The 101774-nt window shown below is 69.1% G+C and carries 85 protein-coding genes and 18 pseudogenes; 49 read left to right on the forward strand and 54 right to left on the reverse strand.

Features of this window, described 5'->3' with window-relative positions:
• Window positions 1–359: 359 nt before the first annotated feature.
• The gene (locus ACWC94_RS33375) at window positions 360–749 is read right to left on the reverse strand and encodes a DUF2267 domain-containing protein (protein WP_450801049.1); all 390 of its coding nucleotides are present in this window, start codon (window positions 747–749) and stop codon (window positions 360–362) included.
• A 247-nt stretch (window positions 750–996) separates the two neighbouring features.
• On the opposite strand from ACWC94_RS33375, the gene ACWC94_RS33380 reads away from it, so the two are divergent.
• The gene (locus ACWC94_RS33380) at window positions 997–2700 is read left to right on the forward strand and encodes a SpoIIE family protein phosphatase (protein WP_450801050.1); all 1704 of its coding nucleotides are present in this window, start codon (window positions 997–999) and stop codon (window positions 2698–2700) included.
• A gap of 266 nt (window positions 2701–2966) precedes the next feature.
• Here ACWC94_RS33380 and ACWC94_RS33385 read toward each other — a convergent pair.
• Window positions 2967–3248: pseudogene (locus ACWC94_RS33385) on the reverse strand (transposase); the annotation flags it as partial.
• A gap of 252 nt (window positions 3249–3500) precedes the next feature.
• On the reverse strand, window positions 3501–3884 hold the full coding sequence (locus tag ACWC94_RS33390; RefSeq protein ID WP_450801051.1) for a hypothetical protein: 384 nt from the start codon (window positions 3882–3884) through the stop codon (window positions 3501–3503).
• Window positions 3885–4105: 221 nt separating this feature from the next.
• On the opposite strand from ACWC94_RS33390, the gene ACWC94_RS33395 reads away from it, so the two are divergent.
• Both ACWC94_RS33395 and ACWC94_RS33400 read left to right on the forward strand, forming a co-directional pair.
• On the forward strand, window positions 4106–5092 hold the full coding sequence (locus tag ACWC94_RS33395) for an AraC-like ligand-binding domain-containing protein (RefSeq protein ID WP_450801052.1): 987 nt from the start codon (window positions 4106–4108) through the stop codon (window positions 5090–5092).
• A 391-nt stretch (window positions 5093–5483) separates the two neighbouring features.
• Window positions 5484–5684, forward strand: a pseudogene (locus ACWC94_RS33400) (IS630 family transposase); the annotation flags it as partial.
• Between the two features lie 91 nt (window positions 5685–5775).
• Here the strand turns inward: ACWC94_RS33400 and ACWC94_RS33405 are convergent.
• On the reverse strand, window positions 5776–6351 hold the full coding sequence (locus ACWC94_RS33405) for an SMI1/KNR4 family protein (RefSeq protein ID WP_450801053.1): 576 nt from the start codon (window positions 6349–6351) through the stop codon (window positions 5776–5778).
• A gap of 136 nt (window positions 6352–6487) precedes the next feature.
• Window positions 6488–7257: pseudogene (locus ACWC94_RS33410) on the reverse strand (transposase).
• A 118-nt stretch (window positions 7258–7375) separates the two neighbouring features.
• Between ACWC94_RS33410 and ACWC94_RS33415 the strand changes: the two are divergent.
• The 3 genes from ACWC94_RS33415 (at window position 7376) to ACWC94_RS33425 (ending at window position 9171) form a co-directional block, all read left to right on the forward strand.
• A complete protein-coding gene (locus ACWC94_RS33415; protein WP_450801054.1) occupies window positions 7376–7771 on the forward strand; it encodes a hypothetical protein in 396 nt (131 codons plus the stop codon).
• Between the two features lie 277 nt (window positions 7772–8048).
• Window positions 8049–8873, forward strand: coding sequence for a non-homologous end joining protein Ku (gene ku / locus ACWC94_RS33420; RefSeq protein ID WP_450801055.1), 825 nt, complete (start codon window positions 8049–8051; stop codon window positions 8871–8873).
• 28 nt (window positions 8874–8901) lie between these two features.
• Window positions 8902–9171, forward strand: coding sequence for an AI-2E family transporter (locus tag ACWC94_RS33425; protein WP_450801056.1), 270 nt, complete (start codon window positions 8902–8904; stop codon window positions 9169–9171).
• Between the two features lie 150 nt (window positions 9172–9321).
• Here the strand turns inward: ACWC94_RS33425 and ACWC94_RS33430 are convergent.
• Window positions 9322–9507: pseudogene (locus ACWC94_RS33430) on the reverse strand (hypothetical protein); the annotation flags it as partial.
• 441 nt (window positions 9508–9948) lie between these two features.
• Between ACWC94_RS33430 and ACWC94_RS33435 the strand changes: the two are divergent.
• The 4 genes from ACWC94_RS33435 to ACWC94_RS33450 all read left to right on the forward strand — a co-directional run bounded on the left by ACWC94_RS33435 (window position 9949) and on the right by ACWC94_RS33450 (window position 17224).
• The gene (locus ACWC94_RS33435; RefSeq protein WP_450801057.1) at window positions 9949–11154 is read left to right on the forward strand and encodes a hypothetical protein; all 1206 of its coding nucleotides are present in this window, start codon (window positions 9949–9951) and stop codon (window positions 11152–11154) included.
• 530 nt (window positions 11155–11684) lie between these two features.
• Entirely contained in the window at window positions 11685–14114 is a 2430-nt protein-coding gene (locus tag ACWC94_RS33440) for a LodA/GoxA family CTQ-dependent oxidase (protein ID WP_450801058.1), read from the forward strand.
• Window positions 14115–14173: 59 nt separating this feature from the next.
• Window positions 14174–16072, forward strand: a complete 1899-nt coding sequence (locus tag ACWC94_RS33445; RefSeq protein ID WP_450801059.1) for a hypothetical protein — start codon at window positions 14174–14176, stop codon at window positions 16070–16072.
• Between the two features lie 21 nt (window positions 16073–16093).
• The gene (locus ACWC94_RS33450; RefSeq protein ID WP_450801060.1) at window positions 16094–17224 is read left to right on the forward strand and encodes a tryptophan 7-halogenase; all 1131 of its coding nucleotides are present in this window, start codon (window positions 16094–16096) and stop codon (window positions 17222–17224) included.
• 200 nt (window positions 17225–17424) lie between these two features.
• Here ACWC94_RS33450 and ACWC94_RS33455 read toward each other — a convergent pair whose 3' ends face one another.
• The gene (locus ACWC94_RS33455) at window positions 17425–17793 is read right to left on the reverse strand and encodes a peptidoglycan-binding domain-containing protein (RefSeq protein ID WP_450801061.1); all 369 of its coding nucleotides are present in this window, start codon (window positions 17791–17793) and stop codon (window positions 17425–17427) included.
• 180 nt (window positions 17794–17973) lie between these two features.
• Window positions 17974–18324, reverse strand: coding sequence for a hypothetical protein (locus ACWC94_RS33460; RefSeq protein WP_363221226.1), 351 nt, complete (start codon window positions 18322–18324; stop codon window positions 17974–17976).
• A 352-nt stretch (window positions 18325–18676) separates the two neighbouring features.
• On the opposite strand from ACWC94_RS33460, the gene ACWC94_RS33465 reads away from it, so the two are divergent.
• Window positions 18677–19702 carry an RICIN domain-containing protein gene (locus ACWC94_RS33465; RefSeq protein ID WP_450801062.1) on the forward strand — a complete coding sequence of 342 codons (1026 nt, stop codon included), beginning with the start codon at window positions 18677–18679 and terminating at the stop codon, window positions 19700–19702.
• Between the two features lie 405 nt (window positions 19703–20107).
• On the opposite strand, the pseudogene ACWC94_RS33470 reads toward ACWC94_RS33465, so the two are convergent.
• Window positions 20108–20380 (reverse strand): annotated as a pseudogene (locus ACWC94_RS33470) (JmjC domain-containing protein); the annotation flags it as partial.
• A gap of 1 nt (window position 20381) precedes the next feature.
• Here ACWC94_RS33470 and ACWC94_RS33475 point away from each other — a divergent pair.
• Both ACWC94_RS33475 and ACWC94_RS33480 read left to right on the forward strand, forming a co-directional pair.
• Window positions 20382–20924: pseudogene (locus ACWC94_RS33475) on the forward strand (IS630 family transposase); the annotation flags it as partial.
• 216 nt (window positions 20925–21140) lie between these two features.
• Entirely contained in the window at window positions 21141–23543 is a 2403-nt protein-coding gene (locus ACWC94_RS33480) for an Orn/Lys/Arg family decarboxylase (protein ID WP_450801063.1), read from the forward strand.
• Between the two features lie 66 nt (window positions 23544–23609).
• Here the strand turns inward: ACWC94_RS33480 and ACWC94_RS33485 are convergent.
• Window positions 23610–23936 (reverse strand): annotated as a pseudogene (locus ACWC94_RS33485) (transposase); the annotation flags it as partial.
• Window positions 23937–23956: 20 nt separating this feature from the next.
• Here ACWC94_RS33485 and ACWC94_RS33490 point away from each other — a divergent pair.
• Window positions 23957–24826, forward strand: coding sequence for an IS5 family transposase (locus ACWC94_RS33490; protein WP_450801064.1), 870 nt, complete (start codon window positions 23957–23959; stop codon window positions 24824–24826).
• Window positions 24827–25819: 993 nt separating this feature from the next.
• Window positions 25820–25983 (forward strand): annotated as a pseudogene (locus tag ACWC94_RS33495) (site-specific integrase); the annotation flags it as partial.
• A 73-nt stretch (window positions 25984–26056) separates the two neighbouring features.
• Here the strand turns inward: ACWC94_RS33495 and ACWC94_RS33500 are convergent.
• From ACWC94_RS33500 to ACWC94_RS33510, 3 genes and pseudogenes are all read right to left on the reverse strand, one after another.
• Window positions 26057–26494: a hypothetical protein gene (locus tag ACWC94_RS33500; RefSeq protein ID WP_450801065.1), complete on the reverse strand. Its 438-nt coding sequence runs from the start codon at window positions 26492–26494 to the stop codon at window positions 26057–26059.
• Between the two features lie 106 nt (window positions 26495–26600).
• Window positions 26601–27092, reverse strand: coding sequence for a transposase (locus ACWC94_RS33505; RefSeq protein ID WP_450801066.1), 492 nt, complete (start codon window positions 27090–27092; stop codon window positions 26601–26603).
• A 1312-nt stretch (window positions 27093–28404) separates the two neighbouring features.
• A pseudogene (locus ACWC94_RS33510) lies at window positions 28405–29238 on the reverse strand (transposase); the annotation flags it as partial.
• 248 nt (window positions 29239–29486) lie between these two features.
• Here ACWC94_RS33510 and ACWC94_RS33515 point away from each other — a divergent pair.
• Window positions 29487–29993, forward strand: coding sequence for a hypothetical protein (locus ACWC94_RS33515; RefSeq protein WP_450801067.1), 507 nt, complete (start codon window positions 29487–29489; stop codon window positions 29991–29993).
• A gap of 116 nt (window positions 29994–30109) precedes the next feature.
• Here ACWC94_RS33515 and ACWC94_RS33520 read toward each other — a convergent pair whose 3' ends face one another.
• Window positions 30110–30562: a hypothetical protein gene (locus tag ACWC94_RS33520; protein ID WP_450801068.1), complete on the reverse strand. Its 453-nt coding sequence runs from the start codon at window positions 30560–30562 to the stop codon at window positions 30110–30112.
• A gap of 355 nt (window positions 30563–30917) precedes the next feature.
• Here ACWC94_RS33520 and ACWC94_RS33525 point away from each other — a divergent pair.
• Window positions 30918–32378: pseudogene (locus ACWC94_RS33525) on the forward strand (alpha/beta hydrolase); the annotation flags it as partial.
• A gap of 925 nt (window positions 32379–33303) precedes the next feature.
• Window positions 33304–33984 carry an Lsr2 family DNA-binding protein gene (locus tag ACWC94_RS33530; protein WP_450801069.1) on the forward strand — a complete coding sequence of 227 codons (681 nt, stop codon included), beginning with the start codon at window positions 33304–33306 and terminating at the stop codon, window positions 33982–33984.
• Between the two features lie 12 nt (window positions 33985–33996).
• Here ACWC94_RS33530 and ACWC94_RS33535 read toward each other — a convergent pair whose 3' ends face one another.
• The 4 genes from ACWC94_RS33535 to ACWC94_RS33550 form a co-directional block, all read right to left on the reverse strand.
• Window positions 33997–34965 carry a DUF6177 family protein gene (locus ACWC94_RS33535; RefSeq protein ID WP_450801070.1) on the reverse strand — a complete coding sequence of 323 codons (969 nt, stop codon included), beginning with the start codon at window positions 34963–34965 and terminating at the stop codon, window positions 33997–33999.
• A gap of 439 nt (window positions 34966–35404) precedes the next feature.
• The gene (locus ACWC94_RS33540) at window positions 35405–36169 is read right to left on the reverse strand and encodes a hypothetical protein (protein ID WP_450801071.1); all 765 of its coding nucleotides are present in this window, start codon (window positions 36167–36169) and stop codon (window positions 35405–35407) included.
• A gap of 981 nt (window positions 36170–37150) precedes the next feature.
• Entirely contained in the window at window positions 37151–38230 is a 1080-nt protein-coding gene (locus tag ACWC94_RS33545) for a MerR family transcriptional regulator (protein WP_450801072.1), read from the reverse strand.
• Between the two features lie 114 nt (window positions 38231–38344).
• Window positions 38345–38629 (reverse strand): hypothetical protein, encoded by a 285-nt coding sequence (locus ACWC94_RS33550; RefSeq protein WP_450801073.1) that lies wholly within the window; start codon window positions 38627–38629, stop codon window positions 38345–38347.
• A gap of 230 nt (window positions 38630–38859) precedes the next feature.
• Between ACWC94_RS33550 and ACWC94_RS33555 the strand changes: the two genes are divergently transcribed.
• Window positions 38860–39648 carry a class I SAM-dependent methyltransferase gene (locus tag ACWC94_RS33555; RefSeq protein WP_450801074.1) on the forward strand — a complete coding sequence of 263 codons (789 nt, stop codon included), beginning with the start codon at window positions 38860–38862 and terminating at the stop codon, window positions 39646–39648.
• A gap of 316 nt (window positions 39649–39964) precedes the next feature.
• On the forward strand, window positions 39965–40444 hold the full coding sequence (locus ACWC94_RS33560; RefSeq protein ID WP_450801075.1) for a Type 1 glutamine amidotransferase-like domain-containing protein: 480 nt from the start codon (window positions 39965–39967) through the stop codon (window positions 40442–40444).
• Between the two features lie 80 nt (window positions 40445–40524).
• Here the strand turns inward: ACWC94_RS33560 and murJ are convergent, their stop codons facing one another.
• On the reverse strand, window positions 40525–42111 hold the full coding sequence (gene murJ / locus ACWC94_RS33565; RefSeq protein WP_450801076.1) for a murein biosynthesis integral membrane protein MurJ: 1587 nt from the start codon (window positions 42109–42111) through the stop codon (window positions 40525–40527).
• Window positions 42112–42366: 255 nt separating this feature from the next.
• Here murJ and ACWC94_RS33570 point away from each other — a divergent pair.
• Together ACWC94_RS33570 and ACWC94_RS33575 are read left to right on the forward strand one after the other, a co-directional pair.
• A pseudogene (locus ACWC94_RS33570) lies at window positions 42367–42456 on the forward strand (dienelactone hydrolase family protein); the annotation flags it as partial.
• Between the two features lie 25 nt (window positions 42457–42481).
• Window positions 42482–42676: pseudogene (locus ACWC94_RS33575) on the forward strand (transposase); the annotation flags it as partial.
• Window positions 42677–42828: 152 nt separating this feature from the next.
• On the opposite strand, the gene ACWC94_RS33580 reads toward ACWC94_RS33575, so the two are convergent.
• A complete protein-coding gene (locus ACWC94_RS33580; protein ID WP_071377710.1) occupies window positions 42829–43032 on the reverse strand; it encodes a cold-shock protein in 204 nt (67 codons plus the stop codon).
• 650 nt (window positions 43033–43682) lie between these two features.
• Here ACWC94_RS33580 and ACWC94_RS33585 point away from each other — a divergent pair.
• On the forward strand, window positions 43683–44147 hold the full coding sequence (locus ACWC94_RS33585) for a BP74-related protein (RefSeq protein ID WP_450801077.1): 465 nt from the start codon (window positions 43683–43685) through the stop codon (window positions 44145–44147).
• 283 nt (window positions 44148–44430) lie between these two features.
• On the opposite strand, the gene ACWC94_RS33590 is transcribed toward ACWC94_RS33585, so the two are convergent.
• Window positions 44431–44817: a hypothetical protein gene (locus ACWC94_RS33590; RefSeq protein ID WP_450801078.1), complete on the reverse strand. Its 387-nt coding sequence runs from the start codon at window positions 44815–44817 to the stop codon at window positions 44431–44433.
• Window positions 44818–45246: 429 nt separating this feature from the next.
• On the opposite strand from ACWC94_RS33590, the gene ACWC94_RS33595 reads away from it, so the two are divergent.
• Window positions 45247–46605 carry a pyridoxal phosphate-dependent decarboxylase family protein gene (locus tag ACWC94_RS33595; RefSeq protein WP_450801079.1) on the forward strand — a complete coding sequence of 453 codons (1359 nt, stop codon included), beginning with the start codon at window positions 45247–45249 and terminating at the stop codon, window positions 46603–46605.
• Between the two features lie 542 nt (window positions 46606–47147).
• Window positions 47148–48113 carry an SGNH/GDSL hydrolase family protein gene (locus ACWC94_RS33600; protein ID WP_450801080.1) on the forward strand — a complete coding sequence of 322 codons (966 nt, stop codon included), beginning with the start codon at window positions 47148–47150 and terminating at the stop codon, window positions 48111–48113.
• Window positions 48114–48246: 133 nt separating this feature from the next.
• Here ACWC94_RS33600 and ACWC94_RS33605 read toward each other — a convergent pair.
• From ACWC94_RS33605 to ACWC94_RS33615, 3 genes and pseudogenes are all read right to left on the reverse strand, one after another.
• Window positions 48247–49165: pseudogene (locus ACWC94_RS33605) on the reverse strand (DUF6891 domain-containing protein).
• A 92-nt stretch (window positions 49166–49257) separates the two neighbouring features.
• Window positions 49258–49917: a hypothetical protein gene (locus ACWC94_RS33610; RefSeq protein ID WP_450801081.1), complete on the reverse strand. Its 660-nt coding sequence runs from the start codon at window positions 49915–49917 to the stop codon at window positions 49258–49260.
• A 75-nt stretch (window positions 49918–49992) separates the two neighbouring features.
• Window positions 49993–50435 (reverse strand): annotated as a pseudogene (locus ACWC94_RS33615) (transposase); the annotation flags it as partial.
• On the opposite strand from ACWC94_RS33615, the gene istB (ACWC94_RS33620) reads away from it, so the two are divergent.
• Window positions 50383–51183: an IS21-like element helper ATPase IstB gene (gene istB / locus ACWC94_RS33620; protein ID WP_450801082.1), complete on the forward strand. Its 801-nt coding sequence runs from the start codon at window positions 50383–50385 to the stop codon at window positions 51181–51183. The pseudogene ACWC94_RS33615 and the gene istB (ACWC94_RS33620) sit on opposite strands and share 53 nt — an antisense overlap.
• Before the next feature lie 14 nt (window positions 51184–51197).
• Here the strand turns inward: istB (ACWC94_RS33620) and ACWC94_RS33625 are convergent, their stop codons facing one another.
• On the reverse strand, window positions 51198–51680 hold the full coding sequence (locus ACWC94_RS33625) for a GNAT family N-acetyltransferase (protein WP_450801083.1): 483 nt from the start codon (window positions 51678–51680) through the stop codon (window positions 51198–51200).
• A 245-nt stretch (window positions 51681–51925) separates the two neighbouring features.
• Between ACWC94_RS33625 and ACWC94_RS33630 the strand changes: the two genes are divergently transcribed.
• Complete coding sequence (locus ACWC94_RS33630) at window positions 51926–52420, forward strand: DUF6417 family protein (protein ID WP_450801084.1); 495 nt, start codon at window positions 51926–51928, stop codon at window positions 52418–52420.
• A gap of 84 nt (window positions 52421–52504) precedes the next feature.
• Here the strand turns inward: ACWC94_RS33630 and ACWC94_RS33635 are convergent, their stop codons facing one another.
• The 12 genes from ACWC94_RS33635 to ACWC94_RS33690 form a co-directional block, all read right to left on the reverse strand.
• Window positions 52505–52945, reverse strand: coding sequence for a hypothetical protein (locus tag ACWC94_RS33635; RefSeq protein WP_450801085.1), 441 nt, complete (start codon window positions 52943–52945; stop codon window positions 52505–52507).
• Window positions 52946–53034: 89 nt separating this feature from the next.
• Window positions 53035–53316, reverse strand: a complete 282-nt coding sequence (locus ACWC94_RS33640; RefSeq protein ID WP_450801086.1) for a hypothetical protein — start codon at window positions 53314–53316, stop codon at window positions 53035–53037.
• Window positions 53317–53444: 128 nt separating this feature from the next.
• The gene (locus tag ACWC94_RS33645; protein WP_450801087.1) at window positions 53445–54047 is read right to left on the reverse strand and encodes a GmrSD restriction endonuclease domain-containing protein; all 603 of its coding nucleotides are present in this window, start codon (window positions 54045–54047) and stop codon (window positions 53445–53447) included.
• 442 nt (window positions 54048–54489) lie between these two features.
• Entirely contained in the window at window positions 54490–55968 is a 1479-nt protein-coding gene (locus ACWC94_RS33650; RefSeq protein ID WP_450801088.1) for a zinc-ribbon domain-containing protein, read from the reverse strand.
• A gap of 49 nt (window positions 55969–56017) precedes the next feature.
• On the reverse strand, window positions 56018–56374 hold the full coding sequence (locus ACWC94_RS33655) for a hypothetical protein (RefSeq protein ID WP_450801089.1): 357 nt from the start codon (window positions 56372–56374) through the stop codon (window positions 56018–56020).
• A gap of 232 nt (window positions 56375–56606) precedes the next feature.
• On the reverse strand, window positions 56607–56816 hold the full coding sequence (locus ACWC94_RS33660; protein WP_450801090.1) for a DUF6207 family protein: 210 nt from the start codon (window positions 56814–56816) through the stop codon (window positions 56607–56609).
• Between the two features lie 257 nt (window positions 56817–57073).
• Window positions 57074–57349, reverse strand: a complete 276-nt coding sequence (locus tag ACWC94_RS33665; RefSeq protein WP_450801091.1) for a hypothetical protein — start codon at window positions 57347–57349, stop codon at window positions 57074–57076.
• A 318-nt stretch (window positions 57350–57667) separates the two neighbouring features.
• Complete coding sequence (locus tag ACWC94_RS33670; RefSeq protein WP_450801092.1) at window positions 57668–58078, reverse strand: PPOX class F420-dependent oxidoreductase; 411 nt, start codon at window positions 58076–58078, stop codon at window positions 57668–57670.
• Window positions 58079–58386: 308 nt separating this feature from the next.
• On the reverse strand, window positions 58387–58824 hold the full coding sequence (locus tag ACWC94_RS33675) for a DUF4259 domain-containing protein (RefSeq protein WP_450801093.1): 438 nt from the start codon (window positions 58822–58824) through the stop codon (window positions 58387–58389).
• A 276-nt stretch (window positions 58825–59100) separates the two neighbouring features.
• The gene (locus ACWC94_RS33680) at window positions 59101–59580 is read right to left on the reverse strand and encodes a hypothetical protein (protein ID WP_450801094.1); all 480 of its coding nucleotides are present in this window, start codon (window positions 59578–59580) and stop codon (window positions 59101–59103) included.
• 123 nt (window positions 59581–59703) lie between these two features.
• Window positions 59704–60156 carry a helicase associated domain-containing protein gene (locus ACWC94_RS33685; protein WP_450801095.1) on the reverse strand — a complete coding sequence of 151 codons (453 nt, stop codon included), beginning with the start codon at window positions 60154–60156 and terminating at the stop codon, window positions 59704–59706.
• Window positions 60157–60317: 161 nt separating this feature from the next.
• Window positions 60318–60542 (reverse strand): helicase associated domain-containing protein, encoded by a 225-nt coding sequence (locus ACWC94_RS33690; RefSeq protein WP_450801096.1) that lies wholly within the window; start codon window positions 60540–60542, stop codon window positions 60318–60320.
• Between the two features lie 959 nt (window positions 60543–61501).
• Between ACWC94_RS33690 and ACWC94_RS33695 the strand changes: the two genes are divergently transcribed.
• From ACWC94_RS33695 to ACWC94_RS33715, 5 genes are all read left to right on the forward strand, one after another.
• Complete coding sequence (locus ACWC94_RS33695; protein ID WP_450801097.1) at window positions 61502–62614, forward strand: hypothetical protein; 1113 nt, start codon at window positions 61502–61504, stop codon at window positions 62612–62614.
• Window positions 62615–62808: 194 nt separating this feature from the next.
• On the forward strand, window positions 62809–62973 hold the full coding sequence (locus tag ACWC94_RS33700) for a hypothetical protein (RefSeq protein WP_450801098.1): 165 nt from the start codon (window positions 62809–62811) through the stop codon (window positions 62971–62973).
• A 613-nt stretch (window positions 62974–63586) separates the two neighbouring features.
• A complete protein-coding gene (locus ACWC94_RS33705) occupies window positions 63587–63865 on the forward strand; it encodes a hypothetical protein (RefSeq protein ID WP_450801099.1) in 279 nt (92 codons plus the stop codon).
• The gene (locus ACWC94_RS33710; protein WP_450801100.1) at window positions 63862–64038 is read left to right on the forward strand and encodes a hypothetical protein; all 177 of its coding nucleotides are present in this window, start codon (window positions 63862–63864) and stop codon (window positions 64036–64038) included. The genes ACWC94_RS33705 and ACWC94_RS33710 overlap by 4 nt, the downstream gene beginning before the upstream one ends.
• A gap of 124 nt (window positions 64039–64162) precedes the next feature.
• Window positions 64163–66310: an outer membrane protein assembly factor BamB family protein gene (locus ACWC94_RS33715; RefSeq protein WP_450801101.1), complete on the forward strand. Its 2148-nt coding sequence runs from the start codon at window positions 64163–64165 to the stop codon at window positions 66308–66310.
• A gap of 763 nt (window positions 66311–67073) precedes the next feature.
• Here the strand turns inward: ACWC94_RS33715 and ACWC94_RS33720 are convergent.
• From ACWC94_RS33720 to acs, 6 genes are all read right to left on the reverse strand, one after another.
• Window positions 67074–67340, reverse strand: a complete 267-nt coding sequence (locus ACWC94_RS33720; protein WP_450801102.1) for a hypothetical protein — start codon at window positions 67338–67340, stop codon at window positions 67074–67076.
• A gap of 82 nt (window positions 67341–67422) precedes the next feature.
• A complete protein-coding gene (gene fabG, locus ACWC94_RS33725; protein WP_450801103.1) occupies window positions 67423–68253 on the reverse strand; it encodes a 3-oxoacyl-ACP reductase FabG in 831 nt (276 codons plus the stop codon).
• On the reverse strand, window positions 68250–69314 hold the full coding sequence (locus tag ACWC94_RS33730; protein WP_450801104.1) for an alpha/beta fold hydrolase: 1065 nt from the start codon (window positions 69312–69314) through the stop codon (window positions 68250–68252). Before ACWC94_RS33730 ends, fabG begins: the two co-directional genes overlap by 4 nt.
• On the reverse strand, window positions 69311–69658 hold the full coding sequence (locus tag ACWC94_RS33735) for a hypothetical protein (RefSeq protein WP_191873995.1): 348 nt from the start codon (window positions 69656–69658) through the stop codon (window positions 69311–69313). Before ACWC94_RS33735 ends, ACWC94_RS33730 begins: the two co-directional genes overlap by 4 nt.
• Window positions 69658–70860 (reverse strand): beta-ketothiolase BktB, encoded by a 1203-nt coding sequence (gene bktB / locus ACWC94_RS33740; RefSeq protein WP_450801105.1) that lies wholly within the window; start codon window positions 70858–70860, stop codon window positions 69658–69660. The genes ACWC94_RS33735 and bktB overlap by 1 nt, the downstream gene beginning before the upstream one ends.
• A gap of 27 nt (window positions 70861–70887) precedes the next feature.
• On the reverse strand, window positions 70888–72837 hold the full coding sequence (gene acs, locus ACWC94_RS33745; protein ID WP_450801128.1) for an acetate--CoA ligase: 1950 nt from the start codon (window positions 72835–72837) through the stop codon (window positions 70888–70890).
• Between the two features lie 233 nt (window positions 72838–73070).
• On the opposite strand from acs, the gene ACWC94_RS33750 reads away from it, so the two are divergent.
• The 6 genes from ACWC94_RS33750 (at window position 73071) to ACWC94_RS33775 (ending at window position 78548) form a co-directional block, all read left to right on the forward strand.
• Complete coding sequence (locus tag ACWC94_RS33750) at window positions 73071–74144, forward strand: sensor histidine kinase (protein ID WP_450801106.1); 1074 nt, start codon at window positions 73071–73073, stop codon at window positions 74142–74144.
• 28 nt (window positions 74145–74172) lie between these two features.
• Window positions 74173–74958, forward strand: coding sequence for a LytR/AlgR family response regulator transcription factor (locus ACWC94_RS33755; RefSeq protein WP_450801107.1), 786 nt, complete (start codon window positions 74173–74175; stop codon window positions 74956–74958).
• Entirely contained in the window at window positions 74955–75302 is a 348-nt protein-coding gene (locus ACWC94_RS33760) for a hypothetical protein (RefSeq protein ID WP_191873999.1), read from the forward strand. The genes ACWC94_RS33755 and ACWC94_RS33760 overlap by 4 nt, the downstream gene beginning before the upstream one ends.
• Entirely contained in the window at window positions 75299–76981 is a 1683-nt protein-coding gene (locus ACWC94_RS33765) for a sodium/solute symporter (RefSeq protein ID WP_450801108.1), read from the forward strand. The genes ACWC94_RS33760 and ACWC94_RS33765 overlap by 4 nt, the downstream gene beginning before the upstream one ends.
• Window positions 76982–77171: 190 nt before the next feature.
• Window positions 77172–77876, forward strand: a complete 705-nt coding sequence (locus ACWC94_RS33770; RefSeq protein ID WP_450801109.1) for an adenylate kinase — start codon at window positions 77172–77174, stop codon at window positions 77874–77876.
• A 156-nt stretch (window positions 77877–78032) separates the two neighbouring features.
• Entirely contained in the window at window positions 78033–78548 is a 516-nt protein-coding gene (locus tag ACWC94_RS33775) for a hypothetical protein (protein ID WP_450801110.1), read from the forward strand.
• A gap of 130 nt (window positions 78549–78678) precedes the next feature.
• On the opposite strand, the gene ACWC94_RS33780 is transcribed toward ACWC94_RS33775, so the two are convergent.
• A complete protein-coding gene (locus ACWC94_RS33780; RefSeq protein WP_450801111.1) occupies window positions 78679–79047 on the reverse strand; it encodes a hypothetical protein in 369 nt (122 codons plus the stop codon).
• 204 nt (window positions 79048–79251) lie between these two features.
• Between ACWC94_RS33780 and ACWC94_RS33785 the strand changes: the two are divergent.
• A pseudogene (locus ACWC94_RS33785) lies at window positions 79252–79374 on the forward strand (IS5/IS1182 family transposase); the annotation flags it as partial.
• Between the two features lie 15 nt (window positions 79375–79389).
• Here the strand turns inward: ACWC94_RS33785 and ACWC94_RS33790 are convergent.
• Together ACWC94_RS33790 and ACWC94_RS33795 are read right to left on the reverse strand one after the other, a co-directional pair.
• Window positions 79390–83547: an nSTAND1 domain-containing NTPase gene (locus ACWC94_RS33790; RefSeq protein ID WP_450801112.1), complete on the reverse strand. Its 4158-nt coding sequence runs from the start codon at window positions 83545–83547 to the stop codon at window positions 79390–79392.
• 4 nt (window positions 83548–83551) lie between these two features.
• Window positions 83552–83881 (reverse strand): CU044_2847 family protein, encoded by a 330-nt coding sequence (locus ACWC94_RS33795; protein ID WP_450801113.1) that lies wholly within the window; start codon window positions 83879–83881, stop codon window positions 83552–83554.
• Window positions 83882–84082: 201 nt separating this feature from the next.
• Here ACWC94_RS33795 and ACWC94_RS33800 point away from each other — a divergent pair, with 201 nt between their 5' ends.
• Window positions 84083–84505: a hypothetical protein gene (locus ACWC94_RS33800; protein WP_450801114.1), complete on the forward strand. Its 423-nt coding sequence runs from the start codon at window positions 84083–84085 to the stop codon at window positions 84503–84505.
• 473 nt (window positions 84506–84978) lie between these two features.
• On the opposite strand, the gene ACWC94_RS33805 is transcribed toward ACWC94_RS33800, so the two are convergent.
• Window positions 84979–87867, reverse strand: coding sequence for an NACHT domain-containing protein (locus ACWC94_RS33805; protein ID WP_450801115.1), 2889 nt, complete (start codon window positions 87865–87867; stop codon window positions 84979–84981).
• Between the two features lie 31 nt (window positions 87868–87898).
• On the opposite strand from ACWC94_RS33805, the gene ACWC94_RS33810 reads away from it, so the two are divergent.
• Both ACWC94_RS33810 and ACWC94_RS33815 read left to right on the forward strand, forming a co-directional pair.
• A complete protein-coding gene (locus ACWC94_RS33810; protein WP_450801116.1) occupies window positions 87899–88420 on the forward strand; it encodes a hypothetical protein in 522 nt (173 codons plus the stop codon).
• Between the two features lie 91 nt (window positions 88421–88511).
• Window positions 88512–88787 carry a hypothetical protein gene (locus ACWC94_RS33815; protein ID WP_450801117.1) on the forward strand — a complete coding sequence of 92 codons (276 nt, stop codon included), beginning with the start codon at window positions 88512–88514 and terminating at the stop codon, window positions 88785–88787.
• Between the two features lie 1434 nt (window positions 88788–90221).
• Here the strand turns inward: ACWC94_RS33815 and ACWC94_RS33820 are convergent.
• Window positions 90222–90413, reverse strand: a complete 192-nt coding sequence (locus ACWC94_RS33820) for a hypothetical protein (RefSeq protein ID WP_450801118.1) — start codon at window positions 90411–90413, stop codon at window positions 90222–90224.
• A 515-nt stretch (window positions 90414–90928) separates the two neighbouring features.
• Here ACWC94_RS33820 and ACWC94_RS33825 point away from each other — a divergent pair.
• Both ACWC94_RS33825 and istB (ACWC94_RS33830) read left to right on the forward strand, forming a co-directional pair.
• Window positions 90929–91981: a hypothetical protein gene (locus ACWC94_RS33825; RefSeq protein WP_450801119.1), complete on the forward strand. Its 1053-nt coding sequence runs from the start codon at window positions 90929–90931 to the stop codon at window positions 91979–91981.
• A gap of 852 nt (window positions 91982–92833) precedes the next feature.
• The gene (gene istB / locus ACWC94_RS33830) at window positions 92834–93565 is read left to right on the forward strand and encodes an IS21-like element helper ATPase IstB (protein ID WP_450801120.1); all 732 of its coding nucleotides are present in this window, start codon (window positions 92834–92836) and stop codon (window positions 93563–93565) included.
• 231 nt (window positions 93566–93796) lie between these two features.
• On the opposite strand, the gene ACWC94_RS33835 is transcribed toward istB (ACWC94_RS33830), so the two are convergent.
• The 3 genes from ACWC94_RS33835 to ACWC94_RS33845 form a co-directional block, all read right to left on the reverse strand.
• A complete protein-coding gene (locus ACWC94_RS33835; RefSeq protein ID WP_450801121.1) occupies window positions 93797–94615 on the reverse strand; it encodes an IS5 family transposase in 819 nt (272 codons plus the stop codon).
• A 61-nt stretch (window positions 94616–94676) separates the two neighbouring features.
• Window positions 94677–95024: a DUF6233 domain-containing protein gene (locus ACWC94_RS33840; protein WP_450801129.1), complete on the reverse strand. Its 348-nt coding sequence runs from the start codon at window positions 95022–95024 to the stop codon at window positions 94677–94679.
• 30 nt (window positions 95025–95054) lie between these two features.
• On the reverse strand, window positions 95055–95960 hold the full coding sequence (locus ACWC94_RS33845) for a LysR family transcriptional regulator (protein WP_450801122.1): 906 nt from the start codon (window positions 95958–95960) through the stop codon (window positions 95055–95057).
• A gap of 139 nt (window positions 95961–96099) precedes the next feature.
• Here ACWC94_RS33845 and ACWC94_RS33850 point away from each other — a divergent pair, with 139 nt between their 5' ends.
• On the forward strand, window positions 96100–96918 hold the full coding sequence (locus tag ACWC94_RS33850; RefSeq protein WP_450801123.1) for a 3'(2'),5'-bisphosphate nucleotidase CysQ: 819 nt from the start codon (window positions 96100–96102) through the stop codon (window positions 96916–96918).
• 42 nt (window positions 96919–96960) lie between these two features.
• Entirely contained in the window at window positions 96961–97557 is a 597-nt protein-coding gene (locus tag ACWC94_RS33855; RefSeq protein ID WP_450801124.1) for an NADPH-dependent F420 reductase, read from the forward strand.
• A 327-nt stretch (window positions 97558–97884) separates the two neighbouring features.
• On the opposite strand, the gene ACWC94_RS33860 is transcribed toward ACWC94_RS33855, so the two are convergent.
• Window positions 97885–98376, reverse strand: a complete 492-nt coding sequence (locus ACWC94_RS33860; RefSeq protein WP_450801125.1) for a nuclear transport factor 2 family protein — start codon at window positions 98374–98376, stop codon at window positions 97885–97887.
• A 55-nt stretch (window positions 98377–98431) separates the two neighbouring features.
• On the reverse strand, window positions 98432–99430 hold the full coding sequence (locus tag ACWC94_RS33865) for an NADP-dependent oxidoreductase (RefSeq protein ID WP_450801126.1): 999 nt from the start codon (window positions 99428–99430) through the stop codon (window positions 98432–98434).
• 122 nt (window positions 99431–99552) lie between these two features.
• Here ACWC94_RS33865 and ACWC94_RS33870 point away from each other — a divergent pair, with 122 nt between their 5' ends.
• The 3 genes and pseudogenes from ACWC94_RS33870 to ACWC94_RS33880 all read left to right on the forward strand — a co-directional run.
• Window positions 99553–100428 carry a LysR family transcriptional regulator gene (locus ACWC94_RS33870; protein WP_450801127.1) on the forward strand — a complete coding sequence of 292 codons (876 nt, stop codon included), beginning with the start codon at window positions 99553–99555 and terminating at the stop codon, window positions 100426–100428.
• A 330-nt stretch (window positions 100429–100758) separates the two neighbouring features.
• Window positions 100759–101034 (forward strand): annotated as a pseudogene (locus ACWC94_RS33875) (hypothetical protein); the annotation flags it as partial.
• Window positions 101035–101125: 91 nt separating this feature from the next.
• Window positions 101126–101284: pseudogene (locus ACWC94_RS33880) on the forward strand (RICIN domain-containing protein); the annotation flags it as partial.
• A 114-nt stretch (window positions 101285–101398) separates the two neighbouring features.
• Here ACWC94_RS33880 and ACWC94_RS33885 read toward each other — a convergent pair.
• Window positions 101399–101563: pseudogene (locus ACWC94_RS33885) on the reverse strand (transposase); the annotation flags it as partial.
• Window positions 101564–101774: the final 211 nt, after the last annotated feature.

The following is a 101774-nucleotide window of genomic DNA, read 5'->3' on the forward strand; positions in this document are numbered from 1 at the left end:
AGCAGCGGCTTCCCACCACGCATGCGCTTCCCCGTCCTCGTGCCGTTGAAAGCTAGTGGGACGACGTTAGGCACCGAGGTGCGAGGCATGGGGCCCGACCCGGGAAAGATCACCCGCGCGTGCAGGTGGCCCTTGTCCGCTGCGCTGCTCGAGGGCGCCGGCGCAGGCGCCCCGGGCGCACAAGCCGAGCCGGACGCATTCTTCGGGTGTGTGGGCAGGTGTCGCGCTGCTGGTAGCTGCCCGGCACGCCAGAGCCCACAGTCTCTGGGTCTTTGCGCGGCCCGCATCGCCAGGGCCGTCAAGGCCACAGCCGCTTGGAGGGTTCGGCTGCTGGGCCAGCTCCTCGGAAGGCGGTGTTCTCAGTCGGCGAGGTCGGGCTTGCCGACCAAGAGGGCGTAGCTGGAGGGGAGCTGGCTGATGATCTGGTTCAGCTCGCCGCCGCTGACGGTGTCCGCGACGGTGGTCGGGACGGCGCTGGCGTCCCATTCGGCGGTGCGTGGCCGTGCCCCGATACGTTCCGCGACCCGGCGGTAGAACTCCTCGATCCCGAACCTTTCGGGCTGCTGCTTGGTGTCGGCGAGCATCTGTCCGAGCGGGCCGGGCAACTGGGAGGCGAGGTCGTCGATCTCCCCCCGGGTGATCCGCTGTGCCAGCACGCCCAGGACGGCTTCGGTGATCGTGGCGGCTTCGTCCTGGTCGGTGTATTCGCCGCGCTCGCGTACGCGGGCGAGGAACTCGTCGTACCTCATGGTCACCTCCGACACGCGTGCATCGCGCGGCACCAGACCTTCTGATGTCACTGGCCCAGTACCCAGAAGACCGGCGCATGCGCAGCCGCCGCGCGCCGGGGGGCAAGCGCGCCATGCCTGCACAAGGGGGTAGCCGGGAAAAGAACGCAGGACAGGACAGTACGCAGCGTCCGGGTGCGCAGCGGGCGGCACGACCGACGATCATGAAGGAGGCACACGCGTGGCGGAGCCAGAGCGGACCGAGAGCATGGATCAGCGATCCCGTGGGGCGGCTGACACCACTGTGGCCGGGGCGCTGGCCGCCATCGGCGCGGGGGCGTACGTGGTGGACGAGAAGGGGTGCATCATCGCGGTCAACGCCCGAGCCGAGCAGCTGCTGGCCCGGCCCGCTGAGGACCTCGTCGGCCGTGACGCGCACGACCTGCTGCACCGCGATGCCCGCGGCCAGCCAATGCCGACCAGCCGATGCAGCATGCGGCAGGCCTTCCACGCCGGACGCACCGCCCAGGGCGAAGGAGAATGGTTCGCCCGCGGTGACGGCTCCCTGCTGCCCATCAACTGGGTGATCACCCCCTACGACACCGGTGGCCGGGAGGCCGCCACGCTCGTTGTCTTCCACTGCGACCAGCAACCACAGGAAACGGGCCCGCGGCCGGAGCCGGTGACTGAGGCGCTGACCGAGCTCGAGCGCCTGGCCCTGCTGGCGGAGACCACCACACAGCTGACCTCCACCCTCGACACCAACGAGGCGCTGCGCCGGCTCGTGGCCTTGCTCGTGCCCCGGCTGGCCGACTGGGTGGTCATCGACCTGATCACGGAGCGCGACGAGGTATGGCGCACCGCCGTGGTCCACGCCGAAGGCGAGACTCTGGTGCACCACGAAGAGCTGCAGGGACCGATGCCCCCGGTGCCGGAAGAATCCCCGATGCCACTGTCCAGAGCGCTGCGCGGGGTTGCTTCCACTCTTGCCGGTCCCAAGACATACCAGCGGGCACCCGATTCCGGCATCGCGGTCGAACAGCGCCGCCTGTTCGAGGTGACCGGCATCCGCTCCGCGGCCATCGTCCCCATCCGCAGCACCCGGGAGGTCCTGGGAGCCCTGACCCTGGGCCGCGCCGAGAAGGCGGGGGACTTCACCACCGCCGACCTCCCCTTGATCGAGGACATCGCACGCCGGGCCGCGGTCGCTCTGGACAACGCCCGCCTCTACCAGCGTCAGCGCAAGGTCGCCGAGACCATGCAGAACCATCTGCTGCCCCAGCTGCCCCGCGTACCCGAACTGGAGATGATCGCCCGCTATCTGCCCGCACCCCACGCCTCACAGGTCGGCGGCGACTGGTACGACGCCTTCCGCCTGTCCGACGGCGCCACCGCCCTGGCCGTCGGCGACGTCGTCGGCCACGACCTGGAGGCAGCAGCCGGGATGGCGCAGGTGCGCAACGTGCTCCGCGCCTACGCCTGGTCCCAGCAAGAACCCCCCAGCCGGATCGTCGAGCGGCTCGACGAGGCGATCACGCACATCACCACCGTCCCCATGGCCACCTTGATCTTCGCCCGCCTCGAACAGGCGGACCACGGCCACTGGGAACTGTCCTGGACCAACGCCGGCCACCCCCCACCCCTGCTCGTCAGCCGGGACGGCCTCACTCGCTACCTCACCGACGGCCACGGCATCCTCCTGGGCACCGGAACCGGCACACACCGCCCCGACGCCACCGCCGTACTGCCGCCCGGATCCACCCTCCTGCTGTACACCGACGGCCTCATCGAAGCGGCCAGACACTCCCTGGACGAGGGCCTGGGCCGGCTGCGCCAGCACGCGGCCGCCCTCGCCCACCGCCCCCTCGCCTCCTTCACCGACCAGCTCCTGCGCCGGGTCCGCCCCGCCGACAACGACGACGACGTCGCCCTCCTCGCTCTGCGGACCCCAGGGAAAACACGCGCGAGATAGGCGCAGTGCTCCCCAGGCTGTACGAACGGACACACGCGTGCTGACGTAATCGCTTTTGGTCCCAACAACCCCGAATTCGCCAACTGTCGCGCAACAACCTCGCCAACCGTCATACACCGCTCGGGGTTGAGCAGCGGTGCCGCCAAGACGACTCGGCAAGCGTCATGCAAAGGCACAGAATCGGGCTGCAAGGGCCAAACCTGGCCCCCTTGGCCAGCGTGGTCGGCCCGACCACGAGCCTGACCACGACCCCTTGTCCAGGCCGCCGCCGCCCTCGGTAACGGCACCCCGGCCAGGGCCCGGCGCAGCCGGGCGACGTCGATTCGGCCCTGGTTGAGTCCGCCGTACAGAGCCCCGTGGCCACGACGGTGTTCGGGGGCGAGGGCGAGATCGACCAGCGCCCGCACCGGCCCGTCCGTGCACAGCAGCGCGTCGCATAACTCGCACAACGCGTCGCCCCGCGCGGTCAGACACGCGTACAGCTCTGACCGGAAGTGTGACACTTCCGCGAACGCATCCCGCAGGATGCCCTGATGCACCAAGCTCACGGCCACGGCCTTCGTGCTGATCCACTCTGTGACGGAGCACAGGATCAGTCGGAGGCCGCCTACGTGTCTGCTGAACTGCGAAAACACTGATCAAGTTCGAGCCACGTTCGACGCCGAACCATAAATGACAAGATAAGTGCCTGTTCCTGAACCCTGAACCCTGAATCCGGAGGTCAAAGGCCGTTGGTCCGAAATGGGAGCTTTGCGCGAGCGTTCGGGGATCGGTCACTCTGTGAACGATCCCCGAGGTGCTCAGCACCAGTTCTTGACGTACCAGACGGGGCGCCAGCTTCCGTGAGCGTCCGAGTCGGGGGCGCCGTCGGTCGCGGACAGGAAGTTCCCATGCTTGTCGTAGAACCCCGTCTGCGTGCCTGGTGTCTGGTTGTTGTACCAGGACCCTCCACTACCCATGCCGTCGGGAATTTCCTGCTTGTAGCAGTCCTTGTACCGGAATCCGAGCTCTTGGAAGTTGCTCTTCTTGTAGCCGCAGAAGTAACCCTTGGGACAGTCAGATGGCGCGGACTGTATTGCAGGCTGCGCAGCGTTCGACGGGGCGGTGGACAGCGCTATGGCGGTGAGCGCCCCGGCGGCCACGAGAAGCTGCCGCACAGACGTCCGGTGGGTGGGGTTGAACATGCAAGTCCCCTTTCGCATCAGCGGTTGTAGTGGTGCTCGCGTACGTCATGCAGCATTCCGCCATGGCACCGGTGGCGTCGTGAGCAGGCAGCGCACTCAACTTGGCGTACAACGCACTGTTTGAGGTCAGTGCCTACCGGCGATGCTCGTGTGTCGGCGCGGGTGGATGGGCAGTCCCCGTCCGCACCGCGTCACCAGACGGCATCACTTGGGGGGTCGTCATGCTGACCACTGTGCTGGACACTACTGACCTGCCACCGGCTGAACGAGTGGCGGCCTGGGTGGAGACAACGGGGCAGGCTCTGATCTCCACCCGCGTCAGCTTCCTTGAGTCCGACCAGATCGAAGCTCGGATCCAAGCCATGGCCCTGGGCCCGGTCCAGATGTCGGTGCTCTCCTATACACCGCTGTCATCCCAGCGCACGCCCCGGCTCATCCGTCAGTCTGATCCTGAGATGTACCAGCTCGCGCTGACCATCGCGGGACAGCAGAGCATTGAACAGGCCCGGACGTACACCTCGGTCGGTCCCGGCGACCTGCTCCTGTACGACAGCTCACGGCCGTTCACCGCCACCGTGGGCCCGAACCCACCAGGAGCCCGAGCGATGGTGTTGCAGTTCCCCCGGCACCTTCTGCCGTTGCCGGAGAAGGCCGTAGCACCGCTGTGCGGTGCGGCGCTTGACGGACGAGCAGGGGTCGGTCTGCTCCTGCGCCAGCTGCTCACCGGCCTCGCCGATACACACGCCGATCTCACCTCCGGTGACAGCGCCCGGCTGGGCACCACCGCAGTCGACCTCACAGCCGCCCTACTCGCCCACCATGCTGACCGGCAGACACTGCTTCCGACTGGCTCACGGCAGCGTGCACTGTTCGAGCAGATCAGCGCCCACATCGCCACCCACCTGGGCGATCCCCACCTCACACCCCGCGCGATAGCGGCGGCACACTTCATCTCCACGCGCTATCTGCACCGCATCTTCCAGCAGCACGGCACCGCAGTCAGCGACGTCATCCGGCAGCAACGCCTCGCCCGCTGCCGACGAGACCTGGCCGACCCAGCCCAGTGCACCGTCCCCATCGCCGCCATCGCGATGCGCTGGGGATACCCGAGGCCATCCGATTTCACCCGATCCTTCCGCGCCGCCACCGGCATGACTCCAAGCGAGTACCGTGCCGCCAGCCAGGACACGGACCGAGGACAGCGGTAGCTACGCCCAGGGCGAGGACCATCCGGCGTCGGGGATCTGTCCGTCGGAGGGCTGCCGCGTGAGTGCCTGTCCTACGTTTCAGGGGCGGGCTCGGGCCGGTCATCCGTAGGATCGTGGAGCTCGGGGCTCCGGGCATGGCTCGTGCCTGACGCCGTCGGATGGCTCCAGAAACCTGGCTGCCCGGAGCCCGCGACGACGCGACCGCTGATTGGGATACGCGACTTGATCGCTTCGTAGGTCAGTGCCGGCGAGGTCGTCTGCAGGGTGAACGTGACGACGATCTGGCGGAGGTGACCGTGCCCGAGATCTGAGCCGGGGCGCGGCCGGGCGGCGTAGCGGGGCGGCAGTGCCACCGTCTCCGACTCCGCCGCCAATTCCGCTACCTGCGACAGTCCGCCCGCTGCGGCAGTTCACACTGGCCAACTCGAACCATCGCAGCCATCCCGCGCAGACCCGGGCCCTGCACCGCTACCTTCGCTGGCGGAACGCCAACGGCCGCCACCCCGACGTGCTCGCCGCCCAGCGCAGGGAACGCGCCCGCATCCGCAGCGAGAAGGGCATGCGCTGGGGCGGAAGCCCCCTCGCAGCCTGACTACCCCAGTGATCATTGCTGGTGAGAGCGATTGGCCGCCGCCTGCCGCCTGCCGCCTGCCGCCCGCCGCCCTGTCAGGCCCCTGAAGCTGCTAATCCCAGGGTTCGCCCGTGGTGGGGTCCAGACCCGCCTCCAAGCGACGCTTCTGCTCACGCCAGTTGACGAAAGTGTGCTCCTTCGGAAGGACGACACTGATCGTCTCCTCCTGGAATTCATCATCGGTGAGCAGTCTGCGCAGGAACTCCGCCATCCCGAAAGGATGGACCTGGAAGGTGGGATTCGTGTGCCGACCGCATACGAGCACGGGCCATCGGTCGGGATCGTCGGCAGTGGTCAGCCAGCAGTAGATGTCTGCGCCACTCGTGACACCCCACGCCACGATGGAATCGGGGTCCACGTCCAGGGCCGCTCTACCACCGAGCATTTCCCATGTGCCGCGGGCGTTGGCTGTCTCCTGCCGCAGGCCGGACCCGTCCGAATAAGCATCGGATCGCGGAACCGGCAACAGTATTCCAACTTCCCTGCTGACGCTGCCTGCCCCGTACGCCTCCATGAAGGCGACATAGTCCGCCGGAAACCCGGTCCCCCAGATCTCCTCGACCGCACTCCAGTCGATCCGCTCATCCACGCCGTGCGTCGTTGGTAGAACCTTCGCGAGCGCTGTCACTGGTGAATTTTCGCCCACTGTCACTCCTTCTCCTGCCTCTTCGAGGAGCCACAACTTATGTGATCGGACTCCCTGCCGAGACGGATGGCCTGGGTTGACGCGGACGTCAACCCGGCGAACCATCCCGGTCGCGGCACTAGCTGGCGAGGGCGAGGTTGTGCATCCGGGCGATGCCGAGCATGGCGTGATGGACGCCGTCGCCTTTGGGGCGGCAGTCGCGGAGGATTTTCCAGGTCCTCATGCGGGCGAAGACGTGCTCGACGCGGGCGTGGACCTGCTTGTGGGACTTGTTGTGTTCCTCTTTCCAGTCCGGGAGTTCGGCCTGGCCACGCTCGCGGCGGTGTGGGATGACGAGTCCGGTGCCCGGGTATCCGCCGTCGGCGATCGTGAGGGTCTTGCCGACGGCGGCCGTGGCACCGGACTCCTCCCACGCCTTGCAGCCTTGCGGTTGCCGGCGAGCGGCCGGCCGACCGCGACGACCAGGCGGGTGTCGGCGTCGACGACGGCCTGGTGGTTGGTGGAGTACCGGTAGTTCTTCGACCGCTCGGCGATGGTGTGATCGCGGGTGGGGACCAGGGTGCCGTCCACGATGAGCACGGTGCCCTTGGCGAGCCGCGTGCGGGGCCGCAGGGCAAGCGCGGGACCGAGGTGGTCGATGATCCGGTCGGCCGCGGACTTCGAGATGCCGAAGAGCGGCGCCAGTTGGCGCATCGTCAAATTCGTGCGTCAGTAGGCCGATACGAGCAGTACCCGGTCCTCCAGCGGAAGGGACCACGGCCGGCCCTTGCGGACCGGATCCGCACCTTCGCGGCGCAGCGCGGTCACCAGCTTCCTGAAGGAACGCGGGCTCAGCCCGCTGAAAGGGGCTATCCAAGACGACTCCGACGCCGTGATCACACCAGCCACCTCAAGATCGTTCCATGATGCCCGGCACAACATCGCGATCCTCTGTCTCCCCGCCCGGCAGCCCAGGCCACGCCGCAATCCTGTAGCAACGCCCACGTTCAGTCTCTACAGTCACCGCATGGCCGCCGAAGACGAGCCCCCATGCCAGCCCGACATCGCCGAGATGCTCACCAACCAGACGAGCGCGTGCAAGTCGGCACGCGACGCCATCGCCGCCGGTGGCGAGGTACGGGTCTCGGACAGGGAGGCGCCCCACTGGATGGTCGCCGGCATCGCCGCAACGAGGTTGAGACGGTCGTTGAAGCGCGGCCTGCCCGAGACCATCGGCCTCGACGAGACCATGGAGATCCTCGCGCGGCACCGCGGCGAGCAGCTGCGTACCGGGACCATCGACGCAGCAGACCGGCTCTGGTTCTTCAATCTGTACTTCGACGCCACCGGGACCGAGCTCCTGGCGTGCAGCGGTGTCAAACGCTCTCGGAGGCCTAGTACGAAGGACTCGTTCGAGCCCTGAGCTGATCCGCATCCGCCCTCTACCCGACCGCAGCCGCCACTACCCGCAGAACCTACAGAACCTCGTCGAGGAGCAGGTCGTGGAGGCAGGCATGCCGAAGACATCTCAATTGCGGTCAGGTGTTCAGGGACAAGCCTTAGCCTGGCGGCGCCCCAACGTCCGGCCCGACTTCCCGCCACTCCACCCAGGCCGCGCTCGCCACGTCTTCGGGCTCGACGTCTTCGGATCCGGCCTGGCGTAGGAACTCGACGAGTCACCGTTCCGATCAACGTACAGAGTGCGACCGAAGATCACAGCATCCACTTCACACCAGTACCACCTGGAGGACATAGGGCGCGTCCGCTACCGCAAGGTGTGTGAGCTGGAGGACCGCGAGGTCGACCAGTCCGAGATCGGCAAGGGCTACGAGCTGACCCGTGACCGGGTCATCCCGATCACCGATGAGGAACTGAGCAACCTCCCGCTGCCGACGGCGAAGGCGATCGAGATCGACGCCTTCGTGCCGCTGGAGGACATCGACCCGATCCGCATGGGCCCCGGGTACTACCTCGCGGCCGGCGGGCAGGTCGCCGCGAAGCCGTACAAGCTCCTCGTCGAAGCGCTGCGCCGCTCCAGCAGGCTGGCCATCGCGAAGTACGCGTGGAGCGGTCGCGAGCGGCTGGGCATGCTCCGGGTACGTGGCGACGCCTTGGTCCTGCAGGAACTGCTGTGGCCCGACGAGATCCGCGACCCCAGCGAACTGCTCCCGTCACCGACCGAGCTGTCCGAGGACGAGATCGAAGGCGCACTCGCCCTCATGGACACGATGACGGTCGACGCGCTGGACGGCGAGGAGTTCACCGACCGGTACACCGAGGCGATCGCCCAGATCATCGAGGCCAAGCGCGAGGAGAAGCCGCTCCCCGAAGTGCCCGAGCCGGAGCAGCCGGCCCAGGTCCTGGATCTGATGGCAGCGCTGAACGAGTCGGTCCAGAAGGCCAAGGCCTCCCGCACAGGGAGCGCGGGCCCGGCGCAGGTGCACGACATGCCGGAGCCGAAGAAGGCGGCGGCGAAGAAGACGGCCGCCAAGAAGACCACGGGCCGCCGCCCGCGCAGCGCCTGACCGCGCTGACGCTAGTCCAGGATGCCGAGTGCGGTGTCCGCAGGCCGAAAACCACCTCCTGCAACCGGTCATCCTGTCTCGGACGGTGAAACTCAACCCCCTCACCGTGCTGCTGGCCATCCTGATCGCCGCCGAAGTCGCCGGGATCCTCGGTGCCCTGCTGGCGATTCCCATCACCGGCATCATCCAAGTCATTCTCGGTGACATCTGGGCTCACCGCGGCGGTCGGCCGCTGGCGCTGCCGATGCGGGCGGACAATCGCCCCGAGAACACCGACCGGTCCGACGACTCCGAATGACCGCCCCATGAAATCCGGCCGCAGCAGGCGCAGCGAGGTGTTCGCCCGGGGCGACATGCCCGGACAGGTGAGTACCAGATCGGTGCAGGAGCGCGGATTCGCTCGCTTCTTGCGCCACCCTCCCCCCGGTCGGCGAGAGCGGTGGCCACCGTGCACACGGGGGGCAGTCGTGGGCCGGGTGGACGCCGCCAGGGCGGAGACCGGGAAGAGTACGGACCCCAACTGGTTGATCGCGACGATCCACCAGCCGAGACTGCGAGGGCGGACGCACGGCCGGCCGTGGCAGACCTCGACGACCGCCAGATGTCCCGAGGCCAGGAACAGAAGGCACCCGACCGTGTGCCTCCGCAGACGGCGAAGCGCCACGCCATCCGCGTGCCGCGATCGGAACTCGTTCTCGCCTGCGGCGCGAACGGTCAGCATTCCCCGCTTGCGCGCCGGACCGCAGACGTTAGCTCTTCACGCCGGAAGACCCAGCGACCGAAGGTGATCAGCGGCCGCCGCCATGGCCCCCACCTGGCCGTCACGGTCGTACAGCCGAGCCGGCCGGATCTCTGGTGGCCATCGGGGCCGGCGGGGAGCGAGCCCGTCTGCGGCGCTGCGGCAATTTCGCCTGCTTGTCATCTCCGGGCCGCCCTGGAGACCCTCGTGCGCCGGCTGCGAGCCAGTTCACTGGAGCGCCCCCCTCAACCGGACCTGAAAGAGGGACGCATGTCGAGACACATGCCAAGGCGCGGGCTGGTCATGCTCGTTGCCGTCGGACTTGCCTGCTCCGTGATGTCGACCACCACGGCATCGGCGGCCGACAGCCCACTGACGCTCGCCGTGTTCGGCGACTCGCCGTACGGCAGGTCTGCCTACGCGCCCGCGGGCCAGAGCGCCGACACGTCGCAGTTCCAGAAGACCCCGGCGTTCATCGGCACCATCAACAGTGATCCGACGATCGGCGATGTCATCCACGTGGGGGACATTCACTCGGGCAAGGAGTTCTGCACCGAGGACTACGACGCCTCGATAGCGTCCCTGTGGCAGACCTTCACCAAGCCGCTCGTCTACACGCCGGGCGACAACGAGTGGGCCGACTGCCACAAGGCGTCGAGTCTCACCTCACCCGGTCAAGGCGGAGGCTTCTACGACTCGACCACCGGTGGGATCAAGTACATCGGCACGAACGGCCTGTCGACCGACCCGGCGGACTGCGCCGGCTACCACTGCGGCAACCCGCTCGACAACCTCGCCGAAGTCCGGCGGGACTTCTTCGCGCAGCCCGGCCACACCCTCGGCAGCGGGACACTGAACGTGGTGTCCCAGGCCACCGCCTTCGACCCGAGTCACCCGGCCGACGCGCAGTACGTCGAGAACGTGAAGTGGGAGCAGAACGACATCGTCTTCGTGACCGTCAACGCGCCGGGCGGCTCGAACAACGACGCCGACCCCTGGTACAAGGAGCCGACCGCGACTCAGGCACAGAACGACGAGCGCACCAACCGGACGGCCGCCGACGTCCGCTGGCTCGATGCGGCCTTCGCCGACGCGCAGGCCGCACACGCCAAGGCCGTGGTGATCTCGGTGCAGGCCGACATGTGGGACCTCGACGGCAAGACCAAGGACCACCTGATGAACTACGAGCCGATCATCAAACAGGTCGCAGCGAAGACGACCGCGTTCGGCCGCCCGGTGCTGATGCTCAACGGTGACTCGCATCTGTACCGCTCGGACAACCCGCTGTCGCCGACGGCGCCGTGCACCGGTGAGACGGATCTGGCCACCGGTGCCGACGTGTGCGCCCACGACCCGGACAACAACGCGTGGAACGAGCACCCGTACTACAACGTCCCGAACTTTCACCGGATCGTCGTGCACGGCAGCACCACCCCGCTGGAATGGTTGAAACTGACCGCCGATCCGAACGTCAACCACCCCGTCACGGCCACCACCTACGGTCCCTTCAGCTGGCAGCGGATGCAGCAACCTCAGCTGTGACCCGCTGACCGCACACGACCGGCCAGTCCACAACGCCGTCACCGAGGGGCCCGGGGTCGTCCTGCCGAGTCTGCGGCGCAGGCCGCCCCGTGATCGGTTTGGGAGGCGGGGCCGGGATCGGGGCCGGGGTCGGAGGAGGGGGCCGCGTCCAGGAGGTCACGGGCGTTGTGCCCCGCGGAAGGCGACACCCGCCGAGGCACGCGCCACAGCCCAGGCCTGCCTGCACACTTCGGAGCATGCGGCCGAGGGCCGGCACGGTGCAGGCGGATGGTGGTGCGGATCCTCCGGCCGCGACGGGCGCCGTCCAGACCACCGCGGCGCAGGCCGTCCGGGCGGACGCTGTCGGCGACCGGGCGGCTCGGCCGGTATGCGGATCGGATGGGGGCGATCCACAGGAGTACCTGCACGCACGCACCCTGTGCTACCGGGCCGAGGACCGCTGGGACACCTGCCTTTGGACCCGTCGCCGTAGCCGTTCTCGGGGCTGGGCGGGCACGTCAGCCGCCCGGCTCAGCCACGGAGACCAGTGGGTGAACGCTAAAGCAATTGGTGCCGGGCAGATCGCGCGTGCCGCCGCCGAGGGCGTCATGATCGCTCTCGCCGCCCGCGATGTGGCGGACCACCTGGAATTCGGGGGCCCCATCGTGGCCGGGCGGTTCCCGGACGCACTCTTCGAGGTGAGCCTGCAGAGGGACGAGGTCACGGAAGGGGCCAGGTACGAGGTGGCGGCGCCCCTCCCTGAGTCGCAGAACGAAGGCATGTTTGCCACGATGGGGAGTTGTACGGACAGCACACTCCTGTGCGCGATACCACCGCTTCGCGGAGGCCGCACCATGGCCGTCATCCCCGACTCCCCGCCCCCCGGCATGGCCGTCATCCCCGACTCCCAGCCCCCCGGCCCCGGCGAGGGAGGGAACCGTCCGGCACCGGACTGCGCGACCGGTCCCGCGGCGGCCCCGAAGGACACGTTCGTCGATCTGCCCCGGGGCGACCGCACCACCGACCCGCAGGGACGTGACACCAGGATCGTACGGGCCGCCATCCACCCGGCCATCGGTGTGGCACGCGTCGGCGACAGCGCCGGAGAGTTCTTCCTGGCGCCCGAGACGGAGGACGAACCCGCCCTGCCCACCGGCTCGTACAAGGACGCGGCCGGCGCGCTCAAGCGGCAGGCCGTCCGGTTCCGGGTCTACGGCTGCAACACGGCGGGAGAGCCCGTCGCCGAACTGACCGCCGACAACGCCGAGGTGCGCTGGACCGTGCACGTGGCCAACAAGAAGGCGGCCTGGTACCAGTTCCAGCTCGCCCTGGACATCCCCGAGGCCGCCCAGGCGGAGGAGAGCCACCTGCGCAACCCCAAGGTCACCGGCGAGCAGCGGGCCGGGCTCGTGATCGATCCCGGCCCGCGCTCCGTCCTCGGCCGCGACCGCGCCGACCTGCCAGAACTCCGCTTCGACACCGGAACGTTCCTCGGTACCCCTGTCTACCTCGGCGAGCTGCGCACCGACTCCGCCGGGCGGCTGGTGTTCCTCGGCGGCCGAGGCCACTCCGCCTCCGCCGGCCACCTCGAGGCCACCACGTTCGCCAACAACGACGGCTGGTACGACGACGTCTGCGACGGACCGGTGACGGCCGAGGTCCGACTGGACGGCCGCACCATTCCCGTCGAGCCGGCCTGGGTGCTGGTCGCGCCACCCAACTACGCCCCTCAGCTGAAGTCCGTGCGCACCATGTACGACCTCGTGCGCGACGTGTTCGTCACGGCCGGAATGCTCCCCGAACCCGCACAGGTGTCCTTCGCCCAGGACGTATTGCCCGTGCTGCGCCGACTGTGCGGACTGCAGTGGGTCAACCGGGGGCTGGCCGCGCTGTTCGGCCACGGAGGCCGCGAGGACTTCCTGGCGCCGGACCGGCTGGCGGCCCTCGCCGACCCCGGGCAACGCCACGCCGAACTGCGCCGGCAGGTCTGGTCCACCATGCGGGACCTGGACCGTGACGGTCCCTCACCGGTTCCCTGGCCGCCCGTCTACGGCGACGCGATGAGCCTGCCGCCCGTCTCCGCGCGTCAGCACGTGGCCATCTCCGCGCTGCAGTCGCGGCTGCTGCTGCGCTGGGCCCAGGGCGAGTTCGTCGCCGACCTCGCCTCCGGCACGACGGCACCGGCCGAGCTCGACCGGCTTCCGGTCGCCGCGAGGCCGGCCGCCCTCGACCGCGCGGCGCTGTCCTTCTGCCTCGCCGACGCCTTCCACCCCGGCTGCGAGATCACCTGGCCGATGCGCCACCCGTACCTCTACAGCGCACCGTTCCGCATCCGGCACCGCGCCCCCGGCAGCCAGGAGCGGTACTACGGCCCGGTCCTCACACCCGAGGCGGCGCAGGCCTACGACGGCCCGCTGTACGGCCAGGGACCCGGTGACCTGACCCGCTGGATGGCCGTGCCGTGGCAGACGGACACCGCGAGCTGCCGCTCCGGTTACTACTCGGGCTTCGGCCCCCGGTACGACCCCTACCTCCCGACGTTCTGGCCCGCCCGGGTGCCCAACCAGGTCCTGACGGAGGAGGACTACCGGACAGCGGTCGACAGTACGCGACCTCCCGAGGAACGGCTGGCGGCCTTCGAACGGCGCGCCCCCTGGAACCGCTGGCTGCCCGCGAACTACCAGGCGAACATCAACGCCATGGTCAAGGACTTCGGCCGGCTCGGCCTCGTCGAACGCCGGCCGGGAGCGACCGACGGCCTGCTGCCCGCGGAGATGCTGGTGGAGTCCGAGGTCTCCTTCCCCGCCGAGCCGGCACCACCGCTCGGCCGCAACCTGGTCACCCTGCACGTGCCGCTCGCCGCGGACGAGGAACTCAGGGCAGCCGCCCTGGCCAACGCCGCCGCCTTCGCGGAGGAACCGGACGAGGAGGTAGCGGTCGGCTACATCGACAAGGTGTCCAGGTTCCCGGGCCACCGGTGACCCGCACCTGAGCACATACGCAAACACCCATAGGAAACACCCGCTCCGGGGGTTTGGCCATGGCCACGCAGACACAAGCAGTCCTGGACGCCGCCGAGATCACCCAGGCCGTGCAGGACCTCGACCATTCGGTGACGCTGATCGCGCGCAAGACCACCGTCGTCCGCCTGTATGTGAGCGGCACGTCGGGCCCCGCGGCCAAGGTCCGCGGTGTCATCGCCGTCCACCGGTCCGCGGCGGCCCCGGCCACCATGGTCGAGTCCGTCAATGCGATCACCCTTGATCCGGCGCATTCCCCCGACCTGGCCACCCGCCGCGGGAACGCCGACCTCAGCCTGAACTTCGTGCTCCCCGCCGGGCTGACGACCGAGGGGGAGGCGACCATCAGCACCGTGCGCGTCGTCGACGCCGTCAGCGGAACGCAGCTGCCGCTCACCGAACCGGCCGGGCCGACCGTCCGGTTCCAGGCCGGGCCGCCCCTGCACGTACGGATCCTGGGGATCCGCTACACGTACGGCAGTCCGCCCACGGTCCGCGCCCCGCGCGACCTGGACTACCAGGCTCTGGTCTCGTGGCTCACCCGCGCCTACCCCGTGGCCGAGGTCATCAGCACCCGGGCGGTCGTCGACGCGCCGGCCCCTCCGGAGTTCACCTCCGACGACGTCAACGCCCAGCTCGCCGCCCTGCGGGCGCTGGACATGAGCGCCGGCGGCGACCAGCACACCCACTACTACGGGATGGTCGCCGACAGCGGGTTCTTCATGCGCGGTTCGGCCGCGGGCATACCCGCCACGGTGGCGTCGGGACCGACCGGACCGGCCACCTTCGGCTGGGACTTCGACGGCGTCTACGGCGACTGGTACGGCGGCCACGAACTGGGGCACACCTTCGGCCGCAAGCATCCGGGCTTCTGCAGCGAGAGCCCGGACGACCTGCAGCACTACCCGTTCCCACACGGCCAACTGGGCGATGCGACCCATGGGTTCATGGGCTTCGACGTGGGCGACCCGGCACTGGGCCTGCCGATGCGGGCCATGCCCGGGGAGCAGTGGCACGACGTGATGACGTACTGCGACCGTCAGTGGATCAGCTCCTACACCTACGAGGGCATCCGGCAGCGCCTGGTGGCCGAGGACGCCCTGCTGGCGGGCGCCGGACCGGCCACCGAGCCGGCACCGCTGCCGGGGCCACCGCTCGCGGGTGCCGGCAGCACGGGGCCCGGTGGCAGCGGCGGACGGCCCGACGACCGCTACCCGACGCGCAGTGCCACCGTCGTGACGCCACCCCGTGCGGCCTCGGACGCGGCGGCGGGCCCCGGCCCGGACGGTGGTCCGGGCGAGCAGTACGTCAGCGTGGTGGGAACGGTGAACCTCACCCAGGGCAAAGGCGGTATCCGGTACGTCAATCCCGTGGAGCCGCACGCCGCACCGCCCTCCGACGCGGCCTCGGCCGGACCCGCGCCGGACGACGCGGAGGCTCCGACGGCCGTCCTGCGGATCATGCAGTCCGGCGGAGCCGCGCCCAAGGAGATACAGGTCCCGGTCAAGCCGAGTTCGGAACCGGACCCGGGCGCCGACCGGACCGGCCTGATCGACGCGGTGGCACCCGTGGGAACCGCCCCCGAGGCGATCGAACTCGTCCTGGGCGGCCAAGTGGTGGACACCTTCCGCCCGGCAGGCCCCCCGCCCGCGCTGCGGACCGCGCGGCACACCGGGACCGAGGGCGGCGCGCTGGGCATGGCCCTGGAGTTCGACGCCGGCCCCGAACCCGGACAGACGTACTCCGCGCAGGTCAGCGCGGACGGCGGCCGCACGTGGCACACCGTCGGCGTGGGCCTGAAGGATCCGACCGTCCACCTCGACCCGCACCTGTTCCGGCATTCCACCGACGTCCGGCTGCGGATCACCACGACGAACGGGTTCAGCAGTACGACGGCGGAGACCTCCGTCACCGGCTGACCCCCGGCACCGGCGACTGGCATGTTCGACGTGGTCGTGGCGGGAGGCGGTCCGGCCGGTGCGGCCGCCGCCCTCACCCTGGCCCGCGCCGGTCGCTCGGTCCTGCTCGCCGCGCCGCGTGGCGGACCACTTCCCGTCGGTGAGGCACTTCCGGCCGTCGCCCGGACCCTGCTGGGGGACCTCGGCGCCGACCACGCGGTCCCGGGTGACGGCCATCTGCCCTGCCACACCACTCTGTCCGCCTGGGGCTCGCCCCTGCTGTCCGCCGTCGACGGCATCCGCGACCCGCACGGCCACGGCTGGCATCTGGACCGCGAGTTGTTCGACCAGCGGCTGCGCCGGTGCGCCGAGGAGCACGGCACCGAGACCGTCCCGGCCCCCGCCGTACGGCCGGTGCACCGCGACCGTGACGGGACCTGGACGGTCGCGCTCGGCGGGCGGCGGCAACGGACCGAACGCTGCCGGTGGCTGGTGGACGCCACCGGACGCCGGGCCGCCCTCGCCACCGCCCTCGGCGCCCGCCGCCGCACGCTGGACCGTCTGGTCGCCCTCCATCTCACCCTGGGGCCGTGCTGTCCGCCCACCCCCGACACCGCCACCCTCGTCGAGGCCGCTCCTGAGGGCTGGTGGTACACCGCCCCGCTGCCCGGCGGCCGGCGCCTGCTTGTCCTGTACACCGATGCCGACCTGCCCGGAGCCGCACCGGCCGCCGACCCGGGGCCCTTCCGGACCCGGCTGGCCGGCACCCTGCACATCGCCGCGCGTACCGACCCCCACCCGTTCCCCGCTGCGGTCGTCCCCCGGCGGGCACCCGCGCACACCACCTACCTCGACGCCGTGCACGGCGACGGCTGGGTCGTGGCGGGCGACGCCGCCATCGCCTTCGACCCGCTGTCGTCGCAGGGCATACTCACCGCCTTGTACACCGGCATGCGCGCCGCGGAGGCCGTCCATGCCCACCTGCGAGGAGACCCCGCGGCGATGGCCTCCTACGCCACCGCCGTCGCCGACGTCCGCATCGCCTACCTGCACAACCGCCACTCGTTCTACCTCTGCGAACACCGCTGGCCGTCCTATCCCTTCTGGCACAGGCGCCACACCGAGTCCGCACCTCGCCCACCTGGACACCGGACGCCCTGGCAACCGGGCTGAACGGCGCATGCCCTGATGCAGGAGTGGGACGCCTTACCCGTCACACAGCAGTTGCCGCCCGGCGTGACCGTCCGCAGCACACCGTGCTGAAGCCGCTTGCTCAGTGACACGGGGCTTCCGGCCCGGAAGCCCCGTCACGCGACCAGGGAGAAACCGCGGATCCTGGTCCACAGCCCCTGATGCGTCGCTCCACGCTCAGGTCAGGGGTTGGGGCTCTTGTCCGGATGCAGGCAGTCCCACGTCTTGGGGCCTACGATGCCGTCCTTGGTGATGTGGCACCGTCCCTGTGCCCAGATGACGGCGGCTTTCGTGGCGGAGCCGAATTGGCCGTCCTCCTCGAGGCCCCGGCCGTAGATGTTCAAGAGGCACTGTGCGTGGGCGACGGCCTTCCCGGTGTCACCGGGGTAGAGGTTCGGGTGGGCCCCGTTGTAGGGACAGGCGCTGTCCGAGGCCGACGCGGCCGGTACGGAGGCGGGAGAGGCGATCGCCGGGCCGGCGGAAACGGCTGCCGCGCCGAGGGCGAAGGACGAGACGACGAGCCCGGCTCGCCTCCTGAGCGTCATGGACATGAATCTTCTCCTTTTCCACAGCAGGGTGAAGGGCATCGGCCTTCGGCGCCTGGACGCCGCCGCAGCCGACGCGCGATGGAGTGAACTGAGCACGGCGGGGGCGGGTGAGTCACCCTCACCGCGGTTGCGCGGCGGGGGACACGGCCTCCGGCCGTCTTCGTGCGCACTGCGCGGAGTTGCTCAGCAGCGGCCGATGCCGGGCCGCGGGTCGGCACCGGTGTTGATGTGCTGGCCCGGGGTGTATCCGTCGACCCAGTGCTCGCCTTCCCACGTCGTGGTGTAGTACCAGATGGAGTTGCCCGAGACCGGCTGACCGACGTGGTAGCAACGGATCGACAGAGGCTGGTCCTTGAAGAGGTTCCGCTTCACTCGACAGGTCGTTTTGGCGCAGGTGTACTGCTTGGTCGCCTGGGTGGTGAAGAAGACGTCGTCGCTCGGGGCGGACACCGCCGACGACGGCGGCGCAAGGGCAAGTATTCCCGCGGTCACCAGCCCGCCCAGTATTCCTGCCGACTTCACGACAGCCTTCATCAGTCGCGACTCCTTCCAGCTCTTGGTGACAGGGGTGTCCCGGTCTGACTCGCCACCGGGTGCGGCATCCGTGGGTGCCACGGGGTGCGCCGGTCCACTCCACGAGGCTCCCCCGGGTCGGCCGGCCGGCCTCCCGCCTTCCGCACGGCGGTGGCTGCCGATGGCAACGGCCAAGAGCCTCCCCACGACGGCGAGCGTGCACAAGGCACCCAGGCGTTCGCGTACGTTCGGAACAGTCCTGACCAGCCGCCGAACACTGTCGAACAGCAGATCCCGAACATGGCCGAACAGCTTGCCGAGTTGACGAATTTCCCGGAAGCGCCCAGCTGGGAGTCCCCGTTACGGTGGGATCGTGGGACGAGGGGCAGAGAGCAAGGGCGCCCAGCCGCCGCCACCTGGGACGCCGCAACCGGACCGGCCACGCAGTGCCGAGGAGTACGTCGCGGCGTTGCGTGCCCTGCGGATCTGGTCCGGCATGTCCTACCGGCAGCTGGAAGGGAAGGCCGCTGCGCGCGGGGACACGCTGGCCTCCAGCACGATGGCGACCGCTCTGGGACGCGCGACGCTGCCCCGCGAGCCGTTCGTCGCCGCGTTCACCCGCGCCTGCGGACTCAGCGAGGCCGAGGTCCAGCGGTGGCTCGACGCTCGCCGGCGCCTGGCCATGGCCCAGCAGCCGCCCGGCCCCCGTACCGGTCTCGGCCCGCCCGGCGCCGACGAGCGGGCGGCACCCGACACGGCCGTAGCCGGCCGTGAGCCGCGGTCCAGGCGCCGGTACCGCCTCATGCGCCTGGTGGCGGCCGCGGCGATCGGCGCCGCAGCAGCCCTGGGCGTACAGACACTCCTGTCGGCCCTGTCCCCAGCGCACCCCACGTCACCCGGGCCGCACCCGGTGCAGGGATTGGCCATCCTGGCCGTGGGCAGCTGGGCACAGATCCACCCCGCCCGCACCCCACGGCTGTGTGTCACCGAAGGACGGGACCGGACGCACCGCTACGCCACGGCCGTCGCCGCCCAGTACCCCTGCGCACAAGCCGTCCCGCCCCGCACCTACATCGAACCCGTCGGGGAGAACCTGGTCCAGATCCAGTGGCACCACCCGAAGTACGGCATCGGCTGCCTGACCCTCTTGCGCGACGGCCCCGGCCGCGATCTGATCGAACCCCGGGACGACTGCGCCGAGGACGATCCGGCACAGCAGTTCCGGATCGAACCGATCGGCCCGCCGGCCTCAGCGCACTTTCGTCTCCGCCCCGCCGCGACCGGTCAATGCCTTTCCGTCCGCGACCAGGACACCGTCGAAGGCGCCGAAATCGTCCAGGGCCGCTGCTCGGGCGCCCGCGACCAGGAATTCCTCATCACCCTGACCACGCCCGCCTGACGACGCTTCCCGACGGGACGCCGGCGGCCGGGCAGGCATCGGCCGGCCGCTGTCGCCGTGCGTGTGGTGGGGTGCCGCGGCACAGGCCGGTCAGACTCTCGGGGACCACGACGGGGGACGCCCGCGCGGTCGCGCAGGTGCGGGAGGGCTGCCGCCGAGCGGCCGTAGGCACCCTTCCCGGGCGGGGACGCCGCCGGCGCAGGCAGCGAAGAACACGGCGACACGGCCCTCTCAGGCCGAGGGCTGGCCGAGCGCAGCCCGTCCATGGCCGACCTTGTGGGCGAGGCTCAGGAGGTACTGCATTGACAGGGTCACCAAGCTCGCGGAGCCCCACAAGTCTGGAGAGATGCCGCAAGACATGCCGCTTCGCCATGAACGGGCACCGGCGTGGCACGTGCTGCGCGCCTGCAGGCCGCAGGTGACGTGCAGGGAGCGCACGCCTTGGTCGGCACAGACCGCGTGCCACGCGCCGCGCGGCACATACAGCACGTCCCCGGGGTGCAGGACCAGGTCGGCGACGGGCTCGGTGGGTGCCTCGCCGGGGTCCTCGATGTCGCGGTACAGCGGGTACGGGCGGGTGGTGCCGTAGATCCGCCACCGCTTCGCGCCGTCCAGCTGGACCACGATCGTGTCGTGGTCGTCCCAGTGGACCCCGAAGCCTTCAGTGCTGGTCCAGGCGATACAGGCGCTGGACCGATCGGCCCCAGTGCTGCCGATGATGCCCGGCATGCCCGAGCGCCGCACTCACGACTACCTTCGCGGTGGCGTCACCACCTTGTTCGCGGCGCTGAACACCGCGACGGGCGAGGTCATCGGCTCCCTGCACCGTCGCCACCGCGCCGCGGAGTTCAAGAAATTCCTCGCCAAGCTCGACAAACAGGTACCCGCTGAGCTCGACGTCCACCTGATCTGTGACAACTACGCCACGCACAAGACCCCGTCCATCCAGAAGTGGCTGCTTGCACACCCGCGCTTCCACATGCACTTCACGCCGACCAGCTCGTCCTGGCTGAACCAGGTGGAGCGCTGGTTCGCGCTACTGACGGACAAGCAGATACGGCGCGGCGTGCACAAGAACGTCCAGGCGCTCGAGAAGGACATCCGCGACTGGATCGCCCACTGGAACGAGGACCCCAAGCCGTTCACGTGGACCAAGACCACCGACGAGATTTTCGAACGCCTCGCCGGCTACCTGAACCGCCTGCCAGCACCCAAAACCTAGTTCTGCAGCTTTTCCAAGACTCAAAACACCTCCTAGGTCACCGACACCGGGCGGCACTGCCCTGGCAACGCACGCACAGGAGCGATCCACGACCGGAGGGTGAAGCTCGAGCTCAGTTGTTCCGTCCTGCGGGTGGATTACGGCTGTGCGGCTGCGGAATCAGCCGGTCCGCTCGGAAGCTGAGCGGGGGCGGCGCGGGCCGCGGGGAGGGGTCTCATGGCGGACAGCAGGGTCTTGGTCGCGGTACGGGAACGTCCACAGGGTGAGGGTGCCGGTGCCGAGCAGTTGGCGCGCATCGGTGAGGCGATCGAGAAGCGGGGATTCGACGTCCGATGGGCCGTAGGCGTCGCGGACGCCGAGGCGGTGCTGCGGACGGAGGCGGGGCTGACCGCGGCACTGGTCGCCTGGGAACTACCGGGCCAAAGAGACGCGGGCGGCGAGCCCGGGGGCGCCGCGGTGCTGCGCTCCATCGGCCGGCGGTTCCAGGATCTTCCGGTCTTCTTGGTCCTGACCGACGACGGCGTACGGGACCTGCCGCTGTGGGTGTCGGAGTCGGTCGTGGGCTATGTGTGGCCGCTGGAGGACACTCCCGGGTTCATCGCGGGCCGGATCACCACCGCCGCGCGCACCTACCGAGATGCCGTCCTGCCGCCCTTCTTCCGGGCGCTGCGCCGCTTCGACGACGCGCACGAGTACTCCTGGCACACCCCGGCCCACTCCGGCGGTGTCGCCTTGCTGAAGTCGCCCGCGGGCCGGGCCTTCCACGACTACTTCGGGGAACGGCTGTTGCGCAGTGACTTGTCGATTTCCGTGGGGGAGCTCGGCTCGCTGTTCGAACACACCGGCCCGATCGGCGAGGCGGAGCGCAACGCCGCCCGGGTCTTCGGCGCCGGCCTCACCTACTTTGTGCTGCACGGGGATTCCACCTGCAACCGAATGGTCGGCCACTTCAGCGTCACCCGCGACGAGATCGCGCTGGTGGACCGCAACTGCCACAAGTCGGTTCTGCACGGGCTGGTCGTCTCCGGCGCCCGCCCGGTCTACCTGATCCCCACCCGCAACGGCTACGGCCTGGCGGGGCCGCTGCCCCCGGCGGAGCTCGCGGCGGGCTCCGTCGCGGCCCGCATCGCCGCGAACCCGCTGACCCAGGGTGCCGTGTCGCCGCACCCTCAGTACGCCGTCTTCACCAACTCCACCTACGACGGACTGTGTTACGACGCCCCGGCGGCGACACAGGCGTTCGCCACGAGCACGCCCCGGCTGCACTTCGACGAGGCATGGTTCGCGTACGCCCGCTTCCACCCGCTCTACGCGGGCCGGTACGGCATGTCAGTGGACGAGGACACCTTCCCCGGCCCGGACCGGCCGACGGTTTTCGCAACCCAGTCCACCCACAAGCTGCTGGCCGCGCTGTCGCAGAGCGCCATGATCCACGTCAAATCAGCCCCAAGGGCGCCCATCGAACACGACCGGTTCAACGAGGCGCTGATGATGCACGGCACCACCTCCCCGCTCTATCCGATGATCGCCTCACTGGATGTGGCGACAGCGATGATGGACGGGCCGCAGGGCCGTTGGCTGATCGACGAGGCCGTGACCGAGGCGGTCCGCTTCCGCCAGGAGATGGTCCGCATCCGGCGCCGTATCGAGGAGGCCGGCGACCGACCACCCTGGTTCTTCGGCGTGTGGCAACCCGAGACGGTTACCGACCCAAGCACCGGAACCCGACTGCCGTTCGACGAGACCCCGGCCGACCTGCTACGCACCGAACCGACCTGCTGGCACCTGGAACCCGGCGCTGCCTGGCACGGTTTCCCGGGGCTGACCGACGGCTACTGCATGCTCGACCCGATCAAAGTCACCCTGACCTGCCCGGGCATCGACGCGACCGGCGAGACCGGCGAGTGGGGCATCCCGGCACGAGTGCTCACCGCCTACCTGGCCACCCGCCACATCGTCGTGGAGAAGACCGACAGCTATACGACGCTCGTCCTATTCTCCATGGGCATCACCAAGGGCAAATGGGGCACCCTCCTCGACGCCCTGATGGACTTCAAGGCCCTCTACGACGAGGACGCCCCCCTCGACCGGGTCCTGCCCGCACTGGTCGCCGAGCACCCCAGGCGATATGCCGGCCAAACCCTGCGCGAGCTGTGCCAGGACATGCACGACCATCTCCGCGCTGTCCGCCTGGTCGACCTGCTGGACACCGCTTTCCAGCAGCTGCCGGAACCGGTCACTCCACCGCAGCTGTGCTACCAACGCCTGATCCGCGGTGGTACCCATCGCCTACGGTTGACCGAGGCGCCGGGCCAGGTGGCCGCCGCCATGATCACCGTCACCCCGCCCGGCATCCCCGTCCTCATGCCCGGCGAGAGCGTCGGCGCCCCCGACGGCCCGCTGCTGCGCTACCTCACCGCCCTCGAATCCTTCGACCGCCGCTTTCCCGGATTCCGCAGCGAAACCCACGGCGTAACCCTCGACCCCGACACCGGCGACTACCTCATCGAATGCCTGCGACCGGCAGCCGACGAGGAGACAAGCGCCGACGCACAGGAACGCCGCACCGTGACACCGGCCCAACGCAGCCATCCGAAGGAAACCCGTGACCGGTCCTGACGGGACTGTCCACGTGACGGCTCTGGCCCGTAGTCGGTGGTGACACCGAGTAGCCATCAGCGATCACGAGTCGATCGCGCAGCGGGACCAGTCCAACTCGCCGCGGGAGCCGAGCTCGTCTAGGACCAGGCGGTGGAGCCTGGCCCACACCCTGGCATTCGACCACTCGGCAAAACGGCGGTGAGCCGTCGCCCCCGACGGACCGAATGACGCAGCGGGCAACTGCTGCCACGTGCACCCCGACGTGGCCACGGACACGATCGCGGCCAGCACCTCACGGTCGCCATGCCTACGGCGTCCACCGCCCTGAGGCCGCGAAGGCGCCTCCGGCACCACCCGCCGGAACAACTCCCACCGTTCGTCCGGCACCAGCCGCTCAATGATCCCCTCCACGACCCACAACCTACCGAGGCATGACGGAACGTCGCGCGTACCCGAGTGATCTGTCCGATGCCCGCTGGGAGCTGATTGAGCCGGTACTGTCAGCGTGGCGCTTCGAGCGTCGCGGCCGGGCCCTGGACTTCGGCCGGCCGCCGCGGCACGACCTGCGCGAGATCATGAACGCGATCCTGTACGTGGACCGTACCGGCTGCCAGTGGGCCTACCTTCCGCACGACTTCCCGCCCCACCAGAGGGTCTACGGCTACTTCGCCAAATGGCAGACCGACGGCATCTTCGCCCAGCTCAACGGCCTTTTACGGGAGTTGGTGCGCCAGCAGGAGGGCAAGCATCGCCACCCCTCGGCCTGCGTGATCGACGCCCAGAGCGTCAAGACCTCCACCTCTGTCCCCGCCAAGACGCAGGGCATCGACGCGGGCAAGAAGATCGTAGGCCGCAAACGCAGCATCATCACCGACACCCTCGGCCTTCTGCCAGCGGTGCTGGTCACCGCGGCCGGCGTCCAGGATTCCACCGCTGGTCGCGCCCTGCTCGAGCAGGCCGCGACCGACCACCTCACCCTGCGCAAGGTCTGGGTCGACGGCGGCTATCGCAAGCACTTCGTCGAACACGCCGCCACTCTCGGCATCGACCTCGAAATCGTCCAACGCGCCTCCGGGACCAGGGGATTCACCCCGATCCCGAAACGCTGGGCCGTGGAGCGGACCTACGGCTGGCTCATGCTGCACCGCCGCCTGGCCCGCGACTACGAAACCCACCCGCACCGCTCCGAAGCCATGATCCAGCTGGCCATGACCGACCTCATGGCCCGCCGCCTCACCGGCGAGACCACCATCTCCTGGCGCGACCCGACATCACCGGATGAAATACGCATCCCAGGATGAAACAAAGGGAGAAAACGACCTCTTAGTCCGGCGCCTTGGGGCCGGCCGCGCGTCGATCCAGCCGGAGGGCAGGGGCCGGTGCTAGGCCCTCCGGCCTCCGGCGCACCAAGAAGAAGGGGCGGCACCCTGTGGGGGGTGTCGCCCCTCTACGCATCATCTGCGGAAACTGTCAAGATAGTTCACTGACCAGGCAAATTGGTGTTTGCTGGCTTGGTTGCCGTTGAACCGGGTGAAGCCGTTGTGCCCTCCGTGTGCGGCTGGGCTCCGTCACGCGTCGGCATCACAGAGGCCCCGCCCTGAATCGACGCACTCCAGGGCGGGGCCCTTTCGTCTTGCTTGCACAGGTTGCGGTCGCCGAGAGCGGGTACGGGGCGTGACTCTGGCGGAACCGAGCCCGCGTAACATGCTTTGCTCTGATGAGTCAGCGACCGATTTATCGGACAGGACCTCGTACGGCGTTGCCGACACTGCACAGGCGGACGATTTCCGCCTGTCGCTTTACGAGTAGGGGCACTTGTGAATAGTTCCGCTGATAGGCGTTCCCCATATGTGGCCTACATACGCCCAGCCATTGGTCTCTGTGCCCTCGATTCGCCCCCAGACCCAGGCTTCGTTGTAGGAGTTGTAGACCTCACACCAGGCGTAGAATTTGGTTCCCTCCTTGACATTCCGCACTGTCTTGCAATGTCCGGCAGGGGCGGCCTTGAGGGCGTGATTTCCTGAGAACCTGTATACGGCGTCGGAGTTGTTTTTTACGCTCCAGAGGTCGCTGCAGTCATCTGCCGCGCTGGCAGTGCCCGCCCCGCCAGCGGTGCCTAGCACCGTGGACAGGGCTGTGACCGCCAAGAGCATCGAAATCCGCCTCTTAACCGACATGAATTCCCCCTCTGTCTATCTGCCTCGGAACCTGTGACGCGCAATTGTGCACGCGCCAATAGTCATTGAAGCATAGGTTTCCGTTTAAATGATCACCAGGGTGCGGGAACCCGTGCCAAGTCGCGCACCGGCCGACGTGCGGTTGGTCTCCCGAACAGCTCGTTGACCTACTCCGTGCCCATCTCAAGGTGCAGGAAGCGGAGCGGGAGGCGGCCGGGGAGCGGTGGGTGGACAACAAATTAAGCCGTTCATCGCAGCCCCCGCATACCCGTTCCCCGGCCTCCCCGGCGTCCTCGGACACCCAGCAAGCCTAGGACTCAAAGCTACTCAAGGCCGGGGATCGAAAACAGGCGCTCAGGGGCAGACCCACTTGGTGATATAAAACTTCCCCTTGTACGTCATGACGCCTCGCACGCACTCTGGCGCCTGAATGTGAACCCCCTTAGAGAGTTCCGCGTATCCGTTTCGGGTCTTCTTGTGGCCGAAGTCAACGCCTACGCTTTTACTCGTCCACTCGTTGTAGTGCTCCATACCGAGTCCGACGGTGATCTCTGGATCCTCGGGGTGCGCGGAATTCCAGTAGGAGACCGTGAACTTGTACGTGCCCGCTGTACCCACGTGGCCGCCCCTGATGCACAGTTGCCCCCCGTTGCTGGTGTCTCCACAGCCGTCCGGTGTGAAGTTCGCGGCGGGCGCGGCGGGCGCGGCGGGCGCGGCGGGCGCAGCGGCCACGGTCGATCCCAGCACGGCCCCCACGGCCGCGGTAACAGCCAATGCGTGTTTGATCCTCATGTCTCCCCCTTGGGTCGGGCGGACCGACGACGTCGGCCCGCCCGACCGATCATGCCCTTGCTCCCCTCGTGTGTCGTGAGCACTGCGTACACAGCGCCCTTAGCGCTCAGTGAACTGGGATTCGGTAGAAGATCATGTCCCGCATGGTGATTTGAGGAGTCGCTTGTAGCAGCAAGGGGCTGCGGCAAGTCCGAGAAGAGCCACGGCCCGGCCCCAGCCCGGGGACCCTGACGCGGCCGAGGGCCTCCTCGATCTGCGGAGAGTCCCCGCATTGCCCGGCGGTGACCACGATGGACACGGGCTTCTGCAAGATGCGCTGCCAGGTGCCGTTGCGCTGCCAGTGGCGGAACAGGTCGTACGCGCGGCCCCACGGCCCGTACTCCTCGGGCATGTCCCGCCACGGGATGCCAGCGCGGCCCCGGAAACGTATGCCGTCGATCAGCTGCCGTCGGCTCCATATCAAGGCCGCGCGATCCTCGACGCCGCGCTGGCCGCCGCCGTCGCCATGGGCGTCGCCGTCTGCGTAGCTGCTGGTGACAACGGCAGTAGTGACGGCGACCCGACGGGCAAGCCGCACACCGACTTCGCACTTGGGCATCCTGGAAGATGGAGGGCGCCGCAGATGACTAGGTAAATCCGTACATCTTCGAGTGAAAGGAGTAACGGGGCCATGACAAGCGTGAACAGTGTTGTTAGCCGTACGCGGCCCGTGCGGAAACCCGTCGGCTTTCCAGTTGACTGCCACTACAGTGAAGTCCCCCAGGCCGGAGTCAGCTGACCGCCCGGAGTCGCTCGAGGAGTTCCTCGACGCCGCCGATGTGCCCGTACGGCGCCAACTCCGGTTCGAGGTCGCGGACCATCGTCACGCACCGCGGGGCGTTGATCCGGCTTGCCAGGTCGAAGGCGCGCGTCGCCGTCTCTGCCGCGATATCCGCTTCCCCGGCACGGAGATGCGTCTGGGCCTGGTAGGCGAGGAACACCGATCGCGTCTTCGAACGGGTGGCAGGCAGCAGGCCCATGCCCTCATCCATGAGCTGGTGCGCCCGCCGCAGTTCCCCGAGGTCGGCGAGGCATCGTCCGGTGTCGGCAGCGAGATCGGCCTGCGACATCCAGGAGCACCACGCTGGTGGCGGGTCGTACGACCGGGCGTCCAGCCATTTCTCCGCTTGGCTGAGGGCCTGGCGACACCGGCCGCGTTCGTCGAGGACAGCCAGAGCCCGGGCCTGGCGCAGATAGAGAAGGGACCGTGCGGCGGGGTGCTGGGTGCGGGGGATGGCGTGCTCGAGTACGGCGGCGGCCGTGTCCGCGTCATTGAGCCACAACAGTTGATAGGCGAGATCGGACAGCACGCCGGCGCCGAGGTCGCGCTGACCGGCGGTGTGGGCGTTGTGCAGGGCGGCATGCCAGAAACGGCTGGCGGAGGCGTGGCGCCGCTCATCGAACTGTTGCCAGGCGATGACCTGGGCCAAAGAGGCGGCCAAGGTGTGCAGCCGCTGCTCGACGGAGCGGGTATAGCGACCCTCGCTGATGATCTCGGTGACGGTGTTCAGATGCGCGTCCAGGAGCCGATGGGTGCGCTTGCGGCGTTCGGTGGCCAGCTGGATCAGCTCGGCACCGGTGGTCTCGAGCCAGGTGACCATCTCGGCGTCGACATCACCGGTGCCCCACCGCGGGAAGGACGCGGACTCTGTCATGGCCCACTGGTGGGCGAGAGCAGCCAACGAGCCGCCGGTGTAGGCGATGAACGACCGTCGGTCCAGGGAGGACATCAGGGCCTTTCGGAGCGAGGGGACGGCGGTGTGCAGGCCGAAGGGCAGCGGGTCGTCTCGGCCCGGAAGCCAGTTGGGCCAGCCGAGATGGGCGACGGCTGCGTAGTCGATGCCGAAGACCTCGGCGATGAGTGGCTGGCCGGCGTCGTGGCTGACGGGCCGACCGCCCGCGGAGCTCTTCTTCTTCCGGTTGGCGGCCTGATCCCTCTTCTCCGGGATCACTGCCTTGATGCCGCGTCTGCGCAGGTGGGCCCGGTTGCCGCGGGAGGAGTAGGCCTTGTCGGCGGCGACCGCGTCCAGCCTTGTTCGGGGGCGTCCGACGGGGCTGCGGACCCGTACCTTGTTGAGGACGGGGATGAACTGCGGGGGGATGTCAGCGGCCTGGCCCGCGGTCAGCACGAACGCCAGCGGTCGGCACTTGCGGTCGGCGGCGAGGTGAACCTTGCTGGTCTGCCCGCCCCTGGAACGTCCCAGGAGGGCGGCCTTCAGGCGGCGTCTGCGTCGGCGCCGGGTGCGTCGTCGCTCCTCCCGCTCGGGATCTGCTTCGGCTTCCTGCTCGTTTCGTTCTTCGGCGCCGCCCCTTCTGACCGGGCCTTCTCCTCCTCGGCCGCGGCCTTCTCCAGGGCGGTGAGGACGTCCTGGTCCAGGTGCATCCCGGCGGCGTCGTGGTGAGCACGCGCGGTGGTGGAGTCGATGCTGACCAGAGACAGATCCACCTCACCCCGCTTCGCCGCTTCCGCGATCAGGCCCTCCAGCAGGCCCGCGAAGACACCGGCGTCACGCCACTGTCGGAAGCGGTTGTGGACGGTCGGCCAGGCACCGAACTCCTGCGGCATCTCCCGCCACTGTCCGCCGGTCCTGAACCTCCAGATCACACCCTCGAACTGCTGACGTAGCCGCTCGGGATACGGGCCGTACTCACCGATCGGCAGTGTACGGCCCGATGAACTCCCATTCTTCGTCCGTCAGTTGCACTCACGGCACGCAAGAAGATCTACCGTTTCAGGCCCCGCCGCGAGGGCGGTTCCCGAAGATCGATCACGACCCGATACGCACCCCCTGCTGCCGATGCCTCGGGCCCCGCGCGCGGCACGCACCTTTCCTTTGCCCCGCCGCGGTGTCCTCCATGATCGGGTCCGTCGATGTTCCGGCCCGCGAACGCCGGTGCGATGCCACGATGAAGGCACCGCGCCCGCGGCCGCGACCATCCAGAGGGGGCCGTCATGTTCCACAGCTCCGCCCACCCGCGCCGTCCCGACGATCGCATCTGGCTGGAGACACTCCGGGCGTTCAGCCGCCCGGTGGCCGTCCTCGTGCGGCCCCATCCCGGATGGCGCCGCCTGGTAAGCCAGGGGTCCGTCGACGGCTTCCTCCAGCGGCTCGACCTCGGATATTACGAGGAGCACACCATGCTGGTGCAGGTCACCACCCAGCGGCGCCTGCCTGAGCACGTCCGCGTGTTCTCAACCCTGAAGCCCGATGCGCTCCTGGGTGAGTTCCTCTTCAACTCTTCGCCTGACGGACCGATCTGGCTGCCCAACGTACTCACCGCCGGAACAGGCCAGCTCGTCGTCGACGGAACGGAGGTCAATGCGCAGGCAGTCACGTACGGCGACTACACCGCCACCCTCGCCGCGATCGGAGATGAGACCGTTGCGGTCGTCAGCACCGCCGCCCTCCACGATCGGGCTGTCCACCTGACCTTCGACACCACTGCCGTCCCCGCCTGAAGAGAAGCACCGGCCGCGTGGGCATCCCGCACGGCCGCGTCACGCAAGAAGATCTACCGGTTCAGGCCCTGCCGCGAGGGCGATTCCCGCAGATTGATCACGACTCGATACGCGCCCTAGTGCGGCTGCCAGGTGCCCAGTGCCGGAATCGTCACTGGAGCGCCGCCGATCCCCAGCCGTAGCAGCTCGATGGTGAGTATCGGGCCCCAGGCGGTGGTCATCACGGCCACCGCCGCGAGGACGAGTCGCGCCTTCAGCCAGAGCACCCTCCGCCAACGGTCCCGCCACGTGGTGGCGGACGCCGCCGCGATCGTGGCGGCGGGCCGCCCGCGCTCGTCCGGTACCAGGAGCACTTGGGCCTGTATGCCCTCCCCTGGGCGGACTGCCGGGATCAGGCCCACCGGCACGGCCAGGACCCCGAGCAGATACAGGTACCTCGGGGCGAAGACTCCCCCCAGCGTGATGGCGCCGACGGGCACGCGCGGGTGCAGCCAGCGCGTGTACGTGACCGGCCGCGCCAACGGCCGTAGCAGCCGACGGAATCGGGTGGGACGGGTGGAGGTGGGCACCTGGTCATCCTGCCAGTGGGGCAAGCGCGGCGGTCCCCCCGTATGGGGGAGAGGGAACCCACCACTGGGGGAGGCCGCGGGATCCTCTCGACTGCCAGGGTGGCTTCGTCATCAGCATCGACGGCCATGACCTCGCGAAGGACCGCGGTGGCGTCCGGGTGACGGACCGGCTCACCGTCACCGTGCGGTCGGTGCGGGACACGACCCCGGCATCGAGCTTCCCGGCGCAGGTCAGGGCCCCCGATGGTGACCGGCCGCGCAAGGTCGTGTGCATTCGTGCGCAGGGCCCACCGGGGGTCACGCAACCCTGCGGATGCCGTAGTCGGCCATCACACCTCTATCACCGGAGACAACGATGAAGCACAAACTCGCCGTGGTACTGGGCGTCCTTTCCCTCAGTGCGACATGCCTCGCCGTCGCCGGTCCAGCGTCAGCGACAACGCTCTCCTGGACTCCGTGTGCTCAGCCCGATGGCCCCGCAGACCAGCAGTGCGCTGATCTGTCCGTCCCCGTGGACTACCGGAAGCCGGACGGCGCCCGCCTCACGTTGCGCGTCACCCGCCTGGTCAGCGACCGTCCGGCCGCCCGGCGCGGCACCCTGCTGGTCGTCCCGGGCGGCCCGGGCGGCTCCGGGGTCGGCGCGCTCGCCCACACAGGACCGGCGCTGCGCAGGGCCTTGCACGGCGCCTACGATGTGGTCAGCCTCGATCCGCGCGGGGTGGGTGGCTCCACGGGCGTCGGCTGCGGGCTGAGCGCCGATGACCGGGATGTGATGAATCTGCGCAGCTGGCCTGGTTCCGGTGGCGATATCAGCGACAGCGTCGCCCGAGCCCAGCGCATCGCCGGCGCCTGCGCCCGCAACGGCGGTGCGGTCGTACGCAGTTACTCGACGGTGAACGAGGTGCGCGACATCGAGCGCCTCCGCCAGGCCATCGGTACTGCGAAGCTGGCGATGTACGGGGTGTCGTACGGCACGTATGTAACCGCCGCCTACGCGCAGAAGCACCCCGAGCACACCGACCGGGTGGTGCTCGACAGCACCGGCGACCCCGACCCGGCGCGAGTGGAACGCGGTTGGCTCGCCAACACGGCGGTCGGCGCCGGCGAGCGGTTTCCCGACTTCGCCCGCTGGGCCGCAGCCCCCGCCCGCGACCGCGACGGGCTACGGCTAGCCCAACGCATCAGTGAGGTACGGCCGTTGGTGCTGGCCCTCGCCGTCCGACTGGACCGCATGCCACGGGTGACCACCACGCCGAACAAGCCGCTCACTGGCAACATCCTGCGCCAGGCCGTCCAGCAGGCGCTCTACAACGACGTCAACTTCCCCTGGCTGGCCCAACTGATCAAGGCAGCCGCGGACCCCCACGCCACACTCGCCCTGCCCCCCGGATACGCCACGCCGATGCCGGACCGCGACGCCGCCGTATTCACGGCGACGGAATGCAACGACGTGAACTGGCCCCACGACGTTCGCAGCTACGCCCGCGTCGTGGCAACCGACCGCATCCGCCACCCGCTCACCGCAGGGCAGCCGGTGAACATCACCCCCTGCGCCTTCTGGCACACGGAGCCGACCGACAAGCCTGTCCACATCACCTCGGACGGGCCGTCCAACATTCTGATGCTCCAGAACCTCCGGGACCCGGTCACGCCCTACTTCGGTGCCCTGCGCATGCGGACCGCCCTCGGCGACCGCGCCCGCCTGGTCACCGTCGACCACGGCGGCCATGGCGCCTACCACGCCAACGGCAAAGCCTGCGGCGACCGGGCGGTGACGGAGTTCCTCCTGACCGGGCACCGCCCGACGGCCAGCGTACGTTCAGGGCTGGTTCGACGCCGTGATCCGACCTGCTGCCAACTACCCCCAGAACAACTGGGGATGGTCGTCCTCACTGGGGGTGTGGCTGGATGCCTCCAAAAGCCACGGCCGGGGCAAGGCCTTACGTCACACCATCGCCGAGAACCTCCACTTTTTCGCCAGGTTCCCTTTCTGGGGGACGCTGGAACTGGTCGAATACGCCGAGCACGCCGCCCGAACGGCGACGGGAACTCCCCGGCAACGAGCTGCCGATGCCACGGCTGAGGCCCTGCGGTGGGCGTGGGCCCGTCACGCCGACAGACTCGGCTGGGACGACGCCGAGTGGTACGAGTACGTGGATGTGCACGAGCTGATCGGCTGGACGATGGCGGCGCTGCAATTTCCCGGGGTGAGGCCGTCCCAGGCTGCCGACCGGGTGGAAGAGATCGCCGGACAGAAGTGGGACGACTGGTCACCGTGGGCGTCGGATGAACTACCGGCACCGTTCATTGCCCGGGCGGCGCAAGCTGTGGCGGACTGTGTGACGACAGGCGCGGCTCCGTCTGCCTCGGAACGGCCCCTGCAATCGCCGTGGCCATCTGGCTCCGAACATGATCGACCGGACAATTCCTAGCGGAGTTGCTCATCAAACGCTCGCAGTGTGTGATGGGGCTTGCCGGGTCCGGTGGGTGGACGAGTGCGGCCACACGTGTCTTCGAGGAGAGGGGCCAGCCGGTCGAGGTCCGGGATGCGGGTCCGGCACATAAAAGTCCCACCAAGGATGGCTTGCTTCCTGGTGTCTTGCTGTCGGTGCCATCTATTGGGGTTCATGATCGCGAACCGGGTGGCTGTATGCCCGTGGGCTGGGAGTGAGCACGGGGGAGAAGTACGGGTATTGGGTTGCACGATACCGGGTGCTGATCCGACGCAGGGACGGAATCGAATGACCCTTCTCGAACGCCTGACCGAGCTTTGCCCGCCCCCCGCTCCTGTGCAGCCACCGGTCAACTGGGCAAGCGTTGAGTCCGCGCTCCGGCTACGTCTGCCCGAGGACTACAAACAGCTCACAGCTGCCTACGGCCCCGGACGCTTCGCCAACTTCCTCTGGGTCTTCGACCCGCGACACACCTCGGTCCACGTCAACCTGATCAGCCCAGCCCAGGATCGCACCCGAGAACAGGTACGTGACGACTATGCCCGGGGAATCTATCCCGCTCCGGTCGATCCTGACCTCCTGCTTCCCTGCGGGGGCACGGACAACGGCGAGGACCTCTTCTGGATCACCGATCCCAAGAACGATCCGGATGCCTGGACCATCGCCGTCAACGAAGCACGCGGACCGCGCTGGTACACCTTCGACGGGAACCTGACCCAGTTCTTGGTCGCCGTACTCAGCGGCACCACGACCGTCCCGCAGTTCCCCGAAAGTCTCTTGGAAGGTGGGGTCGACTTCAAGCCTTCCCGCCTGGACCGATGGTCTCCGCCCCTCCCACCAGTGACCCCTCCCGCCAACACCGACGAAATCCGCAACTGGGCGCGCGCGAACGGGTACGAGGTTCCGATGCGGGGCCGCATTCCCGCAGAAGTTCGGCAAGCGTGGGAGCAGGCGCATCAAGGCGACTGACCGAGTTGGCTGTCAGTGTTCCGCACGTCGTCGAGGTGGAGTTGACACACCCCGGCCAGAAACCCGAGAACTGGACGCGATGGATCTTGTAATCGACCCGCCGCGCGGAGTCGCGCCGATTCTGCTGGGCATGACGCTGGACGAGGCGCTCGTCGCAGTGCCCGACTGGGGTGAGCCCCGGGTGCTGCGGCGCCCGAGCCGGAACTCGGCGAAGGCGTCCTGGACTCTCGACCATGTCGGCGTACAGGCCCTGGCCGAAGGCGGGACCCAGGTAACTGCGATCGACTGGGGCAGCAGCTCGATCGGTGCTCGCTCGTCGGCGGCGTAGCCAAGAGCCAGGGCGATGTGCTCCTTGACGCCCCCTTGCGTGTGAGCGATGCGCAAGGCGGCGATCGCAGGGCGGTCGGCTGTACCTACGGCGACAGCCCGGGTGGACTGGGACTGGCGGGCGCGGCTGCGGGCCAGGTCAGTCAGTTGCCCTGGCGACCAGGGGACGTTGACGGGCTCAGCGGTGGCCCGTCCGGCCGGCGGCAGTCCGGTGAGGGTCTGCCAGGCGTCCTCCAGAGCGCCACCGAGTATCAGGTGCTCCTGGGCGGGATGGATGGTGCGGATGGACGGCAGCAACTGCCGTTCACCGCCCTTGCCAAGCGGGGGTTGGAAGGCGTCCGCGATCCGGGGGCCGTTGTCGGTAGCCGGGCTGAAACGTCCGTCGTGCCAGCGCAGTACGGCTCCGGAGAGGCCGTCGTAGTAGCCGTTCTCGGGGTGGCGTACGACCCAGCGTGCGGGAATGCGCTCCAGCACGGTGCGGGTGGGCAGGCTCAGGCGGGTATTGGGGGACGTGACGAGATACAGCTCCCGTCGGCCCCGCGCCACCGTTCGCACCGCCTCGGTCAGCCATGTCGTGGCGGCAACGACCGGGCGGTCGTAGATGACGATGACGCTCTTGTCGGTCAGCACATCCGCATCGGTCAGTACGTCCACGTCAGCGGGCGGGCATTTCTGCATTGACAACCCGGCCGTTCTCGAACGCTTTGACCATCACCCGCCGAACTTCGCGCTCCGTCCACGTCGGCGGGCAGAACAGTCTCGTCAGCACCTTGATGGCCCACCATGGTTACAGCCTGGAGGACACCATGGCCCAGGCCGTCACTCTATGCAATCGCATCATGGCCCTCTTCCTCCGGCTCCGCGACCGACTCACCAGCGAGGCGAGCCCCGCACTGGCTAGGTTCCTCCAAGATGCCGGCAACATGCTCGCCAACGTGACATGGACGCACGCCAACAGCGCCCGCTACGGAGACATCCCGCCCCTGACCCTCACCGCCGAGTGCCCTCCCGGACTCGACACGGGTCCACCCGCGATCCCCTCCACTGCGTGTACCTCGCCGAGCGGACCCTTGCAGCGGCATGGTCAGAATCCTCAGTGGGCTGCTGCGACCCTCGGCGCCGCGTTGGTCGGTTGGCGGAACTGTGGGAACCGCTCGGCCTTCGGGTCCAGCACGTCGATCAGGGTGATGAGTTTCTGCTGGAGTTCGGCAAGCCGGGGCACGGCCTGCGCGGTCTGTCCGGCGAGCCGGTCGATGTCCTCAAGGAGCGGGGTGAACCATTTGCGGAAGACGTCGTCGCCGTCGAGCTTTGCACTGAATTCGGCATACCCCAGGCACCTGCGCCGGCCCGGTTCTCCGTCCGGGTGCACCATCAGCTCTCCGAGGGCCCGCTGCTCGACGCGCCAAACGCGCAATATGTCGGCGGCCGACGTAGTGCGATTCAGAACTGTGCTGATGGACGAGATGACCGTCACGGCGCTTCGGTTGGCCCGTGACCGGCCGAGATCGAGGAACTGGACATCCCGTCGCAGGATCTCCACCCAACCCAAGTACTCGGCAAGCACGAACGCCGTGCTGCGGCGCACGTACTCGCGCTGCTCCTGCGTGCCCTGCAGGTGAAAGGAAGTCATGAATCCGCGGGAGGGCCCAGGCGAGAGGTCGGTCTGATGGCCGTGCAGGATGTTGTACAGCCTGGACTGCAGGTCGTAGGCGGCCCAAGCCAGCGAGCCTCCATAGGAGTCCATGAGGTTCCGCTGTTCCAGCAGTCGCAGGCGTCGCTGCGTCCAGTAGCCGAGCGCCGCGGTCGTGGCTGTGCCAGCCAGTGCTACGAACGCGGACACGAGCGTCAGCGCATCCACCGCACTACCCCCTCGATCTCATGCAGTTCGTCGCTCGTCTGCGTCAGTCCACGCGTGGGGACGACGAGCACGGAGCGTACCCCGAACCGCGCCCGTCGCCTTCCGGAACCAACTTGCGCAACGTGAACCAGGACCTCCCGGTCCCGGCCCCTGGAACGTTCCCCTGGCCAGCTATGAGGCGCAATGGCTGCGTGCAACCCCTGGGAACGCGACCAACGAGATCGCCGCTGAACTGCTCGAGGTCAGACCCCAGCCCGTTCCGACCGAAGACACGCCGCGGACTGGGCACTGCGCGCCGGCTCCTCCCGCGCAGCAGGGGCGATCGGAGCACTGCCTCAACTGGCAAGCGTATACCTCGCAGTGCACACGGTCCGGGAATCCAGCAATGGCCTGGGCGAACTCGACCAGATGGTACGCGCCTGAGGTACCCAGCCCGCGAGACTGCCGGTCACGCTTGACCGACTGGCGGCAACAGGAGTGCTGGAGTCATGGCAGGCCTGCCCGGACTCGGGAGATCTGCAGTGGATCCTCGCACGCGGCACGGGAACCGGCGTCGGTGATCACCGGCGGGAAGCGCGAGCATCGAGATCAATGTCAGTGACTTTTGATGTCACTCTGGTGCTGCGGGGATCGCCCGCTTGCTTCTGATAAGGGCCGGAACGTCCGCGTCAAGAGCGCCTTCGGCGTTGCCTGCTGTCCTGTCCCGGAGAACTGTGGGCAGGGTGAGGCTCTGACTTGGGGTGCCTGGAGTTGAGTGGGACAGCGCGGGTGGCGGTGTCCCACTCAACTCCAGGCAGCGTGATGTTCATCCGCGGAGCCAGGCCAGCAGCCGCCGTGGAGTCGGTCGCGATGCGCTGGCTGCCATGGTCCGGGGACTCGGCTTGGCTCTCCGGGCTTGTCGGGCGAGCCGGTGTTCGTCGGCTTCGCGGATGAGTTCTTGAGAGCGGATCTGGTGCGACTCGAAGTGCATGCCACTCGCTCCTACTGCTGGAGCTCCATGACGTCGGCGACCACGCAGCTGACGTTGTCGGGGCCGCCGGAGCCGTTGGCGAGGGCGATGAGTTCGCGGACGGCCTGCTCGGGTTCGCTGATCTCGGCGAGCACTCGGCGTATGTCTTGGGCCGGCACGACGGTCGACAGACCGTCGGAGCAGAGCAGATATCGATCTCCCCGCTGGGCGTCGTGAAGGCGCATGTCAGGGGTGGTATCGGCTGCTTGGCCCAAGGCCCGGGCCAACAGCGACCGTTGAGGGTGGGAGGCGGCTTCTTCCGGGCTGAGGCGTCCTTCGTCGACCATCGTCTGGACCATGGTGTGGTCGTGGGTGATCTGGAACAGTTCTCCGTCGCGCAGGAGGTAGACGCGGGAGTCGCCGATGTGGACGAGGGCCAGCTGTGACCCGGTCCAGAGCATCGCGGTGAGGGTCGTGCCGGTGCCTTCCGGTGAAGAGCCGCTCCCGGCGATGTTGCGCACGGCCTGCTTGGCCTGTTCGATGACGTCTTCGAGGACGTTGAGGAGATTGCCGGCTGGGATGCTGTCGGTTTCGAGGTGCTTGAGCGCGCCGATGGCGGCTGCGCTGGCAGGGGCTCCTTGGCTGCCACAGCCGTCGGCGACGGCGAGCAGCCGGGGTCCGGCGTAGGCGGTGTCCTGGTTGCTCTCGCGGACGAGGCCCGTGTCGGACAGAGCGGCGTAACGGATGCCCAGGGGCTTGGCGGTCAGAGACATGGCGGGGTCCTTCCAGGACAGGTGGTCGATGAGGAAGGTGGCCAGGTCCCGCCGTGCGGCGGTGTCGGCCTCGGCCTGGGCCCAGAACGCGCGGACCTCCTGGGCCGCCGCGGCTGCCTCCAGTGTGCAGACGTGTTGAATGCGGGCCAGGGGCATTCCCAGGCGGCGGAGCCAGGCGACCAGCCGGGCCTGGTCCAGCTGTTCCGGTGAGTAGAGGCGGTAGCCGCTCACCGGGTCGACGCGGGCGGGGGGCAGCAGGCCGAGCTCGTCGTAAAGACGCAGTGCCTTCGGCGACAGCCGGGACGCCTTCGCGAACGCCCCGATGGTCAGCAACCCCATGCTCGCTCCTCCTCATGTCGGGCACGTCGCCCGGCCCCACGGATGCTGTGGGCTCCCCCAAGGTGAAGGTCAACCAGGGTTTCTGCTTGGCCCCGTCCGATGGTCTCCCATCGGTCAGCCAACGCCCCACCAGGTCACGACAGCCAGAACGAGTGGGACAGGACACGCCACCGCAGTCAGCAACAGCCGACGTCCGGCCGGCGTTATGCGACGCACCCCGGGCACAGAGGCAAGCGCGGCGAGCAGTGCGGCACCGCCGGCCACGCCCGCCGCGTACTCCGCGAGAAGACCCCCGACGGCCGCCCCTTCCGCCGCGCCCCACAGGGCGACCATGCCGACCAGGAAGGTCAGCCATGCCATCGACAGGGCCGTGGCAGCGCCGAGCAGAGCCGTCAGCAACGTGACCCCTGGACGAAGGGGTCGGCTTCCACGGGCCGTAGAGCCTCGCGTAAGTCTGAGGATTCATGAGCCGGTGATCGTCGGCAGTCCGCGCGCACTTCATGAGGCGCTCTACTCGACCAAGCGCGTAGACGTACTCACTTCGGCTGCTCCAGGCGCGATCTTCAGGGATGTGAGGGCGATCGGGAGCGGTCCGGAACCGAACTGGTGCAGCACAAGTCTCCCGCACCATGATCTCCAACGAGCACCACGAGCACGCGAGTTCCGCCGGGGGCACCTCGCCGTCCGCAGTGACTGTGGATCCTCGGAAGGTCAACGACTACAACAGCTTCGCCGAGGCGTACACCGCCGAAAATGAAACCAACCTCAACAATGCCCACTACGAGCGGCCCGGGATGCTGACCCTCGCTGGAGACGTGGCCGGCCGGCGGATCCTCGACGCCGGCTGCGGTTCCGACCCCCTGTTCGCGGCGCTGCGCGACCGTGGCGCCATCGTGAGCGGCTTCGACGCGAGTGCTGGGATGCTGGAGCTGGCACGGCGGCGGCTCGGCGACGGTGCGGACGTGAGGGCGGCCGACCTGGGCGGCCGGCTTCCCTACTCTGATGACACGTTCGACGATGTCGTCGCGTCCTTGGTGCTGCACTACCTGGAGGACTGGGGGCCGGCGCTGGCCGAGCTGCGACGCATCCTCAAGCCCGGCGGTCGGCTACTCGCTTCCGTCGACCATCCTTTTGCCGTCAACCTCAGGCACCGCCAGGCCGGCCGTGAGGCCGAGTTCAACTACTTCGACACCACCAACTGGACCGAAGAGTGGACCATGGGCGGCCAGACCGCCCTGATGAGTATCTGGCACAGGCCGCTGCACGCGATGATCGAGGCCTTCATCGGGGCCGGTTTCCGGATAACGGTCATCAGCGAGCCAGAGCCTGATCCAGCCGCTCGTGAGCTGTTCCCTGAGGTCATCGCGGCCAAGCCGCGCTTCCTGTGCTTCCTGTTCTTCGTCCTGCAGGCTGGCTAGGACATTTGTGATGTTGTGGTCAACCGGTTGTCTTAGTGCCCGTTCCTGCTGCAGCCGTGACGTGGTGTCGGCTGCGACGCGTTGGCGAACGGCTGGTTGTTGACGCGCGCGGCCAGCACCTTGGAAAGGACATGATGAAGCTTCTCCTCACCGACTCCGGTACCAAGAACGCGAGCATCCAGGATGTGCTCGTCGATCTCCTGGGTAAGCCGATCGCCGAGTCCAGCGCTCTCTGCATTCCCACTGCGGGGTACGGGGGCCCGGCGCCGATCCGGGCGGGCCATGGCGATTCATCAGCGGACGGTCGCCCAGCCCCATGACCGAGCTGGGGTGGAAGTCGGTGGGCGTGCTGGAGCTCACGGCGCTGCCCAGCATTGACGAAGCGCTCTGGGTCTCCTGGGTTCGGGAGGCCGACGTCCTGCTGGTCAATGGCGGTGACGCGTTGTATCTGTGTCACTGGATGCGGGAGTCCGGGCTGGCTGAACTCCTGCCGTCGCTGCCCGACATGGTCTACGTGGGACTCAGCGCCGGGAGCACGGTGACGACCCCCCGCGTCGGGGAGGAGTTCGTGGGCTGGAAGCCGCCCGCTGGCGGCGACAGCGCGCTGGGCGTGGTTGATTTTTCGATCTTCCCGCACCTGGATCATCCGGATTGTCCGGACAACACCATGGCCGCGGCAGAACGATGGTCGGCTGGGATCGCGGGGCCGGCGTATGCGATAGACGAGCAGACGGCCATCAAGGTGGCCGACGGCGCCGTCGAAGTGGTCTCCGAGGGCCACTGGAAGTTGTTTTAGCTAAGGACCGGGGCGGCAAGGTCGCGGCGTCGGTGCGAGAAAGCTCTGTCGATACGCCCGGCGCCCCCTGCGGCTACTGGTCAGCCCAGACCGGGCAGACTCCGCAATTCCGAGACGCGGAGCAGGCGGGCCAGCAGCACGAACAGCACCAGCATCGTGACACCGCCGGCAGCCAGTGCCAGCGCAGAGCCGACGACGGGAGCAGGGACGGCACCGGAGCAGATGCGGGCCACCGCCCAGCCGACGGCGCTGGCGGCCCCCGCCGCAGCCGTGAGTTTCCCGTACGTACGCACGAGCCGCTTGCCGTCCAGGCGGCCTTCCAAACGGCGGCGCAGCTTGAGCCCGGTGACGAGCAGGCCGCCGGCGTAGGACGCTGCGTAGGCGGCCGCCATGCCGATGACGGCCCAGCGCGGGGGCAGGAAGAGGTGGCAGCCAGTGGCCAGGATGATGTCGAGGCCGGAGATCCAGACCGCCATCCAGAAGGGGGTGCGGGTGTCCTCGAACGCGTAGAAGCCGCGCAGCAGCAGGTACTGGGCGGAGAAGGGGACCAGGCCGAGTGCGAAGGCCTGCAGCATCTGGCCCAGTGGCTGTGCCGAGGCCGCTCCGCTGCTGCTGTAGGAGAACATCACCGTGGCGATCTGCGGTCCGAAAGCCAGGAAGAAGAAGGCGGCCGGGACGATCGCCACACCGGTCACCCGCAGGCCACGCGACAGGTCCTCGCGGACGTCGCCCAGGCGATGCTCGGCCACCGCTCGGCTCATCCGCGGCAGCATCGCGGTGACCACCGAGACCGTGATGATGCCCTGCGGGAGCATCCAGATGTTCTGCGCGAAGAAGTAGGCACTGTTGCCGGCACCGGCCCCCTGCGCGACGGCGTCCACCGCGTTGGCGTAGCGCGTCACCACTGTCAGGGCGACCTGGTTGACCCCCACGAACAGCAGGGTCCAGCGCGCCGCAGCCACGCTCTTGCCCAGGCCCGTACCGCGCCAGTCAAAGCGCGGGCGCCACCTGAACCCTGTTTCGGCGAGATACGGGATCAAGCAGACCGCCTGCAGAGCAATCCCGATCGTGGTGCCGATCCCTAGCAGCCGCACCTCGGCCGGTGTCACGGACGCGGCATCACCGGGAGCCGACACGAGCCACCGGTACAGGCCGAACATGGTGATCAACACGACGTTGTTCAGGACCGGCGTCCACATCATCGCCCCGAACCTGCCGCGGGCATTGAGGACCTGGCCCAGCATGAAGAACAGCCCGTAGAAGAAGATCTGCGGCAACAGGAACCGGGCGAAGGCCACCGTCAACTCGAACAGTTGGTGATTGCCCGGCGTGTCCGGCATGTAGAGGCTCACGATCTCCGGAGCGAGGACCACGCCGACGACGGTCCCGACTGCAAGCACGCTCAGCACCAAGGTGACCAACCGCTGCTCATGGGCCTGACCGCCATCAGCATGCTCGGTACGCGCCCGGACAAGTTGCGGCACGAGCACCGAGTTCAGCGCACCACCGATCAACAGCGTATAGAGACTGGTTGGCAGGGTGTTCGCAGTGTTGTACGCGCCCCCGACCGCCAGCGTCCCCAGCGCGGCGGCCTGCAGCATCAATCGGAACATCCCCGTTCCGCGCGACACCATGCTGCCCACCGCCATCAATGCGGACGAGCGCATCAGGCCCCCGGACGCGGCCCCCGAACGACGCCTCGCATGCCGGCGCCGCCCAGAGTGATCCGTCTCCGCCGCCGTGCCCCCTTGATCAACCATGGCCTCAACCCTAGAACCGCGAAGATCACTTCGGAGACTGGTGTCGAAGAACGTTTGCCGACAGGCAGCCCGTGCCCTGGTGGTGCAGCCGGGACAGACCACCGTCTGCCAGCGGCAGAACACCGGCCTGACCGGGCTCGACGATCACTACGCTCCAGTCCCATGAGGACGATTACAACGCGCACGGTCGAGTACCCGGCCGACGGTCTGACGATGGTCGGGCACCTCGCGCTCCCGGCCGGTGTCGACCGCCCCGCGACCTGGTCGTGCGTGCTGGGATAATCTCAACACCCGCCGGGCTGCCGGGATGCGCGAGTACGCCGCCGCACAAGACTGGCTCACTATCGTGCAACTGGCCTCTTACGCACCGGATTTGAACCCGGTCGAGGGCATATGGCCGCTGTTACGGCGCGGCCCGCTGGCCAACACTGCCTTCGCCGACGACGAGCACCTCGAACGCACCCCCCGGCGAGTCCCGAAGACCCTCATGGGCGGGACGTCACCAAGGAATCCAGCTGCGCACAGCACGACGCCCCGCCGTCCGGACCGCGCAGGTCTGGAGGCGGGACGAGACGGGCGAGCCCCGGCCGGTGAATGCACTGGCCGGGGCTCGCCGCGGCGTTGCTAAGCGGGAGTGACGTTCTCGGCCTGCGGGCCCTTCGGGCCCTGGGTCACGTCGAAGTTCACCACCTGGTTCTCTTCGAGGGACCGGAAACCGCCAGAGTTGATGGCGGAGTAGTGGACGAAGACGTCGGGACCGCCGCCGTCCTGGGCGATGAAGCCGAAACCCTTCTCCGCGTTGAACCACTTCACAGTGCCGGTAGCCATGTGCCTGTCTCCTTCGAGGGGACTCGTGTCGGGCCCCACACCGTGCGGGATCCGGAGGTGATCGCCCTGGTCCGGAGAGGCGTTGAACAGCAAAAACGCCCGTGACGGCGATCACGGGCGAACGGGACTTCGGAACCACGACTGCTAATCACGACGCTACACCGGTTGGTCGAGCTCGGCCACAAAGACTCGCGACGGCAACCGCCCCCGTGGGTCGACCGGCCGCCACCGGCACCCCGTGCCGGTACGGCTCCTGGCCAAGGCCGTACAACCAATACTGCTCATTTTCCGTTCGGAGGCTTTCCGGGGCCAGGCTTCCCCAGGCCGTTGGCGGCCGGAGGTCGAGGTTGTCGATGATCGAGAACAGGGCGGCCACCGAGCGGCTGCGCAAGTACCGCATCAGCGCGGTCGATCGTAGGGGCGAGTGGTCGACGCACTGATTCAGCCACTGCGGCCGTCGCGTCCTGGCCGTCCACCATGACCCTGTCCTGGCGCCCCGGACGCCGCCAATGACCCCGGGCTCGCGGGGAGGGCCGGCGGTGGTCACCCCTGCGACATCAGTTCTACTGGATGCTCACAACAACTGATTCAATACTTTTCGTGTTCGGTCGTGTACATGCACGACGCCCGGAACCGAGGAGAGAACCCCCATGCGACTCGTGTTCACCAAGGCCGCCGTCCTGGCCGCCGCCGGCATGCTGGCCTTCGTCGCGGCACAGCCCGCTCGAGCCAGCAGCCCCAACAACCAGCCAGTCCGCGCCGCTGCCGAGGCCCCCGCGTACTTCGTGATGACCGACATCACGCGGGAGGAGTTCGTCATCAAGCTGACCAAGCCCGGGGACATCGAGCACGCCCGCGAACTCGTCACCGGCGAAACCACCGACCGCCCCCACCTGGTCTCGCGGATCGTCCACCGGCAGGCTGACTACAACTCGCGCTGGAGCTACCACACCAACCCGGACACCACCCAGTTCTTCGACAACTTTATCGAGGTCTGCGACTCGACCATCCCGTACGTCGAGGACCACCTCGACGAGGCCGGCGGCGCCTTCCTGCCCGGCAACGTCTGGTGCGACTGGACCTCGCGCATCATCAGGGAGATCCCCGCCCCGTAGGTGACCGACCGGGCCGGCCAGCGCCGTGCACGTCGCGCCGCCCGGCCCCACGCAGGACTGTTCGGGCCGGCCGTGAAGGCCGGCCCGAACACAGGTCAGCCGGTGGCGGCGCGGGGCGAGGAGGCCGGTCACCTCGGCGATCGCCTCCGGTGACGGCCTGAAGCACCGCTTCCGGCCGCGCACAGGTCTCGTGGCTCAGCGGAGCGGTTGCGGCTGGGAGACAGACCCCCTGTCCTGCCGGCCCACGGATGGTGATGGCCTCCAGGACCCAGGGGTGATGGCGTCAGCGGGCCTGGTTCAGCGCCCGGGCCAGTTCCCGGTTAGCCGCTCGCGCAGCGTCGAATTCCTCGGTCCGCTCATCGAGCCGGCCCCTTATGTCAGCCAGGTCTTGTTCGAGCAACATGATGCGACATTGAAGCTGGTCGATGTCGGCGGACGCGCCAAGGCCGCATTCCTGCCACGCGGTGTCACCGAGGCTCTGGGAGAGACGCTTCTCCAGCTGCCGGACCCGGACTGCCAGCCGTCTGCTTCGCTCCAGCGCGTTGGTCAGATCTGCCCGCAGCGAGGCCCGGCTGACGGCCGCGATCCGGCCCTCTTCTGGTGGGGCGGCTGCGGCGGCGTGGACGCGTTCGAGGACGTCGCGGTGCCGGTAGAGGTAGGTGCGGTCCACTCGTGCCGCGCGGGCCAGGCCTGGCCTTGTTCATGAGTTTCCAGTTTCAACAGCACTCATGCGCCGGAGTGTTCGATTCCCTGCGGCGCCAGTCTCGGTGTGCTGTCGCAAGGGGATCGGCTGCCTGTCCTGTTGCCGGTGGCTGTGTCGAGTCCTGCAGGTTCGCGTGCCCGAGGGCGGGTCCTACTCGTTACGATCACGGTCCTCGGTGGCTGACCTTGGGCCGTGCGACGACGAAGGGCACTACACGCCGTCATGACCCACCGTTTTCGTGACCTCGCTCCGGCTCCGGGCAACGAAGCCGTCCCCTCTCTGGACCAGATGCCGCCGGGAGTCCACCCGAAGGTACTGCGGGACGAACTGGTGGCTGCCGCGGAGTGGGTGTCGCAGTACCTGAGCAGCCTCCCGGCCGGCTCAGTGAGCCGTCCCATGTCTCCGCAGCGGCGAACCCGGCTGCGCGAGGCACCGCTGCCCCGCACCGGTGCGGAGCTGGGAGGGGTGCTGGACTTCGTGCGCGAGGAGATCGCGCCCTTCCCGACGGGCAACGGGCACCCCGCGTTCTTCGCCTGGGTCAACTCCCCGCCCTCACCAGCCGGGATCATCGCCGAGTTGCTGGCCAGTGCCATCAACGCAACCTGCGGCATGGGCGAGAACGCCCTCATGGACATCGAACGCGGCACCGTGCGAACGCTCGCCGACCTGGCCGGGCTGCCCGACACCACAGGCGGGGTGCTGACCAGCGGCGGCTCCATGGCCAACCTGCTCGCCCTGGCCACCGCCCGCACCTGGTTCCTCACCCGGCGCGGCTCCGGTGACGGCCCCGCCTACGACCGCGACCACGCTCGCCTCGCCCTCTACTACAGCGCCCAAGCACACATGTCCGTCGTCAAGGCCGCCGCCTGCATCGGCCTGCCCGCCCACCGGCTGCGCCCCATCCCCACCGACGGCCAGGACCGACTGGAGCCCGCCGCCCTGCGCGCCGCGGTCACCGGCGACCTGGACGCCGGCCTGCTGCCGTTCTGCACTGTCACCACACTGGGCACCACTGCCACCGGCGCCGTCGACCCGCTCGAGGCGGTCACCGACCTGTGCCGACGCACGGGGATGTGGCACCACTCGGACGGCGCCTGGGGCGGACTCGGCGCCGCCGTCCCGGCCCTGGCGCCCCTCTACCAGGGTGTCGGGGACATCGACTCGCTGACCGTGGACCCGCACAAGACGCTCAGCGTGCCGGTGGGATGCGGAGCACTGCTGCTCCCGGACCCCGAGCACCTGCACACGGCCTTCGCCCACCGCGCCTCCTACCTCACCACCGGCGAACCGGACGCGCTGCCGTGGCTCTCCCACGCCACCATCGAGCTGACCCGCCCCGGCACCCGCGCCCTGGCGCTGTGGGCCACCCTGCACCACCTCGGCCGGCCCGGCGTCACCACCCTGATCGAGCACTACCTCACGCTCGCCGACCAGCTGCGAGACAAGATCACCGATCACCCCCGGCTGGAACTGTTGGCAGGTGGCCCCTGGCCGGTCGCCTGCTTCCGCATCACCCACCCCGGCGGCGAGCCGGACGACCTCCACGCCCGCGTCGCCCACCGCGTCCGGGCGGGCGGACGCGCCTACCTCGCCACAGTGTCCGTACAGGGCCACACCGTCCTGCGCGCCTGCCTGTGCAACTACCGCACCACCACCAACGACCTCGACCTGCTGATCCGCGAAGTCCTCCACGCCGCCGACGCCGACAACCCACCACCGCCCGTCGCGAACGAGCAGCTGACACACAGCCAATGATCACCAGCGCCACCGCCATCGAAGGTAACCACCGACACCAAGCTGTTTCAATGCGTTGGCCTCAGGCTGCTGTCCGAACTCGTGAACATCTGCTGTCGAAACTGCGGCTCTGGCACAACTTCTGTGAAGCCACACCACCCGGGTTTGTGTCTGCCTCGGATCAAGCTGCTGACCTGCCGTTTCCCGGCGTGCTACGGCCTCAGACACCGAGCTTCCACTCGACACCACAGGAGTCGTGCCAGAGCCGAAACTGCTGCACATAGCCAGCTGGAGGAGCTTGTCGGTGATCGAGAACAAGACAGTCACCGCGAACGTGCACCTCAGGCCGGGATTACCCAGTCAGTCAAGGGTCTCTCCGGAGCGGGCAAGTGTCGCGCCAAGGCGGTCGCGAATAGAGCGTGTCCGGTCGACAGGTGGAATCCATGTCCCCCACACAGACGCATCCCGTGGCTTGCCGACTACTGACCGTATTGAATCTAGTGCGTTAAGTAACGGTCTCCTTATGGTCAAAGCGTCGCCAACACCGCATCCCTGGAGGATCCGTGGCACGCTTCCGCACTCGACTGGCCCTGCTCGGCTCGGCCGCAGCTCTCGCCGGCGCTCTTGTCCCCCCGCAGCTCGCCGGCATGCAGCCCGCCGCCGCAGCCGAGGAACACCAGTGGGTCGCCCTGGGCGACTCCTACACCGCCGGGGTCATCCATGCCGCGGGCGGCGTCTTCGAATACCCCCGCAATGGCTGCGAGCGCACCGACCGGTCCTACCCCCAGGTCATCGACCGCGACCTCGGCGGTCTCTTCGAGCTGACCAACGTCAGCTGCGGCGCCGCCACCATCGAGAACGTCACCGACGAACCCCAGCACCCGATCGGCCGTCACCTTCCGCCCATCTCCGAGGACCCGGACTACCCCTTCCCCCCGGTGCCCCCTCAGTCCGACGCGGTGGACTCCGGCACCGACGTCATCACCGTCGGCGTGGGCGGAAACACCCTCGGCTTCGCCGACATCCTCATGAAGTGCCCGGAGCTGGGCGGCGACAGCGACGGCAAGGGCACCCCGTGCAAGGACGCCCTGGGCGCCGGCATCCCGGCCCGGCTGCACAGGGTGCGCCAGGAATACGACCGGATGCTGCGCGTACTCCACGAACGCGCCCCGCACGCGAAAATCCTGGCCATCGGCTACCCCACCATCGTCCCCAAGGACACCTCCAAGTGCACCTTCGGCGACCTGACGAAGTTCGGCACAATCACCCAGGGCGACCTTAACTGGCTGCGTAAGGACGTCCTGGAACCCCTCAACAAGGCCATCGACGACTCGACCGGCACCCAGGAAGCCGCCAGCTTCGTCGACCTCTACACCTCCTCCCACAACCACAGCGTCTGCGACGACCACAAGTGGGTCGAAGGCTTCGTCACCCTCCCTGACCAGCTGTCCTTCGTACACCCCAACGCCCTCGGCCACCGCAACGCCGCCGACCACGTCGAAGAAGCGATGCTGAGCGCCATCAGCTGAGCGTCCCCGCACCCGGCACCCGGCACCCGGCCGACGATCCGACAGCGAACTGGCCTCCGGCACCAGCCAGAGGCCAGTTCCGCAATCCTGGGTACGCCCACTCCTGACTGGTCCGAAGTCAGTTATGAGCCTTCTAGCCGACGAGGCGGCGGCGCCAGGCCAGTGGGGTGACGGTGATGGCCCGGCCTGGGTCACGGTCCCACTCGACGTGGAGGCCGGCTGCTTCGAGGGCAGCCACGACCTCGTGGCCGATGGCAGCGGTGGTCTCGGACGAGCCGTCGAAGCCGCCATAAAGGAGCATGAGTCCGTGGCCGGCTGCGGCGGCATCTGTGCACTGGGTGTGGAAGTAGACGTAGCCGCGGGCGTCGGGCTCGCCTTCACCGCCGATCTCGGACTGGCCGCAGCTACGGCAACAGGTGAAGTTCTCGCGAGGCCGTGATGCCGGCCTCCCGCAGGGTGGTGAACGCGCGGGTGAGCCGCTCAGGGTCGGTCTCGCCTTGCCACTTGGCTTGCTCCGCGACGCGCTCCAGCCACAACCGATCAGCCAGGGCTTGTGCCTGCTCGCGCGAAACGGGTCGGCGGTCCCTGGTGACTAGGTACTCCTCAGCAAGCTCGGCCAGTTCGGCACGGGAGGCGTAGCCGCTGACCAGCACCTCGCGGACGCGCTTTTCCAACCCCTTGCGCTCGTCTTCATCGAGGTCGAGCGGCGGCACCTCCTGGGTGGGCCCCATGTCCAGCAGCGACCAAGCCAGAGCACTGCCCCATCCGGCCTCCTGGCGTGCCCAGCCGGTAATCGCCGCAATGACGACCTCGGGCCTGTCGGCCGCCGCCTGGAAGTGCCGATCAGCGGCACCGTCCCGGTGCTCCAACGTGTAGTCACCACCGGCCTGGTGCCAGACCTGGGCGAAGACGTCAGGCAGGTCAGGTATCCGCTGGACCACCAGGAACCGGTCACCGTCACCGCCGATGCGCCGAACCAGCCCGGCCAGCTCCTCGGCGGACACGCGGACGTGCCGCCCCCAGTTCGCCGTCTCCACCACGATCTCGAGCATGCACAGACTCTGACACACCCCTCTGACGGCGGACCTCCCCGGACCCGCGATGCCACTGCACGGTGACAGCTAGGGCCTGTTGCGAAAGTGGATCAAGAGTCGTGGTCGGCTTGGGTGGCTATCTGGTCTGACCAGCCGCGCGACAGGGGGAGATAGCCGGATCGGAGCGCGTCGCGCTGTTCAGTCACCCATTGCTCAACCTGGTCTGCGGATTCCGCGACGGGCTGATTCGTGGTGTCGAGCAGGTGGGTGCGCCATCGCCGATCGTCAGCAGTCCACTCGGTCCAGCGGTGCCAGGCCATACGGTGCCAGCTGTCGTCGATGATGACGTCGGGCCGGTACCGGGGATCCTCGGCGTGCTGGCGGTGCCAGGCGGCCCAGCCGAGGAAGGCGTCAACCGCCGGAGCGTCCCATCGGCCCGAGTCGCGCATGGTGAGCCTGTCGCGCCGGACCTCACTGGACACGTCGACCAGACACACTGCGATTCCGTCCAGCAGCGGGGCGGAAGGGCTGGCCAGGACCTCTCCCATCGGGGACTGCCCGGTCAACAAGAGGTCGACGCCGCGGTCCTGATACTCCAGTGCGCGACGTACCCACCTCTCGGTCATGCGGTCGCGCCACCGGTGATCGGCGCCTTCCGGTACACCGAGCTCGTCGAAGTCGTGCACGGCGACCCGCTCCAGCCGCTCGCCCACGGCATAGGCGAGCGTGGTCTTGCCCGAACAGCTGGAGCCGGTCAGTTTGAGCAGCATCTGACCAGGATGGCAGGTCAGTAATGGTGTCCTCGAAAGGTTTTCTGCGGGACTTTCCGCGCCCGCTCAGGCTTGTCACAGCCATTCGTTGATGGCGGCGATCAGCACGGTCGCTTCGTAGCGGACGGCGAGCTTGTCATACCTCGTGGCCACGGCTCGGTGGCGTTTCAGGCGATTGATCCCGCACTCCACCGCGTGTCGCTCCTTGTAGTCGTCCTTGTCGAACTTGGGCGGGCGCCCGCCGCGGGAGCCGAGCTTCTTGCGGTTGCGGATCTGGTCGGCCTTCTCCGGGATCGTGCAGCCGATCCCGCGTCTGCGCAGGTAGGCTCGGTTGGCGCGGGAGCCGACGCCTTATCTGCACGGACCTTGTCCGGCTTGGTGCGGGGCCGGCCCGGACCGGTGCGAGGTACCCGGATCCCCTCCAGGACTGGCTGCAACTGCGGGCTGTCATGGCGCGGGCCGGCCGTGACAAGCAGCGACAGTGGCTTCTGCCCCTGCTCCACGGCCAGGTGCAGCTCAACCTTCAAGAGGGCTGGTGGCGCATCTTCCGCAAGACCGCCCTGGCAGGACGCTCCTTCGGCGATCGCGACCACATCACCCACGCCACCCGCGTCGCCACCGACCAGCTCAACGCCCGCGCCAGACCCTGGATCTGGGGCAAGCCCACACCACCCACCCGAACTCTGCCGCATCCGGGCCGCCCACTTCCCGCGCGAGAAGTCGCTGCGCGAGTTCGACTACCCCGCCAACCCCAATGTTGACCCGGCCGTCATCCACAGCCTCGCCACCTGCGACTGGATCACCAAGGGCTACCCGCTATGTCTGATCGGGGACTCCGGCACCGGCAAACCCCACCTGCTGATCGGCTTGGGCACCGCGGCCGCCATGGCCGGCTACCGCGTCCGTTACACCACCGCCGCCTCCCTGGTGAACGAGCTCGTCGAAGCCGCAGACGACAAGCAGCTCGGCAAGGCCATCGCCCGCTACGGGCGCGTCGACCTTCTCGAAATCGACGAGCTCGGCTATCTCGAACTCGACCGCCGCGGCGCCAAGATGCTCTTCCAGGCTCTGACAGAGAGGGAGGAGAAGAACAGCATCGCGATCGCCTCCAACGAGGCGTTCACCGGCTGGTCAAAGACCTTCACCGACCCTCGGCTCTGCGCAGCGATCATGGACCGGCTCACCTTCAACGCCACTCTCATCGAGACCGGCACCGAGTCCTACCGCCTTGCCCGGACCAAGGCGAAGAGCAACGGGATGAAGTAGCACCTCATCGGCCATCACGGATAGGAAGTGGTGCGGGCAACGTGGGCGTGAAGCAGACGAGGCGATGATTCGAATCCGTGCCGACAGTAGGCCGGGACTGCGCGAGGACTGGAGTGCACGGTGACGCGCTCGAGCCCGAGCTCCCGAGCACGGTCCAGGACCGCATCGATGAGCCGGCCGCCCAGGCCACCATCACGTTCGGGAGGAACGACATACACACACTGCAGGTCGCCCGATGCCCGGTGCAGGGCACGCGGGCTGGGCACCCGCGGAAGGACCGCCAGCCAGGCCATGCCGATGATCACCTCATTGCGGACCATGACCATGCAGCGATGCGACGACGTGTTCCCTCTCGCCCACGCGACGAAGTGCTGCATGAACTCCTCACGCCCGGTGACAGGAACGTCCTGATTCTCAAGGATCCACTGCCATCGAAGTTCAGCGATGGCGTCCAGTTCATCAGAGGTGGCCGGACGAATAATGACGTTGTTGTCCACCCGCGCATTGTGCTGCCGTCCGACCACTGCCGTCATCACCACAAGGCGGTCCCACGGCGACCGTGTTTCGCATCCCCGCTGCCCCGGTGGTCCCAACTCGAACCGCTTGCCGGAGCCACTTCACAACACCTGATCTTCACGAAGCAACCGCAAACTGGGGCCAGTTGGAGTCGCCCCGGGTGGAGCCAAAAAACCGGTGGGGCTGGGTGCTCTTGGGAGGCCTACCGCCACACCAGCAGCAGGCAGTGGAGAGCGCAGCAGGGCGGGGGCTGGCGGAACTGGCCGACCGGGAGATGCGCGCGGAGCTGTCCGCCTACGAGGGCCGGCCCATCCTGTGGGCGGCGCGGCTCTCCCCCTCCGGCCACGACGTGCTGACCTACACCGACGCCAGCCCGGCCCCCGCGCCACCACACGACGATCCTGCGGAGGGTGAGACGCTGGTCGAGCTGCGCCCGTCGGAGATGGATGCGCTGCGCGTGTACGTGCGGATCGGAGCACTGCTGCGTATACCGCCGGCCGCGGGCCTGGCAGAACGGGTGCGCACAGCGTATTTCGACCGACCGGGCAACCGCTGGTCGCTGCGCCTGGACGCGGAGCAGATCGAGTCGGTGGCCTACGCCTTCTACCTGCGCTCGATGGGCGGTTCTGTCACGGAGGCGAACAGGTTCGCTCGGGAGTACGGCGTCGCCTTCCGCCCGGACCGGTCGACGGGCGGTCTGCGGCTGACCCGGCTGCGCTGACCCGGATACTCCTGGTCCGTTCGTCGGCTTCGCAGCCGCTCCAGCCACATGCATCTGCAGGCCTTCGGCTGCTGCGCGGATCCGTCAGGCGCTGGGGGGCATCGGTTCTGAGCTGGCCTGGGCTTCCAAATGCGCGGCAGCATGCGCGAGTTGTTCGGCGCTGCCCTTGAGCCGGCTCCAGTCGTGGTTCTGGGCTGCTTGGAGACACTGCGTGAGGTGAAGGCGCAGCGCTGAGTGTGCGTCGACGAGGTGCTCTTCCGAGGCCATCTGCTGATTGGCGTCCGGCAGCGGTGCCGCAGATGTTGAGTCCCGGCGTGCTGCCCGACGTTGTTCGGCAGCACGGATGGACTCTCGGAAGCGTTCTACCTCGCGTAGACCCGCGGCACGCGCGGCCTGGCCGCCGGGGCTGATGGTCTTTGCCCGCCGGCCTTTGGACTTCTTGTCTTTCGGCCCGCTATGGTCCCCGCTGGTCAGCTGGACGCGCTTGGACGAACCGTCTCGACGCTGCCTTCGGCCGCTGGTCATGCCCACACGCTACCCACGCCAGATCCCAGCAGAACAGGGATCGTGAGCAGTTCCGGCCTGCCACCAGGCCGGAGTGCTGATGCGTCGGGTCAGGTGGCCGTGGCGCCCTGGCCGTGTCGGATGCGGTCGAGGAGGTCACGGTGGTAGGCCGCGAGGCCCTCCTCGGGGATGGGGGTGGGGCTGCCGGTGAGGGTGTACCACTCGTCGGCGCCGGTGTACTGGAGGTTGACGTGTGCGGTACGCCCGTCAGGGTCGGGAGTGGTGCGGACGGTGAGGTCGCCGGTGATGACGCCGACGTCGTCGGTCATCACTCCGCCCGGCCCGGCCGTGACCTCGTCCTGGTACCAGGCGGTGTCCGGGGCGTCGCTCATGCCTCGCACGTGTCCAGCATCTCGTTCAGTTTGTTCTTCTCCGCCTCGGTGATGTTGAGGTGGTACACGTACTTCACGTGGGTCCAGGCCTTGCTGTACGTGCACCAGTAGGAGTGCAGGGGCGGGGCTCACTGGTCGGGCGACTGATCGCCCTTGGCCCGGTTGCTGGAGGCGGACACCGCGATCAGCTGGGGTTCGATGAGGTCGTTGGCGAACTTCCGGCGCAGCGTGGTGTCCCACTCGTCCGCGCCGGAGCGCCGGGCGTTGGCCAGGGGCACGATGTGGTCGATGTCGAGCTGGCGGGCGGAGGTGAATTCCTTGCCGTCGTACGCACTGACCCAGGCGCCGGATGTTGCGCGGCACTGTTGGTCCTGGACGACGTCCTGGCCGTCGCGGGCGAGGACGACTTCGCGGGTGTCGCAGGTCCCGTACTGGATGATCCAGTGCGGGAACTTTGCCCGCGAGTATCCGGCCATCGAGTGCGGGGCGGCGACGTTGAGCTCACCGAGTTCCTTGCGGACGATCTCGGCGGGCAGGTCCCGGCGCGCGGTCGCGGCGTTCGCCGTGTGGTGGGCGGATGCAGGTGTGGCGGCGGCGGGAGCAGCGGCGAGGGGGGGGCGAGGAGTGCGGTGGCGGCCGCGGTGGTCAGGGCGAGCTTCGCGTGGATCCGCATGCGGTGATCTCTCTTGTCCGGCAGGGGAGTTGGCCGCAAGAGAGATAGCGGCGAGCACGCTGCCGGTGTCGGTGTGCTGAGGCGGTGTCACCCGAACGGCGGGCGGGAATTCACCGCAGAAACGATCACGCGATGGATGCCATGGAAGTGACCGCGGTCGCCGCAGCGAGACTGAGCCGTGGACGACTGGTAGGGCGGCGTTGGGCTCTGTCTCTGCCCGGCAGAGGGACGGCCGCAGGCGCTGATTCAGCACCGCAACCAGGCTCCAACGCAGGCGGCTGGTCGGCCGCGTTCAGTTCCTCATGGGTGCCCTGTACCGGCCCGGTCCTGGGGCGCGGGCACAGCTCGCCGTCTGCTTGCTTATGAAGCTGGGGCGGGTGACCCTCACCGAGGCCAAGACGGCACCCGGCTTCGGCTGCCTGCCAGTCTCACCACAAGGCAGGCTGCACACCCTCTATCCGGTCGAGCTGGGGAGGGGAGGTGCGGCAGTGGGCCGGGGGTCAGGGATCAGGCGTTGCGCCGGCGCAGCACCCATACGGCCCGCCCCTGACGTAGGTGCGAGCACGCCGACGTGTCTCCTCAGGCCATGACGTGAGTGACATGAGGTGCTCGATGACGATGCTGGCGGCCGTGAACGGGTCGGCCAACAGCGGGACGACGACGTCGCTGCGCCGGGTGGGCTGCAACGGTTCTTCACGTACCCGCACCACTACCCAGTCGGGCCGGTGACGCTCTATGGCTTCCGCCTTGAGTCGGTCACGTTCTTCCGTATCGCGGTGCCAGTACGAGCCGTCGAACTCCACCACCACCGCCCCGCCTTCCTCCGCCGGGAAGAGCATGTCGAGCCGGAACCGGGCCTGTGCAGTGCGAAGCGGGTACTGCTGTTCCCCGCCCGCCAGGACGTACTGCAGTTCGGTGAATAGCTCTGTCTCCTGCCGCGAGACGTTGGTCCGCTTCCGGCAGCGTGGGCAGCCCTGCCTACCCATGAACACATGAGCGACCTGAGCCGACCACGGCTCGTGCCCGGCGGGGCACAGCCACCAGACGGGCACATTGGCGCCGGCGGTCACCTCGGCAGGGGTCAGGGCACCGTTCAGCTGCGGGTGCCACAAAGCCGCGATCTCGGGGCTCTCGTACGCCAGGGCCCGGTAGCGCACCCGGCCGGTACAGGCGTGGCACTTGGCCAGGCCGCGGACCCGGTGGAAGACCTTGGCACGGAACTCACCGGCGCACACAGCACACTTCCACCAGACCAGGCGGTGAGACCCGGCAGTGATTGTGTCGGCGGTCAGGGCGTCGTTGCGGGCGGGATGCCACTCCGCCGCCAGGTCTGGACGCGCCTGCGGCAGGGCCGGGGAGCGCCGCTTTCCGGCGCAGTGCGGGCAGCCTGATCCGGCGATAGCGCGGTGGTACACCTGAGCTTCCCAGCGGTGGCCCTGAGCGCAACGCCATCCCATTCGGACCCGCGAGTTGACGAGCAGCTCAGCGACATCGACCGGGGCGGTGTCCGGGTCTACCTGCACGAAAAGCTCCGGTATGCCGGACAGGAGACCGGCAGGTGCATCACGGCCGGTGCGGGCGCAGGTGGGACAGCCGGTGCCGCGGCTGCGGTTGGATACGCGCGCCTGGTACTCGTGGCCGACCGGGCAGAGCCACCACACCTTTCGCTGGGACCCGGGCCCGACACTGTCCGGCGAGACGTCGTTGCGCGGGTGCCACTCGTTCATCAGATGAGGAGCGCGGTCGCTGAGCTTGACCCGCCCACGCGGTACATACCCGGCGCACTGCGGGCACCCGCTGCCCGCGACACGGGAGTGCACCTTGGCCTTCCAGACGTGTCCGGTATCGCACCGCCAGAACGCCGCCTTGTGAGACCCAGGGCCGATCAGCGCCAGATCCAGGTCGGTGTTCAGGGTCGGATGCCACTGTGCGGCGATGGCCGGATGTTCGAGGATCAGGAAGCGGGTGCGGCGTGTCATGGGCACGCACAGTAGGCCGCGTCACTGACAGGCCCCTGCGACCAGGTCATCAGCGTCGGTGGCGCCAGTGCTGGTGTGCTTTCAAGACCTCGTAGCTCCACGCGGTGCGCTGCTGGGAAGCCGAGCGGCCCGTGGGAAGGCCGAGCTGTTCGGCGATCGCGGGGAAGCGGGGGTGCATCTGCCGATCGCCGACCGTGACCAGCGCCGACAGCAGCGGTTCGCCTTCCTGACGGTCCTCATCCACCAGCCACAGAAGGACGCTTTCATCGTCGCGGTGGAGACGGGGCAGCCCCGGCAGGCGCTTGCGGATCGCGGGCCAGCTGGTGGTGGCGCCGGCGCGGGCGGTCTGCTCAAGCAACGGCCGCAGTTCGGTCGCGATCTCCCACGGCTGCCCGGCCTCCAGCACCGCCGGCTGCGCCGAAGAAGGACCCGGTAGAGACGAAACTCCACACCGCCGTCTGCTCCGGCAAGGTGACCTTGGCCGCGGCGCAGCAGGCCATCGTCACCGACTGGACTACCGCCCTGTCCACGCTGGGCCTGAACTGACCCTCCCGGGCAGGCACCGGCGCCGCCCCCGAGGCTGCTCCATGAGAGACTGCGCGACCTGCGTGGAAAGCAGGCCGGTCGACCGGAGAGTGCTACGCGTCGGGGGCTTGACGCAGGTCCAGGAAGCAGCGCAGGCGGACGCCGGGCTCGCCGGGATCCCGGGTCGTAGGGTCTGACGGAGCGATCGCGCACCGCGCGGCGAGCAGCTCCTGGACGGCGAGGGCAGTCTGGTCGTCGCAGGCCGCGATCTCCACCACGGCCAGACCCGGCTCCGCCACATGCGCTTCGTTGAACGGCCTCATGACCGGTATGACACACCGGTGCCCGCACGCGTTCTCCGTCCGGGCCGGGTTCACCTGACCGGGTAAGGCCCTGTGCGGCGGCCATTGACGGAAGCTGCGCCACGGGCCGGGCGAGGACCACGTACGTTCACGGGCCACTCCACACGATCAGCCTCTGTCCCGCGAGCCCCGGCCGCCCGGCGGCGTGATCCCGCTGTGAGCGGATCACCCTGACGGCGCACCCGCTCCGACCGCAGCACGGCCTGGCGCCTTGGCACTCAAGCGGTGCTGCGGGCTCGTGCTGGGCTGCTCTCCACGATCTCTCGTGCTGCGCGCAGACTGCTCGGGTGGTCCTCCAGCAGTCTGGTGGTGATCAGGATCGCTTGGATGATGCTGATGCCTTCGTCTTTCAGGTGTTGCTGAACTGCGTCCATGCCGACGTTTGTGGCCAGTAGCCTTCTGCACTCATCGATCTGCTTGCCGATCTGTCGCGCGCGTTCAGGGGTCAGCCCTTGAACGTTGGCAAGGAGTTCTTCCGCGGTGTGGCTTGGCATGTCCGCAATTCTCTCAGTGGCTCACCGCCGTTCACAGGAGGTTTTGCTCCCGCTGACTCGGTCACGCTTCGGCGCGAGTGACCTGCTGACGATCGGTCTTATCGCCTGATCGGGTGGAGCCGTGACCGGTCTCCCAGCGGGCCGCCCACCACGGATCGTGGCGCCTGCCGCGGATCTGCTGGGCGCGTCAGGCCTCTCGGACGGGCCCGCATGGGGCGGTCGACGCTGTCGGTGTACTCGCGCTTCTCCGCGTGGACACCGACAGTGCCGGGTGTCTTCATGCCCCGGCTATCGCAATGGCGCTCCGGTGATGATTGGTCAAGCGGTCGCGGTGCCGACCACCTTGGTCGGGCTGATACGGACGACAACACGGAGAACCTCTGCCGGGAGCTCAAGGTACTCCTGGCCGGCACCGGGGCCTTCGTACTGTTCGGCGAGGGCGACCGCTAGAGACCGGCCTGTGTCCTCGGTGATTGTGGCAAGGCCGCGTATCTCGACGTAACGCAACGGGTCGGCCGGATCGTAGACGGTCATGCTGGCGCGGGGGTCGCGGCGTAGGTTGCGTTCCTTGCGACGGCCGAAAGCGGTGGAGACGAGCAGGTCATCTCCGTCGCGGCCGACCCAGACCACCGACGTCTGCGGGCTGCCGTCCGGGTTAACAGTGGCGAGGACGGCGGGAACCGGCGCATCGAGCAGCGCCCGGACGGAATCGTTCAGCATGGCTGTCATTCGGGGGAAGGTATCTGCCGCCCGGCTCTCTCGCACATGGATTTGGCCGACTGAGAGGTCAGGCCAGGAAGCCGGGGTACGCCTTGCGGTTCAGGTGCTCCCAGGCGCCCTGCCGCCGCACCTCCCGCTACGGATCGCTCGGCCCGGCGCGAATGCCGCCCGCGCTCGTTCGTCGACCCGCCGGATCCGCAGCCACTGGATGCGGGACGGAACTGCAGGAGGGTCGTCTGCCGGTGATCCGGGTGCTGTCGGTTCTCGGGTTCTGGCTCAGGTTCTGACTTCTGTGGTCCGTGACTGTGGGTCACCGGTTAGATCTCGAAGAGGGCTTCCTCTTGTGGCGGGATCGGAGGGTCGAGGATATCGCGGAGGCGGGTGATGTCCTGGCGCCATTTCGCTCCGTCCGCGGCCTCGCCCCACAGCTCGGCGAGTTCAGACAGCTCAGCGACCACTTGGTCCAGGGCGTCGACGGCGAGCGTTCGAAGATCTGCCGGCAGCTCCGGCAGCGGCTGTGATGGGCCGTAGTCCGAGCACACGGGCTCGCCGTCAGGGTGTTGTGCGACCACCAGGGCTGCTGCGGCAACTGCTCGTTCGGCGTCGGGGGTATCCAGGTAGTCCGTAGCGTCGGCGGCGCGTATGAGGACTTTGCGGATCATGGGCTCACGTTCTTCCATGGTTGCCTCGTCCAGGCAGTCGGCGAAGTCGGCGGCGGTGTCGTTGTCGAAGGGACCGATGTCCCAGGTGCCCATATCTCTCCTCGCGCGGTCGTCTCGGGATCGTCGCACTGGCCACCGACAGTGACGTCAGGAGACAAGCAGTACCCGCTTGCGCAGGAGTTTGAAGCCAGCGCGCCCGTACATCGCCTGAGGCGGCCCATGGCCCCGCCCAAGGGCTGGGAAGACGAACTGACCAGGCGCTGTAAGGACGCACAGCAAGAAGGCTGACCCGACAGCAGGGCCGGAAAGGATCACCCCTGCCCGGCCCTGCTGCTGTGACTGCTTGCCCGAGTCGGCCCGTTGAGCATTTCACCTAGCCACTGTGGGTTCCCGGTCGGCTCCGAGATCGACGCGCATGGCGTCACGAAGTCGAGTGAGCGCAGCCTCGTACTCGGTGCGGCCACCCGAGTACGCCTCGTCCCCAGCGAGGGTGCCGGCCGCGGCGAGATCCCGCACGTCACGTAGTCGGCGGAAAGCGTCCTCGGAGGCGACGAATACGTTCGACGCGGCAGTGATCGACATCTGGTAGCGCACGCCGTAGCACGGAGCGAAGCTGTCGCGGGCGGAACGCTCTCGTTCGCCCAAGTCCAAGGTCTGGTTGCGGGCCAGGCTACGGAAGTCGTTGCGGGCCTGAGAGAGGCACGCGAGGTACTCGCTGTACAGGACACGTCGTGCGCTGATGAGGCGGTCATCCTGCTCCCGTCGCCAGCGGCTGCGGTCGAGTAACGCGGCGGAAGCGGTCGCGATCAAGGCGCCGACTACGGCACTGGCCAGTGTTGTCCAAGGCATGGCCAGAGGGTAGGGCGCGTGCCAGCATGCCAAAAGCGTGCTGAACGCCGAACGCTCAGCTGACTAACTCGACCCTCACTGGTCCAGCGAAGTGCCCAGTTACAGCTGATCGTCCGCGCGCCGTTACGCCCAGCACCTGCCGATGTTGGAGAGCTGCTCGATGCGTTCGGGGGCTAGTGTTGCGGCCCTGCTGCGCTGGTTCCCGATCCAGGCACCCAGTTTCAGCTCCCGTTCCTCCTGGTCGTCGCCGGTGATCCGTTCGATGTGCTTTCTGGGTACGCGCAAGTGTCCCTCGCGCTCGTAGTACTGCTTGGCGGCCGTGTAGTTCATCGCCCATTTGTCTGCCTGGCTGCGGCGAGGCTTGGGTTTCTCGTTCTCGTCTGCGGGTTCGATCCCGAGGATGTGTTCGCACATCCACTGCTGGACGGTTGTGAGCTTGTCCCAGCCGAGACGGACGGAGCGTACCCACCGGCCGAGGTCCTGGACCTGGTGCACGACGACGTCCGGCTCCATCGGGAGCTCGCCGCCGGCCTCGAGGTGCTGCCGGGTGAGGAGGAAGGCGCGCTGCCATTCCACTGGCCAGGCCGGGCACCATGAGGGGTCGATGTCCTCCAGCTGCTCGCGCCGCTCCTGCGACAGCGCGCCGGCCGCCGACTGAACCGGCAGGCCCTCGGCACGCCGCTGCTCGATCTCGGCGGCCTTGCGGGCGGCGGCGCGGGCGTTCTTAAGTCAGATGCCTACCTTGTAGCCCTGGTAGGTGGCGTCCAGCGGCGCGAGCAGGTGCCCGTTCTGCGCGGCCCACCCGCGCGCGGGGCGAGTCCTTCCTCCCATGCGACGTCGTAGTGCGACCAGATCATGCCCAGCTTCTGCAGCTGCTCGATGCGGTCGGCGTCCATGTCGCCGCAGGCGTGGAAGCGGCGGGCGTCGGCGATCCACTGCCCCTGTGGTGGACGTTGAGACACTGGAGTTCGGTGAGGACTGGGGACTGACTTGCCGTGTGCTGCCGATGTGGGATGCGCAGAGCGAGGTTGGGCATCCACTGCGGTTGAAGAAGTCGGAGCTCGCCTCCCTATTGCGGCTGATGGAGGCTCTGATGGCGCCGGGCAGGGCGCACCGGGACGGGCGGGTGACCCCAGCTGGTCTCCTGGGTGCCCGTAGGGGGCATGGTGCGGCGACGGACCGGTTGGCCCTGCTGTTGATGGTGCTGGAGGCGACGGAGAGGGGGCGGGTGCGGCTGCGTGGCGGCCGGGTCAGCAAGCGATACGGGCGGCCGGCGGCGACTCTGTCGGGGCTGCTGGGGTGTTCGCTGTCGCGGGCGGAGCGGGTGCTGGCGCGGCTGGAGGATGCCGGGCTGGTGGAGCGTCCGCGGAAGCAGACGGTGTCCGGGTTGCGGCAGGAGTCGCGGTTGGTGGTGCCGGCGGTGATGAGCGCGCACAGCTTCGGTGCTGGCGCCGGGACCGGCGGTCGTCAGGGGGGTGCTGATGCTTCTGCTGGCCATGTTGGAGACCTCGCAGGTACGGCATGGCCTAGTGAAGCGTGCTTGCCGCCGACGAAGCAGCAGGCCAGCGAGGCGCGTGAGCGCTGCGGCACTGATATGGGAGACCTCGCGACTACGGCATCCCTTCACGCTGATCACCCTCTTGTGGCTGATGTGTCTTCCCAAGGTGTTGGTGGTCTTGGGTTTTCCGGCTACGCCGATTCCGGTTCCTGTGGTCGGCCGGAGCGTGCGTGCGCGCACGAGGACCAGGCCGCGGATGCTGGCGTTGCGTCGTCCCAGCGGGCGCGGGCTGGGGATGGCCCGCTTCGCGGGGAAAACCAGGGAGATTGCGCAGGTGGGGGATTGCCGACGGAGGGCATGGGGTGCCGTTCGCGGCTGACGGTCGTGGATGGTGCTCGTGGACGGCAGCAGCGACAGCAGCGGGTGGCTGACCTTGACGATCTTCGTTTGCAGGTTGCTTTGGCGCCGGTGGCCTACCTGTGGAGGCAGCTCCGCGTCGGTCAGCAGGCCGTCGCCCGTCGCGCTGCTGAGCAGGCCCTTAGGGCGCTTTCGGGGATCGTGGACCCGACGGCAGCACCGCGCGTGCTCGCGGCCCGGCTCACCGACCGGCTGGAGGAGGTCGGGGGCGAGGCCCTGGTACGCGAGCCGATGGGCTGGCTGCTCGGCCGGGGCCTAGTCCAACGCCCTGCTTGCCCAGACCTGAGGTGCGACGACGGCATCCGCCTGGACACCGGCACCGACTGCCCGACCTGCGGAACCATCGTCCACACGCGCCGTGAGCTGCGGGCCCGGGTCAAGGCCCGGGCCGAGGCCGAGATGCGGTACGGCGATCTGGCTGCGCGCCGGGCCGCGACCGAGCGGCGTCTGCGCGAGGAAACCGCCCTTGAGGAGCAGCGGGCGCAGGTTCGCCGGGCCCAGGCCGAGCGTGAGGTTGGGCAACGTCAGCGGGCGATCGCGCGACGCCGTGCTCTCGAGGAGGAAGTGGAGCTGGCCCGCAGGCAGGCGCCATGTGCGGATTGCGGGCTGCCCGAATCCGCGGGTCTGTGCCCGGCGTGCTCCTACCGGCGGCGTACCGAGGAACTGGTGCGGGAGGCCGTCGACCTGGCAGTCGCCGTTCGGGCTGACCTGTCGGCCGCGGCCGCGGTTGCCGAGCTCATCCAACAGTGCGAGACGGACACCCGCGCCCTGCTGGCGGAGGCGTGCGAGCGGGCCTGCGGTCGGGACGCCGATCCGGCTTGGGCAGCGTTCACTGCGCCGCAGGTCGCGCAGCAGATTCGAGACGAGGTGCGCGCGGCTGCGCTGCGTCGGCTACTCGGGGCGCAGGAGGCGGTGGCGGAGGCCGACGCCGCGTATGACGCGTGCCTTCGGCGTCGCGGCCGCGGTGCCGAAGGGGCTGCTGAGCAGGCCGCGGAGGAGGCTGGCCGCCGTACCGCCGAGTTCCTCCTCCGCCGGCGCCTGGGCGAACTGCACGCTGTCCGCCAGCGCACAGCTGTGACGCATTCGGTCGCATGCCGGGAGGCGGTGGACGCTGCGTGACCGAGGTCGCTACGTCGATGCCCGACCACGAGAGGCATAACCGCGTGCCACGTGTCCTGAAGGCTCAAAGAGCGCTTTGCCCGGCCAATCTGGCCCAATGCCTCCGCTCAGTCGGCCATTCAGACTGCTGCCGTGCAGGGGGGAGGAGACGGGTCGAGACTGATTGTGGGCACTGGAACAAAGGAAGGCGAAACATGCCTGATAAGTTGTTGGACTTCGATTTCAAGCCGTTCAAGGTGGGAGACACAGTCCTTGTTGCCATCGGGGGCAGGATTCACGAAGGTAAGGTCAAACTTGCGGAATATGAAGAAATCGTGGTGAGTGCGGGCGCGGGCTTCCACGTGATCAGCGGCAAGTAACGCGAGAATGAGTATGGCAACATCGACAGCTGCTGGTTCGATGCTGTGGCGCGTCGATCGACGTATCTGACGCCCCTTGCCAGCATCACGCTGCCGTCGTGAGGCTCACCGGCCCTGACTGGTAGGAACATTGAGACGAAAGCTGACGCCTGTACGCGGAGTAACGGTCTGTGTCGCAGATAACGGGCCGAGCTGGCGCGCTGGCCAACCGGCCAGCTAAGGATCCCTAGTCGGCGTCGGGGGCGCGCTGCTGGGGGGGCCGACATGGTGGTGGGGGAGAGGGCTTTGGTGTCGGATGGGTGCTTTGGTCGAGAACCTCGCCTGTATCGGCCTGTAGGCCGAAGAGAGCTGGCAACGACGACCACAACCGGGCGCGGCTGACGTACCGCAGCCCGTTTCGCCGCCGGAAGAATCACTTCATGCAGTACGGCCGCGCTCTCCTGCGCATGCTGGTCGGCCCAGCTCGTGATCTTCATGGCGATTTTGAAAGGGCCGACAGAGCCACCATCACGGGTGGATCTCCCTGATTGGGGATGCCGAAGACGTGCGCGGACTTCTCAACCGGCTCCGAGCCGTCAGCTGAAGCAGGCCGGCTCCAGCTGTCAATCAGTCAGTGGTCATATGTCGTGCGCATTCTTCCCTGCCCGCCGGCGGTGACCTGGTCTGGGTCCGGGTCAGTCCGTGGCGGGCGGTGGTCTGCGATCCCGAACTGACCCGCCGGGCCCTCGTCGACGACCGGACCTTCGACAAGGGTGGGGTGTTCTACGACCGGGTCCGGGAGGTGGTGGACGACGGCGTCCTCACCTGCCCCCACCGCGACCACCGACGCCAGCGCTGCCTGGTCCAGCTGGCCTTCCGCCCCACCCAACTGGCCAATAGGCACAGGCGATGACCACACACATCGACGCGCTCGCCGACTCCTGGCACGACGGCCAGGAGATCGACGTCCTGCCCGCGATGCAGACCCTCACCGCACGGGTCGCCGCCGCGACCAGCTGCAGCGAGCGGTGGACGAAGTCGGTCGCCGCGGTGAGGGCTTCGGCAGTCGTCGTTGCCGCACCCTGACCGCAACGGAGCTGAGTCATCAGACAAGATCCGCTTGTAGACGGACCCTGGAACGGTCCCACCAGTAGGTAGGATTTCGCCAACCCGCCCCACAAACCTTGTACGTGGTGGGCTCGCGGGCCAAGTGCGAGGATGGGCGATTTTGGCCGAACGGATAATCGCGGGCCGTTACCAACTGAAGCAGCTGCTGGGCCGCGGCGGGATGGGCGAGGTGTGGGCGGCACACGACACCGTGATCCGACGTCACGTCGCGGTCAAGGTGCTCCACCCATCCGGAGGTGACGAGGGGACCGACCTGTTTCTCCGCGAGGCACGCACGGCCGGCGGTCTGAACCACCCCGGCGTGGTCACCATCTACGACACCGGCCAGGATTCCGACGGCACCTTGTATCTCGTCATGGAGCTGCTGCAGGGACGGGATCTGTCGGCCGTCCTACGTCACGAAGGCCTGCCAGCGCTCACTGACGCGATCAGCTGGGCCGCACAGACCGCTGACGCCCTGGCCGCCGCCCATGCGGCCAGGATCGTGCACCGCGACCTCAAGCCAGCCAACCTCATGCTCACCCTTACCGGCACCATCAAGATCCTCGACTTCGGCATCGCCCGCTACACCTCCACCGTCACCCAGGCCAGCCGCATCATCGGCACCCCCCACTACATGCCGCCCGAGCGGCTCCTCGGCAAGGCTGGCGACGGCCGCGCCGACCTGTACTCGCTCGGCTGCCTGCTGCACGAACTCCTCACCGGCTCCACCCCCTTCAGCGACCTCGACACGGTTGCGCTGATATACGCGCACCTGCACCGCGCTCCCGAACCCCCTAGCGCCCGAAGCCTCGGTGTCCCGGCAGCCCTCGACCAGCTCGTCCTGGACCTGCTCTCCAAAGACCCCGAAAACCGCCCTGCCACCGCCGGCCAAGTCCGTGACCGTCTCCGTGCACTCACCACCGCGCCCCCCTCAGTGTCGCGTCCGGAACCGGCCACGGCGATGGAACGCGCATCTGAAGCGACGCTGCCGGTCCTCTCCGAGCCAGTCGGAACGGCACACGCCAGCACAGCACGCGAGACGTCACCGGGCGCCACTACCGTGGCTTACCCGGACTCCGCGAAACGACCGGAGCTGACAGCCACTCTCTCCGAGCCGCTGCCCCCGCACAGCTGGCGCGCCTCGCCACCGCCCACGGCTAGGACGGTACGCGCCCTCCCCCCAACAAAGTGCTTCCCAGGCACCACCAGCACCCCGTGGACTTACGAGGTCAGCGAGGAGGACTTTCTCTCCTCGCCGGTGCTCGCCGACGGCACGGTCTACATCGGCAGTAGCCGCGGCCGGGTACACGCCCTGGACGCCGCCACCGGCGCTGAGCAGTGGACCCACACCACCCGCGGCCGCCTCGACTCCTGCTCATCGCCCGCAGTCGTCGGCGGAACCGTCTACATCGGCACTAGTCACGGCCTTGTGTATGCCCTGGATGCCGCCACCGGCAAGGAGCAGTGGACCTACACCACCCGCGATGACCGGTTCTGCTCCCCTACGGTCGTCGGCGGAACCGTCTACATCGGCAGCGATGAACGCAAGGTGTACGCCCTGGACGCGGTCACCGGCAGCGAGCAGTGGATCCAGACCATACGTGGCAGCGTCAGCTCCTCGCCTGCGGTCGTCGACGGAACCGTGTTCCTCAGTAGTAGCGACGGCCGCGTGTACGCCTTGGACGCCATCACCGGCACCGAGCGATGGACTCACCGCGCCGACGCCTATGAATCCTCCTCGCCTGCGGTCGGCAACGGCACCGTCTACTTCAGCAGCGGTGACGGCCTTTTCTATGCGGTGGACGCCTCCACCGGCGCCCAACGCTGGACCCAGGCCGCCGACTGCTCCAGTTCCTCATCGCCCACAGTCGCCAACGGAACCGTTTACGTTGGCGGCTTGGGGGACTGCCTTTTGTACGCCCTGGACGCCGCCACCGGCACCAAGCGATGGACCATCGCAGGCCTCACCGACTCCTGGAAGCCCGAGGACGACAACGACGACCTCGCCTACTTCGACGACGTCCTCTCCTCGCCCGTGGTCGTCGAGGGAATCGTCCACATCACCAGCCATGACGGCGAAATGTTGCATGCCCTCGATGCTGCCACCGGCGCCAAGCAGTGGACCCACACCTCCCGCGACGGTGTCCTCAACACTCCCGCGGTCGCAGACGGTACGGTCTACATCACCAGCGAAGGGGGCAAGGCGTACTCCTTGGACGCCGCCACCGGCACCGGTCCGACCACCTGACGCTGTGATGTCCGCAGCTCCACTGCTGTGAGGTCGCACCGTTGTTGCGGTGACCGCATGCCGGTGACCTGCGGTGCCGCAGATGGATTGCGACGGGTTCTGGACCCTGCTCGGGCCGTTTGACCTGCGGTCCTGCGGGTTGGGTGAGACTGCCGCAGTTGCGGTGAGAACGCCTACTGCGGGGTGCTAGGGGAGTGCGCCGGAAGGTGATCATGGACGCAGCTCGGGGAATGCCTCCTCCCAGACGTCCTTGATGGCCCTGCTGATGAGCTTGTGGAGCACTGGCCAAAGCTCAAGCAGGATGCCTCTGTTGAGGAAACGGCATAGGTCGTCACGTACGCCGAGGACGCCTCCCGCGTACGCACCGGCACCGCTCCACGCACCGCGAAGCCCTCCACGCCTACCTGAAGGGCACGACCCCGAACCGGCTGCGCAGCGGGCGTTGCAACAGGCCGAGAAAGCCAAGGACTGGGGCTTCGCCATGCCGCCGGCCGGAGGCGGGGGCCGGGCCCCTGCCGAAGCCCGGGCGGTCGGGCGCGGGACCGCGGCCTTCGGCCCCGGCGCGGTGGCTACCGGCGCAACCCGGCCAGGCGTCGCCCGGGGACGTGCCCTCGCCGGTCACGGCGACCGCTCTTCCCCGTTCCTCCCCGGAGAAGCGGAACGCCGAGGAGGGGTGGCCGGTCCGGCCGAGCCAGAACCGGCGGACGCAGCAGGCCGAAGCCGGTGGCCTGGACGGCGGCCACCGGCTGGCGAGCGCCTCGGGTCAGCCCAGGAGCTGACGGAGCACACCGGCCGATATGGCGTTGAGCTCCTTGCCGAGGCCGGTCTGCGTGCGCGCGGTCTCCGCGACCCAGTCGGCACTGGCCTGCGCGGCCTGCTCCTGCACGCGTACCGCGGCGACCACCGACTTCTCACAGGCGTCGACGACCGCCAGGCCGGTCTGCCTGACGGCGTGACGGTACTTGTCCTGGACGTCCGCCAGGTCGCGTACCGCCCGGTCGAAGCCGGTGCCGTACTCCTCTGCTCTCATGCCCTGCATGAACACCTCCTGTTGGGTGGGTCTTCCTGGATGGCCCCTCCCGGGCGGGCCGCCCGGGAGGGGAGTCGGCGGTTCACATGTCGAGGCCTCCGTTGACGCCCCAGACCTGTCCGGTGATGTACGCGGAGGCGTCGTCGGCTAGGAAGCGCACCAGCCGGGCCACCTCCTCGGGACGGCCGAGCCGGCCCAGCGGGACCTGGCCGACGATGCGGTCGAGCACCTTGGCCGGGATGTGCTCCAGCATCTCGGTGGCGATGAAGCCGGGGGTGACGGCGTTGACCGTGATGCCGGGCCCGTACGGGTCCTGCCGGCCGGTCTTGGCCAGCTGGAAGGCGGCTTCCCGGGCGAGGGTCTTGGTGAGGCCGAACAGGCCGGACTTGGCGGCCGCGTAGTTGGCCTGGCCGATGTTGCCGGTCTCCCCGATGACGGAGGAGATCATGACGATCCGGCCCGAGCCCTGCTCGACCATGGCGCCGAGCGCCGCCTGTGCGAGGTAGAAGGGGCCGGAGAGGTTGACGTCCAGCACCTGCTGCCAGTCGGCTTCGGCCATCCGGGCCACGGTGCGGTCGATGGTGATGCCGGCGTTGTTGACCAGGATGTCGATCCGGCCGTGGCGTTCAACGACGTCCGCGACCAGGCGGCGGCAGTCCGCGGGGGAGCTGACGTCGGCCTGGTGGGCGCCGACCCGCTCCGCGTCCGCGCCGAATTCGGTGCGGCACCGGTCGACGAAGTCGCGGGCACGCCCGGTGTTGCCGGCGTAGGCGGCGGCGACCGTGGCTCCCGCGCCGGCCAGGCCGCGGCTGATGGCGGCGCCGATGCCGCGGGTGCCGCCGGTGACGAGGGCCACCCGGCCCTTCAGGCTCTGGTCGGCGGTGGCGGTGACGAAGGGGGCGGTGATGGTCACGAGGTGCTCCTTGCGGGGGTGGAATCCGAGCGGGCGGCGAGCCAGCCGGCGATGTCGGGCCAGATCCGGTCCCGGGCCTTGGAGCCGGCCATGAGGCCGATGTGCCCGCCCGGGCGGTCGAAGTGGGTGACGTCGGTGGAGCCGACGCGGTCGAGGAAGGGCAGGGTGCCCGCGCGCGGGGCGATGTGGTCCTGGGCGGCGGTCACCACGAGCACGGCGGCGTCGATCCCGGCCGGGTCCACGCGCCGCCCGCGCAGCCGGAGGGTGCCCGCGGCGAAGCGGTTCTCCTGGTACAGCCAGGTGATCCACTCCCGGTAGGCGCGCGCCGGGAACGGCGGGTTGTCGGCGACCCAGCGCGCCATCGACTGGAAGGCCTCCCGGTCGACGGTGCCCTGCTCCACCTGGTCCCACAGCCTGCGGTAGGTGGTGACGTAGTTGCCCACCGGCTTGAGCATCTTGTTCGCCCAGTCGATGGCATGCCCCGGGATGACCCGCAGGTCCGCCAGGGTGGCCACGTCGTAGGTGCCCGCCGTGACCCACTGCCGGTACACCGAGCCCTCGGTGTCGAAGGGCATGGTCAGCAGGACGGTGTTGGCCACCGGACCAGCGGGGTACAGCGCCGCGTACATCGCGGCGAACGCCGCGCCCATGCACCAGCCGACCAGGGACACCCGGTCGCCGCCGGAGCCGCGCAGCACCCGCCGCACCGCCCAGTGCAACTGGTCGCAGACGTAGTGCTCCAGTCCGCGGTCGGCGTCCTCCTCGTCGGGTACGCCCCAGTCGAGCAGGTAGACGTCGAATCCCTTGGCCAGCAGGAACTCCACGAAGGAGTTCCCCGGCCGGAGGTCGAACACGTCCGGCCGGTTGATCAGCGCGAACACCAGCAGCACCGGAACGGGGTGGCGGCGCCGGTCGCTGCGATAGCGGTACAGGGTGGTCGTGCGGTGGGTCCAGACGACGTCGCGGGGGGTGGCCGCGACGTTCGCCTGGTCCGCGGTGAGGACCAGATTGGCGGCCTCGGCCATCACCCGGGCCGGGCGCAGCGGATGCCGGACGGTCATGTTCCGGCCCCCTCACCGGCCGCCCCGTCCGCCAACTGGTCGCGCAGGTCCTCGACCTCCTGCAGGACACGCTCCAACTTGTCCTCGGTCCGGGCCAGCTGGCGGCCGAGGCGGGTCACGTCGGAACGCCCGGCCAGCCGCATGTTGCGCAGCATCAGGTCGCAGGTCTCCCCGCTGATGCGGGTCAGTGCGGCGAAGTTGCCCGCGGTCAGGCCCAGCAGCTCGGCGAAGGCGCTTCCCGAGACGAGCTGCTCGGTGGCTTCGGCGGCCTGCTGCTCCATGGCCTCGTACCAGTCGCGGAAGGGCTTCTGGGCCCAGTCGCCCAAGGGGTTCCCGGTCGCCATCACACGCCTCCCTCACGCTCGAACAGTGCGGCGATGCCCTGGCCGCCCCCGATGCACATCGACACCACGGCGTAGCGGCCGCCGACGCGGCGCAGTTCGTGCAGCGCCTTGACGGTGAGGACGGCTCCGGTGGCGCCGACCGGGTGGCCGAGGCCGATGCCGCTGCCGTTGGGGTTGGTGCGCTCGGGCGGCAGGCCGAGCTCGCGCGTGACGGCCAGCGCCTGGGCGGCGAACGCCTCGTTGACCTCGTAGACGTCGATGTCGTCGACCTTCAGGCCGGTGTCCTCCAGCAGGCGGCTGATCGCGGGGGAGGGGCCGATGCCCATGTAGGCCGGCTCCACTCCGACGTGGCGGTACGCCACCAGGCGCGCGAGCGGCTTCAGACCGCGCTCCTCGGCGACGGCCGCGTCGGCCAGGACGACGGCCGCGGCCGCGTCGTTGATGCCGGAGGCGTTGCCCGCGGTGACCGTGCCACCGGGCTTGAACGCCGGGCGCAGCTTGGCGAGGTCGGCCTCGGTGATGCCGGGGCGGGTGTGTTCGTCGGCGCTGACGTGGACCGTGCCCTTGCGGGTGGTGATCTCCACCGGGACGATCTGCTCGGTGAAGCGCCCTTCGGCGGTCGCCGCGGCGGCCCGGTGGTGGCTGGTGAGCGCCAGCTGGTCCTGGTCCTCGCGGGAGACCTCCCAGCGCTCGGCGACGTTCTCGGCGGTGATGCCCATGTGGACGCCGTCGAAAGGGTCGGTGAGCGCCGCCACCATGGCGTCGAGGATCTGCCCGTCGCCCATCCGGGCGCCCCAGCGGGCCTGCGGGAGCCAGTAGGGGCCGCGGCTCATCGCCTCCGCGCCGCCGCCGACGGCCACCCGGCAGTCACCCAGTGCGATGCTCTGGGCGGCGGAGACGACGGCCTGCAGGCCGCTGCCGCACAGCCGGTTGACGTTCATGGCCGGGACCGACACCGGCAGGCCGGCCTGCACGGTCGCGACGCGGGCCAGATACAGGTCGCGGGGTTCCGTGGGGATGACGTGGCCGAAGACCACCTGCCCGGCGTCCTCGGGAGCCAGGCCGCTGCGGTGCAGCGCCTCGCGGGTGACCAGGGTGGCCAGGTCGGCCGGGGGGACGTCGGCGAGCGCGCCGCCGAACTTGCCGATGGGGGTGCGGACACCGCTCAGCACGACGATGCCGTGGTTGTTGTGGTTCTGCATGGGAATGCCGGTCCTCGCCTCGTGAGGTCAGTGGGTGGGCTGGGTGACGGCGGAGGTGAGGGCGGCCAGCACGCCGGGTTCGCCGAGCGTGGTGACGTCGCCGGCCTCCTGGCCGGTGAGCAGGTCGCGCAGCAGGCGGCGCATGATCTTCCCGGAGCGGGTCTTGGGCAGGCCCGCGGTGAAGACGATCTTCTTGGGCCGGGCCAGCTTGCCGATGCGGACCGAGACGTGCTCGCGCAGCTCGGCCTCCAGCGCCGGGTCGCCGGGACGGCCGTCGGCCGGGGTCACGAAGGCCACCACGGCCTGGCCGGTGAGCTCGTCCGGGACCGCGACCACGGCCACGTCGGCGACGGCCGGGTGCGCCGCGACGGCCGACTCCATCTCGGCGGTGGACAGCCGGTGGCCGGAGACGTTGATCACGTCGTCGGTGCGGCCGAGGATCCAGAAGTCCCCGTCCTCGTCCAGCCGGGCGGCGTCGCCCACCACGTAGGTGTCCTCGCCGAAGTGGGAGAAGTAGGTCTTCACATAGCGCTCGTCGTCGCCGTACAGGGTGCGGAGCATGCTGGGCCACGGCTCGGTGAGGGTCAGCAGTCCGGTCCCTTCGGTGACCGGGGCGCCGTCGGCGTCGACGAGCGCGGCGGAGACGCCCGGCAGCGGACGGGTGGCCGACCCCGGCTTGGTCCCGGTGGTCCCCGGCAGCGGCGCGATCATGATGCTGCCCGTCTCGGTCTGCCACCAGGTGTCCACGATCGGGCAGCGGCCGCCGCCGATCACCCGGTGGTACCACTGCCAGGCGGTGGGGTTGATCGGCTCGCCCACGCTGCCCAGCAGGCGCAGCGAGGACAGGTCGTGGCGGCCCGGCAGCTCCTCGCCCCAGTTCATGGCCGCGCGGATCGCGGTGGGCGCGGTGTACAGCTGGCTGACGCCGTAGCGCTCCACCAGCTCCCACCAGATGCCCCTGTGCGGGTAGTCGGGCGCGCCCTCGAACAGCACCGAGGTGACACCGTTGGCCAGCGGGCCGTACACGAGGTAGCTGTGCCCGGTGATCCAGCCGATGTCGGCGGTGCAGAACCAGACGTCCTGGGAGGGGTCCAGGTCGAAGACGATGCGGTGGGTGTAAGAGACGCCGGTCAGGTAGCCGCCGGTGGTGTGGACGATGCCCTTGGGCGCGGCGGTGGAGCCCGACGAGTAGAGGATGAACAGTGGGTGCTCGGCGGGCAGCGGCAGGGCGGGGCAGACCGGGTCGGCGGCGGCGCACAGGTCGGCGTACCAGCTGTCGCGGCCGGGCCGCATGGGGCACGGCGCCCCGGTGGCGCCCACGACCACGACGTGCTCCAGACCGGGCAGCGTCTCCAGGGTGTCCTCCAGCGCCTGCTTGACGGCGCTGACGCGCCCCTTGCGGCGTGCGCCGTCCACGGTGACCAGGACCTTGGCCCCGCAGGCCGCCATCCGTTCGCCGACCGCCTGCGGCGCGAAGCCGCCGAAGGCGACGTTGTGGACGGCGCCGATCCGGGCGCAGGCGAGCATCGCCACGATGGCCTCGGGGACCATCGGCAGGTGGATACCGACCACGTCACCGGCGGTGACGCCGAGTGCCTTGAGCGCGTTCGCGAACCGCTGCACCTCGGCGAGCAGCCCGGCGTACGTGATGGTCCGGGTCTCGCCCTCCTCGCCGTGCCAGTGGTAGGCCACGCGCTCGCCGAGTCCGGCGGCCACATGGCGGTCGAGGCAGTTGGCCGACGCGTTCAGCGTGCCGTCGGTGAACCAGCGGTGGAACGGCGCCTCGGTGTCGTCCAGCACCGTGGTGAACGGCTGGTCCCAGGACAGTCGGCGGGCCTGCTCCGCCCAGAAGCCGAGCCGGTCGGCGGCGGCCTGCGCGTATAGGGGCTCGGCGTCCGCCCACGGCCGTCGGCCGGTGGCGTGCTGCGTCGGGAACGGGCCGGTGGTGGTCGTCGGGACGTGCTTCGGGTGCTTCAGGTGCGGAGTGCGGTCCGTCACGGTGTTGCTCCTCTGCCGTGTGATGGTCGCGGCTCCGCCGGTTCGTCTCCTCGGCGGAATGCCTGGTACCGACCTTGCGCCCGGCCGGCGCGTGGCCGGAAGGCCGCTGCGACGGGGCGCGCACCGTCCGCGACGAGCGGTCCCCGCGGCGCGACGAACGGTCGGCCGGCCGGTCGACGGCGCGGCGGGCCGCGTGGTCGTACGGTGAGTAGGTGATCGGTGTCCACCCGTCGGGGCTCAGACATCGGCGTGGTCCGCTCGGAGCCAGCGGCGCCGACGTGGCCGCCGTGCTGCGGTCCGCCCGGGAGATGGCCGACGAACTCGCCGACGGTCTCACGCCCCGGGCCGCCGACCGGGTCGCACGCCGGGCCCGCAGACTGCTGGCCGCCGACGGCGTGGTCTTGTGCGACCTGTCGGGACCGCTCGGTGCCGCCGGGAAGGTGCGCGGGGACGCGCGCGAGCTGGCGGAACGGGCCCTCACCGACGGCCGCCCGGTGCGCGGTGGTGGCGCCGTCGCCGCCCCGCTGCTCACCGGTGCGGAACCGCTGGGGGCGCTGGTGGTCGCCGGCGACGAGAGCGCGGCCGATCAGGCGGAGGCGCTCGCGGACTGGCTGGGCGAGGCCCTGGAGCGAGCCGTGCTCGGCCTCGCGAGAGAGGAACTCGCGCTGGCCGAGCTGAGCCGCCTGCGCGCCCAGATCTCGCCGCACTTCCTCTACAACGCGCTGTCCGCGATCGCGTCCCTCGTGCGCTCCGACCCGGAGCGGGCCCGGGACCTGCTGGTGCAGTTCTCGGAACTGGCCCGTTACGCCTTCTCCGGGCGCGGACAGTTCACCACCGTCGCCGAGGAGTTCCGTGCCATCGAGGTGTACCTGCAGCTCGAACGGGCCCGCTTCGGACCCCGGCTGTCGACCTGGGTGCGGGTCGCCCCCGAGGTACTCCCGGTCACGTTGCCGTTCCTCACCCTCCAGCCCCTGGTGGAGAACGCCATCCGGCACGGCATCGAGCCGCGGCCGGGCGGCGGGACGGTGACCGTCACCGGTGCCGCCCTGGGCCCCGACTGCACCATCACCGTCGAGGACGACGGCGCGGGCATGGCGCCGGAGCTGGCGGAAGCGGTGCTGAGCGGGCGCGGCGAGCGTTCCGGGATCGGCCTGGCCAACGTCGATCAGCGGCTCCGTACCCTGTACGGCCCGGAATACGGGCTGCTGGTAGAGACCGCGCCCGGCGCGGGTACCCGGATCACCTTCCGGGTGCCGTTGTCCTCACCGGGAATGGCGACGAGGTGACCGGGATGATGACCAGGGAACTGGGGAGATGACCGGGGAACTGTCGGTGCTGGTGGTCGAGGACGAGCCGCTCAGCCTCGACGAACTGGTGCACCTGCTGCGCGGCGTCCCCGGCGTGGGGCAGGTGGCCTCCGCCCCCGACGCGATGTCCGCGCTCAAGCTGCTGCGCGACCGGGAGTTCGACGCCGCCTTCCTCGACATCGGCATGCCCGGACTGGACGGCATGGAGCTGGCCGCGGTGCTCTCCCGGCTGGCGCGGCCGCCCGCGGTCGTCTTCGTCACGGCCTCCCAGGCGCACGCGATCGACGCCTTCGGGATCGGAGCGGTGGACTACCTCCTCAAGCCCGCCTCCGTCGGACGGGTGCGGCAGGCGCTGGAGCGGGTCGGCCGGGCCCGCGCCGCTTCCGCCACCCCGGGAATCCCTGCCGGCGCGCCGCCCGAGCCAGCCGGTGACCTGGCCGTGCTCAAGGTGGAGTCCGCGGGCCGCACCCGGTTCGTGCGGCGGGAGCAGGTGCGGTTCGTGGAGGCGCACGGCGATCATGTGCGGCTGGACACCCGGGACGGCCGGTTCCTGGTCCGCATGCCGCTGTCCGCTCTGGAACACAGCTGGTCCCAGGCCGGGTTCCTGCGGGTGCACCGGAGTTTTCTGCTCGCCCTGCGGGCGGTCGAGGACCTGCGGACCGACGCCGTGGGCCAGCTGGTCGCGCACACCGCCGGCGGCGACGTCCCGGTCAGCCGCCGCCACGCCCGCCACCTGAAGGAACAGCTGTTCGCCGCGGCCCGGGAGGGCCGGGTCGGCGGGGCACGGCGATGAGCCGACCGCGCCGCGTGGCGGTGGTGAGCCCCCAGACCCGGCTGGCCCTGGCCCGGCGTTCGGCGGCCGGTCGGCACCTCGTCCTGCCCCCGGACTTCGACGCACGCGCCGCCCGGCGCGCCTATCTGCGCCAGCGCCGCCTCGCCGGCGCCACGGTGCTGACACTGGCCACGCTGCTGCTGGCCCTGCCGCTCCTGATCGCCACCGTGCCGCAGCTGGGCACGGTCCGGCTCGTCGGCGTCCCCTTGTCCTGGCTGCTGGTCGGCGTCTTCGCCCACCCCCTGCTGCTGCTCGCCGCCGTGGCCCTTCTGCGCCGTACCGAGCGGGCGGAGCGGACGCGATGACCATCGCCCTGATCTCCTTGGTGGCGCTGGCCGCGCTGGGCATCGGAATGTTCAGCGTGCGGGTGGTGCGCAGCACGGGCGACTTCCTGGTCGCCGCCCGGAGTGTGTCCCCGGCGCTGAACGGAGCCTCCATCGCGGGGGAGTACCTTTCGCTGGCCTCCTTCCTCGGTGTCGCCGGCCTGGTACTGGGCAGCGGTGTCGGTGTGCTCTGGTTCCCGGTGGGCTTTACCGCCGGATACCTGGTGCTGCTGGTCGCGGTCGCGGCGCCGCTGCGGCGCTCCGGCGCCTACACCGTGCCCGACTTCGTGGAGAACCGGCTCGGCTCGCCGCCCGCCCGGCGTCTGGCGGGCATGGCCGTCCTGCTGATCGGCTGGACCTATCTGGTGCCGCAGTTCCAGGGCGCCGGCCGCATCCTGGACCGTTTCGGTGGTGTGCCGTACCCCTTGGCCGTGCTGCTCGCGGGCACCCTCGTGGCCGTGACCGTGGCGCTGGGCGGCATGCGCTCGGCGACCTACGTCCAGGCCTTCCACTACGCCGTGAAGCTGTTCTTCCTGGCCGTGCCCGCGCTGGTGCTGATCGTCGCGGTCGGACCGGCCGGGCGGTCCGCGGCCGTGCACCCGGAGCGCGGCACCCGCTTCCCGCAGGCGACGACCGTCGAGTTCCACGTGCCCGCGGTCCTCCAGGTGCGCAGCCCGGTCACCGTCACCGTCGACGACCGGACGGCCGCCTGGGCGCCGGGACGCCACCCGGTCGCGGACGGCACGCGGGTGCGCTTCTCCCGAGGAGCGCCGGTTCCCCAGGTGCGCGGCACCGAGGAACTGGGCGGTCCGGCCTGGCGCACCCCCCTCCTGCACCTGCCCGGCAGCACACATCCCCTGTTCCAGACCTGGTCGCTGCTGCTGGCCACGGTCCTGGGCACCGTGGGTCTGCCGCACATCCTCGTACGACTGCACACCAGCCCGGACGGCAGAGCCGCGCGCCGCGCCGTGGTGGTCACCCTGGCCCTGCTCGGCCTCTTCTACCTCGCCCCGGCCGTGTACGGGCTGCTCGGCCGGACGGTGGTCCCGCAGCTGTACCTCACCGGCCCCACCGACACGGTGGCCTTGGTCCTGCCCGGCGCGGTGCTGGGGCCGCCGTGGGGCGCCGCGCTGTCGGCGGTCGTCGCGGCCGGCACCTACGCCGCCTTCCTGGCCACCTCTTCGGGGCTGCTCCTGGTGGTGGCCGGCAGCATCGGCCACGACCTGCGCACCGGCTCGCTGCGCGATCTGCGGATGACGGTCGTCCTGGGAGCGGCGGTGGGGGTGCTGCTGGCGCTGCCGGCGCGCTCGCTGGAGATCGGCGTCGTGGTCGGCTGGGCCTTCGCGATCTCCGCGTCCACGCTCTGCCCCCTGCTGCTCCTCGGGATCTGGTGGCGCGGGCTGACGGCGGCGGGTGCCGGTGCCGGACTCGTGGTCGGCGGGGCGTCGGCCGCCGGAGCCGCGGCGATCTCGGCGCTGGGCGCGGTCCCCGCGGGCTGGCCCAGGACCCTCTGCCTGCAGCCCGCGGCCTGGTCGGTGCCGCTGGCCTGCACGGTCATGGTCGCCGTCTCCCGGCTGGGGCGGCCTCCCGCCGGTGCCGAGGACCTCATGCTGGCCATGCACGTGCCCGAGTCTGCGGAGCCGGTGCGGCGCGGGCGCTGACGCCCGCCGGACATCCGCCGCCCCGGGACGATCCGCGTCGCCTGCCGCCTGCCGCCTGCCGACGCCGACCATTCGTCGCGGTCCGGCGACCGTTCGTCGTACCCGGCTCACCCCCGGTCGGACCGTCCTTGCCCGCCGGGGGGCCGCCGCACACGGTGGGCACACCGGCACGCACCACGAAAGGCACCTCATGGACCTCCTCCTCATCGGCCCGCCCGGCGTGGGAAAGGGCACCCAGGCCGCCCGGCTGCGGCAGGCCCTGGGCGTCCCCCACCTCTCCACCGGAGACCTGCTGCGCCGACATGTCGCGGAAGGCACCCGGCTCGGCGCCGCAGCCGCCGCACACATGCGGCGCGGGGACCTCGTCCCGGACGCCTTGGTGACCGAGATGGCCCTGGACCAGATCCTCGGCCCATCCTGCGCGGCGGGCGTGGCGCTGGACGGCTTTCCGCGCACCCCCGCGCAGGCCGAAGCCCTCGACAGCGCACTGGCCGGCCAGAGGCGGGAGCTCGCCGCAGTACTCCATCTCACCGCTCCCGAGGAAACGCTGCTCCGCCGCCTGACCGGACGTCGCACCTGCCGTGGCTGCGGGGCCAGCTATCACCTGGACGCCAACAGGCCGCGGGCTGCGGGACGGTGTGACATCTGTGGGGACCGCCTCGTCCAGCGGGCCGACGACACGGCGGAGATCGTCCGCGCGCGCCTGGTGGTCCACACCCGGCAGACGCAACCGCTGCTCGAGCGCTACCGGCGGGCCGGTGTTCTCCACGAGATCGACGGCTGCGGAGACGTCGACGACGTGACCCGGCGCCTCCTGGCCCTTCTTGGACAGGGTGCTCAGTGCCGCGTACGGACCGGCAAGGGCCTCGTCACGTGGAGCTGGTCCCGTCACTGAGGCGGCGTCGACCCGCCGAACCCCTCTCCGAGCGTGGGTCCGTACGCGGGCCCCCGCGCTCCCGCCCGGCCGGGCAGAGTCAGCCGCCGTCGCCGAGGCCCGGCCGTGCCGCCGGTGGGCGAGTTGCCGACGGCGTGCGCCAGGCCGGTGAGGGGTGTGGTCGCGGACGCCCAGCAGTGGCAGCTGCACTATGGCCAGGTCACCTTGGAGGACGACATCCCGTTGACGGAGCGAGCCTGGCGCTACAGCACGGCGACCTTCCTAGAACTGTGCCTGCCCGGCCCGACGGTCGCCGCGCTGCTGCGGGGCGATGAGAGGGACGTCCACGGCCTCCACGTCGCCTCCCCCGGCCCGCCGTCCTCCAGCGCCTCCACCCACCAGCTGCGCGGCCAGGAGGAGTGGGGCCGGGTGACCACGCCATGGCCGCGCACAGAGTGGACCATCAGCCGGGACACCAGCGCTCTCCAGACCGGTTACGGCCTGCTGGTCGGGGACGGCCCCTCCTTCCTGAACTTCGACCAAGCCCTGAGCGCCTTCCTCCACCAGCGCCCTCACGACAGCAACGCGAACCGTGCGGACCTGTGGCGCATCGTCCAGCCGCAGCGTGCGGGCTGGTTTCCGCAGATCACCATCGGGCCCGACCTGGCAACCAGCATGAGATCAATTCGTTAGCCAACATCAACACGCAGGCGCAGGCCGTCCAGCGCCTCATAGCGGGCCCTGAGACCTTGCACGTGCGGGCCGGACAGCCCACGCCAGCGGATCTGCCTCGCTTCGCACTGGCGTCTCGGCGCGGCCCACCTCACCTACCTGCTCGGCGGTGCCGCCACCTGCGACTGGTCAACACGCCCGACGAGTTGTCCTCGAAGTAGAACCAGTTGTCACCGTTCTCCGCGGAGAAGATGTACTGGCCGTCGTCCTCGTCTGTCTCGGCGACGGCGATCGAGGACGCTTTGTCGTGAAGGGCCCCGTCCACCTTTCTGGTGTCTGCGTCCAGGGTGACCTGCGCCCCGGTGAAGTCCGCGTGCTCGTAGAGCGTCGCCTTCCACCCGGACGGCACTCGGACGGAGGAGATGCAGTCGTTCATGGACGGGGCGAGCTTGTGGCGTCCCTGGTCGAGCGTGGCGCTCTTGCTCTTGTAATCGACGTCGGCGTAAACGGTCACAGGCATGGGGGACCATCCCTTCTCGTAGTGTTACTAAATGAGCACTATAAGTAGCGGTACTGTTCACGGTTCGTCGAGCGCCCGTTCTCGCTTGCGCACTCCAAAGCACCAGGCGCGTGGGCGACAAACCTTCAAGCGGTGGTCGATGGTTCGTGCGGAGCGCCGACGGACACAGCAGCAGGGGTCTCGGGCCCGGCGATGCCGGTGGCCGTCGAGCGGTGCATCAACCGTCTCAAGCAGTGGCGCGGCCTGGCCACACGAACCGACAAGTTCGCGATCGCCTACCAGGCCGCACTCCACCTCGCCGCCATCCTCATCTGGACGCGACGCTGACCACAGAGACAGAACCTAGTGGCTGGCAGGGCAGACGCGGGCGGACGTGTGCTCTGGGAGGTACTGCGCGCGCTCCTGCGGGGTCAGGTCACGGTTCACGGCTCGGCAGATGTCCTGGACCAACAGGGCCGGCCGGGGCACCGCGGCATTCCAGAGGCGCACGGTGTGGTCGTCACTGCCGGAGGCGAGGGAGCGGCCGACGGGGCTGAACGCCACCGCGTTCACCGGGCCGGTGTGACCCGTGAGGACGGAGCGGACGGTGCCGGTGTCCACGTCCCACAGGCGCACAGTGTCGTCGCTGCTGCCGGAGGCGAGGGCGTGTCCGTCCGGACTGAACGCCACCGCGTTCACCGGGCCGGTGTGACCCGTGAGGACGGAGCGGACGGTGCCGGTGTCCACGTCCCACAGGCGCACAGTGTCGTCGCTGCTGCCGGAGGCGAGGGCGTGTCCGTCCGGACTGAACGCCACCGCGTTCACCCGGTCGGTATGGCCTCGCAACGTGGCACGCACTTTACGTGTGGCCATGTCCCACAAATACACGTTGTCATCGAGGCCGCCGACAGCCACCGTGTGCCCATCCGGACTGACCGCCACAGCCCCGAGACCGTTGTCCGCGAAGAAGACGGATCCCGCGCTTCTCCTCGCCGTCACGTTCCACAGCCGCATGTTGGTGTCCGAACCGACCGAAACGAGGGCGCGACCATTCGGAGCGAACGCCACTGAATACACCGGATCGGTGTGGCCGTTCAGAATCGCTCGCGTTCTTCCGGTGGTCATGTCCCACAACCGCACGGATTTGTCGTAGCTTCCTGTGGCGAGGGTGCGGCCGTCCGGGCTGAACGCCACCGCGTCCACGATGTCGGTATGGCCCGACAAGGTGGCCCTCGTCCTGCGGGTGTCCGCGTTCCACAGGCGTACGGTGTGGTCGTCGCTGCCGGAGGCGAGGGTGCGTCCGTCCCGGCTGAACGCCACCGACTCCACCGCGTTCGTATGGCCGGTCAACGTGGAGCGGCTCTCTGCCGGAGCGATGTTCCACAGACGCACGGTCTGGTCGTCGCTGCCGGAGGCGAGGGTGCGTCCGTCCCGGCTGAACGCCACCGACCTCACCGTGTCGGTATGGCCCTTGAAGGTGGAGACGACCTTGCGGGTGGTCACGTTCCACAACCGCACTGCGTCGTCGGCACTGCCGGTGGCGAGGGAGCGTCCGTCCGGGCTGAACGCCACCGCACTCACCCAGTCGTCGAAGGAGGTCAGTGTGGCCTGGCTCTTTTCGGTGGCCACGTCCCACAACCGCACCGAGTCGTCGGCACCGCCGGTAGCGAGGGTACGGCCGTCCGGGCTGAACGCCACCGACCCCACTGCGTCGGTATGTCCCTTCAAGGTGGCGATTGCGGTGCCGGTGGCCGCGTCCCACAGTCGTACGGTGTGGTCGTCGCTGCCGGTGGCGAGAGTGCGGCCGTCCGGGCTGAACGCCACCGACTCCAGGATGTTGGTGTGTCCCTTCAAGGTGGCGCGCGTGGCGTGTGTGGCCATGTTCCACAGTCGTACGGTGTGGTCGTCACTGCCGGTGGCGAGAGTGCGGCCGTCCGGGCTGAACGCCACCGACCCCACCGCGTCGGTGTGGCCTTTCAGCACCGTGAGCGTCTTCCCCGTGCTCGCATTCCACAGCCGCACGGTTCCGTCGCCGATGCCGGCGGCCACAGTGCGGCCGTCGGGGCTGAACGCCACCGCGTCGACCCAGTCGGTGCTGCCCTTGAGCGTGACACGGGTCGTACCGGTGGCCGCGTCCCACAGTCGCACGGTCTGATCGGCGCCGCCGGTGGCCAGGGTGCGGCCGTCCGGGCTGAACGCCACCCCGTACACCCGGCCCGTGTGGCCGAGCAGACAGCGCCGGAGCGGCAGTTCCGCGGCTTGGGCGAGGCTGTCGATCGATTCACGGGTGGCACTGGTGCGGTAGGCCGCCACCGCCAGGAGCGCGGCTCGGTCGGGCTGCGTGCCGATGGACTCGCCTGCCTGTATGGCCAGTTGCCGGGACAGTGCTGCCTGCCGTTCGGTGATCGCCGTATGCCACTGCCAGATGACTGCTGCAGCCGCCACGAGGACGAGGGCGAGCAGGGACCCAAGGATGGCATTGAGGCGTCTGCTGCGCCGGATGGTGGCCTGCTGCTGATGCTTGCTCGCGGTAAGGAAGTTGGTCATGTCTTCCGGTAGGTGACGTCTCTGTGCCCACTCAAGGCCTTCCGCGAGGGCCGTTCCTCTGAGCAGGTCGGTGGGATCCTCGCTGCCGGCCCAGCGGGCGCGCTGGTGGCGGGTCCGTTCGAACCACTCGCGGAACCGGTGGTCCTGGGCCACCCAGTCGCGCAGGGTCGGCCAGTCGTGGATCAGTGCGTCGTGGATCAGTTCGGCCACGGGCTCAGCCGTGCGCGTCTCGGAGGATTCCGAGACCTGGGGCGTGTAGGTGGTGATGACGCGATGCCGGACGAGTACGGCCAGCACTTCGTCGACCGTCTCCTTGCCCGCGGATGCGCTGCCGGGGTCGGCGGCAAGCTCGCGCAGTTCCCCAAGGGGGACCTGTTCCCGGATGGCGGGGATGTGATGGTCGGGGTCGGCGGGACGTACCAGGGAGGTGAGGATGCGCTGCGCCACAGGGCGTTGCTCCGGGGACAACTGGTCGAGGACGGTGTCGCACCAGGTGGTCAGGCTGCCCGTGACTCCGCCGATGCGCCGGTAGGCGTCGCCGGTGAGGTATCCGTCGGTCCGGCGCTGCCACAGCTGGCTCAGCGCCAGTTCCAGCAGGGGGAGCACCGTGACCGGCGCTTGCCGGGTGGCGGCCACCTCCGGTGTGATGGCCAGCACGTCGGTGATGATCCGCTCGGGCAGTCCGTGCTCCATGCGGGCGCCCACCGCTTCGGCGGGCCGGGTGATGATGTCGTGCAGGTCCTGCTCACTGAGGGTCCTGGGGATGTTGAGGAGGCCGGGCACCGCGGCTTCCAGCAGCTTCGGCGCCAGGGCCGCCTGCTGCGGGTAGAAGTCGTCCCGCATGATCAGGATCACGCTGAGCTTGTTCTGTGACTTGACCGCCGTGGTGATCTGGTCCGTCGCGGCCAGGCGCCGCTCGACGACGCCGCTGTCGGCGGGCACGCTGAGAAGTTCTTCGAAGGCGTCGATGATCAGGACGATGCGTTCCACAGCGGGTTCCGCCGCCAGTGTGCGGGTGACGGCCGCCGCAATTCCGTCGTCGGCGGCCCCCGGCAGCCCCGCGCCATCCAGCTCGGCGAGCAGGTCCTGCCGCGGACGGGTGACCACGGCCAGCCACCTGTCGCTTCCCGGAAGCGCGCCCTTGGCCAGCGCGGGAACGACACCGGCCTGTACGAGCGAGGATTTGCCCGAGCCGGAAGGACCGAGGAGCAACGTCACGCGGTGCTCCTGCAGGTTCGTCAGCACCTGACGTACCGCGCCCGTGCGGCCCTCGTACCACTGAGCGTCCTCCGCGGTAAACGGCTCCAGCCCCTGGTAGGGGCACACATCCTGGAAAGTCAGTTCCGGGCAGACGTCGCGAAGGGTCGTGGTCGGCGTGACGTAAGCGATGTCGTGGCCTCGTTGGTAGGCGTCGGGTGCCGTGATCTCGGTCAGCATGCCGACCACCAGGCCGGTGAACTCGTCCACGACGGGGCCGCCGCTGAAGCCGGTGGTCAGGTCGTTCGCGGCCGTCAACTGCAGATGGCCACGCCCGCCCTCCGTGGTTGGCAGCAGATCGCCGGCCGTGCCGTAGCCGAAGTGGCCGCCGGCCGGAGCCTGCGCGGGGAAGCCGAACGAGCGCACCCGGTGCCCCCGGCCGCAGCCCGCAGAGCCCAGCGGCAGCGGTCGCGCACCGGTCGGTGTGCCGGTCAGCCGGACCACGGCCACGTCCACGTCCTCGGGGGCCCGCCAGGATTCGTCCAGGACGAGGCCCTCGACCCGGTGAGCGCCGTCCACATGAGGGAAGCTCACGGACAGCCGCTGTCCGGGGCCTGCTCCGGCGGCTTCCACCACGTGTGCGCACGTGACTAGGAGGTCCTCGGTGACCAGGAAGCCGGCCCCGGTGACCTCGCCGTGGGACCCCAGTACCTGGGCCACGGAGTTCCACAGTTCCGACAAGGGGCCGCGGCCCTCGCCCTTGTCGTCGATGATCATGGGATCAATCCATGTACTCATTCCCGGCTCGATCGCCGGGCTCGCTCCTCTTCCAGGTCATGGTGATCCGGAGATGACTGTTGGCGCTGCTCTTGGTGATCACGGCCCCAGCCTCGACCGCGAGATCGACGCCGAACTCGACCGTGATCTCGTCGGGGGACGCCTTACGTAGCTCGTCGAGTGCGGCGCGCGATGCCCGGCTCACCGACCTCAGCGCGCCCTGCAGCGTCTCCGGCAGCTCGGACACGGCATCACCGATCCGCCCCCCCACGGCAGGCGCTTCGACCAGGATCGAGCCGCCGTCCTCCAGAGAAACGCGGGCGAGATGCGCCAAATACCCCTCCCGGTTTGCACGTCGACGAATTCGAAAGGGTAAATTGCAGCCTTTTCCGTCAGTCTCCCCCTTGCCTCCGGTCATGGCAACCCTCGGCATTTCGGGCCATTCTGCACCGGGGTAGAAAAGTTGACGCTGAAACATTTCTCGAAATGCGTACCAGTGACGAACGCTCGCGGGCCGCGACACTCTCCCCCGAGCGTGGAGCTCGCCGTGTACGCAGACGGTCGGGTCCTGCTGCGTTCCCGACAGGGCATGGACATGATCGGCTCGTCTCCCGACATCCGGTCGGCGGCCGTCGCGCAGCTGGACAGGCAGCAAGCGCGGCAGATCTTCTCCGAGCTCAGCTCAGGGCACGCCATTGTGCGATCACGCGGCTGGTGGAAGCCTCAGCGGCCCAGCCTCGAGACCTGCGGGAAGAACGTCTCTCAACACGAGATCTTCCATGCCGAGATCGACCAGGCCGTCGACGAGCTGGCATCCTACGACCAGGTGATGGACCGCTTCCGCGGACAGCTGGGGAGGCAAAGGGGGCTAGCCGAGCACACCGAGCCCGAGCACCAGGATCAGGACATGCCCAAGCAGAAGGCCAGCGCCACCTGGCTCTCGCGCTTCCGAACCTGATCTGGGCGAGCTTCCCGTCGGCGGCGCGGGCAAGCCTAGGCGCACCTGGACAAGCCCGCGTTGTCGGTCGGGGCACGCGATGGCTACATGTACCGCCATGGCGCGTGAGCGGGTGCGGTGGCCGGCCGTGGTGGACCGGGCGCGCGTGTAGGCCTGTCGGGTGTCGGCGGCGCCTCCGCGCTGCCCGGCCGCTACACCGGGGCCGGGGTAGGAGTTTGCTGGGCTGTCTGCTCGCCTTTCCCCAAGGCCGCCGCCACCGCCCCCGCGTCACAATCGGTGAGATTCCCCCGCCCCACACTGCCGTGAACGATCCGCAGTCCGGCTCGTCACTGACCCATCAAACAGGCCCTAGTCTGCTTCGATGCTGAGCTCGGGGTCCGGTTCCCACACGCGCAGGGCTACGGGGGCGTCGGGGTCGAGGTTCTCAGGGTCGCCGGCCGGGGAGCCAGCGGCCGCGGCCGTGCCTGTCCTGTTCAGCCTGGCGGTGGTGATACCGGTGTGGCGGAGTTGGCGAGTTGTTCTTGGACTCGTGCGTGTCGGAATTCGTAGGCGGCGCCGGTTTGTCGGAGGACTCCTCGTTGGTGGGCTTCTTCCAGGAAGGCCATCAGGCGCCAGGGGAGCCGGCGGGTGCCGCACAGCCACAGCCGGGTGATGAGGAACCAGCCCCAGGCGCTGAGGAAGACAGCGAGGGGGCCGGCGAGTAGCCAGGGGATAAACATGCCTGTGACAAAGGAGCTTTTCCACCACTCGCGAGTGGTTGGCAGAAAGAGCCCCAGGATCCTGGTGGTGATGGCGATCGCCAGGAGGGTGACGCCCCGGGTGATGACGGTGGCTCTGTCGGTGCGCAGACTTGCCTGGGGGCTGATGGCTTGTGCGGTGTCGGCCGGGTAGACCAGCCAGGCGTGGACACCGGCGGCAAGCCCGGCGACCAGTGCCAGGGCCAGACCGATGGCCAGGCCCCACCGCATCATGCCGAAGAAAAGGGTGCTGGGCGGGGCCGCGAACAGCCACGCGAGTGATCGGTAAGGCAGGTGGGAGTGGAAGCCGCCGTCTTCCACGTAGGTGCCGTTGGGGAGCTGCACGTCCAAGTGGTAGTTCCCGCCTTTACGCACGCGTAGCTGGATGCGGCCGTGGAAGGCGGTGCAGCGTGCGCCCGGAGAGCAGGGCCAGTGCGCGGCTTCGGCGGTGGACGCGGCAGCGAGGGCCCACCGGGTTCCGTCGGGGTCCCGTTCGACGACGCCGTCGACTGGGCCGGGTGACTGGAGGTAGCGGGCGCCGTTGCGGCGCAGGCCCTCGATCCAGCCGTCGGAGGCGGTCACGTAGCGGGTACCGTCGGCCAAGCGGTGGACGTGTCCTTCGGGGAAGTCGTCACGCAGAGCGGCGCGTACGGCCAGTGGAGCGGCGATGGAGAGTCCGTAAACTGCTCCGAACGACATCCCTGTCAGCAGGCCGACGACGAGCCCCTGCCACAGTAGGCGGCGCAGACGTGTGCGATGAGCCTGCCGCGTCGATCCAGCGGGAATGGTTTGGGCGGTGTCTTCTGGTCTGTTGCGCAGGCCAAGCGCGACCAGCCCGGCGATCACCACTCCGATCACCACGCTCTGCCACAAGCGGGAGGGGTTGAATGACAATGTGATGAGGTAGGTGGAGGCTGCGGTCAGCAGTACGATCGCGGTCGAGGTGACCAGTCGCCACCTGCCGAGCGGCGCGTTCAGCGGCAGTGGTTCGCCGAGGATCCCCAGCACGGCGAGGGCAGCGGCAGCGGCCACACCCCAGCCGACGCCTCCCATAGCGTCGAGAAGCCATCTCGCGACGCCGGGTTCGATCTGCGCCTCGCCGAACCAACTTGTGCTGAAGCCACAGCTGTACATGATGCCGGCGAGCGCGGTGATGGCAGCGAGGAACGCCGACACGCGCGGTGCCTGGCGGAGATCGAGGATGCGTCCGGCAGCTGATGCGCGGTGGCCGTACGAGAGGACCAGGTAACCGAGGCACACTCCTACGGTGAAGGAACCCAGGTTGGAGGGCCCCTCGCTTGTCGGCGCCCATGCCCAGGCGGTGATGACGGCCAAGCCACCCAGCAGGAGGATGGGCCCTAGTCTGCGCAGCGGCCAGGGCAGCTCCAGGCGGAGCTGCCACCAGGCCAGTTGTCGGGTGGCCTGCCGCTGCATGTGCCCGGCGAGGTAGCGCAGCCAGCGGTGGGCCTGTTCAGTATGAGGGCTGTCGCCGAAAGCCGCCGGCACGTATGCCTCGAGCAGGTGGCGCTCGAGCACGGCCGGCTCGCCGAACCGGTCCTGAAGCAGTTCGGCAGGGTCGTTGCCGGTTTCGCTGTAGACGGCCCGGGCCATTGCCACCATCAACGGCGTGGCCAGCGACTGGCGCAGGGCCTGGGAAACCGGTGTGTGCGGGTGTGCGCGCAGGTGTGCGAGGACGGGGTCCCAGACAGTGGCGCGCTGCCCGCCCGCTCCCCGCACGGGCCGAGCGGTTCTTGCCAGGTAGGTGCTCGCCGTTTCGAACGTGAGGGGCAGCAGCTCGACGACCGTAGCGGCCGTCAGCACATCTCCCGTCTCCACCGCCTTCGTGTACGCCGCTGTGCGGCAGGTCAGCAACACCGGTTCCCCCGCGTCCAGCTCCGCGTTGAGCCGGCGCAGGGCCGTGCCCCACGAGGACTGAGGCGTCTCGTCCAGTCCGTCCAGCACGGGCAGCACGAAACCAGCCGCCAAGAGCTGCCTGGTCCACGGAGCGCCGGGGTAGGTGGCACGCAGGTGGGAGGCCATCCAGTCACGCAGGCGCTCCCGCTCGGGCTGCCATCCAGACACAGGAAAGACCACCGGCACCCGATCGCCAGCAGCGCGGTGCGCGAGACGCTCCAAGACGAATCGAACAGCGAGCACGGTCTTCCCGCTGCCCGGCTCACCCAGAACCACGAGCCGCCGCGCTGGCAGCCTGTCGAAGGCCGACGAGATGCCGTCTGGCCCCTCGCCCGGCTCCACTGTCACGCCGCTGCCTTCAACGGCATCAGCAAGCCAGGCCTCAGCCATCGACCAGTGCACCTGGAACGGGTAAGGGTCCTGTAGCCGGCGCAGCCGCCACTCTGCCTGCCACTGCTCGCGCACCGCAGCCGCGAGCCGCCCGGCCAGCCGCTCCAGCCGCTCTCCTGACCAGGCACCCTCGGCAGACTCTTCAGCGGCCGATCTGCTGCGCCAGAGATTGACGGCCAGTCCGGTAACTGAAACCCCTAAGCCGAGCACAGCCGTCAGGGTCGCCGGATCGTCCAGTTTTCCTGCGCGCAGGGCAACGAGCAGCACGCCACCCGTGACCGCTACCGCCCCCAGCCAGATGCCATGTCGCAACCACCGCATTGCACTGAGGATAGAACCATGATCACGCTCTGTGAGTAAAGCACGCCGGAAGGGCGAGGCGCACGACGGTTTCCACATGTACGACGGCAAGCTGCCCATCGTGGTCACCGGCATGAAGCAGCTGAAGGAGCACGGTCCGGCCGGGGCGATCTTTAGACGCTTCGGCCGCCCGCGGAACCAGACGTTCCTGGAGGCGATCGGCAACCCCCGCCGCGAAGCCCACGACGCCCGCCAGCAGGCCGAGTACGAGGCCCGCGAGCGGGAGTGCAAGGAGCAGCTGTGCCGCGCGGCCGTCCAGCAGAGGGCCGAGCGGGAGGTCCGCCGTCCCGTGTGTGCCGGCTGTGGCGCCAGGTTCAGCGACGAACGGTGGAAGGCCATTGAGCCCGCCGGGTGGGATGTCCCACGGGAGACCCACCCGCACCTGTGCGACGACTGCATGCAGCGGGCCATCACCGCCGAACGCCAAGCCGAGTACACCGAGCCCGAGTACCAGGACCAGGCTGTGCCCGAGCAGAAGGCCGGCGGCACCTGGCTCTCACGCTTCCGCGGCTGACCAGGGCAAGCCTTTCGCCGATGGTGTGGGCAAGCCCAGGGTGCCCCTGGGCAAGCCCGCGCTGTCGGTGGCGGCTGGGAGGCTGGTACCCATGGACAGGGATGAGGAGTTGCTGCGCGGTCGGGTCTACGGAGAAGACCACGACCATCCCAGGCCCGGACCGAAGCCCGGCCGGGCCTACGCCGAACTGGTCGGCGGCCCGCTGGACGGCCTGCTGCTCGACATCACCGGTTGGACGCAGGACGAGATCGACACCGGCGTCATCCTCCAGACCGAGCTGGGGCAGTTCGGCGCAGGCGGCCGGGCCATGTACGACCCGCGCCCCGGCGACCCGGCCCGCTTCGATTGGACCGGCGACACTCCCTGACCGCCCTGGGCCGGCTCGCCCACCGAACCGGCTCGGGGCACGCTGGGGGGCGTGACCATCGTGCCGATCGTCGTGCACCGGCCTGCCGGAACGGGCGATCGGAGAGTCATCGTGCACTGCTGCGGTCGGACGGGAGACCTCGGCACCGCCTACAGCGACCACGACCTGGTCGTGTTCCTTGAAGACGCTGAGACTTCCGGTGCGATGTGCCGGGTTGGTGTCAGTGGGTGGGTGGCGGTGACGGCTTGTCAGGTTGGGGTGTTGTCGCTGGTCCCGCGACGGCTACAACACCCGACATCGGCTCTTCACCGGCCTTCCTGAGGGGGTTGCCCGAGAGGCGGAGAATGGGATGCTGGCGCGCCTCAAGGGCGCAGGCCACAGGCCGCTGCACGGACGCGAGTACTACCCGCAAGCCGCCCTTGGACTGATTCTGGACTCGCTCGACGGGGACCTGACCCCTGCTGCCGACTCCGTGGATAAGGAAGTAAAGGCATTGACCGGTTGATCGCGCGCACCAACGGCAAGGTGGCAGCTCCGTCATGGTCGACCAGCCCCCCAACTCCCGCGTCGAGCACTGGTTTGGTGTCCGTGGGTGGGTGTCAGTGACGGCACGTCAGAACTGGGTGTCTTCGCTGGTGGGGTGCTGAGGAAGGGCGGGGTCACTGCCGTGGGGCGGTGCGTGCGGCGGCCGCGGCTGTCATGGGGCGGGACACCCCACTCCGCTCCACTGTCTTGAGAACGGCACTTCTGATCCTTCCGAGGACTGCACGGCGGCACGGTGGTCGGTGACGGTTTCCGTGGGCGGAAGGGTGTGCGGTGGGGGAGCCGGGGCGTGGGGTGAAGTCACGGCGGAGCTGAGGGTGTCCAGGCCGGTGCTGGTTGCGCGGCTGCTGGAGCTCGATGCGGCCGGGGCGTTGACGACGGCGCATGTGCGTGCGGGCGCCCAGGTCGGCGGAGTGAATGTGCGCACGGTGTGGCGCTGGCTGGAGGCGGCGCGGACCGAGGGCCGCATGGAGCGCAGGCCGCGGGCCCGGCTGGAGGTGTCCGACCAGGCGTGGGAGGTGCTGGCGCAGGCGGGCGGGAACGTGGCGGCGCTGCACCGGCATATGAAGGAGGCCGGGGGCCAGGTGCCCTCGCTGGCGTCGTTGCACCGGGTGGTGCGCCGGGACCTTCAGGTCGGAAGGGTCCTGCCGGACCGCGCGGTGGTGCGGCGGGAGCGGGATGAGCAGCAAACGCGGCAGGCCTGGCTGACCTCGCCCTGGCCGGGCCGCAGGGGGCGGCGGCTGGCTCTCCCGCTTCCGCACCTGACCCGGGCAAGCCGCGGCGACCGACCACGCGGGCAAGCCCAAAGGAAGCCCTGGGCAAGGCCGGCGAGTGCGGAGAAGAGGACGCACATGCCCAGCACGAGCATCAGGACCACGAGCAGCTGCACGGTCACGCGGCACCCCGCTGCTTGCGCAGGTGGGTACCGGCCTTGGTGTGAAGCTGCTCGGGGATCCAGATACGCCGCTCGCGGGCCGCGTCGTACAGGACGCCACGGAAGCGGGTCTTGCGCATACGGACCGCGGCGTGGGTGATGTTCAGCGCGTCCGCGATCTCGGTGTCCACGTAGCCTTCGACGGTCATGCGGGCTCTTACGACGCGCGCAGGTCACAAGCAGTCGCCTGGTTGTACAGAGTCATGTGCAGAGCAGAAGTGTGAATGTCACACACCGCTCCAAGTTTTTTCGGCGGCAGCAATTTTGGCCGCTGCAGATTGCTGAGCGCACCCAACGGATCTCGGTAAATGCGCCGTTCGCAATGACGGCTGCATCTCGCGGAAGGGGCTGGCCGGGGAGCCGGAGCTGGATCCCGCCGCTCCCGACGACCTGTGTGCCGTCACAGGAATCTGTCCACAGGGAGATCGTTTTAGCGTCCTCGTCCGGCGTGGGTGTCCGCTTCCGGCAGCACCGTGACGGCCCACGCACACCTGGCACGAAGGGCGCTCGACGGCATGGCGCAGACGAAGTTCGACAAGCAGCTGGAGGAGTCCATGGACTCCCTCGTGCGCGGCATTGGCCGCGTTCTGGCCGGCCGGGACCTGGACGGCGTGAAGCGGACCGACGCCACGTCTGGCGCGCGGGCACCCGCGTCCTGCCGAAGGTGGAGGGCAAGGTCCGGCGCCGCTCCTACAAGCCCGGATGGCGACGCCTGTCCTTCCGCATCGCACTGGGGGCCGGCGTCTGGGAGATCGGCTACCTGGCCACCCAGGACCTGGACGCCACCGTGCAGAACACCCAGGAGCTGTGGCACAACCGGGAGCAGGTCCTGGCGACGCTGGAGAGCAGCGGCATCGGCGCGGCCTCCGTGCTGACCGTGGGCACCGCGGCGTACATGGCGCTGACCCGCGAGCGCCGGGAGCTGATGCGCGAGTGGGTCGTCCCGCTGCACGAACCCATCCACCGGCCGCTCGGGCTGGCAGAGCAGACCGACCCGCGCCGCTACCCGCACATCCCGAAGAACTTCTCCGACGACGACGCGGAGATACGGATCGACCTGCCGGGGCACCTGGACTTCTCCCGCGACGTCATCGCGGACCGCATCACGCAGAAACTCGCACTGGAGGGCGTGACGTTCGACCGGCACCCCAAGGGCAGCAAGCCGTACGTGCGGGTGAAGAAGACCGCTCCCGGCGAAGGCCCCCTTCAAAAACCCCAAGGTCCGCGAGCTGGTGGTCAAGGCCCCGGAGTCCGCGCCCATCATCGGGCTCGGCACCGGCGGGCGGATCGTCTCCGTCGACCTGGACGCCGACTCCCCGCACATCCTGGTCAACGCCTCCACCGGCGGCGGCTGTGCTGCATCGTCTGCCAGATGCTTCACCACGGCTCGCTCGTGTTCGTCCTCGACACCAAGCGCATCTCCCACCCGTGGGCCCACGGCATCGACGGCGTCACGTACTGCCGCGACATCGCCGACATCCACGACCAGCTCATCGAGCTCGGGCAGATAGGTCGGCTGCGCACCCGGATCGCCGACGAACTCGGCATCGACGCCGACCCGAAGGCCATCGGCCCACGGGTGCTGATCCTCCTCGAAGAGATCAATGCCACCATGAAGCAGCTGGCCCGCTACTGGGAGAAGATCCGCGAGTCCGGCGACCCGAAGGTCTCCCCGGCCGCCGACGCCCTCAACGAGATCCTCTACATGGGCCGCTAGCTGCGCATGCACGTGCTCCTGGTCGCCCAGTCCGCCACCGCCCGCGCCCTGGGAGGCCCGGAGGGCCGCGGGCAGTTCGCCACCCGCATCCTCACCCTGATGTGCTTGCGTGCGGTCTCGCGCCGTCTTGCGTCGACACCTGGGGATGAGTGGTGGTATGACCCGGTCGGCGACAGAAGAGGGGCCGCCGGGACTTAGCAGCTCGGATTCTGCCACGGTTCCAGAGTCGACCAGTGAGTCATCGATCCATCAACGGTGCGCGTGGGGAACGGAGTTCAGAGTTTAATGACGTCCTCCCTGTGCAAGATTATTGCGAACAGTGCCAACTCGTCGGACCGATCGGGATCGATGGCCCGGATGGAGCGTGAACGCCAGCACCTTCCTCCGGCGCAGGTTCGTCCCTCACTCGAAAGTTAAGGAGACACGGTCGGCGGGCCCTCGAAGATTGCAGGGGGTAGAGCACTCTAGACAGAGCGGCTACCCGCCGCTCAGGGACGAAGGGATATTGTGTGATGGCGCACACCACTGACCCGTGAGCCGGGGGCTGCTGGGCGCGCTCGGCACCAGCGGCGCCGCAGCCATTCTCGGAGTAGCTCCACAGGTTGCACTCGCGCTCCTCGCTCTGGCCCTGATCGTGCTAGTCGGCCTCTTCATGCCGGCAGTGTGGTCAAGGCGCCCGGAGAGGAGGCGTGATGCGCGCCTTCTGGCCTTCCGCATCATCCGCCTATTCGAGCGGCGGAGGTGACCATGGTGGGCAGTAAGGCGCGCCCTCCTCCTTGACCTTGGCCTTCGCCACGAAGGCCTGAAGGGGCGGCCCCCAAGGCCGCCCCTTCTTCGTGCCGGCACTGCGCTGTGCCGCCCTTCCGGGTGGCCCTTGCCTCTGGCGTCTTCACGAGGGGGCGGCCTACCGGCCGCCGTAGCAGTTCGCCGTTGTCCTACCTCGGCTTCCTCGCCGAGCTCTTGCTGGCCGAGTGCGACGACCGGGCCCGCCGCTGCTCCGAGCGCCGCATCAAGGCGGCAGGCTTCCCCCGCGACAAGTCCTTGCGGAAGTTCGGCTTCGAGGCCAACCCCAACATCGACGCAGCCATGATCCACACCCTCGCCAAGTGCGAATGGATCAAGAAGGGCCTGCCCCTCTGCCTCATCGGCGACTCCGGCACAGGCAAGCCTCACCTGCTGATCGCACTGGGCACCGAGGCCGCGATGGCCGGCTACCGGGTCAAGTACGTCCTGGCGACCAAGCTGGTCAACGAACTGGTCGAAGCCGCTGACGAGAAGCAGCTGACCGAGACCATCGCCCGTTGCGGCCGCGTCGACCTGCTCTGCATCGACGAACTCGGCTACATGGAACTCGACCCCGGCGGCGCCGAACTCCTCTTCCAGGTCCTGACCGAACGCGAGGAGAAGAACAGCGTCGCCATCGCCTCCAACGAGTCCTTCAGCGGTTGGACCAAGACCTTCACCGACCCCCGTCTCTGCGCGGCCATCGTCGACCGCCTCACCTTCGGCGGCAACATCATCGAGACCGGCACCGACTCCTACCGTCTCGCCACCACCCGCGCCCGGGCTGAGCAGCATGCGTGAGCGGCAGCGGCAGGTCGAGGGATTGTTCGCCGGGCGTGTGTCGTTGCACAGGGTGTGAGGGTGAAGGGGACAGTGTTCGGGGCCTCATCTATTGCCTGCGGGGGCGATTGTTCGGCTGAAGCCCCACAGAGCCTTTCGCCGTGTAGGCGACCGCCCTTCGTGATCGCACCCTTTTCAGGGTCGGCTCCGGACAGCGCACGCTGTCTGGAGCCGACCGTTGTCTAAGAGGTCCTAACAAGGGCGTTGGACGTGGCGGTGGGTGATGAGGCAGGTGGCGAGGCCGAGGAAGGCCTCGTGGATGTCGTCTCGTCGCTCCCAGCGGATGCGCAGGCGGCGGAAGCCGTGGAGCCAGGAGATGGTCCGCTCCACGACCCAGCGGAAGGTGCCAAGGCCCGTGCCGTGCTGTCGGCCGCGTTCAGCGATGACGGGCCGGATCCCGCGTTGCCGCAGGAGGCGGCGGTACTTGTCGTGGTCGTAGCCGCGGTCTGCGAACAGCATGTCGGGCCGGCGTCTGGGCCGGCCGACGACACCGGCCACGGCCGGGACCTTGTCCAGCAGGGGCAGCAGCTGGGTGACGTCGTTGCGGTTGCCGCCAGTCAGTGATACCGCGAGCGGGATGCCCTGGCCGTCGGTGAGGATGTGGTGCTTGCTGCCCGGACGTGCGCGGTCGACCGGGCTGGGACCGCTTTTGGGCCCCGCCGGGCCGCCCGCACGTGGGAGGGGTCGGTCACCGCCCACGACCAGTCCAGCTTCTTCGCTGAGCGCAGCTTCTTCAGCAGGACCACGTGTAGCTGGGTCCCGCACGCCGGCTTCGTTCCAGGCGGCCAGGCGCCGTGAGCAGGTCATGCCTGAACCGAAGCCCAGCTCCTGGGGCAGGTACTCCCACTGGCTCCCGGTGTGCAGCACGAACAGGATCCCGCACAATGCCTGCCGGTCCGGAACCCGCGGCCGGCCTGAGACCAGCTTCGGTCCCGGCTCGGGCAGCAACGGCTGGACCGGCGACCACAGTTCATCCGACACGATCCACGGCCGCGACTGACGCTTCCCCACGACCTGACCAGCGAACAGTCCCGCCGGTAGTCACATGATCAACGACTTCTGTTGGGACCAGTCAGTCGATGATGCCGGGACCTGCGTCGGGTCGGCAGTGAGTGCAGGCGCTGGTGGAGTCGGCGAGCAGACGGCGGGCTTCGTCCTGTTCGACGGATCGTCGTCGTTTGCCTGCCATGTGGCAGGTGCCCCGGTGGACCCTGCACCGGTGGCCGGCCGATACCGATGCCGAGCTCGAGATCCACTCGGGCGGCTCGGGCTTCGTCCGCCGGCCGTGGTCCTGTTCAGGTTGGTTGTGTATGCCCCCGGCTGGGGGTTGGTGCTCTGGTGCGGGTGCGGGTGCGGGTGCGGGTGCGGGTGCGGGTGCGGGCAGGGGTCGGTCGTGCGGCGTTGGGGTGGTCGGGTGGATGTTTTGGGTGAAGTGGCCGGGCGGTGCCGGCTAGGACGCTGCGTTCATGGCCAGCGTGGTTCGTGCCAGCCCGCGTAGCCAGGTGTGGGCGTGGTCGGTGTCGTAGCGCTGATGCCATGACAGGTATATCGGTGCCGATGGCAGTTCGAGTGGGAGGGGGAGCGCGACCAGGCCGGGGTCGGCGACCGCTGACCGCGTGGTGGTTTCGGGGACGGTGATCAGGAGGTCGGAGGCGCGCGCGAACTCCAGCGCGGCTGCTTCTGTGGGTGCGGTCGCCACGACGCGGCGGGTGAGGCCGAGCCGTGCGAGGGCGTCGTCGAGGGCGTTGGTGAGGTTTCCACGTCGTGAGACGGTGACGTGCTCAGCGGCGGCGTACCGCTTCGCGGTGACGGTCCTGACGCGGGTGAGGGGGTGCCCCTGCCTCACGACGATGACGAGGCGGGTCTCACCCACCTTCTCGGCTCGGATGTCCGGTGCGTTCGGCCGGTTGGCGTTCGCCTCCAGGTCGACCTCGCCGCGTCGCAACTCGGGGGTGTCGATGCTTGATTCCGCGACGAAGCGCAATCGCACGCCGGGCGCCTGTCCGCGCACGGCGGCGAGTAGTGCGGGGCCGCTCAGGGCGACGAGGGAATCGTGCCAGCGGAGTGTGAAGGTGCGCTCCAGTGTTGCCAGATCGAGTGCACGGCTCGGTGCCAGCACCCCCTGGACCTGGTGCAGCAGTTCGTGCACCTGTTCCCGGACGGCGATCGCGTACGGCGTCGGGGTCATCGTGCGGCCGGTGCGCACCAGGATCTGATCCCCGGTCGTGCGACGGATTCGGCCCAGACTCCGGCTCATCGCGGGGGCGGTGACGTGCAGGCGTGCCGCCGCCCCGGCCACACTGCCCTCCTCCAGCAGCGCGTCGAGCGCGGCGAGCAGATTCAAATCCAATTGCATGTGAGTAACCCTAGCCGTGCTTTACATGCATTTGAAGTTAATGAATGGGGTGCATACCGTTGAGGTGAAAGCGCAGGAAGTAACGCGCAGTTCGGCCTTCGACCGGCCTCAGCATCCCTCCTCAGACGGGAGTATCACCATGTCCGAAACGCTTCAGACCACGGACGTCGCCGCCCTGGACGCCGACGTGCTCGCCCAGACCGCGATCGCCGTGCGTGAGGCGGGTTCGGCGCTGCGCGAGCGCTTCGGCGAGGTGGTCCGCTACCGGACCCGCGAAGAGCTGATGCGCGCGCTCGCCGCCAACGACGAGATGGCCCTCGACATCCTGCGCCCCCGCCTCACGGGCCTGCGCCCGGGCGTCGGCTGGGTGGAGGACGAGCTGGACGGCGGGGCGCTGCCGCCCGGCGAATGGTGGGTCGTGGATCCGGCCGAAGGTAACGTCAACCACGTGCACGCCCTGCCGGAGTGGGCGGTGACCGCCACCCTCGTGCGTGACAACCAGCCCGTGCTCACCGCGGTCCACCTGCCGTTGACCGGCGAGACCTACACCGCGCTCACCGGCGCGGGCGCCCACCTCGACGGCCGGCCGCTGCGCGTCTCCCAGAGCGCGGACCTCGGCCTGAGCATCGTGGCCACCAGCCAGGCCCGGCCGGACGAGGACGAGAAGGTCGTGCGGCGCGTCGGCTCCTCGATCACCGCGATGCTCTTCGACGCGCTCGTCGTCCGCACCGCCGTGCCCGCGACTCTGCACCTGCTGAATGTGGCCGCCGGCCGGATCGACGCCTTCTGGCAGTTCGCCGGCGCCCGGGCGGACCTGCTCCCCGGAGCGCTGCTCGTCAGCGAGGCGGGCGGACAGATCTCCGACGCCGAGGGCCGCCCCTGGGCCCCGCAGAGCGAAAGCTTCCTGGCCGCCGCGCCCGGCGTCCACGCCCAGGCCGTCGCCACCCTCTCCCGCTGACCGCGCACCACAGCCCGCACCCACGAACAGGGGCACATCATCATGACCACGATCGCAGTTCTCGGAAACGGCCGTGTCGGCGGCGACCTGGCCACAGCCCTCACCCGGGCAGGGCATGAGGTGACCGTCGCGGACCGTACGCCGGGCGCCGCCGCCGGCGCCGCCCGCACAGCCCGGATCGTCATCAACGCCACCCCGGGCGCCGGCTCGTTGGACCGGCTCGTCGCCCTGTGCGAGGAACTGCGCGGCAAGATCCTCGTCGACGTCTCCAACGCCACCGTCGACGGACCGGACGGACTGCCCGCCGGCCTGATCTACCCCGGCTCAAGCCTCGCCGAGCAACTCCAGGAAGCGCTTCCCGAAACGCGCGTCGTCAAGACCCTCAACACCATGCTCTTCCCGGTGATGACCGCGCCGGCCACGCTCACCCAGACACCGACCGCGTTCCTCTCCGGCGACGACCCGCGGGCCAAGCAGACCGTCCGCGAACTGCTCACCGACCTCGGCTGGCACAAGGAGTGGGTCACCGACCTCGGCGGGATCCAGACCGCCCGCGCCACCGAGGCCGCGATCCTCTTCGTCCCGCACGTGATTCGGTCCAGCGGATTCACACCCTTCGCGATCTCGATCGCCCGCTGACGGTCGCCCCGCGCCGGCTGGACGTAGCCGGAGCCGGCGCGTGGCATGGATGGGTTCCCGGTGGCACACGATCGTGGCATGTACGGTCCGACGTGGTGGCGGAGTTGACGTTGGCCCAGGGGCGTCAGGCATGAACTCCCCTGAAAGTCAGAGTGCCGGCGTCCAGGTCGATGTCCGGGCCCGGCCCGGCAGGCTGATCCTGGCCGAGACGGCTCGGCAAGTACGATCGGCATGGCCCGCTGGCTAGAAGACGCTCGGATTCGGCTGCGGCCGCACCGCTTCGAACGCCGCATGGGTAGGGGCGGGTTCGGCCCGTACCGGACACTGTCAGTGGGACCGAAACTGCTGGCGTTCGACAACGCGTCGACCAGCCGGCCATTCCCCTTGAACAGGCCCGTACCGTTCGTCGTCGGCCCCATCGGTACCCGCGCGCTGGCAGGCACCCCACGATCCGCCGGACACACTGCCTGGCTGCGCCCGAGCGGCGGTGTCCAGCGTCAAGGTGAGCTCGGCGATCCGCCACCCACCGTCGGAGCGGCGCAGGCCGAACGTGTAGACCCCGGTCGAGATCATGTGGGTGCTCTCGCCGGTGTTCCTCGTCCGCACCAGATAGGCCCGCACCTCAGCGGTGACGGCATCCGTCGTCGTGACCACGACATTGCCCAGGTGGTGCCGCACCCTTCCGGTCTGGGCCGTGTGCCCGTCACGGAGGAAGCCGGGCACCGCCGCGCGTGCGGCGACCGGGCCGGGCACTGCCTGTCCGGGCATCGTAAAGGTCCAGGTGGTGTCTTCGGCCAGAAGCCCTTCCAGCTCGAGCACATTCAGCTCGTCCAGGGCGTGGGCGTAGTGCGCCAGGCCTGCTGGAGTTCGGCGATCACGAGACCACCGTCAGCACGGTCTTGCCTTGTATGTGGCCCTGCGCGGCTCGCATGTGTGCGCTGCCCGCCTCGGGCAGCGGGTAGGTGCTGTCCACCCCGACCTGGAGCTTGCCCTCGTCGAACAGGCGCCCGATCTCGGTGAGCTGGGGGCCGTTGGAACGCACCTGAATGTTCGAGACCGTGATGCCCAGGCGCGCAGTCTCTTGCGGGTCGTACGGGGCGAAGAACACCGGAAGCATGGTGCCGCCGCGCTTGAGTACGGTCAGGAAGCGTGAGCTGTCCGGGCCACCGACGGTGTCGATCACCAGGTCGACACCGCTGACCACGTCCGCGGCCTGCGTCCTGGTGTAGTCGATGAACTCATCGGCGCCGAGCTTGCGCAGGAACTGCTCGTGCCGGCTTGAGGCCACCGCGATGACGTGTGCTCCCTTCCATTTCGCCAGCTGCACCGCGAAGTGGCCCACTGCACCGGCGGCCCCGTTGACCACAACGGTCATCCCTGGCGTGATCGGCACCGGCTGGTGCACCTGGCCGGTGAAAGCAGACGGCACGTCGTGGCCGAGATCAACCAGGTACTGCCAGGCCGTAAGCACGGCCATCGGCGCCCCAGCCGCCTGCACGTGGTCGATACCGGCCGGCTTGTGAGCCAGGTGAGAAGCCGGCGCGGCCACGTACTCGGCGTACGTCCGGCCGTCGAATCCGGGGAACCGCAGCATGCCGAAGACCTCGTCACCGACGGCGAACCCCCGCACGTCCGCAGCGACCGCCTGGACCACGCCCGACATGTCCGTTCCGGGGATCACAGGGAACTCCAGGGCCGGCCTCATCTCGGCCGGCATGACCTTCATCCCCTCACGCAGGTACCAGTCCGGCGGGTTGATGCCCGCCGCGTGCACCCGGACGAGCACTTCGCCCGGGCCGATCTGGGGAACCGGCACCTCGTCATACTGCAAAACTTCCGGCCCACCGGCTTCGTGGAACTGGATTGCCTTCATCGCGTCTGTCGCCTTCTTGGGGAAACGTTGCTCCTTGAGTCAAGGCCCACCGCGGCATCGCCGTCCAAGACCGATTCGGCAACCTGATCATTCCGAAACGGCATGCCCCGTACGCTGCCAGGGTGAACGATCTCGGCCAGGACCTGGAACTGCGGCTGGTGCGCTACTTCACCGTGGTGGCGGCGCACCAGCACTTCGGCCGGGCCGCCGCCGACTTGCACGTGGCCCAGCCGGCGCTGAGCCGCCAGATCCAACGGCTCGAAAGGTATCTCGGCACACGACTGCTGGACCGCGGACCCCAGGGCACCCGGCTCACTGCGGCAGGCCGGAGGTTCCTGCCCCGGGCCCAAGCCCTGCTGCAGGCCGCCCGCCAGGCCGAACTGGCCGTGCGTGAACAAGCCGAGATGGAACGAATCGCCATCGGCTACGTTGAAGACCTGGTCATCACTGCCGCCGTACGGGAACTGCGCCGCCGTTACCCGGACGCCGAGATCGCCACCCGGTACCTGAGCTGCCGCGACGTCGGGGCGCTGTCCGACAAGCGCGTCGACGCCCTGATCGCGCGGGCCCCGCTGCCGCTCGCCGACGACGACGTCGTCACCACCCCTGTGTACGAGGAGCCCCGGATGCTCGTGGTCCCGCGCGGCCATCCCTTGGCCGACCGCCCGTCGGTGACCGCGGAAGAACTGGCTGGCCAAGAGGCGGCACCGTGCCCGTTCGAGACCGCGGACTGGACGTCCTACCGGATCCTCGGGGCTGGCGTGCCGCCGATCGAGAGCTACGAGGACAAGCTCGAACTCGTCGCGAGTGGCCAGGCGATCGCCGTGCTACCGGTCGGTGATCGGCGTAGCTCACTGCGCCCCAACCTCGTCACCGTCCCGATCGAGGGCGCTCCTTTTAGCCAGGTTGTCCTGGCCAGCCGCAGGGGCGACCCAAATCCGATGATCAGGAATCTCCGGCTGGTGGCCAAGGCCGTCCTGACCGCCCCGGTCCCCTGACCGGGCTCGCCTTCTCCTGCAGTAAGGCGACGCGCGAGGGCCTGGAGGTGCGCATCCTGCGCAAGGACCTGGCCCACCTGGTGCCGTGGAAGCCGTTGCTGGAGCAGACCGTCGCCGACATCGTCTAGGACGCCCCGCACTGGGACTGCACGGTGTTCCAGCCGTGAGCCAGCGGGGCGGTGCGCTCTTCGGCGTTGCGGTCATCGGCGTGATTCTGCAGAACCGGCTCGACGGCGCGGTCACCGCGGCAGTGTTGCGGCGGGGGTGACGCCGGCTGCGGCGTCGGCACTGACCGCGGTCGCGTCCTCCTCGCTCAAGGGCGGGGAGATCGTGGAGCTCTGGAACTACAACAGCCGGCGTTGCCTGTCGGTCGGGGCCGGGAGCACGGCGGTCGGGGCGGGGAGCACGGCGGTCGGGGCGGGGAGCACGGCGGTCGGGGCGGGGAGCACGGCGGTCGGGGCGGGGAGCACGGCGGTCGGGGCCGGGAGCACGGCGGGCGGGGCCGGGATCATCCGGTGGTCCTGTTTCGGCGGCGCCGAGCAGTACTGGGGCCTTGACCCCATGCCGAACTCCGGCGGCGGCTACGGGGTTGTGAACAAGAACAGCGGCAAGTGCGCGGCCGGTCCGGCGAGTTCGCCGAACGCCGGCGTCCGGCTGATCCAGTACGGCTGCGACAAGGGGGGCGGAGCAGACCTGGTACTTCGACCGGAACCCGGACACGGGCTTCGCCCAGATGTGGAGCCGGGCGGGCGGCCTGTGCGCCGCGGTCGGCGCCTCGAGCACGACGCCGGGTGCCCCGGTCGTCCAGTGGTCCTGTTACGGCGGCGCCGAGCAGCGGTGGACGACCTCCGCCTGACCGCCGACCGGGCCGGTCACAGGCGGCCGTTGACCGACGTCTGGCCTGACGAAGCCGCGAGACGACCCGCCCGGGCCGCGTCCCTCGCCTTCCCCGGGCGAGGGGCGCGGCCCGGGCCTGCTGCCAGCGGCCGGGCCGCCGCCAGCGGGTCTGGCCGGAGCCGAAGCCCGGCTCCAGCGGCAGCTGCTGCCAGGTCATGCCGGTGTAGAGCACGAACAGGATCTGCTGCAGGCACGGCCGGTCGTCCACCGGCCTTCGGCCACCGCCTGATCGACGGCGAACTCGGCTCCAAGTGGCGGACGTCGCCGCCGTGCTGGAACACCCGCGCCGCCTGATCACCTGGAGCTGATCGGACGACCACGCGCAGCAGGGGTGGGCCCCCTCGCTCTGCGTGGACCGGGCTCACCCCTGCTTGTCACTGGCCGTCAGTTGAAGAGTACCGGCGTGCACAGCTGCGTGAGCTGGCCGTCACGCGAGTACAGGCAGACGG

The organism is Streptomyces sp. NPDC001135 (assembly GCF_053598395.1).

Excerpts from the sequence above, each read along its gene's own strand:
- ACWC94_RS33555 (WP_450801074.1), top strand. The coding sequence starts at position 38,860 with ATGATCTCCAACGAGCACCACGAGCACGCGAGTTCCGCCGGGGGCACC.
- ACWC94_RS33375 (WP_450801049.1), bottom strand. The coding sequence starts at position 749 with ATGAGGTACGACGAGTTCCTCGCCCGCGTACGCGAGCGCGGCGAATAC.
- ACWC94_RS33850 (WP_450801123.1), top strand. The coding sequence starts at position 96,100 with ATGTCCGAAACGCTTCAGACCACGGACGTCGCCGCCCTGGACGCCGAC.
- ACWC94_RS33610 (WP_450801081.1), bottom strand. The coding sequence starts at position 49,917 with ATGCTGCTCAAACTGACCGGCTCCAGCTGTTCGGGCAAGACCACGCTC.
- ACWC94_RS33455 (WP_450801061.1), bottom strand. The coding sequence starts at position 17,793 with ATGTCCATGACGCTCAGGAGGCGAGCCGGGCTCGTCGTCTCGTCCTTC.
- ACWC94_RS33560 (WP_450801075.1), top strand. The coding sequence starts at position 39,965 with ATGACCGAGCTGGGGTGGAAGTCGGTGGGCGTGCTGGAGCTCACGGCG.
- ACWC94_RS33820 (WP_450801118.1), bottom strand. The coding sequence starts at position 90,413 with ATGACCGTCGAAGGCTACGTGGACACCGAGATCGCGGACGCGCTGAAC.
- ACWC94_RS33680 (WP_450801094.1), bottom strand. The coding sequence starts at position 59,580 with ATGCCTTGGACAACACTGGCCAGTGCCGTAGTCGGCGCCTTGATCGCG.
- ACWC94_RS33445 (WP_450801059.1), top strand. The coding sequence starts at position 14,174 with ATGGCCACGCAGACACAAGCAGTCCTGGACGCCGCCGAGATCACCCAG.
- ACWC94_RS33815 (WP_450801117.1), top strand. The coding sequence starts at position 88,512 with ATGGACAGGGATGAGGAGTTGCTGCGCGGTCGGGTCTACGGAGAAGAC.
- ACWC94_RS33450 (WP_450801060.1), top strand. The coding sequence starts at position 16,094 with ATGTTCGACGTGGTCGTGGCGGGAGGCGGTCCGGCCGGTGCGGCCGCC.
- bktB (WP_450801105.1), bottom strand. The coding sequence starts at position 70,860 with ATGCAGAACCACAACAACCACGGCATCGTCGTGCTGAGCGGTGTCCGC.
- ACWC94_RS33390 (WP_450801051.1), bottom strand. The coding sequence starts at position 3,884 with ATGTTCAACCCCACCCACCGGACGTCTGTGCGGCAGCTTCTCGTGGCC.
- ACWC94_RS33760 (WP_191873999.1), top strand. The coding sequence starts at position 74,955 with ATGAGCCGACCGCGCCGCGTGGCGGTGGTGAGCCCCCAGACCCGGCTG.
- ACWC94_RS33735 (WP_191873995.1), bottom strand. The coding sequence starts at position 69,658 with ATGGCGACCGGGAACCCCTTGGGCGACTGGGCCCAGAAGCCCTTCCGC.
- ACWC94_RS33640 (WP_450801086.1), bottom strand. The coding sequence starts at position 53,316 with ATGAGCGACGCCCCGGACACCGCCTGGTACCAGGACGAGGTCACGGCC.
- ACWC94_RS33585 (WP_450801077.1), top strand. The coding sequence starts at position 43,683 with ATGCGACTCGTGTTCACCAAGGCCGCCGTCCTGGCCGCCGCCGGCATG.
- ACWC94_RS33730 (WP_450801104.1), bottom strand. The coding sequence starts at position 69,314 with ATGACCGTCCGGCATCCGCTGCGCCCGGCCCGGGTGATGGCCGAGGCC.
- ACWC94_RS33380 (WP_450801050.1), top strand. The coding sequence starts at position 997 with ATGGATCAGCGATCCCGTGGGGCGGCTGACACCACTGTGGCCGGGGCG.
- ACWC94_RS33670 (WP_450801092.1), bottom strand. The coding sequence starts at position 58,078 with ATGACAGCCATGCTGAACGATTCCGTCCGGGCGCTGCTCGATGCGCCG.
- ACWC94_RS33755 (WP_450801107.1), top strand. The coding sequence starts at position 74,173 with ATGACCGGGGAACTGTCGGTGCTGGTGGTCGAGGACGAGCCGCTCAGC.
- ACWC94_RS33595 (WP_450801079.1), top strand. The coding sequence starts at position 45,247 with ATGTCTCCGCAGCGGCGAACCCGGCTGCGCGAGGCACCGCTGCCCCGC.
- ACWC94_RS33845 (WP_450801122.1), bottom strand. The coding sequence starts at position 95,960 with ATGCAATTGGATTTGAATCTGCTCGCCGCGCTCGACGCGCTGCTGGAG.
- ACWC94_RS33780 (WP_450801111.1), bottom strand. The coding sequence starts at position 79,047 with ATGCCTGTGACCGTTTACGCCGACGTCGATTACAAGAGCAAGAGCGCC.
- ACWC94_RS33580 (WP_071377710.1), bottom strand. The coding sequence starts at position 43,032 with ATGGCTACCGGCACTGTGAAGTGGTTCAACGCGGAGAAGGGTTTCGGC.
- ACWC94_RS33530 (WP_450801069.1), top strand. The coding sequence starts at position 33,304 with ATGACCCTTCTCGAACGCCTGACCGAGCTTTGCCCGCCCCCCGCTCCT.
- ACWC94_RS33515 (WP_450801067.1), top strand. The coding sequence starts at position 29,487 with ATGTTCCACAGCTCCGCCCACCCGCGCCGTCCCGACGATCGCATCTGG.
- ACWC94_RS33790 (WP_450801112.1), bottom strand. The coding sequence starts at position 83,547 with ATGATCATCGACGACAAGGGCGAGGGCCGCGGCCCCTTGTCGGAACTG.
- ACWC94_RS33505 (WP_450801066.1), bottom strand. The coding sequence starts at position 27,092 with ATGCCCAAGTGCGAAGTCGGTGTGCGGCTTGCCCGTCGGGTCGCCGTC.
- ACWC94_RS33855 (WP_450801124.1), top strand. The coding sequence starts at position 96,961 with ATGACCACGATCGCAGTTCTCGGAAACGGCCGTGTCGGCGGCGACCTG.
- ACWC94_RS33700 (WP_450801098.1), top strand. The coding sequence starts at position 62,809 with ATGCCTGATAAGTTGTTGGACTTCGATTTCAAGCCGTTCAAGGTGGGA.
- ACWC94_RS33635 (WP_450801085.1), bottom strand. The coding sequence starts at position 52,945 with ATGACCAGCGGCCGAAGGCAGCGTCGAGACGGTTCGTCCAAGCGCGTC.
- ACWC94_RS33665 (WP_450801091.1), bottom strand. The coding sequence starts at position 57,349 with ATGCCAAGCCACACCGCGGAAGAACTCCTTGCCAACGTTCAAGGGCTG.
- ACWC94_RS33765 (WP_450801108.1), top strand. The coding sequence starts at position 75,299 with ATGACCATCGCCCTGATCTCCTTGGTGGCGCTGGCCGCGCTGGGCATC.
- ACWC94_RS33415 (WP_450801054.1), top strand. The coding sequence starts at position 7,376 with ATGGCCGCCGAAGACGAGCCCCCATGCCAGCCCGACATCGCCGAGATG.
- ACWC94_RS33805 (WP_450801115.1), bottom strand. The coding sequence starts at position 87,867 with ATGCGGTGGTTGCGACATGGCATCTGGCTGGGGGCGGTAGCGGTCACG.
- ACWC94_RS33770 (WP_450801109.1), top strand. The coding sequence starts at position 77,172 with ATGGACCTCCTCCTCATCGGCCCGCCCGGCGTGGGAAAGGGCACCCAG.
- ACWC94_RS33435 (WP_450801057.1), top strand. The coding sequence starts at position 9,949 with ATGTCGACCACCACGGCATCGGCGGCCGACAGCCCACTGACGCTCGCC.
- murJ (WP_450801076.1), bottom strand. The coding sequence starts at position 42,111 with ATGCGCTCGTCCGCATTGATGGCGGTGGGCAGCATGGTGTCGCGCGGA.
- ACWC94_RS33490 (WP_450801064.1), top strand. The coding sequence starts at position 23,957 with ATGACGGAACGTCGCGCGTACCCGAGTGATCTGTCCGATGCCCGCTGG.
- ACWC94_RS33675 (WP_450801093.1), bottom strand. The coding sequence starts at position 58,824 with ATGGGCACCTGGGACATCGGTCCCTTCGACAACGACACCGCCGCCGAC.
- ACWC94_RS33865 (WP_450801126.1), bottom strand. The coding sequence starts at position 99,430 with ATGAAGGCAATCCAGTTCCACGAAGCCGGTGGGCCGGAAGTTTTGCAG.
- ACWC94_RS33545 (WP_450801072.1), bottom strand. The coding sequence starts at position 38,230 with ATGGGGTTGCTGACCATCGGGGCGTTCGCGAAGGCGTCCCGGCTGTCG.
- ACWC94_RS33720 (WP_450801102.1), bottom strand. The coding sequence starts at position 67,340 with ATGAGAGCAGAGGAGTACGGCACCGGCTTCGACCGGGCGGTACGCGAC.
- ACWC94_RS33500 (WP_450801065.1), bottom strand. The coding sequence starts at position 26,494 with ATGAGGATCAAACACGCATTGGCTGTTACCGCGGCCGTGGGGGCCGTG.
- ACWC94_RS33710 (WP_450801100.1), top strand. The coding sequence starts at position 63,862 with ATGACCACACACATCGACGCGCTCGCCGACTCCTGGCACGACGGCCAG.
- ACWC94_RS33650 (WP_450801088.1), bottom strand. The coding sequence starts at position 55,968 with ATGACACGCCGCACCCGCTTCCTGATCCTCGAACATCCGGCCATCGCC.
- ACWC94_RS33660 (WP_450801090.1), bottom strand. The coding sequence starts at position 56,816 with ATGAGGCCGTTCAACGAAGCGCATGTGGCGGAGCCGGGTCTGGCCGTG.
- ACWC94_RS33395 (WP_450801052.1), top strand. The coding sequence starts at position 4,106 with ATGCTGACCACTGTGCTGGACACTACTGACCTGCCACCGGCTGAACGA.
- ACWC94_RS33460 (WP_363221226.1), bottom strand. The coding sequence starts at position 18,324 with ATGAAGGCTGTCGTGAAGTCGGCAGGAATACTGGGCGGGCTGGTGACC.
- ACWC94_RS33480 (WP_450801063.1), top strand. The coding sequence starts at position 21,141 with ATGGCGGACAGCAGGGTCTTGGTCGCGGTACGGGAACGTCCACAGGGT.